This window comes from Alkalilimnicola ehrlichii (assembly GCF_003399765.1).
Lineage (GTDB): Bacteria > Pseudomonadota > Gammaproteobacteria > Nitrococcales > AK92 > AK92.
This window is the reverse complement of record NZ_NFZV01000012.1, coordinates 57672-139173: the sequence shown is the minus strand read 5'-3', so window position 1 is coordinate 139173 and position 81502 is coordinate 57672. Positions and strand designations below refer to the sequence as shown.

The following is an 81502-nucleotide window of genomic DNA, read 5'->3' as shown; positions in this document are numbered from 1 at the left end:
GAGCCAAAAGGGACTCGCCCAGGAGGGCGAAACAGGCCGTTAGGCATCACCACAGGCAATAGCGACTAAGCGCAGACCCCAGACGCCCCGCAGGGGCGGAACCCCGCCTTCCAAATCAATCGCGCGAAGCGCACAACCATTAACCACCCAACCTAACCATCTATTCCTTCCTGGTGCACCACCAACCTAACCGCACAAACGCAGTGCAGTAATAACCCTCTTGTATACCGAAGTCGACCGCCCTGATAAGCCGCAGCACGCTTTATTCCTCGCTGTTGCATCGAGGCGCCTGTTCTGGCATGGAGAATGCATTGTTGTATACAGAATGATGTACAGGTGTGGAGATGATATGAGCAACGGGCATGATAAGGCTAACCAAGATTCTCTACCTTTAGGAAGTCGGGTAGGACAGCAATGGCTGGTCGATTCGGATGCCGCGGATCTCAGCCGTGTACCACGGCCGGTCCGGCGGCTGAAGCTTGCCGCGGAGCCAAAGTCTTTGTACTTGGATGCGAATAAATGCGCGCTCCTAATCGTCGATATGCAAAACGATTTCTGCACTCCCGGCGGATGGCTGGACCATATCGGTGTCGACGTTACGCCCGCGCAGCGTCCCATTCAACCGCTACAGAAATTACTGCCCGTGCTCCGGCGTGCGGCGGTGCCGGTTCTTTGGGTTAACTGGGGTAATCGTCCCGACCGGTTGAACCTAAGCCCTGCTTTGCAGCACGTCTACAAGCCGGATGCGAGTGCAGTCGGTTTGGGTGAGCCGCTGCCGAACAAGGCTTCCCGAGTCCTGGAGGAGGGTAGTTGGGGGGCCGCCATCGTCGACGAGCTGCTACCTGCCGCCTCCGATATTCATATTCGTAAGTACCGCATGAGTGGCTTCTGGGACACGGAGCTGGATTCGGTGCTTCGAAACCTTGGCGTGAGCAGCTGTCTAGTGGCCGGCGTTAATGCAGACCAATGCGTGCTGCATACCTTGGCCGACGCTAATTTTCTCGGCTACGACACCGTCCTGCTGGAAGACTGCACCGCGACAACCTCGCCCGCTTATTGCTGGGACGCGACGATTTATAACGCCCGCCAGATTTTCGGTTTCACCGCTTTATCCACCGATCTGATTCAAGCCATAGAGCAGTTGGAGGAATGATGCAGCCGTTCTTTAAACGTCCGGATCAATTCGAGGCATTTCGCATTAAAGCCGGCGAAAGCAATCGGCTGGTGATCGTGTTCGATTCCATACGCGAAAAGCTGGATTTTATTTGCTGCGTGGAGATTTTTGACGTCGATGGAAAACGCCGCCTAACAGCCATAAGGCAGCCGACGAGTTGTTCTTTGTGCTCGAAGGCGAGGGAAGGGCCCGCTGCGACGATAGCTGGGTGGAGCTACGTAAAGGGGATGCCATGGTCGTTCCGGCCGGGGCCGAACACGTCGTCGAAAACACAGGGCCTGGCCGGCTCTACACTCTCACCGTCATGGTGCCGGACGAGCAGTTTGCCGAACTTATCCGCAACGGGGTGCCGGATGAGCTGGATGCCGAGGACCTTCGCGTATTGCAGGGAGTTGCCGCGGCATGAGCTCTGAACAGTGTCAGCTCCGTGTGCTAAGTATGCAGACCCGCGATGGGGTGCGGCTGGATGCGGATGTGTATTACCCGGTCGGCGCAGGGCCGTTTCCGGTGTTACTCATGCGTCAGCCCTATGGGCGTCGCATCGCCTCGACGGTCACGTATGCGCATCCAAGCTGGTATGCGCGCCAGGGCTATATCGTGGTGATACAGGATGTCCGCGGCCGGGGTAGCTCCGAAGGCGAATTCGAGCCGTTCGTATACGAGGGCGACGACGGTTACGACACCTTAGAGTGGGTTTCTCGGCTGCCTGGCAGTTCCGGCCGGGTGGGCATGTACGGCTTTTCCTATCAGGGCGTCGCTCAGTTGTTTGCGGCCGCCAGCCGGCATCCTGCACTGGCGGCTATCTGCCCCGGTATGGCCGGCTTCGATTTGTACCGGGATTGGGCCTATGAAGGCGGCGCGTTCCGTCTCTACAACAGCCTCAGTTGGGCCGCTCAGCTTGGAGCGGAAACCGCGCGCCGCAACGGTGATCATGGTTTGTTTGCCGAGCGCTATCGCGTCGGCCATACTCCGAGCAGCGCCGAGCTCATCGACCCCGCCGGCTCCGTACGGGAGCTGTTGGCCGATACGTTTTATGCAGATTGGCTAAGTGCTAGCGCGGACAGCGACTATTGGCGCGCACGTTCGCCCGGCGCTCAACTCGATGACATCGATTTACCGGCACTGCATGTGGGAGGGTGGTTCGATAGCTTCCTCACCGGCACCCTGGCCGGCTACCGGCACTTCGCTAAAGGACAGTCGCCACAGCGTTTGTTGATTGGGCCTTGGACGCATTTGCCCTGGACGCCCGCCGTCGGCAGCGTCTGGTTAGGCGAGGCGGCACAGTCGCCGGTCGATGCCTTACAGCTGCGTTGGTTCGACTATTTCTTGAAGGACATCGATAACGGTGTGCTCGACGAGCCAATGGTCGCTTTGTATGACCTAGGGGCACGGGCGTGGCGTGACCTGACCGAATATCCCATGCCGGCGCCAAGCCGCTGGCACCTTGTCAGCAACGGGCGCGCAAACCTTGATCTGACGGCCGGCCGGTTGTGCGAGGCAGCACAGGCCGGTGGGGTCGACGTCATTGTCAATGACCCGTGGCGGCCGGTACCCGTCCGCGGCGGCCATCTGGCACCTGCCGCCGGTATTGAAGATCGTACCGACGTCGATGCTCGTCCCGACGTGTTGACGTACACCAGTGCACCCTTGGAATCCACCTTGCAGCTCGCCGGCCCGGTGGCGGCTGTTTTAGCCTGCGAGTCCGATCAAGACAGCTTCGACCTGTTCGCGGTGCTGAGCATCGTTGGCCGCGATGGGCGTGCGAGAAACCTCACCCAAGGGTACCTCCGAACCGAAGGGGCGGGGCAGCACCGGGTGGAGCTTCGCACGACTTGCGCACGCCTATATCCGGGGCAGAGTCTTCGTTTGAGTGTCTCCGGTTCTTGTTATCCCGCGTTCGCGCTTAACGACGGCAGCGGCCGAGAGCCGCTAGCGGTGCGAGCCGCGGACTATCGCATTAGCACCCTTCGGCTCGATTCAAACGCCTCATGGCTGGAACTTCCCCTGATCGAAGCAGGGGACTGAATGTGCCGTGGCCAACGTATAGGAGAGATGACCGTGCAAGACGCTAGCGCAAAGTCTGTGAGTAAGCCGCCGCTTCGTCCCGTTGCGTCCAACGTAGAGCCAGAGCTGGACTGGCGGCCGGGGCGACCGGTAGTAGAAGTCAACGCTGTCGACAAGGTCTATGGCAACGGCACTGTGGCTTTGAAAGGCGCCGATCTAACGGTTAAAGGCGGCGAGTTCGTCAGCCTGCTGGGCCCTTCGGGCTGCGGTAAAAGTACCTTGCTGCGCATCATGGCCGGCTTGGGCGGTATCAGTCGCGGCTCGGTACGGTGGTGGGAGCAGGACTACGGCGTGGTCGGCCAAAAGGGGCGTAAGCTCGCGTTTGTGTTCCAAAATGCCACCTTGATGCCGTGGGCGCGCGTCCGCAAAACGTGCGTCTACCACTGGACCTGGAGCGGGCAAAGACAGGGAGCGAGGCTGAAGCGGCCGTCGATCAAGCCCTGGCTATGGTGGGCTTGAATAAATTTGCCGATGCCTTTCCGCGCGAGCTCTCCGGCGGCATGCAGATGCGCGCTTCGATCGCGCGCGCCCTGGTGACGGAGCCGAACCTACTACTCATGGACGAGCCGTTTGGGGCGCTCGACGAGATGACCCGTAATAAGCTTAACGACGATGTGCTCCGCCTCTGGCAAGCGCGTAACTGGACCGTCGTTTTCGTTACTCACAGCGTCTACGAGGCTGTCTACCTCTCCAACCGTGTCGTGGTCATGGCCGCAAGGCCGGGCCGGATCGTCGAAGAAGTCAGCATCGACGCCCCGTATCCGCGAGGGCCTGAGTTCCGCGTTTCCACCGAGTTCGCCGATTACTGCCGGCGGGTTTCTCAAGCCCTGGAGCGTGCCAGCCAGATGGGCGAGGAGGTGCAGTCATGAGCCGCTATCTGATTCATAACGAACGCTTCGTGCAGATTGCCGCACCCTTGGCGGTGGGCCTGTTATTCCTGTTCCTATGGGAGGCGGTTGTGTGGGTTAACGACATGCCGCATTACATCCTGCCGGGGCCGACGGATGTGGTGAAAGCGCTGGTCAACGATTTTCCGGTGCTGTTCCGGGGTTTGCTGATGACGCTCAAGGTCACCTTGCTGGCCTTCCTCATTGCCGTCGTTCTGGGCGTGGCGACCTCGTTACTGTTCGTGCAGAGCAAATGGATCGAGGTCAGCCTGTTTCCCTATGCCGTCTTGATGCAGGTGACGCCCGTGGTGGCCATTGCGCCGCTGATTATCATTTGGGTGGACGATACCACTTGGGCATTAACGATCTGCGCCGTGATCATCGCGATCTTTCCCATTATTTCCAACACTACCCTGGGCTTGCGCAGTGTCGATCCGAATCTGCTCAGCATGTTTCAGATGTACCGTACCAGCCGTTGGCAACAACTGATTCGGCTGCGTATCCCCAGTGCCATGCCGTACTTCTTCGGCGGCTTACGGATCAGTAGCGGTTTGGCCCTGATCGGCGCGGTGGTAGCCGAGTTTGTCGCCGGCACCGGCGGTACCCGAGCGGGGCTGGCCTATCTCATCCTGCAGTCCGGCTACAACCTGCAAATTCCGCGCATGTTCGCTGCCTTGTTACTGATTACGCTGACCGGTATCGCCTTGTTCGCGCTGATGGTTTGGCTATCGGATCGGGTATTGCGCAATTGGCACGAGAGCGCCTTGAAGGTCGAACACTAAGGGATTATGCAAGCTTTCCCTGGGAGAAAAACGATGGTCGAAAAGCAACAGCTCGCGGCGCTTATCAGCGAATTGAGCGATTTAAGTTTAATTACCGATCCTGGACGTCTGGAACGGTTCTCGCGCGACTTCGCCTGGTTTAGCCCGATTCTTACCGAACAACTGGCCGATAAGCGGGCGGATCTTGTCGTGCGGCCGAACGACGAAACAGAGATCAAACGCGTCATCGCCGCCTGTCATCGTCACCGCGTTCCTTTGACCTTGCGCGGTAGCGGCACAGGTAATTACGGCCAGTGTACGCCGCTTGAAGGCGGAGTGGTCATGGATATGAGCGCACTGAACCAAGTGCGTTGGATCGAAGGCGGCGTGGCCCGGGTACAGGCCGGGACGCGCTTGGTCAATATCGACAAAGAGGCGCGCCCCAAGGGCTGGGAAATGCGCTTACTACCTTCGACTTACCGTTTGGCTACTGCCGGAGGGTTTTACTGCGGCGGTTTCGGCGGTGTCGGATCGATTACCTACGGTTCGATCGGCGATCCGGGTAACGTCCTCGGTGTGCGGGCGTTGAGTCTGGAGGCGGAACCGCGCGAGCTAGAGCTGCGCGGCCGCGAAGCGCTCGATCTGTATCATGCCTATGGCGTCAACGGCATTATCACCGAGATCGAGTTCGCTTTGGCGCCGGCTTATGACTGGCAAGAGGCCTTACTGACTTTCCCGGACTTCATGGAGGCTGTGAGATTTTGCCAGACGCTGGGGCGTGCCAGTGGCGTGATCAAGAAACTGTTGACGGTGTTGGCCGATCCGCTGCCGCAAATGTGCGGCTTGGAAGAGCAGGTTCCAGCCGGTCGTACAGCGGTGCTCTGTATCGTTGCCAAACCTTCGTTCGATGCTACACGCGAACTGTGCGAGCAGTACGGCGGCGCGATCGCCCTAACGCAGGAGCACGCGGATGTTTATGGGACGGCGCACAGTCTCATCGAACATGCCTGGAACCACACCACTTTACATATTTTTAAGCGGGATAAGGGAATTACTTACCTACAGAGCGGTTTCCGGCCGTGGGAGAACGTGGAAAAGTCGAGCAAATGTATCGTCACTTCGGCGATGAGGTGATGATGCACCTGGAGTTCTTGCGCGCCGACGGGGCCTTGACTTGCAGCGGCTTACAGGTAGTTCGCTACACCGATGAGCAGCGTTTGAACGCCATCATTCAATTCCATCGCGACCATGGTGTGCATATCGCCAACCCGCACGTCTACACGTTAGAAGAGGGCGGCAAGCTGGAAGTCGATCCTCGCCAGCTCGCTATGAAGCGGCGGCTCGACCCGGCAGGCCTACTCAACCCCGGTAAAATGCGCAGCTGGGAAGAGGAGGCGGTCGCATGAGTCGGTTGCACGGACCTGTTCCTCCCCAGCGCTTCTTACCCTACTTAACCGCACCGGAGATCGAGGCGCTCGCGGATAAGGAAAACACGTTGATTGTGCTGCCGGTCGGGGCGATCGAGCAACACGGTCCGCATTTGCCGATCTGTACCGATACCTCCATCGCGACGGAAGTGACGGCTCGTGCCCTGGGCCAACTCGACCCTGCCATACCGGCCTATGCCTTGCCGCCGGTATGGTGCGGCAAATCCAACGAGCATGCGCGATTTAGCGGCACCGTGATCTTGAGGGCGGAAACCCTTATGGCCGTGTTGCGAGATATTGCCGCCAGCGTTTATCGGATGGGGTTTCGCAAGTTGGTGCTGGTGAACGGCCACGGCGGGCAGCCGCAAGTGGTGGAAATCGTCGCCCGCGATCTGCGGGAAGCATATCCGGACTTTTGCCTGTTCCCTGTTTTTAGTTGGGCCGTGCCCAACTGTGCGAGCGAGTTTTTGTGCGAACGGGAGCGGGCAGAAGGTATTCACGCCGGGCGAGCCGAGACGAGCCTGATGATGGCACTAACGCCCGAGCAGGTACATCCGGAGCGGGCGGTGGCGGAATATCCGCCGTCGAGTGGCGGTTTATTAACGCCGGAGGGGCGTTTTCGCTTCGCTTGGTTAACGCACGACCTCAGCGCAAGCGGGGTGGTCGGCGACCCAAGCGGCGCAAGCCAAGCCGAAGGGCAAAAAATGCTCGACTCTTTAGTGTCGGGTTGGGTTGCTGCATTCGAGGAAATTTATCGGTTCCGCATGCCAAGACAGGCTGAGTGACAATGAGCGCGACAAGCACTATCGGTAGCCCGGCGTACTCGTTACGTACGGGCTATTTTTATTGGCGTGTACCGCGCTGATTTGGGGTATTAACTTTCCGATTCTTAAGCTGGGGCTCGAGTACAGTCCGCCGGCGCTTTATACCACCTTGAGAATGGCCCTGGGAATGCTGACGATGTTCGCCATCGCCGGGGCGCTGGGAAGGCTGCGGCTACCCGACCGGCGTGATCTGCCCGTTGTTGTTTCCGTCGGTTTGCTCCAGAACATGGGCTTTATCACTTTGGTGACGGTAGGGCTGCAATTTCTTCCGGCCGGGCGGGCTGCGATCTTAGCCTACACCTCGCCGATTTGGGTGGTGCCGGCGGCCGTTCTGATGCTGGGCGAGAAACTCAGCCTTGGCCGTGCTTTTGGAGTCGGCTTAGGTTTGTGCGGGCTTGCGGCCATGTTTAACCCGCTTTCTTTGGTTTGGAATGAGCCCGACACCTTGATTGGCGCCGGCTTGATTTTATTGGCGACTTTGGTTTGGACGCTCGGCTTGGTTCATGTACGACGTCACCATTGGCAGGGCGACGTGCTTTCCTTGATGCCATGGCAATTGCTCTGTTCGGTAGCGGTTATGCTGCCGATTGCATTAGCACTGGAAAGTCCGTCTGTTATTCGCTGGGAGAGCGGGTTTTTCTGGAATTTGCTACTAAGCGGTACGGCTGCTTCCGGATTGGCAGTGGCCGCTCAGGTCGCCGCCATGCGGGCACTGCCTGCAGTGAGCTTATCGTTGAGTTCGGCGGCTGTGCCGGCGGTAGGCGTGATGGCCTCGGTTTGGGTGCTGGCGGAGCGGCCGACGGTGGCGGATATCATTGGTTTTCTGTTGATTGCGGGAGGCATACTCACCGTGGCTTTAGCGGATCGAAGGGCAGTTGCATCGGCATCACCGGTACTGGATGAGCAGCAATGATAGGTGCCATGCCGGCAGCGGGGCTGCGGATACAGGCCCCGCTACCGGCAAGCCTTTTACGCCAACCGAAACGCCTTGATTTCGGTTTGCAGCTCGCCTGCCAAGCGCGCCAAACGCTCGCTGGATGCCACGGTTTTAGTAGCGCCAACTTCGTTTTGCTCGGCCACACGGCTGATATCGACGATGTTGCGGTTCATTTCTTCCGCCACCGCGTGTTGTTGCTCGGTAGCACTGGCGATATGCGTATTCATATCGCGAATGGTTGTTACCGCCTCGTGAATCGCTTTTAAGGCCATGTCGACGTCCTGCGCTTTCTCGACGGCTTCTTTGCCCCGCACTTCGCTATGTTCTATGGCTTGAACGATGTTACGCGTGCCGCTTTGTATGCGTTCGATCATATCCTGAATTTCTTCTGTGGAACGCTGTGTTTGCGAGGCTAGCGAGCGAACTTCGTCGGCCACGACGGCAAAGCCCCTGCCATGGGCCCCGGCGCGTGCCGCTTCGATAGCGGCGTTGAGTGCGAGTAGATTGGTTTGTTCCGCCACCGTGCGTATGACATCGAGAACGCCGCCGATAGCCTCGCTGTCCTTCTCCAAGGAATGGACGGCGCGCCCGGCATCGGCAATCTCGGCGGCCAGTTGCTGGATCGCCTCGGCGCTTGCTGCCACGACCGTTTGCCCGTTGCGGGCGGTGGTGTCGGCTTCCAGTGCCGCTTGTGCCGCAGCCGCCGTATTGTCGGCCACTTCGCTGACGGTCGCGCTCATTTCATTCATGGCAGTGGCGACTTCGGCGCTGCCGGCACGTTGCTGGCGGACACCTTGACCGCTTTGCTCAGCGATTGTCGCCAGTTGCTCGGCTGCGGTGGCGACATCGGCTATAGCGGTTGAGACATTATGCAGCATACGTCCTAGCTGATGCTGTAGGCTTTGCGCGGCTCCCGCTACCTTGCCAAGCTCATCGGTGGTGCCTTGCCGTACCGGCTCGCTAAAATCGCCTGCGGCCAGCCGCTCCAGGTCGTTAACGAGAATCCGGGTAGGCCGTAGAATGCCGCGCTGAATCAGCGCGTAAAACACGATAAAAGCGAACGCAATCGCTCCTGCGAGCCCGGCGAGACTAACGAGGATGGCGGTCTCTGCCGCTTGGCGAGTGTTGCCGGCCGTGGCCTGGGTGCGTGTGCTGAGATCGTTCACGGCTACCTGTAACAGCGCAAAGGCTTCATTTGCTAGCCCTGCGACTTGTTCGTCGATCATGCCCCCGGTCATTCGCCCGTGAGCCAGTGTGTCGAGCATGCTGATGTAAGCCTCGCTCATCCACCGGTGGCTGTTGCTAAAGCGTTCGACGCGGTCCTGTATTTCAGGGTCGTCGATACGTGCTTGCAGCGCTTCGAGCTGCTCGCGAATCTCGCTATCGATGGCAAGAAACTCTTCTCGGTAATGAGCGGAATTCCTTGTGTCGTCGAGCCGGAGTAGGAGGTTTTTCCAGCTTAAAACTTGCTCCGCGAAGCGGTTCTCCAGTTTCAGCAAGGTCGTTTCGTTAGCAACGTCTTCAGTGAGTAAGGTTTGATAGGCGACGATACCCTGCCAGCCTTGCCAAAGACCGAAGAGACTGGCCGCCAAGACCAGTGCCGTGCCCAGGCCGGAAATGGCGAAGAGTTTATTACGGATGCTGTTGCGAATAACGGTGATCATGATGCGTTGTTTCCTCAAACCGCGGCGTGCTGCCGTCGCTACGGGGATCGGCAGCACCTTCGATAACTCCGTTCGGGTGGCGGACCACCGCCCCGGCGTGGCCCATGGTGTCGCTAAATGCCTCCGGCAGGACTTCGATCTCGTGGCCGGCGGCGCGCAGTCGGTCAACCAGCACGGGGTCGAAGCGCGATTCCAGTTTCAAACTCGTGCTTGCCTCGCCCCAGGTGCGGCCAAGCAGCCACCGAGGTGCGGTGACCGCTGTCTGCAAAGCTTGGTTGAAGAGTCCATAACGGCTGAATACGGCGGCTTGCGTTTGCGGTTGGCCTTCTCCACCCATGGTGCCGTACACCATAGAACGGCCATCGTCGAAACGAGCCAGTGCCGGGTTGAGGGTGTGGAAGGGTTTGCGGCCGGGGCGCAGCGCGTGCAATGCGGAGGGGTCTAACGCGAAGCTAATGCCGCGGTTCTGCCAGAGGACGCCGGTGCTTGGCAAAACGATGCCGGCGCCGAATTCCCAATAAATGCTTTGGATAAAACTGGCGCAGTTGCCGTCGCGGTCGATGCAGCCCATCCATACCGTATCGCCCGGTAAGGCCGGCTGCGGCCAGGGGAGGGCGCGCGAGGATCGATGGCATTGGCACGAACGCTGAGCGCCTCGGGGGTTAAAAATGCGTTCGGGTCCACCACCATGTACGCCGGATCGGTGCAATAGCGATCTCGTACTAAGAACGCTTGCTTGGTCGATTCCACGAGACCGTGTAGATGCTCGAAACTCTCGGCTTGTTTACAGCCCAGACGATCGAAAATCCCGAGAATCATCAGCGAGGCTAAGCCTTGCGTCGGCGGCGGTTGGTTGAATACCGTGCTGTTGCGAAGCCGTACCGACAGCGGCGTCACCACGCTTGCGCGAAAAGCGGCTAGATCTTCGCGCCGTAGCGGACTGCCGAGCCGTTCCAGGTCTTCGGCCATGGCGGTTGCGATCTCGCCCCGATAGAAGTCTTCCAGGCCGGCCTGCGCGAGCTGTTTGAGCGTGTCCGCAAGGCGGCTTTGTTTAAGTACGGCGCCTTCCTCCGGCGCTTTGCCGTCGACCAAGAAGGTTTCGGCAAAGCCAGGTACGCCTGAAAGTTCCGGTAGTTTTGCCGCCGTTAGCCGGTGTTGACTGGGCGTGACCGGCACGCCATCGCGGGCGTGGCGTTCAGCATCCTCTAATAATCGGTGCAACGGTAAACGGCCGCCCCAGCGGCGCCCGATTTCTAAAGCGGTCTGCCAGCCGCCAATGGTCCCTGCGGTCGTTAACGCGGCCAACGCTCCGCGAGCGGGAATACGGTGGTGACCGTGGCCACGGTAAAACTCGGGGCTGGCAGCCGCCGCGGCCGGACCACAGGCTTCGATGGCTTGCGGTGTGCTGCCCGGCGAGCTTAGCAACCAGAAACCGTCGCCGCCGATAGCGTTCATATGCGGGTAGACAACGGCGATCGCGGCCGCCGCGGCCAGCATGGCTTCGGCCGCATTGCCGCCTTCGCGTAGCACATCGCGACCGGCTTGAGCCGCTAAGTGATGAGGCGCGACGAACATGCCGCCCAGAGCGCGCTTGGTGATCAGCATGAGTATTCCTTCTTACTTTTTGGAGTCAAAACAAGCCGTAAAACATGCGTAATGCGGTCAAAAACAGAAATAGGGCGAACACTTGGCGGAGTCGGTCGGCGTTGATGGCGTGAGCTAAGCGTGCGCCATAGGGCGCCATCGCAAGCGTCATGGGTACGATCAAGGCAAAGCCGAGCAGGTTGACATAGCCTAGGCTGCCCGGCGGCAAGCCGGTAGCTTGCAGGCCATGCAATAAAAAGGCGATCGCGCCGGGAATGCTGATAAGCAGGCCGATGGCAGAGGCAGTGCCGACTGCGCGGTGGATCGGATAGTTAAAGGCATTGAGTATGGGCACGGTCAAGGTTCCGCCGCCGATGCCCATGAGCGTTGAAAAGCCGCCGATCACGGTGCCGATAGCGGCTTTGAAAGGGCCGCCGGGTAACCCCTCGCGGAAGCGTTTGCTCGGCTTGAACGCCATATTGAGCGCGACCAGCAAGGCAATGACGGCGAAGATCGCCGTGAGCGTGGTGCCCCGCAGGTAACCGCTGAGCAGACTGCCGATGAGTACGCCGAACAATAAAGCCGGGCCAAGGCTATATAACAATTCTTTGTCGAGGCCGCCGCGCTTGGCGTGCGAGCGGGCCGCCATGATGGATGTGGGAACGATCGTGGCGAGCGAGGTCCCGACCGCGACATGCATTTTTACGCTTTCGTCGATTCCGAGCAGGGTAAACAAGTGGTAAAGCACGGGGACGATGACAATGCCGCCGCCTACACCGAGCAGACCGGCCAGCACGCCGGCTACAGCGCCGGTGACGAGTAAGGCTGCCATCAAGCCGAGCAACCAGCTCAGGCTATATTGGTCGAGAATTTCCAAAGCTCACCGTCCTCTATAGCGTTCAGCTAAACCATATCCATTGCACCACGAGCAACTAGCATGCCACTTGTTGTATACAATAATAAAAGAATCTTACGTTTCTTCTTCTATCCCTTGATGTGCCTGTCGAAAAAGGGGGTGGGGCGGCTTGGGAGGTGGCTTGTAAGACTCTGCGGCCGTTTTTAGTAGTCGGTTGTTGGTTCTGTTGTGCACTGTCAATGTATACATTTTTCCGCGTTTGCACTGCGAAGGTGCATGTGGTCGGTCCTTTGCTGCGGGTTACCGTCCCGGCGTAAGTGTATGCGCTACTAAGTTTTTCGGTTCCTCTTCGAGCGACCCGGGCGACTGCCCATAAGGTTGGCGCGGTGCTTGCAGCATCCGTGAAAAACCTATTGGTTAGGAATGCTCATGCGCTTAGAAAACGGCTTTCTCGATCTCGACCCTCTACATCTACCGGCGACGGGAAGCGGTCCGCTCTCCGGGCTTCGCTTCGCGGTAAAAGACGTTATTGACGTTGCCGGAACGGTGACGGGCTTAGGGCACCCGCTATGGCGTTCCACTCATGCGCCGGCCGCGAGCAATGCCGATTGTGTCGTCCGGTTGTTGGCAGCCGGCGCAGAGCTTATTGGAAAAACCCATACTGACGAATTGACCTACAGCCTCAGCGGGCAGAATGCCCACTACGGTATGCCGCCGAATCCGGCGGTACCGAATGCCGTGCCCGGGGGTTCGTCCAGCGGCTCCGCGTCGGTGACGGCTGCGGGTTTGGTGGATTTCGCCATCGGCACCGATACCGGCGGTTCGGTGCGTGTCCCGGCCAGCTTCTGCGGCATCTACGGCCTTCGACCAACTCACGGGGCGGTCGATAACCGCGGAGTAGCGCAGCTTGCCCATAGTTTTGACACTGTCGGTTGGTTTGCGCGCGATGCGCGGATTCTGCGCGCTGTGGGACACGTGCTACTGCCGCCAAGCCATGGTCTCCGATTGCAACGGGTTCGCATGATTCGGGAGGCCTCGATTGTCGTCGCGCCGGAGCTGAGTGTGCAAGCGGAGCAATGGCTCGCCACCCCCGGCTTTCCCTTAATTTGCGAAAAACAGCAGCCTCCGTGGGGCTTTTGAAGTCGTTCTTTGACGCCTTCCGGCCGCTACAAGCGTTCGAGGCGTGGGCTTATTTCGGCGACTGGATACAGACCTACCAAGCTAAATTGGCCCCGGCGTGCGGGAGCGATTTGCCGCCGCGGCCGAGGTGCTGCCAACGCAAGCCGAGGCGGCGCGCAAGGCTTGTGCCAAGTTGCGCTCTCAGGTCCGCGCCGTGGTAGGGAGCGATACCGTGCTTTGCCTACCGACAACGCCCGCTGCCGCTCCGGCTATCGACGCGACGGAGGAAGAGGTGGAAGCGATTCGATTCCGGATGTTGTGTATGACCGCGATTGCCGGCGTTAGCGGGTTACCGCAAGTGAGCTTGCCGTTGCTGCGCACGAGCGCCGGTAATCCGGTTGGGTTGTCCTTTATCGGCCCGCCGAACAGCGATCGCGAACTATTAGCGCTCGCCGAGCAGATCGCCGCCATTGCGGCTAACCAGGAAGCGTTATGACTGTGACAATGCAAGATATCAATTTGCCCGCCGTCGTTGCCGAGGTCGCCGCAGCATTTGCGCAGTATGAGGAGGCTTTGGTCAGCAACGATGTGGACGTGCTCGATGCTTTGTTCTGGCGCGACGAGCGGACGGTGCGCTATGGGGTGGGGGAGAACCTTTATGGTTTTGCGGCCATTGCCGCTTTTCGTGCGGGGCGCCCGGCTAGCGGTTTGGCGCGTAGCTTAAGGAATACCGTGATCACCACGTTCGGTACCGATTACGCCACGGTATGGACTGAGTTTAGCCGACCTGGCGTTACCCGCGTCGGACGGCAAAGCCAGTGCTGGGCAAGGATGCAAGAGGGCTGGCGCATCGTCGCCGCTCATGTTTCGTTGATGGAGCAACAGTGAGGGTATCGCCATGAGTACAGGTTTGCGCCCGCTGGCGGAAGAAGTTCGGGAAGTACTATCGGACGAGGTGTTAACCGGACAGTTACCGCCCGGTTCACGGCTGGACGAAACGGTGCTAACCGAACGCTTCGGGGTTTCCCGCACCCCGGTGCGGGAGGCGTTGCGGCAGATGGCGTCGGCCGGCCTAGTCGAACACCGCCATCGCCGTGGCGTGTTCGTGGTCCAGGTTCCGCAACAGCGCTTAGCGGAGATGTTCGAGTACGCGGCGGAAATGGAGGCTGCCTGCACTTTCCTCGCGGCCATGAGAATGATGCCCGACGAGCGCGAGGCATTATTATCGGTTCATTTGGCCAGTTACGAGTGCGTTCGCGACGGCGACATCAACGGTTATGACTGCGCTAATCGGAACCTGCACGAGACGATTTTTCGCGGTTGCCATAACCGTTACTTGTTTGAAGCCGCCTTATCGGCGCGCTCCAAAGTGACGGCCTATCGACGGGTACAATTTCATGTGAACGAGCGCCCGAGCGATTCTTTTTCGAGCATGATCAGATTGTTAAAGCTATCTTGAAAGGTGCCGGCGACGAGGCTGCACGCTTGATCCGGCAGCACGTACGCGCCTCGTACCGAACCTCGCAGCGCTACTTGGACGATATAGCGACCGGTGTTTACGCTAAGTGAACATCGCTCGCTTTACCAGACGTTTTCATGTAGCGCGGCGGCTTCGTCCTCAAGTAGCGGGCCGATAACCTCTACCGTTCGTTGGCCGGCAGAGAATACCGCCCGGCATGGAAGATCCAGTGTCGGGTTTTCCGGGTGGTTGCCGGTGATCGTCTTTAGGCGGCGTTCGGAAAGGCCGAATACGACCCGCCCTAGCCCGGCCCAATAGGCCGCGCCGGCACACATTGCGCAGGGTTCTGCCGAGGTGTACAACGTGCAGTCGGCTAAGTAATCCGGCCGATACAGGCGAGAGGCTGTCGTCATCAGAACGCGTTCTGCATGGCCTGTCATGTCGCGATCCGGCAGGTAAGCGTTCTCTTGCTCTAATAGCACTTCCCCTGCGGGGCCTACCAATATTGCGCCAAAAGGATGAGCGCCTCGCCGCCGCGCCCGTGCAGCGACGGCGAAGGCGAGTCGTAAATAGTGTTCGTGATTCATCAACGGCTTTCCTTCGGCAGGCTCCAAGGAAAGAGCCAGCGCTGCACCAGAGCAATAACTTGGAAAAGAAGCAGGCTTAGCGTAACCAAGACGATAAGCGCTGCGAAGGCCTGCGGGATTCTTAGGAAGGAGGTGGAAAAGGCGATAAAGAAACCTAACCCTTTCTCGGCGGCGACGAACTCCGCTACCACGGCCCCGATAATGGCGAGCGTGATTGAAATACGTAGCGCCGAGAAGATATAGGGCACCGCAAACGGCAACTGGATATTGCGAATTTCTCGAGCCTTACTAGCGCCCAGCGAACGGGATAGCTCTTTGAGCTCCTCCGGCGTCGACATCAGGCCTGTCACCGTAGACACCACGATAGGAAAGAAGGTGATCAGGAAAGTGATGAAGATCCGCGGCATCTCACCGGCACCCATTAATACGACGATGATGGGCGCGACGCCGACAATAGGGGTGGATTGAATGACCACCAGCATCGGATACAACGTACGCGACATCAGGCGGGAGTTGGCGAGCAAAACCGCTAACGGTATCGCGATGATAATGGCCAATGCATAGCCGCCTAAGCTGACGCGTAGGGTGGCCCAGGTGTGAGTGAGCCAGATTCCCGGATCGAGGGCAAAAGCCGAAGTAACGATGGCGCTAGGGCTGGGTAGTAGATAATTCGGCAGCGCAAACACGCGACAGATAAGTTCCCATACCCCGATGACGGCAAGAGCCGCTAACACAGGCGCTAGGCGGTCGAGCCAAGCCAACACCAACAGCTTGCGCTTGGTTAACTCAGGCTGCAACGGGGCGGCTGAAGACCTGGCTGCGGATGTGGTTTGCGAGTTCATTGAAGCGTTTCTCCGAAAGCGTGTCCAATGTACGGGGGCGCGGTAGGCCGACATCAATGATCTCCCGGACGGCGCCGGGGCGGGCCGACATCACCAAAATGCGGTCGGCCAGTAGCAGGGCTTCAGGAATCGAGTGGGTGATGAATAGCACCGTCTTCGGCTTCTCGGTCCAGATGCGGAGCAGCTCGAAACTCATTTCGTCGCGTGTCAGTGCATCGAGTGCCGAAAACGGTTCGTCCATTAACAGAATGTCCGGATCGTGCAACAGCGCGCGCGCGATGCCCACGCGCTGTTGCATGCCGCCGGAAAGTTCGTCCGGACGTTTGGCGGCAAACTCTTCCAGCCGGGTTAACGCGAGTAGCTCCCTCGCGCGCTCGGTTTCCTGCGCGGTTACTCGGCCGTACTTATGCCGCATCGGGAATGTTACGTTGTCCAGTATGTTGAGCCAGGGCAGGAGGGTGGGGCGCTGAAACACGATCCCAATCTCCTCCCGCGGCTCGGTAACCGGTAAACCGTAGATCTGCACGCTGCCGCGGGTCGGTCGCACGAGTCCGGCGATGATCCGCAGCAGGGTGGATTTTCCGCAACCGGAAGGCCCGATAACGGCCACGAACTCATGCCGGGCGATGGAGAAATTGACGTTAGCCAGCGCCTGCACCGCCGTGCCGTCCGAGGACATAAACACTTGCTCGACGTCTTGAAAGCGGATAGTGGCGTCCGGTGTGAGCATCATGGCCTCCTAGGCGTCTTAGTCGGCAATAAAGCGGGTGTCGATGGCACTCGTAGGGTCGAGAGCGTCCAGCGCTAGCTCCTGCGAGCGGGCAACCCATTCCCAGGTCTTTGCCAGTAGCTCTGGTTCAAACGTACCGATTCCGTTGGCATCGCTAATGTCGTTAACGATAAGGGGAATCGATGCTTCGAACTCGGCGGCCGCGAGCTCTACATCCATCTCCGGTACATGCGCTTTGAGCGCTTCGGCGGCCAAGCGCGGGTTTTCGACCGCCAGCGCCAGGGCGCGGCTATAAGCGCGGGTGGCTCGCTCGACCAAGTCCGGGTTGCGCTGGATCAAACGGTCGGATGCAAGTACCGACAGGCCATAACCGTCCAGGCCGTAGTCGGACCACAGAATGACTTCCACGTCCTTGCCGGCTTCCTGCATGACCTCGGCGAAGCTGGGGATTTTGGTGATCCAATTAATGGTGCCGTCGACTCGGCCGGCGGCCAGCATCGGCCCCAAGGCGCCCGGGTCCATCCTCACCAGGTTGACCGAATCGGGATCGATATCGTTGCTGCGCAACAGAATCGGCCAGATGACGTTGGAGGCCGAGAACGTAGCGGTACCCAACGTCTTGCCTTCGACATCGGCCAGGGACCGAATCGGTGAACCCTCGGGAAGAATGAGAAGGTCCGGCTGCATGCTGTAGATGGACATGACGGCGCTCACGTTAATGGTTTGCTCCGCCTTGGCCTGTAGTAGAGCCGGCAGTCCGCCGGTACCCATGTCCGCGGCACCGGCGGCAAGCCGGGTGACGACTTCGGACGAGCCGCGGCCATTGATAATTTCTACCTCGATACCTTCTTCGGCAAAGAACCCCTGCTCGACGCCGAGGTAAATGGCGGCCTTGTCGCCGCTCGGCAGCCAGTCGTTCATCCAACGGATTTTGTCGGCGGCGAAGGCAGCCGTCGTGGAGGCGGCGAGCAGCCCCAGGGCGAATAGGCTGTGTTTAAAGAGTCGCAAGGCCATCGTAGTTGCTCCTTAGCTCATTAGAGGTACCTCGAAAGAGGTAGATTGGATAAGGCTGGTCTAGCAGGATGTGTGCCATGAACGATTCCGCTCAGGCCGTTTCGTCGACAAAAGCACTGAGGCAGGCCGCGAGTTCCTCCGGCATCGCCAGTTGCGGAGCGTGGCCGCAGGGAAGCGAGGCGACTGTGGCGCCGGGAACCAACGCTTGCATACGCCGCTGCGCGGTTAAGACCACCGACCGGTCGGCTAGAGCCTCGATGTACAAACGCGGCAACCGTCCGAACCGCTCAGCCGTCCAGTAAGGCTTGGCAGCGCGGGCTTTTTCCGGTTGCGGAACAAGCCGCGTAGCGGCGGCAATCGCCAATTTGGCCGGCACGTCGTGAAAGAAGATGTCGCAGGCGGCACGCACCGGAACGGTGCTGATACGGCGGTCGGCTGCCCACTCAAGGTGCGGCCCGATTCCTGCGGCCGCCGGCTCCTCTTTTTGCAGTTCCCGAGTGATGTCGGCGAAGCCGGCGTGACTCGGCAACATCATGCCGGCGACAAAAGCAACGCCGTTGACACGCGCGGGAATGGTCTCGGCGACTTGAGTGGCAGTAACGCCGCCGCCGGAGTGGCCGACGAGGACTATTGGGCCGGGTAAAGTCTCGATGACGTTTACAACGTGGCGTACATAATGCTCCAGCGTCACGTCCGCGGCCGGTATGCCGTCGGCGCCGTTGCCGGGCAAATTGACGGCCTGTGTTTGCACGCCCTGGGCTTGAAGGTGGGGCAGTAGCCGATCCCACACCCAACTACCCGCCCAGGCGCCATGTATCAGAACAGCGGTTGTCGCCATGCGATGTATCCTCAGGCGTAGGTAAGGCGGTACCGATCGCGCATATGCTGCTCCACCGTCGTCGGCGGATAGTGGGCGGATTCGCCTGGGGCGAGGCAGTTAGGGATGCATTCGACCAAGTGATCGGGAGCGCCGCTATAGAAGAACGGCACGGAATAGCGCTCCCGGCCCGACGTGTTGATGACGCGATGTAAGGTTGAGCGGTAGCGGTTATTCGTCCAGCGGGCGATCATATCGCCTAGGTTGACGACGTAGGTGCCAGGAATCGGGGTTGCCTGAAGCCATTGCTCGTGGCGCTGATCCCAAACCTGCAAGCCGCCGTTTTCGTCTTGTAGCAGTAGTGTGATACCGCCGAAATCGGTATGTGCACCGCAGCCTTTCTCGTCGGTTGCGGCTTGTGCCGGCTGCGGTGGGTAATGCAGCAGCCGCAAGATCGCCAATGGATCGTGGCAGAAGTCGGCGAAGTAATCTTCCGGCAGCTCCAGCGACAGGGCAAGGCCCTGCATGATCAGGGCGCTCAGCTCAAGCATCGCCGCGTAATAGTCTTCCATTGCGGTACGGAAGCCGGGGACGTCTGGCCACTGGTTCGGCCCGTGGTTGAACTTGCCGGCGAGCACACGCGGATCGTCTTCCGCCAGCTCTTTGCCGATATAGAAACCTTCCTTTAGATCCGGTGCGGCGCTGGGTTCTAAGGTTTGGCCGCGTAGGGGCTCATAGCCGCGGTTAGCGCGCGAACGCGCTTTGTCGACGGCAAGTTTTATGGCAAGCGGTTGTTCGAAGAAGCTTTGGGCGGTGTCGAACACGGCTTTTTGCAGCGTGTCGGGAATACCGTGATTGGCGATATAGAAAAAGCCTTTATCGAGGCAGGCGGCGCGCATAGCCTCACCGACGGTCCGCCGTGCCCAAGGATCGGGAGCCCGCAGACGGGAAATATCGATGACGGGCAAGGCGGCCTGATCAGCGTATTGCGCGTGTGGTGTCGTGGTCATGCGGACTCCGGTTAATGACGGTATCCGCTCAGTTTGCCCCGTGTTTTGCGGACGCAAAAGCAGAGAATATCGAGCGCCCCGATGCCAAAAGGCATCGGTGGTGGGAGTGAAATTAGTTGATTTATCGCGTTTTGGTGGGAATGTGCTTGTGAGGTTTATACCTAGTCGCTATCGCCTGTAGCGATGCATAGGGGGCCTCCTGACGGGCCCCGCTTTCTAAATCAATCGCGCGAAGCGCACGCAACTACCCATTGTTCATTTCACGCTCGCCAATTTGCTCAGCCAGCAGGCGGGCAAACGCGTCGACCGCAACGGGTAGGGCGCGCTCGGCGCGAACGTACACGCCCAGATCGCTATAGATAGGCGCGTTAGCGATGAGCGGGATGTGGACCAGCGTGCCGGCAGCGAGTTCGCGCTCGATGCCTATGCGTGTCTGAAAGGCGACGCCCATACCGCGTAATGCTAATTCCTTACTCAGTTCCACCGAACTGCTCTCGATAGCGCCACGACTACCGCCGACGGCATCGAGCGTGCGTTTTAATAAGTGGTAGATCGAGAGCTCCGGTTTCGCCAGAATTAAAGTGTGCTCGGCGCAGGTGGCGAAGCGAACTTCCGCAAGCCCGGCTAACGGGTGGTCCGGTGCGACCACGGCACCAAGGCGAAAGCGGCCTACCGCAAGCTGTCGCAATTCGTCGGTACGCGGCAAGGCGAACGCTAGGCCAAGGTCGGCGGTGCCGCTTGCTATCGCGTTGGGGATGGCTTGCGAGCCCATGGTCGCCACACCCAACGTGACCTTGGGGTACTGCTCGCGCATGGCTTGAATAACCCGAGGTAGCAGGTCATGGGTAACGCCTTCGACCGTGGCGACTTCGACATGTCCGGTGCGCAGCCCTTTCAGCGCATCCAACTCGGAGCGCACGCGTTCGGTATCTTGCAGCACGACAATGGCATGGCGGGCGAAAATCTCTCCGGCGGCGGTGAGCTTGAGGCCGCGCGGCAAGCGCTCGAACAAGGGGGCGCCGATTTCCTCCTCCAGTTTGAGTATCTGTCGGTTGACGGCCGAGGAGGCGACGTTCAGGCGGCGAGCGGCTTCTCGAATCGAGCCGGCTCGCCGTACGCTGTCGAAGTAGACGATGGCCGGCGCGTGAATGCGTAGTTTTCGGGTCATTTTCGAGTCTATGATGAAAGTGTTCCTTATAGGGAATAGGGAGTTAGATCGATTAACGTCAACGCTTTTACCCCGCCGCTGGTGTTGTTCGGGGATATGGCTGTTGGTTTGCCGCCATCGATTGCACCCGTTTTTGATCGGGTTGCCGTGACTGCAATCGATGAGCCTTTAGCGGCCGACTGGGTCTGTGCCGTTGTGGCCGACGACAGCGCCGCCATTGAGCGGGCTAGACGTTGGTTGGTGCGACAGCGCGAACAGAACACCTTGTGCTTGCTTGTGGCATCGACCGCCGCTTGTGCTCGGTTGTCGGCGCAGGTGGATGCTTACTGCGACGATGTTGCTGTTGGTCCCGACTTCTTCGCCGCTTTAGAAGGCACCGCTTATTTGCTTGCCGAGTCTGGAACGGTTTGCGTTGAGCCGGAAGATATTCGCTATGCCTTGGCCGATGGCGGGCGGACGGTTGCGGCCAGTGTCGAGTGCCCCGATTGCGAGGATGTCGATGCCTGCATCGGCGCGCTCTTCGCAAGCTTAGCGCGTCGTGGCTGCCGGCCGCAGCAGGCGCGGCGTGCCGTTGTGAGTATTCTCGGCACAGATGTCGGCTCGGCCGACTTCGGGTGCATCCAGTCCGCGTTGCTGGACTGGATGCACCCGGATGGCACGCCGGTCGTGGGCGTGCGTGCCGGTTGTGCCAGATCCCGCCTATGGCATATCCGCGCCTTAGTGCCTCTCTTGCCTCAAGATTGAGGGTGAAAGGGTTTTCCTAAGGCCATGGGGCGGTTGAGTAAAATCGTGTTGGGGTTACGGCAGATCAACACCAACAGATAATGGTTGCTAAGTAAGGCAACATGGAAAGGAACTCGGCCGGCACTTTAATTCCTAGGGCCTGACTGTGAAATTGTAAGATGGTCACGCCGCCGAATAGATAAGCGCCTAATAATACTCGCATCGGTTTCCAGGTGGCGAACACGACCAGCGCCAGCGCAATCCAGCCGCGTCCGGCTGTCATCCCTTCAACCCACATCGGCGTTATGGCTAAGGCGAGGTAAGCGCCGCCGAGGCCGCTCATCGCTCCACCGAATAACACCGCTAAATAGCGAACACCGAGCACCGAACGGCCGATGGCGTGAGCGGCCGCCGGTGCCTCGCCGACGGCGCGGAGCATTAGGCCGGGACGCGTGCGCGTCAGAAACCAATAAACAGCGGCTAGCAGCACGAACGACCCGTAGATCAGCAGATCAAAGGTGGCCAGTAACGGCCCAAGTAGCGGAATGTCGCTGACCAGCGGTATCGCTAAAGGCTTGAGTCCATCTAAGGAAACGCCGATGTAAGCACGGCCAATAAATGCGCTTAAGCCTAAGCCGAACAGGGTAAGCGCCAAGCCTGTGGCGACTTGGTTGGTTTGCAGGCTGATAGTGAGTACGGCGAAAATCAGGGCCATCGCCATACCGCCGGTAATGCCGGCTATAAAACCCAGCATCAAGTTGCCGGTGGTCACCGCGCCGGCAAAGCCGACGATGGCGCCGACCAGCATCATGCCTTCTAGTCCGAGGTTGAGGACGCCGGCACGTTCTGTGACTAATTCTCCGAGCGCGGCATACACTAGCGGCGTCGCGGCGGCAGCGGTACTTGCCAGGATTGCGATCATTAATTCCGTGCTCATACGGCCTCCGACGGTGAGGTTGTAGAGGAAGTCGCGGGCGCTTCGGCGGCAGGGGGTTGGACTTTTTTCAAGCGGAAATGGATGAAAAGATCGGCGGCCAGGAGATAGAACAGCAACAAGCCTTGGAATAGCCCCGTGATCGCGCTGGGTAGGCCGAGCTCTAGTTGAGCCGCTTCCCCGCCTAGGTACAGCAAGGACATCAGCAGGCTAGCCAGCAGCACCCCTAGCGGGTGCAGACGGCCCACGAAGGCGACGATAATGGCTGCGAAGCCATAGCCGGAGGAGACTGCCGGTTGCAGTTGTCCCAATGGCCCGGCGACTTCCGCCACACCGGCAAGCCCCGCGCTGCCGCCGCTGATTAATAGCGCGAGCCAGACGTTACGCTTATCGCTGAAGCCTGCGTAGGCCGCAGCAGCCGGCGCTTCGCCGCTCACCTGCATGCGGAACCCTGCCGTCATTTTTTGGCAGAAGAACCAGGCTAGAACCACCAATAACAGGGCCAGGATGAAGGCGGCGTTGGTACGAAGGCCGTCGAATAGCAGCGGCAGCATCGCGGCCTCATGGAACATGGCCGACTGCGGAAAGTTGAATCCGAACGGGTCGCGCCAAGGGCCGTTGACCAAGTAACGGAGAAGCAAATAGGAAACATAGACCAGCATCAGACTGACTAAGATCTCGCTGGTATTAAAGCGCGTTCTGAGGAAGGCGGGCACCGCCGCCCAGGCCATACCGCCTGCCACGCCGGCAAGCAATACCAAGGGAAGCAGCCAGAACGCGTTAACGCCCTGGAAGTAGAGGGCGACCCCGCCGCCGGCGATGGCGCCGATGGTAAGCTGGCCGTCGGCGCCGATGTTCCAGACGCGGGCGCGAAACCCGATGGCGAGCCCGATTCCGCACAGAATGAGCGGCGTGGCTTTGAGTAGCCACTCGCCGATTCCGTAGAGGCTGGTTAACGGATCGATAAAGAAGATATAGAACGCGTATAAGGGCGGTTGCCCCATGATGCTGAAAATCACATAGCCCGATACCAGCATCAGAACGGCCGCCATCAGCGGCGAAGCGAACATCATCTGCCGTGAGGGCTCGGGTCTCGGCTCCAGTCTAAGCATGGAAAATCTCCACGGGGTCTTCCGTCGCGGGTATCGCGGTTTGGTCGCCAAACGCGCCGCTCATCCAAAGGCCAATTTGCTCGATACTGGTCTCGCGGGTCGGCACGGTCGGCGAGAGGCGGCCGTCCGCCAGCACAGCGATGCGATCGCTGAGAGTGAGCAACTCTTCCAAGTCTTCGGAGACGACGAGGACGGCGACCCCTTCGTCGCGCAGGTCGAGCAGGGCCTGCCGGATCAAGGCGGCGGCACCGATATCGACACCCCAGGTGGGTTGCGCGACGAGCATGACGGTGGGGGAGAGTAGGGTTTCCCGGCCGACAATGAACTTTTGTAAGTTGCCGCCGGAAAGACTGCTGGCGATCGCCTGCTCGCCGCCGCATTTCACCTTGAACCGGTCAATGATGCGGCGGGCGAACCGGCGCAGCGCGGGATAGCGGATTAAGCCCTTTTCGGTCAGGCCCTGTTCGCTGCCGGTGAGCAGCGTATTCAGACTGAGCGAGAGCGAAGGCACGGCACCGCGCCCGAGACGTTCCTCCGGCACGTACCGAAGGCCCAGGCGGCGCCGCTGCGCGGCATTCAGCTTGCCGGCGGCTGTGCCGCATAAAAAGACGCTATCGGCCGCTGTCGTCCGCTCGCCGGAAAGCGCGGACAATAGTTCTTGTTGTCCGTTGCCGGATATCCCGGCGATACCGACGATTTCGCCGCTACGCACTGCGAGCTCGATATCCTCTAAGGCCGTGCCGAACGGGTCGCTACTCGGTAGTTGTAGCTGCTTGACCGACAGCCTCGTCTCGCCCGCAGTTCTGGGCTCCCAGTGGAAGCGGGGTAATTCCCGTCCGATCATGAGCTTAGCGAGTGATTCCCGAGTCTCTCGACGCGGGTCCACGGTGCCGGCGAGCCGACCGTTACGGAGCACGGTAGCGGTGTGGCACAACTGGCGAATCTCATCGAGCTTGTGACTGATGTAGACGATACTGCAACCTTCCGCCGCCAAGCGGCGGAGGGTTTCGAACAGCTTTTGTACGGCTTGCGGCGTCAGTACCGAGGTGGGTTCGTCCATGATGAGCAGGCGCGGCTTTTGTAGCAGGCAGCGTACGATTTCCACCCGCTGTCGTTCGCCGACCGACATCGTGTGCACCGGACGATGTGGCTCGACAGGCAAGCCATACTCTACCGATACCTCGGTTATCTGCCGCGCGAGTTCCGCAGTCGGGGGCGGTTGATCGAGGGCGAGGCTGATGTTCTCGGCGACGGTGAGCGTTTCGAACAGCGAGAAGTGCTGAAACACCATGCCAATACCGAGCGCGCGGGCCTGCGCCGGTGAATCGATGGTTACCTGGCGATTGTCCCAAAGCATTTCCCCGGTGTCTGCTGCGACCACGCCGTAGATGATTTTCATCAGCGTACTTTTGCCGGCGCCATTCTCGCCCAGCACGGCATGAATTTCGCCGGGATAAACCCGAAGGTCGATGCCGTCGTTGGCAACGACGGCCGGATAACGCTTGCCGACATTGATCAGCTCTAAGCGAGGCGGTAACTTTTGCATCAGCCTTGGCTCCCCTGCGCGAAAGAGAAGGGTGGCGCGTCGTGCGCGATCAACCATTCCCGTTGTTGGAGTAGTTGGGCCGTGACTGCCGCGGCGATCATCGCCGGCTCCTTGCCGCGGATCCCGGGTATCCCGATCGGGCAGGTAATCCGATCGAAGTCACGCCGGCCATGTCCTAGTCGCGCTAGCCGCTGCGCGAAGCGGGTTGCTTTTGCGCGGGAGCCGATTAGGCCGGCAAAGTCCAACCGCGGTCGTTGGAGCAGGGCATGGCAGATTCGAAAATCCTGCTCGTGATCGTGGGTGAGAACTAAAAACCAAGCGTCGTCAGGCGCCGAGCGCACGAGGCTTGCTGGGTTCTCGCACCATAGCGGGCGTACATTGGGCGGCAGGCGCGCGGGAAGATAGTCCTGCCGGCTATCGACCCAGGTGACGCGAAATGGCAGGAAGCGCAACTGGTAGAGTAACGCCTTGCCAACATGACCTGCGCCGAACAACCAGAGGGGGGTGCGCGCATCGTCCAGCAGTTGCACCAACACCTTTTCCCCTTCGGCCGACTGCGCGACGGTCAAGCTGTCGAAAGCGGTTGTATTAACGTGTGCGACAAGTGCGGCGCCGGCCTCGCCGGTTGCTGCCAAAAGGCGAGAATCCGTGTCTACTAGCGCGCGGCTGCCCCGGCCCGAGAGTAGATACGCCGGTTTTTGAACGCTTAGCCGCTCCGCCGCTGTCCTCACCCACGCGCAGTCCTCGGGACCAAAGCTGTCCCACCACAGGTTGACGATACCTCCACAGCATTGGCCGAGGGCGGAGCTAAGGACAAATCGTTCTTGTTGGCTAGCCCCGTGGTCGATGCGGAGCAGACGCTGCGCGAGGTCGATAGCCGTATACTCTAAGTGCCCGCCGCCAATGGTGCCGAAGGTGCCGTGCCGGTGAATGAGCATCGTCGCACCGACCTCGCGCGGGGCCGATCCCCGGGTGGCGGAGACGACGATGCGAACCACCTGTTCGCCTTCTCGGAGCAGTTGCTCCAACGTTTCCAGCCAATGCGTCATACGGCAACCTCCGCGGCTTCCCCCGGTTCGGCGCTCGTCTCGCAGGCCATAAGTGCACGCAGAACGGCTTCGGGCGTTGCTGGCGCCTGGAGCGCTGTAGCGGCAGCCGGGCCCGCTGCGGCGCCGACGGCATCGCGCAAGGCGTAAAATACCGAGTAAGCCAGCATGAAGGGAGGCTCGCCGACGGCTTTAGAGCGGAAAATGGTGTTTTCCCGGTTCGGAGAGTCCTGCAACAGGCGAATACGGGCATCGCTCGGCCAGTCGCCGATTGCCGGTATTTTGTAGGTGGACGGCGCATGCGTCTTGAGTTCGCCCTTGCTATCCCACCACAGCTCCTCGCAGGTGAGCCACCCAGCGCCTTGCAGAAAGCCGCCTTCGATCTGGCCAATGTCCAGCGCCGGATTAATCGATTGGCCGACGTCGTGTAATACGTCGACCCGCAACATGCGATGCTCGCCAGTGAGCGTATCGATAGCGACCTCGGTGACTGCGGCGCCGTAGGCGAAATAGAGGAAGGGGCGCCCGGTCAGCGTTGTTTGGTCGTAGTGAATTTTTGGCGTGCGGTAGTAGCCGGTTGAGGATAAGGATATGCGCGCGTGATAGGCCTGTTGAACCAGCTCGGTAAAACTAATGGTTTGCCGGCCAATCGTTACGTTGCCGTCGTGGAAGCATACCGCGTCGGCCGGCACGTTATAGTAGTCGCTAGCAAAGGCTATGAGCCGCTCCCTGATAGCGACTGCGGCCGCTTGCGCGGCCTTGCCGTTAAGGTCGCTGCCGGAGGAGGCAGCGGTAGCGGAAGTGTTCGGGACCTTGCTGGTATCCGTGGCAGAAACGCGCACCTTAGCCAAGGGTAAACCAAACTCGCTAGCGACCACCTGAGCCACTTTCGTGAACAGGCCTTGCCCCATCTCCGTGCCGCCATGATTCAGCAGTATCGTGCCGTCGGTGTAAACGTGAATCAGCGCACCGGCCTGATTGAACTGAGTGGCGGTGAAAGAAATCCCGAATTTTAGCGGTGTTAAGGCAATGCCTCGTTTAACCACCGGGCTTTGCGCATTGAACTTGGCAATGGCTTGGCGCCGCGCCAGGTAATCGCTACTACTAACCAGTTGATCGGTAATGAGGTTGAGAATGTTGTCTTCGATAGGCATGCCGTACGGCGTGACGTTGCGTTCATCGATGCCGTAATAGTTCAGCCGCCGCACCGTTAACGGGTCTTTCCCCAGGTGACGAGCGATATCGTCGATAACCGCTTCGATAGCCATCATGCCTTGGGGGCCGCCGAAGCCGCGAAAAGCGGTGTTGGATACTGTGTGCGTTTTGCAGCGATGGGAAACGATGTTGACGTGTTCCAGGTAATAGGCGTTGTCTGCGTGAAACATGGCGCGGTCGTTAACCGGCGCGGAGAGATCGGCGGAATAACCGCAGCGAGAGGCGAGCATGAGGTCGAGCGCTTGGATGCGACCGTTGGCATCGAAACCGACGTCGTATTCGGCCAGAAAATCGTGCCGTTTGCCGGTCATTATCATGTCGGTATCCCGGTCGATACGCAGCTTGGCGGGCCGGCCGGTGGCCGTCGCGACGATGGCCGCCGCGCAGGCAAATAGGGCCGGCTGGCTTTCTTTACCACCGAAACCGCCGCCCATGCGGCGGCATTGGATAACCACGTCGTGTGCTTGTTTGCCCAGGGCGCGACCGACCATGTGCTGGATCTCGCTTGGGTGCTGTGTCGAGCTGTGCACGAGGACACCGCCGTGGTCCTGCGGGATGGCGACGGCAACTTGGCCCTCGAGGTAGAAGTGGTCTTGTCCGCCCATCTCGATGCTGCCTTGTAGGCGTCGTTCGGCTTGAGCCAGGGCCTGTTCGGGGTTGCCTCGGCGTAGGGTTTTGCTTGGCAGTACATAACTCTCGGCGACTAAAGCGGAACGAATATCCAGAATGGCCGGTAAGGGGGAATAGTCGATACCGGCCCGTTGGGCGGCTCGGCGTGCCGCCTCGTAGGAAGTTGCCGCCACCGCGAAGATAGGTTGACCGATATACTGGACTAAATCGTCGGCAAAGATCGGGTCGTCGTGTGCGGGCGAGTAGTTGTTATCGCCAGGCACGTCGGCGGCGGTGAATACGCGGACAACGCCAGGGGCAGAGACCACGGCGCTGAGATCGAGCGCAGCGATATGGCCGTGGGCAATCCGGCTGGTCCCGAAGGCGATGTGTAAGGTGTTTGCGGGCAATGGAATATCGTCGGTGTAGTGCGCTTTACCGGTTACGTGGAGGTGAGCGCTGTCGTGCCGGATCGGTTTGCCGGTAGTGGTAAAGCGTTCGGTGGCGGGCATGAGCGGCTCCTTTTTACCTGTGAGACGTTTAGGCTGTTAGCGTTTGAAGCCGTAGCGGAAGGTCCGGGCTCGCGCTCTCCAGGTAAAAGCGTTGCAGCAAGTTGCCGGCGACCAATCGACGGTATTCGCGACCGGCGCGCATGTCGCTAATAGGTTGAAAATCTCCCTCCAGAGCGTTGATAGCCGTATTGATGGTGGCTTGCGTCCAGGGGTTACCGACCAGGGCGGCTTCTGTTGCTCGAGCCCGTTTGGGGATGGCCGCCATTCCGCCGTAGGCGATCCGTGCAGAGACGACTTTGCCGTTGCTGATAACCACCGCATAGGCACCGCATACCGCCGAGATGTCCTGATCGTTACGTTTCGATACCTTGTAGGTCGCGACTCTGCGGCCGGGGCGGGGGAGAGGGATGTGAACGGCCTCGATGAATTCGCCGTGGGCTAGCGCGTTTTGCTGGTAACCGAGATAAAAGTCGTCCAGCGCTAGCTCTCGACAGTATTCGCCGCGGCGGAGCCTTACACTCGCGCCTAAGGCGAGCAGGATCGGCATGGAGTCTCCAATGGGAGATCCATTTGCGATGTTTCCGCATAGGGTGCCGGCGTTCCGGATCGGCGATGATGCAAAGCGCTGACGTAGCTCGTTAAGCTCCGGGTAATATTCCAGTAAAGTAGAAAAAGCCTTAGCGAGCGGCACCGCCGCTCCTATTCTCAGTCGATCGCCGTCGGCGCCTATGCTCTTCAGCTCGGCGACATTGCCGATGTAGATGATTTTCGGTAGTTCTCTAAGCTGCTTGGTGACCCATAAACCGATATCGGTTCCGCCCGCTAATAAGACAGCGTCGGGATTAGCCGCATAGGTTGTGGCGAGCGCATCCAGTGAGGTCGGGGCACAAAACCCGGCGCTTGGCTCCGCCCCTTCGCGGCCGAATCGATCGCAGGCGCTGAATACGGGCCGGGTTGTGCGGCTCCGCGCGGTGCCAACGCGGCGGATCGGGGTACGCTGCCAGCCCACGGCCGGCATCGATAATGGGGCGATAACCGGTACAACGGCATAGGTTTCCGCTGAGATGTTCGGTGATTGCTGCGGCAGTAATCTGCTCGTGCTTGAGATAGACATCGAGCAGCGACATGACAAAACCAGGCGTGCAGAAACCGCATTGCGATCCATGCTTGTCGACCATGGCCTGTTGAACGGGGTGTAAGGCTTCGCCTTCCGCAAGGCTTTCAACGGTTACGACTTCCTTGCCGTCCAGTGTCGGGAGAAATCGAATGCAGGCATTGACCGCCTGGTAATCGATACGGTCACCGTCCAACTCGCCGACAACAACGGTGCAAGCGCCGCAATCGCCTTCTGCGCAACCTTCCTTGGTCCCCGTGCGGCCGAGGGATTGGCGTAGATACTGTAAAAGTGTTGTTGTCGGCTCAATGTTCCTTACCGTAACGATTTCCTCATCGAGCACAAAGCGAACCGTATGATTTGGGGTGGCCATTTCAGTCGCTCCTCTTTATAAGGCTGCCGGGGGAGAGCCCTTAGAGATTGTCCTAGGGAGGTGTGTGTATACATTAATGGTGCGCGATCAACCTACATGTTGTGCTTGTTTTGCCCCTTATTTGGGCGTTTTTTGATGATAACGCACCATTCTGTCGCGTATTTCGGAAGGCTATGTTGTATACAAAAATCTCCCGCTCTGTGAGTACATTTCCAAGCAGCTTCTATGCCAATCTTGTTATGTCAAGATGGTCGAGGTCGGGCCCACTTCGTCTTGTCGAGGCGCGTCGATGGCGGATATGTGTTATCTTGTAACATTGGAGGGTTAGGGTAAGAGACTATCGCTCGCCAGGGGGCGAGAGGTTTTTCGTTTCCTGCTTCAGTCGGTTTTACGCGGCTTCTAGCATTAGGTTTACTTGAGGTGGGCAGTGCTAAGAAACTGAAAAAGTTAGAAATATATTTGCTTGTAAAGTTAGACTTGAACGCAACGGTAAGTTGAGGAAAGATGATTGCACTTCTGCTTTTTCTTAAGGGTTTTCCGTTCTGCGCGTAATACTTGGTTTTTAGGGGGGTGAGCTATGGAATGGTTGATTGTTCTTTGACTTGCTAGGTTTTGATAGGTGGAGAGGTAACGGCTCAATTGGGGCCTTGAGAGGTCTAGGCGACAGGGCAGGATGCCGTGATGTATTGCCAAGTTTCTAATTTCTTTTACTCTAATGTTGACACCCTTGAGAAGTGCACGAGTTTAGATGAAATCGCCGATGTTTGTCATGCGGTTTTTGCTAATATTGGTTGTCCTGTATTTAAGTATGCATGGATGCCGCCGAGGTACTTAGGCATTAACAAGAAACTTCTTTTTTTCTCCCGGCCTAACGTCAGTTTAGATTCTCCTAACGCGAATTGGATGCGGGAGAATGATCCGAAGATAAAATATTGCGCCCATCATGTTCGTCCGGCCGTTTGGGACTCGGCATTTGTAGATCGCTTCCTTTGCGAGCAGCCGGGAGTGGTGGACGAGGTGCTCGTATTCTGGGAGCACGCTTTCGGTATGGGGATGACGAATTTGATTACCGTCCCGATTCGCGGGACTTCGGGCAGTATAGGAATGTTGTCTTTGGTGAGCGTCGAGCAACATGCCGTCTCTTTCCCTTTTATCGAGGCTTGGGCACATTACCTACAGAATCGTGTCGAGCATCTATTCGCCCAGGCTCAGGTATCCGAGCCTTTGAGCCCTCGGGAGATTGAGGTCTTGCGTTGGGTTATGCTCGGCAAGACAGCCGCTGAAACAGGTATGATTATGTCGATTTCGGAGAATACGGTTCTTTTTCATCTCAAGAACTTAAAACATAAACTTAATGTGGCAAACAAATATCACATGGTGGCGAAGGCGCTTGCTTTAGGCATATTGACGCCCTAGCAGGGTGCTGCAAATATTTTTTCAGCATCCTGCTAGGGCGGCACAGGATGTGCCGTGCATCGAACGAGCACGTCAGTACTTGATTGATGGAGCGCCCTGCGGGGTAGCGGGCCGAAACAAGTCCAGGATGGGCTTTTCCGCATCCTGTTAGTAGGCGGTGCGGTTTGGGAGCCTCTCGTTTTAGGGGTTCCGTGGTCGGTTAACAGGGGAGAGGGAGCGTGAGTGCTACTCAGTGTTCAACCTGGCGAACGCTGCGCGACGAAGTTGAGCTGTTGGCGCAGGAAGAGGCTATTCTTGCGAGCTACTTGCAGGCGACGGTGATTAATCATTCTAGCTTAGAGGCGTCGCTATCCTATCTCCTGGCCAATAAGTTGTCGTCGCCGGATCTTCCGGCGATGAGTTTGCGGGAGATTGTCGCCAAGGCCTTGTTCTCGGCACCGGAGATTCAGTTGGCAGTCCGGTCGGACTTGGCGGCGGCGGTCGATCGCGATCCGGCCGTGCAAGGTTTTGCGGCGCCGTTCTTGAATCATAAAGGGTTTCATGCTCTACAAGCTCATCGGGTGGCTCATTGGTACTGGCGTAAGGGTAGGCTTGCGTTAGCGCTCTACCTGCAAAGCAGCATATCCGAGGCATTCTCGGTAGATATCCATCCGGCGGCGGTTATAGGGCGCGGCGTTTTTATGGACCATGCAACGGCTGTAGTCATTGGCGAGACGGCTGTGGTTGGGGATGACGTTTCTATACTTCAGGGTGTCACTCTGGGCGGAACGGGGAAAGACACAGGAGATCGGCACCCGAAGGTAGGGCGTGGAGTGTTGCTGTCTGCGGGCGCGAAAGTGTTAGGTAACATCCGGCTGGGGGCTTGCTCCAAAATAGGCGCCGGTAGCGTTGTTTTGGCCGATGTGCCCCCGTATACCACGGTAGCCGGCGTCCCGGCCAGGGTGGTAGGGCAGATCGTTGACGACTCCCCCGCGTTGCGCATGAATCAGCAATTAGAGCCGTCGGGTTAGGGAAACGCTGAATGTCTCTTGCCCCTTATGGACCGACTGGCGCGCAGCCGCAAGGCGATGTTCGCAGCCCTTTGTAAAAACTAAAGGCAGCGCGGCCCCGGTCGCAGCTGTCGACCATTCTCAACGTTCTTCTGCGATCCAACCAAACACGTCGTTCTCAACACAGTCGCTGCTAGCGGTTGAGCCGTGCAAGGATGGGGTTGAATTTCATTGCTTGAAGCCCACCTATTAACAGCGTAGTCTCTCCGCTTCTTCGGCCAAAAGCCAATAGCGGTTTTTGTGTCGAACGCCTGCCGTTCGGACGTTCCGGCTTAATTCGCTTTGTTCTCCGATCTCCCTGTATTTGCCAGGGATCGCATCGGGATTTACCCCTGCCTCCGGTTGTAGCCCCCCAAAATGTCGACCTACCAGTTTTGATAGTTGTGGCGCTTGTAGGCTCCCCACTAGTCTCAGTCATTGTTAGATGTCGAACTAGGCTTCGACAACTTCGTTAATGAGTTAGTCACGCCGCATCCGGCGGTTAACAAAGTAACAAGGATGGTGACTCGTGGTGTCTGGAAGAAAACCGTCGGGTTTCTCGAATACGCTCGCCCAACTGGTTGTTGAACATCCTTGGCGGGCCTTGCTAGTGCCGCTGCTTATAGTGTTATTTGCAGTACCGGGTCTGAGAGGTTTGGCCCCAGATTCGACCTACCGCGCCTACTTTCATGAGGATGACCCGTTGCGTCTCCAGGTGGAGTCCTTGGAAAGGCGGTTCGCTAACGACGATTCTGTCGTCTTAATGGTCCATAATCCCGATGGCGTTTTTAACCCCCGTACCGCAAAGCTTTTAGTCGATTTAACGGAAGAAATGTGGCGTGTGCCCGATGTCGTTCGGGTAGAGTCGCTGAGCAATTATCGCTGGGTAGAAGCAGTTGGGGACGATATCGCGGTGGATCCCCTGATTGCGGATGACGGGCCATTCACGGAAGAATTTCTCGGTCCGCGTGGCGAGGCCGCGTTACAGCACGAAATCGTTCCGGAGTACCTGCTCAGTACGGATGCAAAGACCGCGTTGGTTATTGGTTTCGTTCGGCCGGGGGACGAATTGTCGAGCCCGGCTCCCGGCCCTGTGATAGAAGCGGTGCGGGAGATGATCGACCGTCATCGCGATCCCGATCATATTTTCCACATCACGGGGCGAGTCGCGGTAGAGCACGCGTTAATGGAAAGCGCGCAACGCGATATGCAGGCATTTGTGCCTGTTTTGCTTTTCATTATGGCGTTGATACTCATTGCGGTTTTTCGCCGTATCAAAGCGGCGGCGGTCCCGCTGGTGCTCGTTATACTGGCGGTTGTTTCGGCGCTGGGTATTGCCGGTTGGTTGGGCGTGCGAATATCGAACATCACCGCCCTGTTGCCGCAGTTTATGATCGGTATCGGTATTGCGACATCGGTCCACATCCTGAATGCTTACTTTGCCGCACGTCGAAACAATTATTCCAAGCCGGTAGCGGTGCAGCACGCCTTAGCGATTAACGCGGTGCCGACTGTACTTACGGCAGTAACGACGGCGGTCGGCTTCTTTAGCTTCATGACCTCCAACATTATAGCGATCGGCGAGCTTGGTCTTGTGGTCGGCTTGGGGACTATAGCGACGTGGTTCTTGATTTATTTCTTCCTCGGCCCACTACTGGTTCTGCTACCGGAGAGATCCAAAAAGTATCAGGGCGGTAAAGCTCCGCTCGATACTCTGAGTATCGGTCCGCGGTTGCATGCCTACGTCGGTTTTCTCTCCAGTCAGAAAAAGCTGATAGCGGCAGGCTTTGTCGGATTGATCGTTCTGGCCTTAACCGTTGCGATGAATAATCAAGTCAATGCCAATCCGTTTAGGTATTTCGCCGAAGGCCATTGGGTTCGCGATTCGAATAATTTTGCCGAAGAGCATGTGAATGGTGCTCAGGGTATGGAAGTGGTCATCAATACTGGGGTACCGGGCGGAGCGCTGGAGCCGGAATTTTTACGCCAGGTTGAGGCCTATCAAAGCTGGATCGATACCCAAGACGGTGTCGTAAAGACCATTTCAATCGTCGACATCTTAAAGCAAACGAATCGCTCGCTGCACGGAGATGAGCAGAGCTTTTACCGGCTTGCCGACGATCGAGAAGCGCTGTCTCAACTGCTATTCCTCTACACGCTTAATTTGCCGCAAGGGTTGGATGTATCGGATCGCATCACGGCCGAGGAGGATGCCGTCCGCATTAGCGTGAAGTGGACGCTTTATGACTCCGCACTCGCGACCCGGTCGGCACAGCAAATTCTCGAATACGGCGAGGGGATGGGGCTTAACGTCGAAACCACCGGCAAGATGCTGCTGTTCCAGAAGCTTAACGGCTATGTCGTTAACTCGTTCTTTACGTCGATTGGCTTGGCCACGCTGCTTATCAGCTTGTTGATGATCTTGGCACTGCGATCGGTTCGCCTGGGCCTGATTTCCTTGATCCCGAACATTGTCCCCTTGGTGATCGGTGCGGCAGCGTTGGTTGTCGTCGGCAAGTCGTTCGATATTGGCACGGTGGTGGTGATGACGGTGTGCCTCAGCATCGCGGTCGACGACACCATTCACTTCATCAGCGCTTTCCGGCGCGGCATCGTGGACGGTTTGGCCGCGGAGGAAGCCGTCAAGCGGGCGGTTAAGGAAGTCGGACCGGCTATAGCCGTGACAACCTTGGTGCTGGTCTGCGCTTTCGGTGTGTTCACGTTTGCCGATTTCGTACCGAATCAAACCTTCGGATTCCTGGCGATTGTCGTCTTGACGGTGGCTTTGTTAGTCGATTTGACCCTGTTGCCGGTGCTGTTGCTGCTGCTTTATGGCACTCATCCAGCGCGTGCGGTGAGCCAAGCGACTGTTCGGGAACCGGTTGCCGCGGAGGTGCGTTAAGAAGCTTTGACAATTTAAGGATGTCTGAACCTGCTGAATGAGTTGGCCAGAGGGTTCCGGCCAAAGCGCCAAGGCAAGGCCGGAACGAACTAGAGCGAATCGGGTGCAGAGAGGTGAGGGATGACCACGGAAAACTTGTCCATGACGGGCGCAGCGAGCTTAGTTGACTGCGTAAGGCACTGGGCACACAAACAGCCGAATGACTTGTCGTATTGTTTTCTAGATAAGGGGAGGGAGGTCGACTCGTTAACTTTTCGCGAATTAGACCAGCAAGCCTGTGCTTTAGCCTTTCACTTGAACAAACAGGGGGCTTTGGGGGAAAGAGCGCTGCTTTTGTTTCCGCAGGGACTGGATTATCTCCGCGCCTTTTTCGGTTGTTTGTATGGAAAAGTTGTACCCGTCACTACGTCGCCGCCGACTGGCGACCGCCGTGTCGAACGTTTCACGGCCTTGGCGGACGATGCAGAAGCTCGTTTTGTTGTTACGAGCCGCGCAGCCCTGACCGCTTTGGGGTTGAGTGCGCCTTTACCTGGCCTTGAGCGTTTGCAGTGGATCTTTTTAGACGATATCGATCTGAACGCACGTCCGGCCTGGCAGGCGCCCGCGATCGATCGCGAAGATCTCGCGTTTCTTCAATACACCTCCGGTTCTACCGCGAGTCCAAAGGGCGTCATGCTAAGCCATGGCAACCTGGTCGCCAACGAAGCGATGATGCAGGGAACGTTTGGCAATAGCCGGCATTCGGTCTTTGTTTCGTGGTTGCCGCTGTATCACGACATGGGGCTGATCGCCATGGTGTTGTCGGCCTTGTACAACGGCGCCCCCTGTTACCTGATGTCGCCGGAGGATTTTGTCCGGCGGCCGTTGCTTTGGCTATCCGCTATCAGCCAGTACGGCGGGACGGTGACGGCAGCACCGGATTTTGCCTATCGCTTATGTATCGATCGTATCCCCAAGAAAAATATGGCTGAGATCGACCTTGGCTCTATGCAAACCATGCTAAGCGGCGCAGAGCCCATCAGGGTGAGTACGCTAGAACGCTTCGTAGAGCATTTTCAGCCGTTTGGGTTGAATCCGGACGCCATGTTCGCCGGTTATGGCTTGGCGGAATCGTCTGTATATGTCAGCGGCGAATATATCCGAGAAGGTTGTACGCGAAGCTTCGGACGGGCCGCCTTGGAGGCCAACGAGGTGATAGAGTCGGACCGCGATGGGCTACGTTTGGTGTCTTGCGGTCAGGTTGGGGTGGATAGCGATATCCGCATTGTCGACCCGAACACCCGAGCGGAGTTGCCGCCGGCGCGCGTCGGCGAAATATGGGTCCGTAACCCTGGGATTGGGCAGGGCTATTGGCGGCGGCCGGAACAGACGGAAGCGACTTTTGGCGGTTTGTTAAACGGCGGATCTCCCACCGAGCCGTTTTTACGTACTGGCGACCTTGGCTTTATTACCGATGGAAAACTATTCGTTTGCGGTCGTATAAAGGATCTTGTGATCGTTCGCGGGCGCAACATATACCCTGCCGATGTGTCCACGGCCATCGAAGATGCCGTTGATGCGGTAAAGTCGAGGCCAATCGCCGTCTTCGGTGTCGATGTCGATACGCATGAAGAGTTGGTCGTTGCCATTGCGCTGAAGCATGTCGACGATCAAGCGGCACAGCCGCTTATCGCGTCGGTGCGGGGGGCGGTGCGAGAAGCATTGGGTGTCGAACTCGGCGCCGTGCTGCTCGTCAGCAACCAAGCCGTTGCGAGAACGACGAGCGGAAAGATACAGCACCTCCGTGTTAAGGAGGATTTTCTCTCTCACCGATTAGCGCTCCGGGCGCAATGGATGACGCCAACGGTCGAGGCCGTTTGGAGTATGGGGTCGCCTGCATCGGAGCGTATCCAACCGGCATCGAAGTACGCGAATCCCACGCCCGCGACTTCCATTCCCGACCGTGACGTAGTCGTCGAGTTTCTGATCGCCGAAGTGGCAAGGCTTGCCGACTCCCGGGCCGAGGATATATCGCCCGAGGATGGAATGATCCAAAAAGGCTTGGACTCGTTGCGTTTGATGACCTTGATGGAGTCGATAGAAAACCGCTTTAGCGTTGATCTGCGGTTGGCGGAGCTCGCGGATGCTGCAACCGTCGGTGCGTTGGCCGAAGCGATTATTAGCAAGCTGAATCAAGGCAAACGGATTGCGCTCGGGGAGCCCGCCTCCCGCGATAACGCGCTAGAGGAGGTCGTGGTATGAGCGTATCGACAACAACAAACCTTGCTCAACGCTTGTTGAGGGAATTGCAGGACATGGGGGTTAGCCTCTCCGTAGAGCAGGGACGAAACATTCGTCTACGCGCCCCAATCGGTGCGTTGGATGAAGGCTTGGTGAGCGCGGTTAGACAGCAGAAAGCGGATCTCATCGCGTTGTTAGGTCAGGCCGGGTCGCCAGCGCTGGCGGTTAATCCGGAAGAGCGGTTGGAGCCGTTTCCGTTAACGGATATTCAACGCGCTTATTGGCTTGGCCGGCAGAAAGCGTTCGATCTTGGCGAGACCGCTATCCACTTTTACAGCGAGGTGGATACGCAAGGCTTAGATATCGAACGTTTGGAGCGAGCCTGGAATAAGGTTATTCAGCGTCACGATATGCTGCGTGCCGTCGTCAATACAGCGGGCGAGCAGCAGGTGCTTGCCGTCGTCGACCCTTACCCGATCGAAGTGCACGATTTACGTTGTCTTGCGGCGGACGAGCGGCGCGAGATTCTAGCTGCCAAGCGCGAGCAGCTATCGCACTCGGCACGGACGACCGATGATTGGCCGGGGTTTCTCATCGAAGTTGCGCGGCTGGACGATTGTACCTCGCGCTTATACATCAGTGTTGATTTGTTGCATGTCGATGGCGCGAGTTTACTCATCGTCTTCGAAGATTGGGCGCGTTTTTATGACGACGAAACGTTATCTGCCGCGCCACTTGAGTTGACGTATCGCGATTATGTTCTTGACGAGGCGCGCCAGCAGAATTCTGCCCGTTATCAGGAGGATTTAGCCTACTGGCACGAAGAAGTTCGCCGATTACCGCCGGCGCCGGCATTGCCGACGCTGCCGGAGGCCGACGGTGGGCGCTTTGCCAGGCGCAGCTTTGAGCTTAGCGAGGCGGATTATCAACGGCTGCGGAGTCGTGCAGCATCGCTTGGCGTGACGCCGACGATTTTGATCATGATCGCCTTTGCGGAGGTGATCAGGCACTGGAGCAAGGACTTATCGTTTACCCTCAATGTCACCTTGTTTAACCGTCTCCCCGTTCATCCGGACGTTAACAAGTTGGTCGGCGATTTTACGTCGATGATCTTGTTAGGCATCGATCATAAGGAAGGGGAGACGTTAGCCGAAAAAGCGGTTCGACTGCAGGCAAAACTATGGGGGCACCTGGACCATCGTACGGTTAGCGGCGTCACGGTACTTGGCGAGCTGAATAACTATCTAAAATCCGGTTCGGCAACGGTTATGCCGGTGGTGTTCACAAGCTTACTGGATCTGAAAGGTCAAGGCTTCTCGCTCGATTGGCTGGATAAATTCGGCGAGGTTGCCTACACGCTCACCCAAACGCCCCAGGTATATCTCGACCATCAAGTTAGAGAAACGGCTCGCGGTAGCCTAGAAGCCAGTTGGGATTACATCCCGGCGATGTTTCCGGACGGCATGATCGAGGCCATGTTCTCTGCCTATGAAAAGTTGCTCGGTCAGTTGATCGGTAGCGAAGCGCTATGGCAATCGACGGCCTTATGCTATACCCCGGAAGAGCAACTTGCGCAGTTCGCTATGGTGAATCAAACCGAGCGAGTTTTTGCCAACGGCAGCGAAACGCTTTATAGCCTGTTTTTGAAACAGGCCGCACAGCGAGAAGCCGAGCCGGCATTAATACACTCGGAGCGCAGCATCAGCTACGGCGAGCTGAAACACGCGACTGCCGTCTTGGGGGAGCAGTTACGAGGGTTCAACGCCGGCCCGAACGACATCGTTGCCATCCTATTGCCGAAAACCTGGGAGCAGGTTGTGGCCGTACTGGGTGTCCATGCATCCGGTGCGGCTTACCTGCCGATCGATCCGGAGCAGCCGCCGGCGAGAGTTCGTTACTTTCTAGAGAACAGCGAAGCCGTGGCTTTAATCGCTCAGCCCGAGTTATTGAGCGATCTGGAGTTACCGGAGGGTTTGCCAACGCTTACTCTGGATGACGAGTGGTTCGACACGGCGCAGACAAAGGCAGCGACATCGTATCCGTCGGCGTTACCGGAAAACCTATCGCATGTTATCTATACGTCCGGGTCGACGGGGGCGCCGAAGGGCGTCATGGTCGAGCACCGGAACGTCGTTAACCGACTGTTGGATATTAACGAGCGTTATCGGATAGGGCCGAACGATAAGATTCTTGCTTTAACGGCCTTGCATCATGACCTTTCCGTTTATGACATCTTCGGCATGCTGGCAGCCGGCGGGCAAATTGTTATTCCCGATGCCCCACAGAGGAAAGACCCTGCCCATTGGTTAGATCTTCTAGGTAAGCACCAGATTACGCTCTGGAATTCGGTTCCCGCATTCCTGGATATGTTACTGGACTTTCAGGACGAGCACGCGGGCGCGAAAGCAGCCGCAACACTGCCTTCGTCTTTGAGATGGGTCATTTTGGCGGGAGATTGGATTCCCGTGACCCTACCCGAGCGGCTGCGTCGATACCGGCCGGATATACAACTCGTGGCATCCGGTGGGCCTACCGAAACGACCATTTGGGACATTTTCTATCACGTAGATGTGGTTGACCCGTCTTGGAAAAGCATCCCGTACGGCAAGCCGTTAACGAACAGCCGCTATTACATTCTGAATAAGCTTCTTAAGCCTGTGCCTGTGTGGGTGCCCGGAGAGATGTATATCGCCGGAGCCGGTGTGACACGAGGCTACCTGAACGACCCGGAAAAAACGGCCGATAAATACATTATGCATCCGGACACGGGGGAGCGGCTCTATCGTAGCGGCGATTTGGGCCGTTGGTTGCCGGACGGCACCATCGAGTTCCTCGGACGAGACGATTTTCAAATCAAAATACGCGGGCAGCGTATCGAGTTACCGGAAATCGAGCATACGGCGAGAACGCATCCGGAAGTCAAACACGCCATTGCCGATGTCTTCGAGCGGGGTGGGCAACAGAGCCTGGTGCTGTTCGCTGTTCCGCACAGCGAGGGTGCAGACATATCGCACGAGAAGCTCGCCGCCGAGGAAAACGATTTTGCCGAAGGCGGAGTGGAGATAACCGACCCGGCCGAGCGGCTTTTATTCAAAATGCAACGGCTTGGCATCCGCCAATTCGATAGCGGATCGAACGACGAGGTGCAACTGTCGCCGGCGGCTGCCCTGGCCGGTTGGAAAAGCCAGCGAGTCTTTCAGCAACAGCCGGTCTCCTTGACCCAGTTCAGTCGCTTCCTGGGACTTCTGGCCTGTAGACAAATAGGCGAGTCGCCGAAGTACGACTACGGTTCGGCCGGAGGCTTGTATCCGGTCCAATGCTATCTCCATGTGAAACGGAACAGAGTCGAAGGTGTCGAGGAAGGGTTCTATTACTACGATCCCGTACGCCACGCCTTAGTTGCTCTGGAAGCGGGTCCGCTCGACGAGGATATTCACTACTCGCATAACCGAGAGGCAGCCGCCTCGGCGGGGTTCTCAGTATTTCTCGTTGGCGACCTGGAGGCGATTGTTCCTCTGTACGGCGCTTTCGGGCGCGATATGTGCCTACTCGAGGCGGGTGCGATGGCCCAGTTGCTGCGTTCGCGCGCCGGCGAGTTTGGTATAGGAGTCTGCCAGCTAGGAGATCTCTCTACCGATCCGATAATAAAAGCCTGCCGTCTCGGCGAGCGGCACGCTTTTCTAGCGAGCTTAATTGGCGGTGGCATAGAGCCTCGCGAGGAGGCAGCCGTCGCCAGCACACCGACGAAAAATACTGAAGACTTTCGCTCACGACTTAAAGCCTATCTCCAAGAACAGTTGCCTTCGTACATGATACCGGCCCGGATCGTGTCGTTACCGGAGTTGCCGTTAACCGCTAACGGCAAGGTGGACCGAGCGCTACTGAGGCAACGGGCGGAGACAGTGGAAGCGACTCCGGCCGCTCAGGCAGTGCCGCCCGCCAACGAAATAGAAAGCGTCATTGCGGCTGAGTTGCAGACGCTATTAGGCGTTAGCGAGGTGCAGGTTACCGATAATTTCTTCGATATCGGCGCCACCTCGGCATTGCTGGTGAAGTTGTATCACCGCATTTGTCAGCGGCTGGAGCAATCGTTTGCATTAATCAACGTATTTCAACATCCGTCGGTCCGTTCTTTGGCGGACTTTATTGGTACTCAGGGGGATGGCGATAAGCCGTCTCGCTCGGCTAGTAAGGCGAGGGCGCAAAAACGGCTCCAACGACTGAAATCCTCGTCGAGTAAAGCATAGGTGAAACAGCATGGAAGCAATTGAGGGAATTGCCATTATTGGTATGGCTGGTCGATTTCCGGGGGCGCGCGGTATCGCGCAGTTCTGGGAGAATCTTACCCAAGGCGTAGAGTCGGTAACCGAGTTAAGTGAGGAGGCTTTGCAGCAAGCAGGAGTCGGGCAGAGCTTGTACGGCGAGGATAATTACGTTCGTGCGGCCACCTTGCTGGACGACATCGATCTGTTCGATGCGGCGTTCTTCAATATTCCGGCCCGCGAAGCCTTAGTTGTCGATCCGCAGCATCGGGTATTTCTAGAATGTTGCTGGGAAGCGCTAGAGACGGCGGGTTACGTGCCCGACGCTTATGAAGGTGCGATCGGTGTCTACGCGGGCGCGAGCCTTAATACCTATTTGATCCATAACCTGGCTTGTCAGCCGGCGTTATTGTCCACGCCCGAAGGATTCCAGGCGCTCGTCGGTAACGAGAAAGATTATCTGGCCACCCGGGTGGCTTACAAACTGAACCTGCGCGGCCCCGCCGTCAGTGTCCAAACGGCCTGCTCGACTTCCCTAGCGGCCGTCCACCTCGCGGCGCAAAGTCTTTATCTCGGCGAGTGCGATATGGCGCTGGCAGGCGGGGTGTCGGTAAAAGTCCCGCAAACAGTGGGCTACCTGCACCAAGACGGGATGCCGTTCTCTAAAGACGGCCATTGCCGGACTTTCGACGAGAAGGCTTCCGGGACGGTGTTTGGCAGCGGCGCCGGGGTGGTACTTCTAAAACGCTTACAAGACGCGATTGACGATGGGGACAATATACTCGCCGTAATCCGGGCTTCGTCGATGAATAACGACGGCTCCGCGAAAGTCGGATTCACCGCACCCAGCAGTGAGGGGCAGGCCGACGTAATCGCTCAAACGCTTGCCCTGGCCGATGTGCCGGCCGAAAGCATTGGGTACATAGAGGCCCACGGCACCGGTACGCCGCTTGGCGACCCCATAGAAGTGGCGGCATTGACGGATGTTTACTCGGCGGAGACTTCGCGAACCGGTTATTGCGCTATCGGTTCGGTCAAAACCAACGTTGGGCACCTCGAAACCGCTTCCGGTATTACTGGCTTAATCAAAGTGGTACAGATGCTCAGGCACGGGACCTGGGTGCCTAGCTTAGGCTTCGATAAGCCGAACCCCGAGATCGACTTTGCGAAGACCCCTTTCTTTGTTAACACGAAAACGCAGCCATGGCCGATGCAGGGAGACACGCCCCGGCGTGCTGCCGTTAGCTCTTTCGGCATGGGCGGGACGAACGTGCATGCCATTCTCGAGCAGGCGCCGGAGAGCGAGGCGCCGGCGCTGCCGAAGCGCGATTTTTACATAATGACCTTATCGGCCAGGACGCGCGAAAGCCTGGATTCGATGACTGCTAACTTGCGGAGTTGGATGGCGGACAACATGGACGCCGACCCGCACCGGATTGCCGCTACCCTCCAGCTTGGGCGAAAGGGCTTCGAATACCGGCGGGCGTTTGTCTGTCGAGACCTGATCGATGCCGTAGAGGTTTTGGATGGCAACGATCCGGGGCGGCTGCTTACTACCCACACTAAAGGACCTCGGAAACCGGCCTTTTTATTTGCCGGAGGGGGAGCGCAATACCCCGGCATGGCAGCGGATTTGTATCAGCGTGACGCAGCTTTTGCGGCCGACGTCGATGAATGCGCAATGCAGTTCCAGCCATTGATAGAAGAAGATATTCGGCGCTTCATGCTAGCGAAAAGCGACGATTTAGCGCTTGCTGCCAGGATGTGCGATCCGGACGTCATGTTTCCGGCGCTGTTTACGGTTCAGTACGCCATGGCCCGTTACTTCTTGGCGCGCGGCATCGAGCCGGCCGCGATGGTCGGACATAGTAACGGCGAGTATGTCGTTGCCTGCCTTTCCGGTGTCATGAGTTTAGCAACGGCCATTCGGATGGTTGCGCTACGTTCTACGCTCATGATGAAGATGGCTCCCGGCGCGATGGTTGCTGTGCCGTTACCGGAGGAAGAAGTGCTGCCTTTGTTAGTCGGTAGCCCTTTATCGATAGCCGCTGTCAACGGTCCGAAAACCACGGTCCTTTCGGGCGAGAAAGCGGAGGTGGATGCCTTTGTCGAGCGCCTGGCTCGCGAGAAGAAAGTTGAAGCGAAGAGCGTTCATGTGAATGCGGGCCTGCATTCCTACTTGACGGATTCCATCCGGATCGAGTTCGAACAAGGCATTGCCGGGCTCGAACTTCAGGCGCCGGAAATCCCCTACGTTTCTTGTGTTACCGGCGAGTGGGCAACGAGCGACGAGGTAAAAGACCCGGCCTACTGGGGGCGTCATCTCCGCCAAACCGTCCTTTACAAAGATGCTGTTAATACGCTGATGGAGAAAGACGATTATGTCCTGCTGGACATGGGGCCGGGCCAGGTGGTCGGCGCCTTGGCACGGCAGATTGCGGACGGCCAGCGGTGGGACGTTATCAGCGCTTCGCGCCAGATAGACGACGTGGTGAATGACGAAGAGTATGCCCTTAGCGCGGTCGCGCGCTTGTGGATGGTGGGGGCGGAGCTGGATTGGCTGAGCTTTTACAACGGTAAGAAGCCACGGCCGATGGTCTTGCCAACCTATGCATTTCAGCGCAAACGCTACTGGATCGCCCCCCGAGTATCGATGCCGCCAATGCAGCGCAAGCGCCGAACTGGGCCGAGCTGCTTGCGGCGGAAGATAGCGAAGACGCGCAGGAAGAGCGCTCTACCGGGCGTCCGGCGCTGATGGTCGACTATGTAGCGCCGGAGAACGAGCGGGAAGAGCAAATCGGGAAAATCTGGCGGCGCTTCCTCGGCTTCGATCAAGTGGGGGTGCATGACAATTTTATCGAACTTGGCGGGACATCGCTGTTAGCGACAGAAGTGTGTACCGAGCTGAGAAAGGCGTTCCGCGTCGATTTGCCGCTTAAGTCATTTCTTACCGCCGGCACGATACGTGTTTTGGCGGAGGAAATTCAACGGCTTGAGACGGAACGCGATCTGGCTGCCGAACAAGAGCTGCTTGCAGCGATTGAAAATATGCAAACGGAAGAAGTGCTTGAGCTGCTTAAAGATTAACCGGGCTCGTGGCTTTATTCGATAAAGATAAATGAGGAATGGCTATGGATAGCATCAACGAACGACTGAACAAACTTACTAGCGAGCAGCGCGCGCTTTTTGAAAAGCTATTGGCCAGTAAAAAACTGCGACCTTCGAAGAACCTTCGGCACCGCCGCAGATCGTACCTGACCCCGACGCTCGTCATGAGCTGTTTCCCCTCACGGACATACAGCAAGCACAGTGGTTCGGTCGTAGCGGCTTATTCGATATTACGGTGGCCGGCCACGGTTACGTCGAGCTTGAATGCGACGGTATGGATCTCGACAGGATTCAGACCGCTTTGCGGCGCATCATTGCTGATAACGACCAGTTGCGCATGGTCGTACGGCCGAATTTGCAGCAGCAAGTGCTGGCCGAGGTACCCGATTACCAGATCAAGATCTATGACTTACGCGAGATGTCCGAGGACGAAGCGGATGCTCAGTTGGCGTCGGTTCGGGACCGCATGTCGCACGAAATTCTGCCCGCCGATCAATGGCCGATTTTGAGGTTTGCGCATCCATTCGAAGCAATGACCGTTTACGAATCCACTTCAGCTTCGATCTGTTAGTTGGCGACGCGTGGTGTTTCAGAATGCTCATCGATGAATGGGCCCGCGTTTACGACGATCTCGAAGGAGGCCGTAAACCGCCCGAGGAGTTGCGTTATCGTGACTACGCCCTGGCACTCGAATCGTTGGAGGGGACGCCGTTATACGAGCGCGATCTAGCCTATTGGCGCAAGCAGCTAGAAACCTTGCCTCCCGCCCCGCAGTTACCGATGGTTCAGTCGCTTAGCGGTTTGACTGAGGTCCGTTCTCAGCACTGGAGCATTCGACTGAATAAGACCGAGTGGGCAAACCTGAAGCGAAAACTCGCCCGCGAGCGCCTAACGGCATCTGGTTTTTTGCGGCGGCCTTATCCGAAGTTATTACGTTGTGGAATAAGGAACCAAGCCACGCGTTGAACGTGACGGTATTCAACCGCCTTCCCATGCATCCCGATGTCGAACGCCTTTTGGTAGGCGAGTTCAACTCCTTCCAGCTATTAGCGGTGGAGAATGGCGTAGAAGCGTCTTTTGCCGACCGTGCCAGGAAGTTGCAGGAGCTACTGTGGAGTCATTTGGAGCACCGCTGGGTCAGCGGCGTTCGTTTGATGCGAGAGCTGGCGCAGGCTAGAGGCACGAATGCCGGGGAATCTTTAGTACCGGTCGTATTTACCAGCACGCTGGCGCACCACGAGAACGAAGAAAACATCCCAACTCGCACGCTAGGCAAGTGGGTGTACGAAGTGTCGCAGACGCCGCAGGTGTGGATGGAGCATCACCTGTGGGAAGAGCAGGGCGAGTTGTTGCTGCATATCGACGTCGTCGAAGGCTTGTTCCCTGAGGGGATGATGGAAGATTTCATCGCCGCTTACGAAAAGCTGGTTCGGCGTTTGGAATCCGACGACTCCGGATGGCAAGAGCTTAATGGCCATTACCTGTTGCCCGAGTACCAGCGGCAAGCTTGGGATGCCTACAATCAGACGGATGACGACGGCTTACCGACAGGTTACCTCGACACCGCATTTCAGGCCCAAGCACAGAGGCGGCCCGATGCAACGGCTGTTGTCTCTGCGACGGGTAATCTAACTTATGGCGAAGTCGATGCGCTTTCCAATCGTGTGGGTCACTGGCTGCGGGAGTGCGGCGTAAGGCCTAACGAGTTGGTCGCTATCGTTGTTCCCAAGGGTTGGGAGCAAGTTGTTGCCGCCTTGGGTGTGGTCAAGGCGGGCGCGGCCTATGTGCCGATAGACGCCGACTCCCCGCAGGAGCGACTGGAGAATATTCTTCGAGACGGAGAAGTGGCTGTCGCGATTACGGTCGCCGATACCCTCGACAAGTATAGCTGGCCGACATCCGTCAAGGTGCTGCCGCTTGCTCGCGAGGCATTGGCAGACCAGTCGGCGGCACCGTTGGCACCGCAGCATGCGCCGGAGGATTTGGCCTACGTCATCTACACCTCCGGTTCGACCGGCAAGCCGAAAGGCGTCATGATCGACCACCGAGGCGCGGTAAATACGATCGGCGATATGAACCAGCGTATCGGGCTCAACGAGAACGACAAGGTCTTCGCCGTTTCCGCTTTAAGCTTCGATCTATCCGTCTACGACATCTTCGGCACACTAAGTGCCGGCGGCACTATCGTGATGCCGGATCAGCAAACGCCGGACCCGAAGCGGTGGTTAGCCTTAACGACGGAACACGAAGTAACGGTGTGGAACTCCGTGCCGGCGTTGCTCGAAATGTTCGTTATGTATATCGAAGAGAGGGCCGAGGCGATGCCCTCTAGCCTGCGGTATTGCCTGTTGAGCGGCGATTGGATTCCGCTTTCCCTTCCGGGGCGGTTGGAGATTGCCAATCCCGATATCAAGGTGTTGAGTTTGGGCGGTGCCACCGAAGCGTCGATCTGGTCCATCTATTACCCGGTCGACCTTATCGATCCGGATTGGCGGTCCGTCCCCTACGGTATGCCGCTAAAGAATCAACGTTTCTATGTCCTGAACAAGTTCTTGCAACCGTGCCCATTCTGGGTCCAAGGCGATTTGTACATCGGCGGGGTCGGGTTGGCGAAAGGCTATTGGAAGGACGAGGAAAAAACGCAGGCCAGTTTCATTACCCATCCGGTTACCGGCGAGCGTTTGTACCGAACCGGCGATCTGGGCCGTCTGTTACCTGACGGCTACATTGAGTTCATGGGGCGCGATGACGGTCAAGTCAAAGTACGAGGTTACCGGATCGAGCTTGGCGAAATCGAAAGCGCGCTGGGCAAAGTAGACGGCGTTCACGCATGTGCCGTCGTCGTCGTCGGGAACACGTCCGAGGATCAACAGCTTGCAGCGTTTGTTGTGCCGGAGGCCGAGCATGAGCTGAGCAGCGAGCAACTAAGCGAGCGGCTGCAACAAATGCTCCCTCACTACATGATTCCAGCAACCTTTTCGGTCATGGAAAGCCTGCCGCTGACGCCGAACGGCAAGATAGACCGGAAACGGTTGTTAGAGCTAGGGGGGGAAGAAGCGGGCGGCGAGGTCATGTATGTCGCGCCACGAAATCCCACCGAAGAGCGCATAGCGGCACTTTGGCAGGAATTGCTTAATGTCGAAAAGGTAGGCGTTTACGACAACTTCTTCCAAGTAGGCGGAAACTCACTGATCGCAAGCAGATTGCTCTACCGGATTCACGATGTGTTCGAGGTGGAACTGCCTCTTTCTCAGTTATTTGAAGCGACGACGGTTGCGGCGATTGCGGAGATGGTCGAGGAGCAGATCCTCCGAGAAGTCGACGCGCTGTCGGAACACGAAGCAGAAGCCCTGGTGGACTGAGAATAACGGAGGCAATCATGAGCGCATCGCTTAAGCAAAGGGATTTTAATAATCTGTCTGCCGCAAAGCGGGCTTTGCTGGAGAAAAGACTGCGAGGAGCCGATAAGCCGGCCGGAGATTCGTCGGAGGCGCGTTTCCCCCGCATTACGCCGGACCCGGAAAATCGCTTTTCGCCATTTGGATTGACGCCCTTCCAGTTAGAGCTCTGGCGAGCCCGTAACACGACCGGTATTTCGCCCTGGTTCTACTTGGAGACAAAAAGACGGGATTTGGATCTTGCCCGCTTTGAAAACGCATGGCGGCAGCTTGTCAATCGCCACGATATGTTGCGGTCGGTGATGTTGCCGGACGGACGCCAGAAAGTCATCGACTTAATACCGGACTGCGAGTTGATCAAGGAAGACTTACGTTCTTGTTCTGTAGAAGAGCAGGAGGCTAGGATTCGCGAGATACGCTCCGATATGTTGCGCCAGCCCAAGGAGGAGCCGATTCACCCGGTGGAAATCCGCGCTTGCCGGATAGGTGACAACGAGTGGCGGCTTCATTTCGGGTTCAGCACCCAGATCTTCGACCTAGCCAGCGTGGAGCTGATGGCAGCCGATTGCCGGGCTGTATACGAAGGCGACGCCACACACGGCTCGCCGCTCCCCGTTACGTTTAGAGATGTCGTGCTGATCGAGGACGACTTCAGTGAAACCATGGAGTTTCAACGGGCAAGCGATTACTGGTCGGAGCGTTTTCGGCAGTTGCCCGAACCGGCGCAGTTTCCGCCGGAAGCAAGAGGCGAAGCGGATGCGGCCGTTTTCGAGCACCGTCATCTATTAATCGACGTGCCGCAATGGCAGGCAATTAAAAACAAAGCGAAAGCGAATGGGTTAACTGACTCCATGGTCGTTTTTGCGGCGTTTAACGAAGTGCTTTCCGCGGCGATCCAGCAACGTCACTATGCCTTGGAAACGCGTGTGTTTCGCCGTCTGCCACTGCATGACCATGTTTATGAGCTGGCAGGTCAATATGTTGCCGGCGTCGTTTCCGAAGTCGATCTGCGGCAACCGATGAGCTTGTTAGAGCGCGGCAAAGCCTTTGAGCAAGCGACATGGCGGGACTTGGATAACGCATTTGTCGACGCGGCACGGCGTTGGCGATTCGAACGCGGTGTCCTGCCGGCAGAGCCGTCGGTTGTCTATACCAGTACGATTGCGCGCTTCGAAAACTTTGTGCAACTGGGCGACGAACCCCCGATGAAATGGTTTGGCGAACCCGAGTTCGTGCGCTATCAGTCGCCAAACTTAGGGCTGGAGTTTTTCGTTATGGAAAGCCGGGGCACGCTTGAGTGTCACTGGTTTGCTAATACCCAGTTCGTTTCCGCTACCGTGGTAAGCCGCATGGCCGAGCAGTACCAACGGTTCATTAAAGCGTTAGCGGAGACCGATACCGCTTGGCACGAAGTGATGCAGCATGCCTCGCTGCCGGAGGTGGGTGCCTGCGAGCTTGGAGGTGCATCATGAGTAGCGAGGCCTGCGAGCGCGTTTTGCTGACGGGAGCGACCGGCTTTCTAGGGGCTCATCTTCTAGCTGAGCTGCTTAAGGACGACTCGGTGAGGGTTCAATGCCTGGTTCGTGCTGCCGACTCGGCCGCAGGGGTGGAGCGGCTACGCAAGACGTTGGAGCACTACCGACTTTGGGACGAGGCGTGGCGGTCGCGACTTTATCCGCTATTAGGCGATCTGGAAAAGCCGATGCTCGGCTTGGATTCTGCGCAGTTCAGCAAGCTTGCCGGAGAGCTGGATTTAATCCTTCATACCGGGGCGAATGTCAATTACGTACTGCCGTATAGCCTAATGCAGAAGGCGAATGTGCAAGGGACGCAAGAGATCGTCCGGCTAGCGGCAAAACGGCGCGCTCGTGTTGTGTATGTATCTACCTTGCGGCTGTTCGACTCCCGTTTGGACGGTCGCCCGGTACGAGAGAGCGACGCGATTGACGACGCTTCGACACGATATAGCGCCTATTCCTATAGCAAATGGATGGGGGAGAAGGTGGTACGGCGCGCAGGAGAGCGCGGCATCCCCTACCTCATTGTACGCCCGGGTTTGGTCTGGGGTGGGGCTGTCGGTGGCGGGGTGAACGAAGGCGATGCCGTATCGCGGCTCATTAAAGGTTGCCTAGCATTAGAGTGTGCCCCGGATTCCCCGTTACAGGTGAATCTGACACCGACCGATTACGTCATCCAGTCCATACTTTGGTTGGCCCGGCGTTCCGAAGCCAGCGGCGAAGTCTTCCATCTGGTTAACGATCAACCGACAGGCTGTGCCCGATTATTTGAGCGTTTGCGGGCACAGGGTTATCCGTTGCAGCTGGTACCTTATGGTGTCTGGATGGAGCGCTTACGGGAGGCCGCGCAGTCGGAGGCGGCGGGCGATCTCGTGCCATTGCTCCAGTACTTCAACGACGACTTGCCTGAGCAAAGCCTGAAACGAGTGTTCGATAGCCGTTTTACCCGCGAGTACCTAAGTAGTAGGGCCGGTATAACGTGTCCGGCAATCGACTCGGAGCTAATCGATCGGGCGCTGGCCGGGATGCGCGAGACAGGCTTTATTGCCGCCCCGAACAAGCATGCCGAACTGACGGGGTAGTAACTCATGGAGACAGACATGGATAGTGCAGTGCGTGCAGTAAAGGATGTGTCGCGTGAGGGGCGCAAGGTAGCTCCTCTTAGCCAACTAACCGACGATGAGCTGGAGTTCCAAAATAAAATCGTTGCCTTATTCGAACGGAGCTTGGGCGACCATGTTCAAAGCTGCGATCAAAACGCTCAACTCGATAGCGACGTAATCGACTGCTTATTCGAATGCGGACTAATGGGAATAGAAGTGCCCAGGGCGTGGCCGGCCAAGGCGAGTCGTTCTTCAAGAGCATACTCGCCATCGAATCGATGAGTCGTTTCGACCCCAGTATGGCCGTGTTCGTACACGTCCATAATTTATTGGTAAACAACGTGATCGCAAAGTTCGGTAGTAGCGAGCAGAAGGAAGCGCTGCTGCCCGCGCTAGCTTCGCAAATTGTAGGCGCCTTTGCGGTGACGGAGCCGGAGGCCGGTAGCGACTTGGGAGCGATCGGCACGGTTGCGGAAGAACGAGGAGACGGTTACGTCATTAACGGTAGGAAGCGCTGGATAACCAATGCCAGAGAAGCAGGGCTCTTTTTGGTCCTCGCGCGCTTGCCGAGCAGGGCCGCGCGCCATGCGGCCTCGATCTTCCTGGTCGATGCCCGCGCGCCAGGGGTGAGCGTTTCCGAGCCGATTGCAAAGATGGGAGTCCGAGCGAGTTCAACCTGCGAAGTCAACTTTGACAACGTGACGGTTTCGTCCGCCAGCATGCTCGGTGCGCCGGGAGCCGGCCTTGATATTTCGAACTACGCGCTTGCGATGGGCAGAATCGGGATTGCTGCCCAAATGACGGGCTTGGCGCAAGGCGCTTTAGAACGCGCCGTGGCTTATGCCGGCGAGCGGAAACAGTTCGGCGACAGTATCGCCCGGTTTCAGGGCGTTAGTTTTCCCCTTGCTCGGGCTATGACGGAGGTTCGTGCCTCGCGTCTTATGGTCTACGACATTGCACGAAAAGTCGAAGCCGGCACACCGTTTTTCCGCCTGGTCACAGAAGCGAGCGGTGCCAAACTATTTGCGTCGCATGTGGCAGAGACGGCCGCCTCTATTGCCGTGGAGACGTTGGGAGGAAACGGCTACGCGTGCGACTACGGCGTCGAGAAGTTCTACCGGGACGCGAAAGTCGGAAAGATCTACGAAGGCACCTCGAATATTCTTCTTCGCACAATCGCCAGCGAGTTTATGCCAAAGTCGGTCGTCTAGCGCTGCCGTCCTTTACGGCGCAGCCGAGTATTGTTCGTGAGGCGCATACGTGACAACGCAAAGGAGGCGTTATGTCAACGAAAACTCATGATGTTTGTCCGGTTGAGCATGCCGGCACATTCGATAGGTGGTACCGCTATTACCTACAGAACCCCGACTTCATCCTAAAAGGTTTAGTGAGGCCGGGAATGACAGCGCTGGATATCGGTGCGGGGCCCGGTTACTTCACGATTCCAATGGCGAAGATGGTGGGCGAAAAAGGCAAAGTTATTGCTGCCGACGTGCAGCAAGGTATGCTCGATCTGGCAGCCAAAAAAGCTGCGGAGAACGGCGTCAAAGATAGGGTTGAGCTGCATTTGACCGAGCCTGGCCAGATAAAGGTCAAAGAGCCGGTTGATTTTGTGTTGGCGTTCTACATGGTGCATGAGGTTCCCGATGCCGATAGCTTTATGAACGAGGTGTTCGGCATTTTGAAGCCTGGTGGAAAATTGCTTGCCGCGGAGCCCGCATTCTTTTGGCTGTTACAAGGCATGTTCAAGAACCTGGTAGATGCAGCCCTCCGCGCAGGTTTTGTCGCGCTTGAACAAAAGCGATTTTTCTTAGCTCGATCGGTCCTGCTCGCAAAGCCCGAAGATGCTGCGTAACGTATTCTTGCCGTGAGTTAGACGGCAAAGGTTGACAGGATGTCATTCAATAATAACCCATGGCTTGTTAGAGAGAATCCCACCAAGCAGGCCGCTAGCCGGCTTTTCTGCTTTGCATATGCCGGCGGAAATAGCCGTGTCTTTGCCGACTGGCAGGCGCACTTAGGGCCAAAGGTAGAGGTAATAGCGGTTGAGCTGCCGGGGCGGGGGCGGCGTTTCGCTGAAACGCCAATCGGCGACTTGAAAACACTGGTTGGCTTGTTGGTGGAGGCGGTGCTGCCCCTTTTGGATAGGCCGTTTTATTTTTTGGGCATAGCAATGGCGCATTGATTGCCTATGAACTGTCGAGGGCCTTGTCTCGGCATTATTTTCTCTCGCCGAGAAAACTCTTTGTGTCGGCTAAGCGTGCACCGCATTTGCCTTGCCGGGATAAGCCGCTTCATCAGCTCCCCGAGGCAGAGTTTATTGCTGCCCTTCGAGACTATAACGGCACGCCGCACGATGTTCTTGCGAACGAGGAGCTGATGGGGATTTTCCTCCCCGTGCTAAGAGCCGATTTCTGTCTAAGCGAGTCTTATCGATTTGATGCACAAGAGCGCCTGCTGACTGACTTGGTATTGTTCGGCGGAAGGCGCGACAGCTTAGTGCCGGAGCCGGATCTGCTAGCCTGGAAAGAGCTTTTCGAAGGTGCCTGCGAGTACCGTCAGTTTGACGGCGATCACTTCTTTATACACAGCCAAAGAGACGAGTTACTCGCCGGTATTGCCGACTACCTATCAATGTCTTTGGAAAGAGGAACGGTATGAAAAGGATTGCGAGAATCGTACTGAGCGGAGCGTTTTTTCTTGCTGGTTTGACGTTGGGTTCAGCGGTTGCCGAAGAGGACGCCGCGGCAAGAGGGCTTGAGATCGCCCAAGAACGTAAGGCGCGCGATACCGGTTGGGATGCGACCGAAGCAGCAGTGGAAATGACCTTATATAGTCGCGGCGGTAGCGAAACGGTGCGGCAATTACGTATCCGTTCGTTAGAGGTGCCCGATAGCGGCAGCAAATCGTTGATTATATTCGACTTGCCAAGCGATGTTAGAGGGACGGTTGTTTTAACTCACTCTCATATAGAGCGCCCGGACGATCAATGGATATTTCTACCTTCCATTCGTCGGGTAAAACGTGTCTCGTCGAGCAATCAGTCTGGCGCCTTTATGGGAAGTGAGTTTGCCTTTGAAGATTTAAGTTCGTTCGAAGTCGAGAAATACGATTACGAATACCTAGGCGAGGACGAGCTGGATGGGATGGCGATGTATAAGGTTGCCTCGACACCGCTATATAGCCATTCCGGATATACGCGTTTAATTACTTGGATAGACCAGGAGCACTACCGTCCTTGGAAGACGGAGTTTTACGACAGGCGAGGCGAGTTGCTGAAAACGCTTACCGCATCCGGATTCTCGCTCTATGAAGACCGGTTCTGGCGTGCAAGCGTGTCTTACATGGAAAACCATCAAACGGGACGAAGCACAAAGCTGGAATTTAAAGAGTATGACTTTAACGTATCATACAGAGAAGCCGATTTTCGCCATAACGTCTTGAACCGGGTCAACTGATTAAACTTAGCACTCTCGAAGTGAAGGTGTGCACTGGGTTTCACGGGTGTTTGAGGCTTCTCAACGCCTACTGTTAGGTGCTTGCGCTATGCGGTTTGCGATAGGGGTTTTAGTTGGGCTATGGCTGCTGCCCACCAGCGTTATGGCGTTGGACTTTAGAGGGGAAATTGGCGTTGAGCACCGGCAGTTCTTCAGGACGCCGATTTATGACGACGCTAGGGATGAGCAGCCATCGATAGCCCTGCAAGGGCAGTGGTTCTTGCCGTGGGGAGAGCGTAGCAACTTTGATCTAACCGTTTTTGGTCGGCTTGATGCGGTCGACAGCGAACGCAGGCGGGTGGATCTACGCGAGGCCAAGTGGGTTTACATGGGCGATAGCTGGGACTTCACGGCCGGTTATGCCTTGGTTTACTGGGGCGTCGTCGAATCTCAGCGACTGGTCGACGTCATTAATCAACGTGACCCGCTGGAGGACATTACGGGTAACGTACGCCTCGGTCAACCGATGTTGCATGGGCGATATTTCGCGGGCGCTGTAACTTACGAGGCTTTTGTCATGCCCTGGTTCCGCGAGCGGCCGTTTGCCAGTAGCCCTGCGCGCCTGCGGCTTCCGCTGGAAGTCGATACCGGGCAAGCCGAGTATGAGTCTAGCCAGGAGAGGCGTCATATCGACCTTGCTCTACGGAGCACGTTTACCCTGGGGACTTGGGACGCAGGCCTACACGTGTTTCGTGGGACCAACCGCGAACCGGAGCTAAGGTTGTCGGAAGGGCAAGATTTTCTCTTTCCTTTCTACGAGCAGATGACCCAGTTCGGCGTCGATATACAACGAACGGTCGGCAGTACGTTGTGGAAGTTTGAAGGGATATATCGATCGCCGCGGGAAGACAGTTATTTTGCTTACGCCGCGGGCCTGGAGCACGCTTTTTATCAGGTTTTCGAGAGCAATATCGATGTTTCGATACTGCTTGAGCATAACTGGGACGAGCGTGGCGACGATGCGACCACACCTTATCAGAACGATTTATTTACCGGGGTTCGCATCGTTATGGGGGATGTTGCGGGGACAGAGGCGTTGATTGGCGTATATAACGATCTCGACTATGGGGGACGGTTTGGCCGCCTTCAGGCGAGTAGGCGCTTCGGCAATAACCTGCGGGGTATTGCCGAAGCGTATTGGTTCTCGCCCCGTAAGGAAGAGGATGCCATTTACCCCTATCGACGAGAAGACCACATTATTGTGGGGCTCGATTACTTTTTTGAAGTGCAGCATGACCATTATAAACGGGCAACAGGTTGATTTGCCTCTCGGTTTTTCCTTCAGCAGTTGCTTTTTCAACCGAATAGACAGGATTTGCAGCGTTTTCAAAATGCCGGCTTGCCGCTGCCTGAGCGGTTGCAGGCTGCTGTCTTGAAAAGACAGGTGGAATTCTTAGCCGGCCGCTATTGCGCAACAGAGGCGCTTAAGGCCTTAGGTTATGAAGGCGAGCCGGTCGTAGGGTCGCAGGCCGATCGTAGTCCGGCTTGGCCTTCGGGCTGGTTGGGGTCGATTAGTCATAGTTCGGATTGCGCGGTAGCGCTTGTCGCGCACCGGCAGCAAGCCTTGGGCATCGGTGTCGATGTAGAAAGTGTATTACCGCCGGCGGATGTCGAGACGATCTCCGACATGATCCTACACGGGAGCGAGCGGGATCTGCTGGCCAGCCAAGGATATTCTCCCGAGCAGTTACTTACAGTCGTTTTCTCTATCAAAGAAAGCCTTTATAAGGCATTGAATCAATTAGGCATTAAAGAGCTGGATTTCAAAAGCGCTTGTGTGCAAAGGGTTTCGCCGGATGGGGGGTTCGCCGCGATTTTGGCTAACGGCGTCGCGCTGCCGTTGCAAGTTCCTAGGCTGTTAACAGGCCGTTTTATACTAAACGGGGCACGGGTAGTCAGCCTGCTCTGGATACCTAAGGTAACGACCGTCGTCGAGCGGCAGCCCGCTAGATCTAGTAGGTGTGTTCTCACCTAAGCGCAGGTTATCGTGACGGCAACCAGGGGCGCTGCGCTTCAGCTATAGAAAGAATTCCGTTTCTTGTCGGTGGCGGGAAGGTTTTGTTCCGAGGTTTGTCGTTTTGGCGTTTCTGGTTTACGCGATGGTTAGCCCTGTCGCAGGACAAGCCGGATGCGACGATTTTTATTGGTAGGGAATTTTAGGTATGGATACTCGGATGCACAAATGGCGGATAGGCGCGACATGCGAGGCTAGCGTTGCTGCCTCCCGGTTCTCGACAACGGGATACGGCAGGTTTTATCGATGGCTGCTTCTATGCGTAATACTGCTCAGCTTTACTGGCTGTTCGGTTTCGAATCGTGCCAATTGGCAACAGCCTGAGCGCGTTGTCGAAAGTTTGAGCGTGACCGAAGGCGCTGTGATCGCCGACATCGGCTCTGGCGATGGGTATTTTACTTTTCGCTTTGCGGACGCAACGGGGCCGGCAGGGAAAGTGTATGCCGTGGATATTAGTGCGACGGTACTCGCTAAAGTTGCGGAGCGGGCGGAAAGCGAGTCGTATTCTCAGGTGGCGACTGTGCAGGCGGGACCGAGCGATCCCATGTTGCCACGTCCCGTCGATATCGTCTTTGTATGCAATACCTATCACCACCTCACCGATAGAACGGACTATTTCCGTAACGTCAAGAATTACCTCAGTCCAGGCGGGCGGGTTGCGATTATAGATTTCGACGACCTTCCTTGGTGGGGGAATTTGATGATGCGCAGCCATCAGACGGCGGCAGCCACCATTCGCGAGGAAATGGAACAGGCCGGCTATTACCTGGTCGAGGAGCACGATTTCCTTCCTTACCAGAATTTTCTCATTTTTGCCGTGGCGGATAGCGACCGGTTAGCGAACAAGTAGCGCTGGAATCGCGTGCTATGAAAACGGGCGATAACGCCATTCGGAGCGATGGCGAGGTAATGGTCGAGCCGCCTCGCGTGATCGGCCCCGTGGCAGGCTTCTGTGTAGTGGCGGGCTCTATGCTGGGGGTGGGTATTTTTCTGTTCCCTAGTATGGTTGCCCAGGAGGTCGGCAGCGTTGCGGCGTTCTTCTTCCTATGGGTGTTAGGCGGTTTGTTCGCACTCGCCGGAGCGAGTGCTTGCGCCGAACTCAGCACCCTGTTCCCACGTGCCGGCGGCGATTATGTCTTTCAACGCGAGGCTTTTGGGCAGTCGGTTGCGTTTGCCTCGGGCTGGCTGCTGTTCATTGCCATATTCGGCGGCTCGATTGCCGGTATGGCAGTCGCCGTCGTCCAGTATCAGGTACAAGCATTAGTCGGTTACGACTTAAGCGTTAAACCCATTCTGGGGTTACCCATTACCGCCATTCAGTGGTTGGCAATTGTCTTAATTATTGTTTTAACTTTGCTTAACGTTGCCGGAACCCGCTTGGCAGCGCGAACTCAGGTGCTGTTAACGCTCTTGCCGATCATAGGTTTAGTGATGCTTGCTCTTTACGGCTTCGCCACGGGCGCTAAGACTCAACCGGCATTGCTCGCCGAGCCCTCGATGGTTGCCGAGTTAAGTTTCGCGGGATTTGTTACCGGTTTTCTCCTGGTCAATTTTGCCTACTCAGGCTGGATTAACATTATCTATGTGGCTGGAGAAGTGAGGGAGCCGCATCGCAATATCCCCCGCTCGATGTTTGGCGCCACGTTTTTCGTGACAGGCCTTTACTGCTTGCTATGCGCAGCATTCATTGCCGTGCTGGGGTTTAGCGGTCTTGCGGCGTTAGGTTGGACCGACGCCGGGACGGGGATGGCCCAGGCCCTGCAAAGTTCATGGCTTACGACGGCTGTTCTCATCCTGATTGCGGTGGCCATTATCACCTCCTTGAACGCAACCGTGTTGGGAGGCGCGCGCGTTGCTTACGCTATGGCGGTCGATGGCTGCTTTTGGCGTGGTGCCGCCCGCCTTAGCGGATCGGGCAGGGTGCCTAAGGCTGCGCTTTGGTTGCAAGCCGCCTTTGCGATTGCGCTGGTATTAACCGGCAGTTTTCGGGCCATTGTCGAGATGACCAGTATCGCCATGTTTATGACCGGGACCTTGAGCGTGTTAGCCATGTTCGCTTTACGGCGTCGCTTGCCGGGTGTATACCGTCCTTATCGTGCGAGTTTCTATCCTTGGTTGCCGGGGTTGTACGTCGTGCTCTCTTGCGTCGCCATCGTTGCTACCGCTTGGCGTGGTTTTAGACTCGGCGGCGAGGCAGCTTATTACCCCATTTTGGGTGTGCTGATCTTACTCGTGACTTATCTCGCTCACCGCTGGCATGTGCGCCGGAGACTGCTACCGGAAACCTCGTATTGACGGGTTGCTCGGCAGAAGCGGGAGCGGTGAGCAGAGCATAGCAAATCGGCGCAACCCGATGACCGCCCATTAGCAAACGCGATGGGCTATTACGTGTAGGGCTCCTCAGCTCGAATTCTTTTCTCGGCCTTGCTATCGTTTCGACGCGTTGAGGCGATCGAACAGTAAGTAGCGTAGTGACGACACTTCCCGTTGAATCTTTACGTCAGTCTTTTGGCTCCGCTCTGGCGGCAGGCCATGTGGTGGTGACAGCGGCGACTGGAACCGGGAAATCGACCCGGTTGCCCGTTTGGGCTGCGGAGCATGGTCCTGTGCTTGTAGTTGAGCCGCGGCGCTTAGCCGCCGTCAGCTTGGCCGCTTACGTAGCGGATACGTTGGCGGAGGATGGTTGCGGTGACCGGGTCGGCTACGCAGTTCGCTTCGATCATTGTGTCGGCCCTGCCAGCGAGATCGTTTTTGTGACGCCAGGGATTGCATTGAACTGGTTGGCCGACGGGCGATTAGATCGCTTCGCTAGCATTATTATCGATGAGTTCCATGAGCGCCGTTGGGATACCGATCTGTTGCTCGCGTTGCTACTCGAGCAAGGGCGTTATCGTTTAGTACTGACCTCTGCCACGCTTGACGGCGTGGGCTTAGCCGACTATTTGCGTGCTACTCATCTATCGGTACAGGCCCAGGCTTATCCCGTTGAGGTGCGTTACGCCGAGCAGCATGCCTTAACGATGCCGACCGGTAAGGATTTGGTCGAGCGCGTGGTCAGCACGGTGTTGGCAGTCGCCGGCGAGACGGAAGGCCACCTGTTGGTTTTTTGCCGGGGCGGGGGGAAATTCGAGCTGTTCAACAACGGCTTCGGAGCCTTGTGGGGGAAGCCGTTGCTTTGCATGGTTCCGCACCCATTGAAGAGCAGCAACGCGCCTTGCAGGCCGATGGCAAACAGCGGGTTGTTTTGGCGACGAATATTGCCGAAACCTCTTTGACGGTGCCTGGCGTCACGGCGGTCATCGATAGTGGGTTGGAACGGCGTACTCAACGGCGCAACGGGCGAACGGTGTTGACGCTAGCGCCCATCGCGACAGTAAGCGCAGAACAACGTAGAGGGCGGGCGGACGCACAGCGCCGGGGCTTTGCGTCCGGTTGTGGGGGCACGCCGCGCCGCTTGCACAAAGTGCGCCGCCGGAAGTACAACGCGAAGACCTTACCGATTTCACGCTGGCAGCGGCAGTTGCCGGTTATCGTCCGGAAGCGTTGTCGTTTCCTGAACCCTTGCCTGAGCAAAGCCTGTACGCGGCACAGTCCTTATTGTGCGCGTTCGGCGCGTTGGATGAGGCGGGAGAGATTACCGAACGGGGGCGAGGGTTGTTTGCGCTTCCGGTCGATACGGCACTTGCGCACTTAATCTCGGCGATGCCAACGCCGGAAAGTAAAGGTTTTATGGCCGACCTCGTGGCCGCTTTATCCGTTCGCCAGAGCTTGGCTACTCCTCCCAAAGATCCCGCATTAAGGGCTCGGCTCTGCGACAGCCTGGGTAGGCGCTGCGATGCGACCTTGTTGGTCGCTGCTATACGCGGCCTCGATCTGGTCGATATCGACGTTCATAAACGTGTGCGTGACGAGGCGCGGCATGTGGCGTCGCAGTTGCGCGATCTGCTGGGTTTGCCGGTGATGCCTCAAGGATTGAATGGCGAGGCGGAGACGGCGTTCGCTCATGCCGCCGAGGCGGCGCCGAACATGGTGTTCGTCCGGCGCGAGAAACGGCGGCAGGCATTTGCCAATGGCAGTGGCGAATTGAAGCTCGGCGAGCGTTCCCTGCTCACGATGGCGGACGAAGCCGCACTGGTATTCGACACTTATAGCGTGCCTGGACGCGGTACGCGGGAGACAATGACCCTGGGCACATGCTTGGCGCCGCTTCCCATCGGTTTACTCCCTAGCTTAGGGCTCGGCGAGCGGGTTGAGGCGGAGAGCCGGCTCGATGAGGACGGGCTGCGGGTCCGGCAGGTGTTGCGTTTTTCCGGACGAGAATTGGGGGAGACATGGATCGAACCTGTCGGCGAGCAAGCGCGAGCGGCGCTAGCAAAGCATATTCTTGTCGGGGAGTTGCTACCGCCGGCAGGTTCCCGCTTGCAGGACGATCTGGAGGCGTGGGAGCTTTACTGCCGCCTCGGAGAAGGCGAGGGAGAGGTGCCGGAGCCTTTGCTATGGTTACAAGAGCGTTTACGGGCGCTAGGTGTGGATCGAGCGGCCGACATGGAGCTGATCGAGCCTGAGGATCTTCGCTTCGAGGGTATCCCTGACTGGGAACGAGCGCGCTTCGATGAGCATTATCCCCGCCGAATCTCCTTAAGCGATCTAGAGCTTAAAGTGTCGTATCAGCTACGGCGGCGCCGTGTCACGCTGGAATACCTCGGCGGCCGTCGCAAGGATGGCCCTCGCCGTTGGGAGCTACCCGCTTGGAGCGGGTGGCAAGTCGAGTATAAAAAGGCCAGCAAGAGCATAGTCTTATAGCAAGCTATGCGCTTGCTCCTGCCTTAGCCCTCCTGAATCCGGAAGGGCTTATTTTCCTACCCAAATAGTTTAGAAGCTGCCCTGGCTGCCGAGTTTAAGGCAGCGCGGTGTGCGTCTGCTCCGGGCGCAGCTACGCACTTTATTTTAAGTCATACGTGGGCTTGGCGACCTTGTGCGAGTTCACGACGGTAGTTGTCGTTCCGCGCGCGTCAGTCACGCCTGGGGCGATAAAGCCCGTGATTGTGAACAAGGTCTCGTTTTGGTTCAAGTCGCGTCAAGCGTTGGCCGATGTTTTGAGAATGAACCGACGCGCGAGAGGTCGGTTGTCAGGCCGCGAGCGAATACGTAGGAGTCGGATGGGGTTGGTTGACCAAGATGCCCTTAGGGCCTGTATGAAAACGCCGTATCTTCCCCTCGTCATTGGCAGCGCAGGTTTGTTGCTGGCGGCGCCTTGGGTTGTCGGAGTTCCCGTGGTGGTGGGAATGCTTGCTATTGCGTGGGCGCAAAGAAGATTTAGGCGCGTCGTTGAATCGAGCGAGCGCGAGCAGCGCGAAGCGCTCCATGCAGAGTTGAGCGAGCATTGGGCCGAGCAGGTTTACCGGCCGAGTCTTGCAGGTCTGGCAAGCGATCTTTTTCCGGTGTGGCAGCGGCAAGTAGAGAATGCCCGCTATCAGACGGAAGAGGCTGTTGGCGGTCTGATGGGGGAGTTCACCGAAATGGTCGCCAACCTGGGCGAGGCGACCGAGGTGTTCTCTGGTGTGGTGACCGACGAAAGCGGGTTTGGCCGTTTGTTCCAGCGTAGCGAGCAGCGCTTAAACGAGGTTGTGCGGCGCCTTGAAGCCGCTTTAGAAGAGCAGCGGGTCCAGCTTGAGCGAATCGAGCATCTCGGTAGTTACATCAAAGAGTTGAATGCGATGGCCGACGAGGTGGCAGGTGTCGCCGAGCAAACCAACTTGCTAGCGCTTAACGCTTCCATTGAGGCTGCGCGCGCCGGCGAGCAAGGGAGAGGCTTCGCTGTCGTTGCCTCCGAAGTTCGGGCGTTGTCGCAACGCTCCGGCGAGTCCGGTCGCTCGATCGCCGAGAAAGTCGAGGAGATTTCCGAGGCGATCCGCAAAGCGTGCGACTCGGCGCGGGATACCGGCGAGCAGCAAGAATCGGTTAAGTACTCCGAACAGGCGATTACCGCTGTCTTAGAAGAATTCCGTAACGTGGCGGAAAATCTGACCGACGCCGGACGCCGCCTTAACGATACCAACGGCCATATTCAGAACCGCATCAGTGCGGCGCTGGTAAAACTACAGTTTCAGGATCGTACCAGCCAAATTCTTTGTCACGTGAGAGACAGCATCGGCCGCACCGCCGTACATCTCGACGAGTTGGTGGACTCGGTGGACGTAGCCCGCCCGGTGGAGGTCGCCCGCCTCCTGCAAGAGCTCGAGAAGGATTATGCAATGGCGGACGAGCGCACCGCTCACGCCGGCGATGTGCGCAAGGAATCCGACGAGGGCGATATCACTTTCTTCTAATTTAGGTCTCTACCCAAGGGGGGATGCATGGCCAAAACGGTAATGGTAGTTGACGACTCGGTTTCGATCCGACAGGTAGTCTCCGTTGCTCTGAAAGGTGCCGGCTATAACGTCGTCGATGCTTGCGACGGTCAGGACGCCTTGAACAAACTCGGCGGGCAGCGGGTTCATTTGATTATTTCCGACGTCAATATGCCCGTGATGGACGGCATCGAGTTTCTGAAAGCCGTGAAACAGAAGCCAGAGTATAAGTTTACGCCCGTCATTATGCTGACCACGGAGTCCGCCGAAGCAAAGAAGGCCGAGGGCCAAGCCGCCGGTGCCAAAGCTTGGGTTGTTAAACCGTTCCGGCCCGATCAAATGCTGGCGGCAGTCGATAAGCTAATTAGCTGACGAAGAGGCGCTAAGCCATGGGTTTTGAGCTCGTACCGTCGGAAGCTGGCAAGTTCCGCTTTATTGGCGAACTTTGCGTATTTCATGCCGAACAGTTAAAGCCTCGGTTGTTGTCGATGTTAAAGGAGGGAGACGCCCTAGAGCTTGATTTGGCTGGGGTCCAAGAGGTGGATACCGCGGGCCTCCAACTTCTTCTGATGCTCAAGCGCGAGGCGGCCGAGCGGGACGTATCGCTAACACTCGTTAATCACAGCGAGGAGCTGCTTAACGTTATTGGGCTGCTTAACCTATCGCAGGCGTTCGGCGATCCGCTCGTGCTCCCGGCCGAGCCGGTTTCGGAGGTTCCTCATGGATCAAGATGATTTGCTTGATACCTTCCTCGCGGAAAGCGTGGACATGTTGGAGCAGATGGAGCGGCTTTTACTCGAACTGGAAGAAGATGCCGGCGATCCGGAGCAGCTCAGCGCGTTGTTCCGCTGCGTTCATACCATTAAGGGTTCTGCCGGTTTGTTCGGTTTCGACCATGTAGTGGAGTTCGCCCATGCCGTCGAAAATGTCTTGGATCGCCTGCGCGACGGTTTGATCGAGTTCGATACGACCTTATCCGGCTTATTGTTTCAGTGCCGGGATCATATCGCGACATTGATTGATCTCGATGCTGCCGATATCGGCGCAGACATATGCAAGATCGGCAACGGTATTATCCTCCAACTGGCGCCTTATCAAGGCGAGGACGATGAGGAAAACGCCGGCTCGGCTAATGCCGGTGACGAACAAGCAGCGCCTGCGGCGGGTAAGGAAACTGATAGCTGGCACATATCCGTGCGCTTTAGCCCGGATGTGCTCCGTCATGGCATGGAGCCGCTTAGTTTTATTCGCTACCTCGGCAAGCTCGGCGAACTCGCCTATGTCTGCACGATCACGGAGCACTTGCCGCCCGCCCGCGAGTTTGACCCGGAAGCCTGCTATCTGGGGTTTGAAATCGACCTCCAGGCGGCCACGAGCAAAGCGGCGATCGAAGAAGTCTTTGAGTTCGTCCGCGAGGATTGCGAGCTTCGCATCTTAGCGCCCGATGCTCGGTTGGCTGAGTACATCGATCTTATCCAGAATCTGCCAGAAGAAGACTACAAACTCGGTGAAATGCTGATTGCCAGCGGCGCGCTAACACGGGCCGAACTGGAGGAGGGGCTTAACGCTCAAGCGCTGCTCGCCGGGGATGATGCTGTGCCTAAGGCGCGTATCGGCGAGGTCTTGGTCGAATCCGGCGCCGTTTCGCCTGACGTGGTGAATGCGGCGCTGAGCAAACAAAAGCAGACGCGCGATGCCCGGGCTCAGGCAAATCAGTATGTACGAGTTCAGGCCGATAAGCTGGACAACCTGATTAATCTGGTTGGCGAGTTGGTGATAGCCAGTGCGGCGGCCAACCTGACCGCGCAGCGAAACGGCGATACACAAACTCGGGAAGCTATTGCAGCGGTTTCCAACCTGGTTGAGGAGATTCGCGACGGCTCGCTCGAGCTGCGTATGGTGCCGATCGGCGAAACCTTCCAACGCTTTAAGCGTGTCGTTCGCGATGCATCGCAGGAGCTGGGCAAAGATATTCGGCTGGAAATCAGTGGCGCAGATGCGGAATTGGATAAAACCATGGTCGAGCGGATCGCCGACCCCTTAACGCACATGGTTCGTAACGCCGTCGATCATGGTATTGAGGCGGCGGAGGTGCGAACGGCAGCCGGCAAGCCGGTCGAGGGAACGGTGCATCTCGATGCTTACCACGAGGCGGGAAGTATCGTTATCGAAGTTAAGGACGACGGCGGTGGCCTCAACCGCGACAAGATCTTGGCCAAGGCGCTGGAACGGGGAGTCATCCAAAGTGCCGAGGGGCTGACCGCTCAAGAAACCTATCAGTTGATTTTCGAACCGGGCTTTTCCACCGCCGAACAGGTGACGAACTTATCGGGCCGCGGTGTCGGAATGGATGTCGTTCGCCGTAACATCGAAGCCCTGCGCGGTAGCGTTGAAGTCGAGTCGGAATTTGGTCAGGGCACGGTTATGCGCATTCGTTTGCCGCTTACGTTGGCAATCATCGACGGGTTCCTGACCGGCATCGGCGAGTCCCGCTACGTTGTGCCGCTGGAGAGCGTTGTCGAGTGCGTGGAACTAACACCGGCGCAACGGGCTGAAAGCCGGCAGCGTAGTTTCGTTAATCTGCGGGGAGAAGTCTTGCCGTTTATTCGGCTACGCGACTATTTCGGCTTGGCCGGCGAAGCGGGCCGGCGGGAGAACATCGTCGTCGTCAGGCATGGGCCGCATAAAGCGGGACTCATCGTGGACAGTCTATTAGGCGAATACCAAACCGTTATAAAACCGTTGGGTAAGCTGTTCTCGAACCTGGGAGCCATTAGTGGTTCAACCATCCTGGGTAGCGGGGAGGTTGCCTTGATTCTGGATGTGCCGGCGCTAACCCAACGGGCGGCGGAGCAGGAGGCACGAACGGCCAAAGCATAATGCATTGGAATAATTGATTAATTTTGCTCTTGCTTCCTAAAGGGGGAGGTCATGCTAAAGAACTTGCGGATCGGCGTTAAGCTGGGTATCGGCTTCGGTGCGCTTACCACATTACTGGCAGTGATAGTGCTGGTTGCCTTTATCGCGCTGAATAACTTTAACGAAGACGTCGAGATGATCGTCGACAGGATCTACCCCAACACGCAGATCACCAACGAGATGCTGCATGAAGCCAATGAGGTTTCGCGACTATCACGTGCCATACCTATGATGCCCACCGGTGCCGACCGGGAAGGTATGGGGCGTCGAATCGGGGAGTCGCAAAACAGGACTGCGCTCCATTTGGAGGAGCTTCAGCAACGTTTGTACACCGATCGGGGACGCCGGATCTATGACCGGATTACTCGTGGTCGCGATGATTTCGATGCGCAGATTGCGCGTTATTTACGCCTGGTTGCCGCGAACGATCAAGAGCGCTTTGTCGCCGCACTCACCAACGAGGTGCGTGACGCCCAAATTGCCTATTTCGCAGCCTTGGAGGATCTTCTCGCTTACCAAGAAGAGCTTATGGATGCCGGGGCGGCGGAGGTACGGAGAGAGTACCGCCAGTCCGTTACGGTCATGAGTAGCTTAGCGGTATTGGCGATCATCATCGCCAGCAGTCTGTCGTATGCCGTGACGCGGAGTATCACTGTTCCCGTTAACAACGCCCGCGATGTGGCCGAGCAGTTAGCCGGTGGGGACTTGATGGTCGAGATCGAATCGGACCGCAAGGACGAAATCGGAGCTATGCTGCTGTCGATGCGGCAGATGACCGAGAAGTTGAAGCAAGTCATCGGCGAGGTGCGCAGTGCCTCCGACAGTTTGGCCAGTGCCTCAGAAGAGGTGAGCGCGACCAGCCAATCGCTGTCGCAGGCTTCCAGCGAGCAGGCGGCGAGTGTCGAAGAAACCTCCTCGTCGATGGAGGAAATGACCAGCTCGATCAATCAAAACACGGAAAACGCCAAGGTTACCGATAGTACCGCGACCAAGGCGGCACAGGATGCAGCCGAAGGCGGCCAGGCGGTCGAGCAGACGGTTGCCGCTATGAAGAATATCGCCGAGAAGATTTCGATCATCGACGATATTGCCTATCAAACCAACCTCTTAGCGTTAAATGCCGCCATTGAGGCCGCGCGTGCCGGCGAGCACGGCAAAGGCTTTGCGGTGGTCGCTGCCGAAGTCCGCAAACTTGCCGAGCGTAGCCAGGTCGCCGCGCAAGAAATCGGAGAAGTGGCCGGCTCCAGCGTCGATTTGGCGGTGAAGGCGGGTGAGCTGCTGAGTTCTATTGTGCCGTCGATCCAAAAAGCGGCTGACCTCGTTCAGGAAATTGCCGCCAGTTCGGAAGAGCAATCCGCCGGCGTCGAGCAGATCAACACCTCGATGGAGCAGCTTAACCAGCTAACCCAACAGAATGCCTCTTCGTCCGAAGAGCTGTCGGCGACGGCAGAGGAAATGAGCGCCCAGGCTGAGCAATTACAGGAGCTGATGCGCTTCTTCAAGCTGGACGACCAAGTGGCGGCTTTGCGTCAAGAAAGCGGGGTTTCCAACGGCAAAGGGACGCGTAGCGCTCAGGGTGGCAATTATTCGACTGTTAACAGCCGTAGCGTAAGCCGTCGCCAGCCCATGCTGGACGAAGAGCCTGACGAGGCCGAGTTCGAACGCTTCTAGGAGGTGGGCCATGGGGGAGCTAACGAAAGCTGTAGGATCAGCCGATTCCGATATCGAGCAGTATTTGACGTTCGTTCTCGGCGACGAGATGTTCGGTGCAGGTATTCGGCAAGTGCGAGAAATCATCGAATACCACAATGTAACCACGGTGCCGATGATGCCCTCTTTCGTCAGAGGGGTCATTAATCTCCGCGGCAGCGTCGTGCCGGTCATCGACCTTAGCGCCCGTTTCGGGCGGGGGCGACGGAAGTCGCCCGCCGAACCTGTATCGTTGTCTTTGAAGTCGAGTATGAAGGCAGCTTGCAGGAACTGGGTGTGATGGTCGACGCCGTCTCGGAGGTACTGGAAATTCCGGCGACGGAGATCGAGCCGCCACCGGCCTTCGGTGCGAAGATCCGCGCCGACTTTATCAGCGGGATGGGGAAGGTCGACGGTAGATTCGTCATCTTGTTGAGTGTTGCCAAGGTCCTCGCCGTCGATGAAATGGCCCTGTTGGCGGATCTTGCAGAAGGAGGCGCCATGCGTGACTGAGCTAGCTCAACCGCGTGCCGACCTGTCGGTAGTGATGTCCATAAGCGATAGCGAATTCCGCTTGTTTCAACGCTTCATGTTCGAGACTGCCGGGGTGGGACTTGCACCCTCGAAGCGGGCTTTAGTGGCGGGCCGTTTGAGCAAACGCGCCCGCCAGCTCGGGTACCGGAGCTTTCGCGACTATTACCAGCAGATCAAGGAAGACAAGGAAGAGCGACAACGGGTTGTAGACGCGCTCACGACCAACGAGACGTATTTCTTTCGTGAGCCGGCTCATTTCGATTTCTTACGTCAACGGGCGGTGGGGGGAGTGCGCGGTAGCCGAGCTTTCAGGGCGTGGAGTGCAGCCTCTTCCAGCGGCGAGGAAGTCTACAGTATTGCCATGACGCTTGCCGACACACTGGGCGATCGCGCTTGGGAAGTGCTAGGCACCGATATCAATAGCGAAGTCCTGCGTAAGGCGAGAATCGGCCACTACCCAATGAACCGCATCGACGGTGTGCCGGCGGAGTATTTGCGGCGTTTTTGCCTGAAGGGGAAAGGGCGTCAGCAGGGCACATTTCTGGTTAAGCGCGAGTTGCGCGAGCGGGTGACGTTTCGGCAGCTGAACTTGAATCAGGCGTTGCCGCGCCTAGGCCGTTTCGATGTGATCTTCCTGCGGAACGTAATGATTTACTTTCCGCAGGAAATCAAGTGTGCGGTGATGGCGCGGGTACGTTCTTTACTGGCTCCAGGGGGTACTTGTTCATCGGTCACTCGGAGAGCTTGAACGGAAGCATGCTAGGAGATCTGGTCGGGGTGACGCCCTCGATATATCGCAGGCCGCTATGAGCGTGCGCCTAGGCACTGGCATCGATCTCTTCGTCCATCCCGGTGAATACGAATTCGCCGACGAAAACTTTTGTCTCCGTACGACGCTCGGTTCCTGTGTTGCCATTACTTTTTGGCATAAGGAGCGACGGCTCGGCGGCATGTGCCACTTTATGCTGCCGGAAAGGGCTCGCCTCGATGGTAGCGACTTGAATCCACGTTATGCAGGCGATGCACTCGAGCTAATGGTTCGGGCGGCGAAGCAGCGCCGAACCGCCCCCAGGATTATGTGATAAAGGTCTTTGGCGGCGGCAACATGTTCCTGGGACGTAACCGCGGTAGTATGGGGGTTGCCCAGCGCAACATAGAAGCTGCACGTTGTTTGTTGGGAGGCAGAGGGCTGACCGCTAGCGTTTGGCATGTTGGTGGCCAAGGTTATCGGAATGTGATTTTCGACATCGCTAGAGGCGAAGTCTGGGTAAGACACGTCGGGTTACGGCGTGCATCGGGGTGGGCGTGAGCAAGAGAATTAAAGCTTTTATCGTGGACGACTCTGCCGTCGTACGACGAGTCCTCACCGACGTGCTGGCTGCCGATCCCGCTATCGACGTTATCGGCGCCGCCGCGGATCCGTTATTCGCTCAACAAAAGATGGCCGATAATTGGCCGGATGTCATTGTGCTGGATATCGAGATGCCTAGGATGGACGGGCTAAGTTTTCTCCGGCAGTTAATGGCCGAGCGACCGACGCCGGTCGTGATTTGCTCCACGCTAACGGAGCGCGGCGCGAAGGTAACGGTCGATGCGCTCGCATTAGGAGCGATTAGCATCGTGACCAAGCCGAAACTGGGTTTGAAGGAGTTCTTGCAAGGGGCTGCCAAGGAATTCGCCGAGGCCGTTAAAGCGGCCTCGCAAGCGCGTCTCAAGGCTCAAATTTCGAAGCCTTCGGCAGCGGCGGCAGTGCGTAGCGCTGCGGACAAGCCGCGTACGAAGTTGCAAGGGACGACCGATCAGGTTGTGGCAATCGGTACCTCAACCGGCGGCACACGGGCGCTGGAAGTCATCTTGACAGCCTTGCCTATCGACTGTCCGGGCATTGTGATTGTACAGCACATGCCAGAGCGATTTACCGCCGCGTTTGCCGAGCGCCTGGATCGTTTATGCGACTGCACGGTACGGGAAGCACGTGACGGCGATCGTGTGCAGCCGGGAAGGGTGCTGATTGCCCCAGGTGGGCGACACGTGCAGCTTAAGCGCAGCGGGGCCCGTTATCATGTGAAAGTCTTCGACGGGCCTAAGGTTAATCGGCATAAGCCTTCCGTCGACGTTTTGTTTCGTTCTACTGCGGAAAGCGCCGGTCGCAATGCCTTAGGCATCATCATGACAGGGATGGGAAACGACGGCGCTCGCGGGTTGCAGGCTATGCGTCAGGCAGGTGCGGCAACTATCGCGCAGGACGAAGAAACGTCCGTCGTTTTCGGTATGCCCAAAGCGGCGATTGAACTCCATGCGGTGGAGCAGGTACTGCCTCTGGGGCGTATCGCCGATGCTATTTTGGCCCGGTAGAAGGTGCCGAGAAAATGTCGGTTCTTCTACCGGGCCGCTAGCTTAACGGCAGCGCAAGCTGCTTTAGGCGTAGGTTATAGGCCGCAGTTGTTCTGGTCCAACACCTTATCGGCACGGTAGCTGGAACGGACCAACGGTCCGGAGACGACTTCCATAAACCCGCGATCCAACCCCCACTGGCGGTATTGCTCGAATTCGTCCGGCGTGACGTAACGTTCTACCGGCAGGTGATTCGGGGTCGGCCTGAGGTATTGGCCGAAGGTGACGATATCCACCCCGATTTCCCGCAAGTCTTCCAACGTTTCGATGATTTCTGCATCGGTTTCGCCCAAACCGAGCATCAGGCTCGTCTTGGTTAACACACGGGGGCGGTAACGTTTGGCGTGGGCGAGAACCTCTAGCGTCTGTTCGTAGGTGGCTCGCGGATCGCGTACGGGATGAGTGAGCCGACGTACGGTTTCGACGTTCTGGGCGAATACTTCGATACCGGAGTCGACGACCGTTTCGACATCCTTCAGGACACCTTTAAAGTCGGGCGTAAGCGCTTCTACGGCCGTCTCGGGGTTAATCGCCTTTACCGCGCGCACGCATTCGGCATAATGGCCAGCACCGCCGTCCGGCAAATCGTCTCGATTTACCGACGTGAGTACGATGTAGCGGAGCCCCATCAGCCTGACGGATTCGGCCGTGTTGGCAGGTTCTTCAGGGTCGATCCAGCCGCGAGGGTTGCCCGTGTCCACCGAGCAGAACCGACAGGCGCGGGTGCAGACCGAGCCCATTAGCATGATTGTCGCGGTTCCGTTGTTCCAGCATTCTCCGATATTCGGGCATTTGGCTTCCTCGCACACGGTGCTCAAACGGTGCTGTTGAACGTTACGTTTGACGTCCTGATACGCTTCGCCGCTCGGGATAGGGGCCTTTAACCAACGCGGCTTCCCGCCTCGTGCTACCGGCTTGGTATCGGCGCTGCGCTTAATACCGTCTTTAATAGCGGTGAATCCGTGGGCGGTCGCGAACTTGGCACCGCTCGTGACTACGGGAATGTCTTTTAGTTTGCTCACGTGATTACCTCATGCGCGACGGGTGGCAGCGGCTGCAACCGCGTAATGTTCGGGAAACAGCGCTTTGAATGCCGGCGGCGGCGGTAAAATTCGTTTCTCTCGATAATCGAAAAATACCATCCCGGTTTTACCGCGCGCGAGTTCTTTGCCATTATCGCGATTCTCCATCAGATAGACCAAATCGCAACCGTATTTGTTGAAATCGCGGCCTTCCAGATGCACGCGCACGCGGTCACCGAAAAACACTTCGGCTTTGTAGACGATGACCGAATCGGTGATGACAACGCCGGAGTTATCGGGATTATGCGACTCTTGTATGCCGGCGGTCATTAGAAAACGGGCCCGTGCTTCGCCCATGAAGCCGAGTACCGCATCGTTGCCCATATGGCGGGCGTAATTTACATCGGCGACGCGGACCTGCAAGTCGGTGTAATACCGAAAGCGGGTGGGCAGTTCCAGTTGCACTCGCGCCATCTATACTTTCTCCGTAAGGGTATCAGCGTGTTCCTCGAGCGCCTGCTCAAGCACCCCCATCGACACTGCGCCCGCGAAAGGGCGCCCGGCTACCACCAGCGTCGGCACGGCTCGTAGGTCTACTTTTTGCGCGGCTTGAACATGGCGGAGCAGGCCGTTGACGTATCGAGCGTCCTGCCAGGCCTCGGGTAAGAGGCTGGACAGCGCAAGTTCTGAGGCGAGCGCTTCCAGCTCGCTCGGCTCGCCAATATCCCGCCCCTCCACCAGATAAGCGCGAAACAGAGCGCTGTGAAGGTCCGAAAAGCGGTTTGGCAACTGCTCCAGGCAGGCTTGCGCCAAAAGTAGCGCTCGTCGCGTATTTGGACTAAAAGCCGGCGGCGAAAACGACATGCCGTCCTCTTCCATCAGCCGTTGCAGCTCATCGCTTATTGTTGTCCGAGCCGCCGACTTAATACCGAAGTCGTCGTCGGCGCGCTCCGATGTAGGAATATGGGGGCGAGTCTCGATAAAACGCCAGTCGATCCGCAGGCGGTGACGCTCGCGCAGGCGCAGCAGCCGTTCGCTAGCGATATAGCAGAAAGGGCAGCTGTAATCGAGAAATAGGCTGACGGGTACCGCGATGGCGTCCATGTTTGCTGTCATTACATCCTCAAGATAACCGATTCAATCCGTTGATGGCAGCTACGCGATAAGCCTCGGCCATGGTCGGATAATTAAACGTTGTATTGATGAAGTACATCAAATTGTTGGCATTACCCGGCTGACTCATGATGGCCTGACCGATATGGACGATCTCCGAGGCCTGATCGCCGAAGCAATGAATGCCGAGCAGTTCCAGCGTCTCAGTGTGGAACAGAAGTTTCAACATGCCGGTGGTTTGACCGGTGATCTGACCGCGTGCGAGATCCTTAAAGAAGGCGTGACCGATCTCGTAGGGAACTTTCGCCGCTGTCAGCTCCCGCTCGGTCCGGCCGACCGAACTGATTTCGGGAATCGTATAGATTCCAGCAGGAATATCCTGCGCTAAACGATAATCGCAAGTACCGTTTAGGATGTGGGTCGCAACAAAGCGGCCCTGATCGTAGGCAGCGCTGGCGAGGCTTGGGTAGCCGACGACGTCGCCCACCGCGTAAATATTTGCCTGCTCGGTTTGGAAGTTTTCGTTGACGGCCACTTGTCCGCGCCCGTTAGGCGGAACCCCCAGCTCCTCCAGCCCCATGTTCTGCGTGTTGCCGGTGCGGCCATTAGCCCAGAGCAGGATGTCGCGCCGAACGCGTTTGCCGGATTCCAGATGGACGGTTACGCCTTCGGGGTCGGCTTCAACGCGTGAATAGGCCTCGTCGTGACGGATTAACACGCCCAGCTCCCGTAAGTGGTAACTCAGGGCATCGGAGACTTCGTCGTCGAGGAACGTCAACAAGCGTTCGCGGGTGTTAATTAAATCGACCTTCACACCCAGGCCGCGGAAAATCGAGGCGTATTCGCTACCAATGACCCCAGCACCGTAGATGACCATCGATCTCGGCGTGTGATTGAGGGAGAGAATGGTGTCGCTGTCGAAGATGCGGGGGTGGGTGAAATCAACGTCGGCGGGGCGGTAGGGGCGGGAACCTGTGGCGAGAATGAAGTGGTCGGCTTCGATTCGTCTCGCCTTGCCCTTGGGGCCCTCGATCTCCAGTGTGTGAGCATCGAGAAACTTGGCGCGACCTTGCAGTACGGGGACCTCGTTACGCTGATAATAGCCGCTACGCAGCGTGACCTGATCCTGAATGACCGTTTCCGTCCAACGCATCACCTGAGGAAAGGACATGTGCTTGGGTGCGCTGACTTCACGGAATAACGGGTTGGTGTTGTATTCCATCAACCGCTTTACGGCATGTCGGAGCGCTTTCGATGGAATCGTTCCCGAGTGCGTACAGCCGCCGCCGACTTCACGTTGCTTTTCAATGATCGCGACGTGCTGTCCTTCCTTGGTGAGCTTCATAGCGGCGCCTTCGCCGCCAGGGCCGGTTCCGATTACGACGGTATCGAATTTCTGTTTCGTCATCTGCTCACATCCGTCTCATGTTGCGTCGTCATGCACGCTTAAAGAAAACTCCGGCATGACTTACCCGTCTGTGGGTCCTCATGCGCACCTTAGTTGGTGTCGCAGCCCTTGTCTGCCTATAGCTAGGTCGCTTGGCAAGGGGGGAGAGCATGCTTCAGTGCTTTCTTAAGGCGTGAAATTCAAATTTCGCCCGTCATTATACCGGGTGAGGGCGGAGACATCGAATATAGTGTGCAGGCGAGGGGAGTTGAGAGTAGGTTTTTACTAACTAGTCAGAAAAAGGCTATTGAATCGTCACAACTACCCGGCGGCTGCTCGGGTGTTCGCCATTCATGATCTCGTCGTCGGGGGTTAAGGCGGCAATATAAGCGCGTAGCCGAAGTTGGTTGCGGGGGATGCCAAGTTGCGTTAGATAATCTCTAACCGCTTCGGCGCGCTGCCGTGCAAGCTCCCGGTTGAACTGGTCGCTTCCGCTGGTTGCGCTATAGGCAGTGGCGACAATTTCGCCCCAGGTTCCGCCGTTGCGCAATTCCTCGGCAAGCCGGCGCAATTCGGCGCGGGCTTCCCTGCTTAAGTGAGCCTCGGCTGTTTCGAATACGAACTCGTGGCGTTGGTTCGGATTTTCGTTCGTCTCTGAAGGGGAGTTCGCTTCAAGGTTCGGCAGTGGAGTTTCTTCGTAACCCATTACCTGTAAAGGGTCGGTAGCTTGCGGCTCGTTATCGCCGTTGGCTGTTGTCGTCTCGTTACCGTGCAAGGCGGCAACACATTCCCGGTGTTCGTTAAGCGCCTTACGAAAGCCCGTGTTGGAGATGGCGACTTCCGCTGTGCCGTCATGCCACCAAGCCTCGAACCGCAGGCTAACGATACGTCCTCGCTCTAATTCGCTCACGATACGTTGCGCACCGTGGCGGCTGAAATGGAAGGCTTCGCGATTTGCTTCGATCCGAGTGGTTTGCAGTTCTCGTTCGTCGGCTGTTTGCCAATGAGCCGGATTACGGCTGATGACATTAGCTACGCCGCCGGTGGTAGGCGGTATGTCGGCCAGAAGACTGACGCTAAAGTCGCCGTCGAGATTGCGCGTTATCCGAGCATTGCCAAAACCTGGGATTTCATGCCGTAGATGGCACGCCGAGTCTGCTGCGACGATTTGCCATTGCGAACGGTCGAATTGGGCTAAGTAGAGACGAGTCTCTGCCAAAGCCGAAAACGGCAACGCGATGCAAGCGAGAGCGATGAGTTGGGTGATTCTATGCATGCCGATCAGGAGTCCTTACTTTCCCCTGACATCGGCGGGATGGCGGAATTCTTTAGCCGCAAAGCAAGCCGGGGCCTTTCTTGGCCCCGGCTCTCGGTGGTAAACAGCGGATCGCCCTAGGCGGCTTTCGATCTATTCGCTAGGTCGCGAATCACATAGTGCAGGATGCCGCCGTTGCGGTAGTAATCCCATTCTTTCGGCGTATCGATGCGGACGGTCGTTTCGAAGGTAGTCTCGGTGCCGTCCGGGGCTGGCAGTCACAGCGACTGAGCTCGGGCTTCCTTCCAAACTGCCGACTGTGAAGGTTTCCTTGCCGGTTAACCCCAGGCCTTCCGCGCTGTCACCGCCGTTAAACTGGAGCGGCAAAACGCCCATTCCAACCAGATTCGAACGGTGAATCCGCTCGTAGCTTTCGGCGATGACCACTTGAATGCCAAGCAGCATTGTACCTTTCGCCGCCCAATCGCGAGAGGAGCCGGTGCCATATTCCTTGCCGGCCAGAACGACGAGCGGTGTGCCTTCCTCCTTGTACCGCATGGCCGCATCGTAGATGAACATCTCTTCGTCGTCCGGTTGATAGCGGGTATAACCGCCTTCGGTTCCTGGCGCCATCTTGTTGCGAAGACGAACATTGGCAAAGGTGCCCCGCATCATAACGTCGTGGTTGCCGCGACGAGAGCCGTAAGAGTTGAAGTCTTTCGGCTCGACACCGTTTTCCATTAGGTACTTACCGGCCGGGGTGTCCGCCTTGATGGCGCCTGCCGGAGAGATGTGGTCGGTTGTGATGGAGTCGCCGACATAAACGAGACAGCGAGCATCGCGGATTTCCGGAATGCCTCGCTCTTCCATAGACATGTTGTCGAAGTAGGGCGGGTTGGCGATATAAGTCGACTTCTCCCAGCTGTACAGCTCGCTCTCCGGTGCGTTCAAGCTGCGCCAATTATCGTCGCCTTTGAAGACATCGCTATAGCTGGCTTGGAACATCGCACGCGTGATATTGCTGCCCATCGCATCGGCAATCTCGCGTTGGCTCGGCCAGATGTCTTTCAGGTAAACATCGTTGCCGTCCTTATCCTTGCCCAGCGGATCTTTGCTCAAGTTGACGTTCATATTGCCGGCCAGGGCGTAGGCGACGACTAACGGTGGCGATGCTAACCAGTTGGTGCGAACGTCGCCGTGAATGCGACCTTCGAAGTTGCGATTGCCCGACAATACCGAGCCGACGACTAAGTTGCCTTTCTGCACCGCGGCGCCGATCTCATCCGGCAAGGGGCCCGCGTTACCGATACAGGTGGTACAGCCGAATCCGGTCACATGGAACTTCAACGCTTCCAAGTGTTCGAGCAGGCCTGCTTGTTTTAAGTAGGTCGGTACGACCTGAGAGCCGGGCGCGAATGAAGTCTTTACCCAAGGTTTGACTTGCATCCCGCGTTCGTTGGCTTTCTTCGCTACCAAAGCGGCCGCTAATAGGACCGCCGGGTTGGAAGTGTTGGTGCAGGACGTGATGGCCGCGATAACGACCGAACCATCCTTGAGCTTGAAATCGGCGCCGTTATAGGTGACATCGACTCCGGCTGTGGCGCGCGATTTTGTTTCGCTGCCATATCGGCGTCATAGCTCTTCACGTAGTCGTTGAACGCGGTCGGCACTTTGTCGAGGTCGACCCGATCCTGAGGGCGGCGAGGGCCGGCCAGAGACGGCACGACCGAGCCCAGATCTAACGCTAATACGTCAGAGTATTCGGCCTCTTTCTGGCCTTTCTCGCGCCACATGCCGAGTTCTTTGGCATAGGCTTCGACCAGTGCGAGTTGCTCTTCGTCGCGACCGGAGAGTTCCATATAGCGCAGCGTTTCGCCATCGATAGGGAAGATGCCGCAGGTTGCGCCGTACTCTGGCGCCATATTGGCGATGGTTGCGCGGTCGGCGAGAGGCAGATGCTCCAACCCGTCGCCAAAAATTCTACGAACTTGCCGACTACGCCGTGCTTGCGCAGCATTTCGGTCACAGTAAGCACGAGATCGGTGGCGGTGGCGCCTTCCGGTAGTTTGCCGGTTAGCTTAAACCCGACTACCTGCGGTATCAGCATGGAGATCGGTTGGCCAAGCATTGCCGCTTCCGCTTCGATGCCGCCAACCCCCAGCCGAGGACGCCGAGCCCGTTAACCATGGTGGTATGAGAATCGGTGCCGACTACCGTATCCGGGTAGGCGCGGCGAACGCCATTCTCTTCTCGCGAGAACACAACGCTGGCCAGGTATTCGATATTAACCTGATGCACGATGCCGGTGCCGGGAGGGACGACGCGGAAATTGGAGAACGCTTTTTGTCCCCAGCGCAGGAACACGTAACGTTCCTGGTTGCGCTCGTATTCGATATCGGTATTGAGCTTCAAAGCTTGCGACGTGCCGAAATGGTCGACCATTACCGAATGATCGATGACGAGGTCGGCGGGCGAGAGAGGGTTAATGGCTTCCGGCTTGCCGCCGAGCTTTTTCATTGCATCGCGCATTGCGGCCAGATCGACGACGGCCGGTACGCCGGTAAAGTCCTGCATGACGACGCGCGCTGGCGTAAAGGCAATCTCAGTGCTCGGCGCCGCTTTGGCGTCCCATTGTGCCAGTGCTTCAATGTGGTCTTTGGTGACGTTTACGCCATCTTCGGTGCGGAGCAGGTTTTCAAGCAGGACCTTGAGCGAGTAGGGGAGGCGGTCAATTGCATATTTTTTTTCAGGCCATCGAAGCGGAAGATTTCGTACTGCTTACCCTTGACCTCGAGGGTAGAGCGGGCATTGAAACTGTCAGTCATCGTACCTCCCAATCCTTCATGGGGCCCGCGTATGAAGCCTTTGCCATAATGGTTTCAGGCGGTCATTCCCGATGACCAGGCCTTGCGGGCCGGTGGAGACTCCGGCTCAATACTACAACAGATAGCGGTTTGTTTCTTGTTTGCATAGCCTTGCCGGCCTTTTGCGACGGTTCCCCTTACGGTTCGTTAAACGAAGCTGCGCTCTTTTAGCAGACGGTCGGCAGCTGCCAGGATTTGGCGCCGGTTGAAAAGCAGTTTCCAGCGACTGCCTCCGGCTTCGCGCCACAGGCTGATCGAGCGAATGGCCGCTAATAAAAGCGTGCGGATCATCTCTGCGTTGGCGGGCTGCTCTAGGTATTCCCGATTACCTTGAACCATGATGCGAGGGGTTAGGGTACTTACGGTATCTGCATAAAGCCCCGCTAGATTGCTGATAACGTTAGGGTGATTCTCGCCGAAATAATCGACTTGTCGCCTTGCCGCCTCCAGCCCCTCGCCAAGTCGACGCATTAAATCGCCGCGTTTACGTAAGCGTCGCTCAAGATAAATGGCGGCCACCAAGTACCGCGTAAGCACCGGATTGTTCGGTCGGGTCAGCTGCTCTTGAAGCTGCTTTAGCCCGTTGTGTAATTGCTCGGGTGGCCCGTATAAATTGCGTAGATCTCCGTCGTAGACCTTCAGCAAGCCCGCAAGACACGGCTCTACGTCGCTCTTGTTGGCATGGCCGCGCTGCGCGACTTGGGTGACGCAAAAATACTTTGCAGTGCAGCAGCTAGGGTCAGTGCTTGATTCTCGTATATCTTCTGCATGATTAATTGTCCAAAGGATGGCCGCGCACGATGATGCCGCCTCCGAGGCATTCCTCTCCGGAGTAAAACACGACAGACTGCCCAGGCGTTACGGCGCGTTGAGGCTTGTCGAAACGGAGCCGGGCAATGCCGTTCTCCAGCTGTAGCTCGCACTCCTGGTCCGACTGCCGGTAGCGGGTTTTGGCGCTGCAGCGCAAAGGAGCGGAGGGCGGCGCATCGGCCGTCCAGGTAAGTTGTTCGGCATCTAACCCCGCCGACAAAAGAAGCGGATGATCGTGGCCCTGAGCGACGATCAAAGCATTGCGTTGCATGTCTTTGCCGACCACGTACCAAGGCCTGCCTTCGGCGCCGGCGCGGCCGCCGATGCCAAGACCTTGGCGCTGACCGATAGTGTAGAAGCTCAGCCCTTGATGGGTGCCGATGGCCTCGCCTTCGGGGGTGACGATATCGCCCGGCTCGCGCGGCAAGTAGCGGCTCAGGAACTCCCTAAAGTCGCGCTCGCCGATAAAGCATATCCCCGTGCTGTCCTTCTTTGCGAAATTATCGAAACCGGCTTCTTCCGCAAGCTGCCGCACGTAAGGCTTCTCCAGCTCGCCCAAGGGAAAAAGCGCGTGCTTAAGCTGCTCTTGCCCCAGCGTATAGAGAAAGTAGCTTTGATCTTTATTGTCGTCTTTCCCTTTAAGCAATCGGTAAAGGCTGTCTTCCCGTTTCCGGACATAGTGGCCGGTGGCTACGTAGTCGGCACCGAGTCGCAAGGCATAATCAAGGAAAGCTCGAAACTTAATCTGCTGATTGCAAAGAATGTCCGGGTTCGGCGTGCGGCCGGCCCGAAATTCCTCCAAACAGTAGTCGAATACCTGTTGTTTGTATTCTTTAGCGAAGTTCGCTTGATGTAACGGAATGCCTAGGGTATCGCAGACCTGCTTGGCATCCGCTAGATCTTCTTCCGCGCTGCAGTAAGTTTCGGTGTCGTCGTCCTCCCAATTCTTCATGAATAGGCCTTGCACGTCGAAGCCCTGCTCCTGCAGCAATAGGGCGGCAACGGCGGAGTCCACGCCTCCGGATATACCGACGATCACGCGTTGGGGTTGTGGCATAGCTCTATAAAGATAGTTGCATGAGCGTGCAAGATTAACACGTTAGCGCTTGGTAACAGAGATGCATTGCTGCGATGATGCAAACCTTGCTGTGACGGCCCATGGTACCGCTGCGCGCGCCATAAATCAGTATATGGTTTTGGAATGGCAGGATTATCCGAGATCTGTCAATAGCGCCAATGGATAGCGGCAGCCGCGCAGGTAATCCTCTAGGCAGCGAATGACTAGCGGGCTGCGTAGCTGTGCATGACGGGATCTGAGGTCGTGTTCCGATAGCCAGGCCACCGCATCGATGTCGGGGTCCAGCGAGCGCGTTGTCTGTTGATGGCCTAAGCGTCCATAAAAGGCTACTCGAATGAACGTCGGGCCGTTGTTGGGTGCCGCCCAGCGATAAATGCCGGTAATGTACTCTGGCTCAAACTCCCAGGCGGTTTCTTCGAGGGTTTCTCGGCGGACCGCTTCGATGAAGGACTCCCCGGCTTCAAGGTGACCGGCGGGTTGGTTTATCACGCGCTTGCCCAGAATTGTTTCTTCGACACAAAGGAATCGCCCGGCGCGTTCGGCGATGGCGGCGACAGTCACGTGTGGGTACCAGGTCACTTGCAAGTCCTTGCGCTCTTGAGAAATGGCTGTCAACTTATTGTTCTTGCGGAGTTTTCTATGAGTCGCTCTGCCTGGCCTTCGCCTAGCAGCGCGAATGGACTCCTCCCCGCAACCACATTACATCCGCTACAAACCGGATTGGTCAACCGAGATTGCTTTAAAGCCTGCTTCGCTAACAGCACCGACCTGCCGACGAATCAAGCGGATGTGACGTTTTGCACTTGCACAATAAGCGGGATGATTGGTAGAATCCAGCCGCCGTCAGACGACAGAATTGGGGCTCAATAGAGCTCAGGTTCGGTAGGCGGCTCGTGCAGGTAAGAACACTTGTCCTGCCGAACTACGCTCCTAACCAGGAACGGAACCGCGCCTCGGTCGCGGGATATGCTTAGCGCTTCCTGAGGTGTTGCTGGCGACGTTGTCACCCGACGAATGCCGCGCACTACTACCGAGTTTCTTTATGGCTATCGGAACAGTGCCTGGATCTAAGGATCCTTTGGGTGCAAACGAGCTGCGCGTCGAAACTCGGGCACTCGGGAGTGCAACTCCAGGCGCCTTATGCGTAGTTGTTGAATCCAAGACTAGAGAAGGTTTTAGCATGTCACAATACTCCAAGGACATCGAGGCAGCACAGGCGCTGCGCAAAGCGCAGAACGGTACTTGGGATGCAATCAACCCTGAGTATGTCGCGCGCATGCGCGCCCAGAACCGGTTCAAGACCGGTTTGGATATCGCCCGATACACCGCTAAGATCATGCGTCAGGACATGGCCGAGTACGACGCGGACTCCTCGCGCTACACGCAGTCCCTGGGCTGCTGGCATGGCTTTGTCGGTCAGCAGAAGATGATCGCTGTGAAGCGTCATCATGGCACGACCAGCAAGCGCTACCTGTACCTCTCTGGCTGGATGGTTGCTGCGCTGCGTTCCAAGT

Annotated in this window: 67 protein-coding genes and 8 pseudogenes (1 of these 75 running past the window's edge); 49 read left to right on the top strand and 26 right to left on the bottom strand. The window is 57.5% G+C overall.

Going from position 1 to position 81502, the window contains the following annotated elements:
* Window positions 1–349: 349 nt before the first annotated feature.
* The 11 genes and pseudogenes from CAI21_RS12835 (at window position 350) to CAI21_RS24915 (ending at window position 8050) form a co-directional block, all read left to right on the top strand.
* Complete coding sequence (locus CAI21_RS12835; RefSeq protein ID WP_116302653.1) at window positions 350–1153, top strand: cysteine hydrolase family protein; 804 nt, start codon at window positions 350–352, stop codon at window positions 1151–1153.
* Window positions 1154–1304: 151 nt separating this feature from the next.
* A pseudogene (locus CAI21_RS23925) lies at window positions 1305–1580 on the top strand (cupin domain-containing protein); the annotation flags it as partial.
* Window positions 1577–3199, top strand: coding sequence for a CocE/NonD family hydrolase (locus CAI21_RS12825; protein WP_116302652.1), 1623 nt, complete (start codon window positions 1577–1579; stop codon window positions 3197–3199). The pseudogene CAI21_RS23925 and the gene CAI21_RS12825, both read left to right, overlap by 4 nt.
* A gap of 33 nt (window positions 3200–3232) precedes the next feature.
* Window positions 3233–3697, top strand: coding sequence for an ATP-binding cassette domain-containing protein (locus CAI21_RS23920; protein ID WP_220348174.1), 465 nt, complete (start codon window positions 3233–3235; stop codon window positions 3695–3697).
* Complete coding sequence (locus CAI21_RS23915) at window positions 3694–4107, top strand: ABC transporter ATP-binding protein (protein WP_404840872.1); 414 nt, start codon at window positions 3694–3696, stop codon at window positions 4105–4107. Before CAI21_RS23920 ends, CAI21_RS23915 begins: the two co-directional genes overlap by 4 nt.
* On the top strand, window positions 4104–4907 hold the full coding sequence (locus CAI21_RS12815; RefSeq protein ID WP_116302651.1) for an ABC transporter permease: 804 nt from the start codon (window positions 4104–4106) through the stop codon (window positions 4905–4907). The genes CAI21_RS23915 and CAI21_RS12815 overlap by 4 nt, the downstream gene beginning before the upstream one ends.
* A 33-nt stretch (window positions 4908–4940) precedes the next feature.
* Window positions 4941–6020 carry an FAD-binding oxidoreductase gene (locus tag CAI21_RS12810; protein ID WP_220348168.1) on the top strand — a complete coding sequence of 360 codons (1080 nt, stop codon included), beginning with the start codon at window positions 4941–4943 and terminating at the stop codon, window positions 6018–6020.
* Complete coding sequence (locus CAI21_RS23910; protein WP_220348165.1) at window positions 5993–6292, top strand: hypothetical protein; 300 nt, start codon at window positions 5993–5995, stop codon at window positions 6290–6292. Before CAI21_RS12810 ends, CAI21_RS23910 begins: the two co-directional genes overlap by 28 nt.
* Window positions 6289–7098 carry a creatininase family protein gene (locus tag CAI21_RS12805; RefSeq protein WP_116302650.1) on the top strand — a complete coding sequence of 270 codons (810 nt, stop codon included), beginning with the start codon at window positions 6289–6291 and terminating at the stop codon, window positions 7096–7098. The genes CAI21_RS23910 and CAI21_RS12805 overlap by 4 nt, the downstream gene beginning before the upstream one ends.
* Before the next feature lie 58 nt (window positions 7099–7156).
* Window positions 7157–7531, top strand: a pseudogene (locus CAI21_RS24920) (DMT family transporter); the annotation flags it as partial.
* A gap of 9 nt (window positions 7532–7540) precedes the next feature.
* Window positions 7541–8050: a DMT family transporter gene (locus tag CAI21_RS24915; RefSeq protein ID WP_258867987.1), complete on the top strand. Its 510-nt coding sequence runs from the start codon at window positions 7541–7543 to the stop codon at window positions 8048–8050.
* 56 nt (window positions 8051–8106) lie between these two features.
* On the opposite strand, the gene CAI21_RS12795 is transcribed toward CAI21_RS24915, so the two are convergent.
* The 3 genes and pseudogenes from CAI21_RS12795 to CAI21_RS12785 all read right to left on the bottom strand — a co-directional run bounded on the left by CAI21_RS12795 (window position 8107) and on the right by CAI21_RS12785 (window position 12199).
* Window positions 8107–9738 (bottom strand): methyl-accepting chemotaxis protein, encoded by a 1632-nt coding sequence (locus CAI21_RS12795; RefSeq protein WP_116302648.1) that lies wholly within the window; start codon window positions 9736–9738, stop codon window positions 8107–8109.
* Window positions 9707–11235: pseudogene (locus CAI21_RS25990) on the bottom strand (gamma-glutamyltransferase family protein). Before CAI21_RS25990 ends, CAI21_RS12795 begins: the two are co-directional and overlap by 32 nt.
* Window positions 11236–11368: 133 nt before the next feature.
* The gene (locus tag CAI21_RS12785) at window positions 11369–12199 is read right to left on the bottom strand and encodes a sulfite exporter TauE/SafE family protein (RefSeq protein ID WP_116302647.1); all 831 of its coding nucleotides are present in this window, start codon (window positions 12197–12199) and stop codon (window positions 11369–11371) included.
* 408 nt (window positions 12200–12607) lie between these two features.
* On the opposite strand from CAI21_RS12785, the gene CAI21_RS12780 reads away from it, so the two are divergent.
* The 4 genes from CAI21_RS12780 (at window position 12608) to CAI21_RS12765 (ending at window position 14756) form a co-directional block, all read left to right on the top strand.
* A complete protein-coding gene (locus CAI21_RS12780; protein ID WP_181919635.1) occupies window positions 12608–13318 on the top strand; it encodes an amidase family protein in 711 nt (236 codons plus the stop codon).
* Window positions 13319–13415: 97 nt separating this feature from the next.
* A complete protein-coding gene (locus tag CAI21_RS12775) occupies window positions 13416–13793 on the top strand; it encodes an amidase family protein (protein ID WP_181919411.1) in 378 nt (125 codons plus the stop codon).
* Window positions 13790–14185: an oxalurate catabolism protein HpxZ gene (hpxZ, locus tag CAI21_RS12770; RefSeq protein ID WP_116302644.1), complete on the top strand. Its 396-nt coding sequence runs from the start codon at window positions 13790–13792 to the stop codon at window positions 14183–14185. The genes CAI21_RS12775 and hpxZ overlap by 4 nt, the downstream gene beginning before the upstream one ends.
* Window positions 14186–14195: 10 nt before the next feature.
* The gene (locus CAI21_RS12765; protein WP_220348160.1) at window positions 14196–14756 is read left to right on the top strand and encodes a GntR family transcriptional regulator; all 561 of its coding nucleotides are present in this window, start codon (window positions 14196–14198) and stop codon (window positions 14754–14756) included.
* A 122-nt stretch (window positions 14757–14878) separates the two neighbouring features.
* Here the strand turns inward: CAI21_RS12765 and CAI21_RS12760 are convergent, their stop codons facing one another.
* The 7 genes from CAI21_RS12760 to CAI21_RS12730 all read right to left on the bottom strand — a co-directional run bounded on the left by CAI21_RS12760 (window position 14879) and on the right by CAI21_RS12730 (window position 20924).
* On the bottom strand, window positions 14879–15343 hold the full coding sequence (locus CAI21_RS12760) for a nucleoside deaminase (protein ID WP_116302643.1): 465 nt from the start codon (window positions 15341–15343) through the stop codon (window positions 14879–14881).
* The gene (locus CAI21_RS12755; protein WP_116302642.1) at window positions 15343–16185 is read right to left on the bottom strand and encodes an ABC transporter permease; all 843 of its coding nucleotides are present in this window, start codon (window positions 16183–16185) and stop codon (window positions 15343–15345) included. Before CAI21_RS12755 ends, CAI21_RS12760 begins: the two co-directional genes overlap by 1 nt.
* A complete protein-coding gene (locus tag CAI21_RS12750; RefSeq protein WP_116302641.1) occupies window positions 16130–16918 on the bottom strand; it encodes an ABC transporter ATP-binding protein in 789 nt (262 codons plus the stop codon). The genes CAI21_RS12755 and CAI21_RS12750 overlap by 56 nt, the downstream gene beginning before the upstream one ends.
* A 15-nt stretch (window positions 16919–16933) precedes the next feature.
* Window positions 16934–17929, bottom strand: coding sequence for an ABC transporter substrate-binding protein (locus CAI21_RS12745; protein WP_116302640.1), 996 nt, complete (start codon window positions 17927–17929; stop codon window positions 16934–16936).
* A gap of 91 nt (window positions 17930–18020) precedes the next feature.
* Complete coding sequence (locus tag CAI21_RS12740; protein WP_116302639.1) at window positions 18021–18767, bottom strand: alpha/beta fold hydrolase; 747 nt, start codon at window positions 18765–18767, stop codon at window positions 18021–18023.
* An 11-nt stretch (window positions 18768–18778) separates the two neighbouring features.
* Window positions 18779–19756, bottom strand: a complete 978-nt coding sequence (locus tag CAI21_RS12735) for an isopenicillin N synthase family dioxygenase (RefSeq protein ID WP_116302638.1) — start codon at window positions 19754–19756, stop codon at window positions 18779–18781.
* Window positions 19757–20000: 244 nt separating this feature from the next.
* Complete coding sequence (locus CAI21_RS12730; RefSeq protein WP_116302637.1) at window positions 20001–20924, bottom strand: LysR family transcriptional regulator; 924 nt, start codon at window positions 20922–20924, stop codon at window positions 20001–20003.
* 147 nt (window positions 20925–21071) lie between these two features.
* On the opposite strand from CAI21_RS12730, the gene CAI21_RS12725 reads away from it, so the two are divergent.
* Window positions 21072–21668: a hypothetical protein gene (locus CAI21_RS12725; RefSeq protein WP_147305108.1), complete on the top strand. Its 597-nt coding sequence runs from the start codon at window positions 21072–21074 to the stop codon at window positions 21666–21668.
* A 64-nt stretch (window positions 21669–21732) separates the two neighbouring features.
* Here CAI21_RS12725 and CAI21_RS12720 read toward each other — a convergent pair whose 3' ends face one another.
* Genes CAI21_RS12720 through CAI21_RS23900 form a run of 7 tightly spaced genes read right to left on the bottom strand, consistent with a single transcriptional unit; the run spans window position 21733 to window position 30108 of the window.
* The gene (locus CAI21_RS12720) at window positions 21733–22584 is read right to left on the bottom strand and encodes an ABC transporter permease (RefSeq protein ID WP_258867976.1); all 852 of its coding nucleotides are present in this window, start codon (window positions 22582–22584) and stop codon (window positions 21733–21735) included.
* Window positions 22581–23693, bottom strand: a complete 1113-nt coding sequence (locus CAI21_RS12715) for an ABC transporter permease (RefSeq protein WP_116302635.1) — start codon at window positions 23691–23693, stop codon at window positions 22581–22583. The genes CAI21_RS12720 and CAI21_RS12715 overlap by 4 nt, the downstream gene beginning before the upstream one ends.
* Window positions 23686–25239, bottom strand: a complete 1554-nt coding sequence (locus tag CAI21_RS12710; protein WP_116302634.1) for an ABC transporter ATP-binding protein — start codon at window positions 25237–25239, stop codon at window positions 23686–23688. Before CAI21_RS12710 ends, CAI21_RS12715 begins: the two co-directional genes overlap by 8 nt.
* Complete coding sequence (gene xdhC, locus CAI21_RS12705) at window positions 25239–26288, bottom strand: xanthine dehydrogenase accessory protein XdhC (RefSeq protein ID WP_116302633.1); 1050 nt, start codon at window positions 26286–26288, stop codon at window positions 25239–25241. Before xdhC ends, CAI21_RS12710 begins: the two co-directional genes overlap by 1 nt.
* The gene (gene xdhB / locus CAI21_RS12700) at window positions 26285–28621 is read right to left on the bottom strand and encodes a xanthine dehydrogenase molybdopterin binding subunit (protein WP_116302632.1); all 2337 of its coding nucleotides are present in this window, start codon (window positions 28619–28621) and stop codon (window positions 26285–26287) included. The genes xdhC and xdhB overlap by 4 nt, the downstream gene beginning before the upstream one ends.
* Before the next feature lie 28 nt (window positions 28622–28649).
* Window positions 28650–29495 (bottom strand): FAD binding domain-containing protein, encoded by an 846-nt coding sequence (locus CAI21_RS24900; RefSeq protein WP_258868949.1) that lies wholly within the window; start codon window positions 29493–29495, stop codon window positions 28650–28652.
* Entirely contained in the window at window positions 29464–30108 is a 645-nt protein-coding gene (locus tag CAI21_RS23900; protein WP_220348157.1) for a 2Fe-2S iron-sulfur cluster-binding protein, read from the bottom strand. The genes CAI21_RS24900 and CAI21_RS23900 overlap by 32 nt, the downstream gene beginning before the upstream one ends.
* 681 nt (window positions 30109–30789) lie before the next feature.
* On the opposite strand from CAI21_RS23900, the gene CAI21_RS12690 reads away from it, so the two are divergent.
* The 32 genes and pseudogenes from CAI21_RS12690 (at window position 30790) to CAI21_RS12535 (ending at window position 70420) form a co-directional block, all read left to right on the top strand.
* Complete coding sequence (locus CAI21_RS12690) at window positions 30790–31524, top strand: helix-turn-helix transcriptional regulator (protein WP_116302631.1); 735 nt, start codon at window positions 30790–30792, stop codon at window positions 31522–31524.
* Between the two features lie 218 nt (window positions 31525–31742).
* Complete coding sequence (cysE, locus tag CAI21_RS12685) at window positions 31743–32534, top strand: serine O-acetyltransferase (RefSeq protein ID WP_116302630.1); 792 nt, start codon at window positions 31743–31745, stop codon at window positions 32532–32534.
* A gap of 550 nt (window positions 32535–33084) precedes the next feature.
* Complete coding sequence (locus tag CAI21_RS12680) at window positions 33085–35454, top strand: efflux RND transporter permease subunit (RefSeq protein WP_147305107.1); 2370 nt, start codon at window positions 33085–33087, stop codon at window positions 35452–35454.
* A gap of 120 nt (window positions 35455–35574) precedes the next feature.
* Window positions 35575–37695, top strand: coding sequence for an AMP-binding protein (locus CAI21_RS12675; protein ID WP_116302628.1), 2121 nt, complete (start codon window positions 35575–35577; stop codon window positions 37693–37695).
* Window positions 37692–41921, top strand: coding sequence for a non-ribosomal peptide synthetase (locus CAI21_RS12670; protein WP_116302627.1), 4230 nt, complete (start codon window positions 37692–37694; stop codon window positions 41919–41921). The genes CAI21_RS12675 and CAI21_RS12670 overlap by 4 nt, the downstream gene beginning before the upstream one ends.
* Before the next feature lie 10 nt (window positions 41922–41931).
* On the top strand, window positions 41932–44691 hold the full coding sequence (locus CAI21_RS12665) for a type I polyketide synthase (RefSeq protein ID WP_116302626.1): 2760 nt from the start codon (window positions 41932–41934) through the stop codon (window positions 44689–44691).
* On the top strand, window positions 44691–45023 hold the full coding sequence (locus CAI21_RS12660; protein ID WP_116302625.1) for a phosphopantetheine-binding protein: 333 nt from the start codon (window positions 44691–44693) through the stop codon (window positions 45021–45023). The genes CAI21_RS12665 and CAI21_RS12660 overlap by 1 nt, the downstream gene beginning before the upstream one ends.
* A 256-nt stretch (window positions 45024–45279) precedes the next feature.
* The gene (locus CAI21_RS12655; RefSeq protein ID WP_181919410.1) at window positions 45280–45615 is read left to right on the top strand and encodes a condensation domain-containing protein; all 336 of its coding nucleotides are present in this window, start codon (window positions 45280–45282) and stop codon (window positions 45613–45615) included.
* The gene (locus CAI21_RS12650; protein WP_116302623.1) at window positions 45540–46010 is read left to right on the top strand and encodes a condensation domain-containing protein; all 471 of its coding nucleotides are present in this window, start codon (window positions 45540–45542) and stop codon (window positions 46008–46010) included. Before CAI21_RS12655 ends, CAI21_RS12650 begins: the two co-directional genes overlap by 76 nt.
* A gap of 2 nt (window positions 46011–46012) precedes the next feature.
* Complete coding sequence (locus CAI21_RS12645) at window positions 46013–48406, top strand: non-ribosomal peptide synthetase (RefSeq protein ID WP_147305106.1); 2394 nt, start codon at window positions 46013–46015, stop codon at window positions 48404–48406.
* Window positions 48407–48423: 17 nt separating this feature from the next.
* On the top strand, window positions 48424–49914 hold the full coding sequence (locus tag CAI21_RS12640) for a condensation domain-containing protein (protein ID WP_116302621.1): 1491 nt from the start codon (window positions 48424–48426) through the stop codon (window positions 49912–49914).
* Window positions 49911–51041: an SDR family oxidoreductase gene (locus CAI21_RS12635; RefSeq protein ID WP_116302620.1), complete on the top strand. Its 1131-nt coding sequence runs from the start codon at window positions 49911–49913 to the stop codon at window positions 51039–51041. The genes CAI21_RS12640 and CAI21_RS12635 overlap by 4 nt, the downstream gene beginning before the upstream one ends.
* Before the next feature lie 215 nt (window positions 51042–51256).
* Entirely contained in the window at window positions 51257–52273 is a 1017-nt protein-coding gene (locus CAI21_RS12630) for an acyl-CoA dehydrogenase family protein (protein WP_116302619.1), read from the top strand.
* A 71-nt stretch (window positions 52274–52344) separates the two neighbouring features.
* Window positions 52345–52917, top strand: coding sequence for a class I SAM-dependent methyltransferase (locus tag CAI21_RS12625; protein ID WP_116302618.1), 573 nt, complete (start codon window positions 52345–52347; stop codon window positions 52915–52917).
* Between the two features lie 39 nt (window positions 52918–52956).
* A pseudogene (locus tag CAI21_RS25985) lies at window positions 52957–53723 on the top strand (thioesterase II family protein).
* Window positions 53720–54520: an outer membrane lipoprotein-sorting protein gene (locus CAI21_RS12610; protein ID WP_116302615.1), complete on the top strand. Its 801-nt coding sequence runs from the start codon at window positions 53720–53722 to the stop codon at window positions 54518–54520. Before CAI21_RS25985 ends, CAI21_RS12610 begins: the two are co-directional and overlap by 4 nt.
* 88 nt (window positions 54521–54608) lie before the next feature.
* Complete coding sequence (locus CAI21_RS12605; RefSeq protein ID WP_116302614.1) at window positions 54609–55820, top strand: hypothetical protein; 1212 nt, start codon at window positions 54609–54611, stop codon at window positions 55818–55820.
* Between the two features lie 54 nt (window positions 55821–55874).
* Window positions 55875–56534: a 4'-phosphopantetheinyl transferase family protein gene (locus CAI21_RS12600; RefSeq protein WP_181919407.1), complete on the top strand. Its 660-nt coding sequence runs from the start codon at window positions 55875–55877 to the stop codon at window positions 56532–56534.
* Between the two features lie 187 nt (window positions 56535–56721).
* Window positions 56722–57423, top strand: coding sequence for a class I SAM-dependent methyltransferase (locus CAI21_RS12595; protein WP_116302612.1), 702 nt, complete (start codon window positions 56722–56724; stop codon window positions 57421–57423).
* 17 nt (window positions 57424–57440) lie between these two features.
* Window positions 57441–58868, top strand: a complete 1428-nt coding sequence (locus CAI21_RS12590) for an APC family permease (RefSeq protein ID WP_116302611.1) — start codon at window positions 57441–57443, stop codon at window positions 58866–58868.
* Window positions 58869–59044: 176 nt separating this feature from the next.
* Window positions 59045–59848, top strand: a complete 804-nt coding sequence (locus tag CAI21_RS25635; protein WP_309544638.1) for a DEAD/DEAH box helicase — start codon at window positions 59045–59047, stop codon at window positions 59846–59848.
* A pseudogene (locus tag CAI21_RS25630) lies at window positions 59788–59916 on the top strand (helicase-related protein); the annotation flags it as partial. The gene CAI21_RS25635 and the pseudogene CAI21_RS25630, both read left to right, overlap by 61 nt.
* An 89-nt stretch (window positions 59917–60005) precedes the next feature.
* Window positions 60006–61376 (top strand): DEAD/DEAH box helicase, encoded by a 1371-nt coding sequence (locus CAI21_RS25625; protein WP_309544639.1) that lies wholly within the window; start codon window positions 60006–60008, stop codon window positions 61374–61376.
* A gap of 362 nt (window positions 61377–61738) precedes the next feature.
* Window positions 61739–62902 (top strand): methyl-accepting chemotaxis protein, encoded by a 1164-nt coding sequence (locus tag CAI21_RS12580; RefSeq protein ID WP_181919405.1) that lies wholly within the window; start codon window positions 61739–61741, stop codon window positions 62900–62902.
* A 27-nt stretch (window positions 62903–62929) separates the two neighbouring features.
* Window positions 62930–63295 carry a response regulator gene (locus tag CAI21_RS12575; protein WP_116302610.1) on the top strand — a complete coding sequence of 122 codons (366 nt, stop codon included), beginning with the start codon at window positions 62930–62932 and terminating at the stop codon, window positions 63293–63295.
* A 17-nt stretch (window positions 63296–63312) separates the two neighbouring features.
* Window positions 63313–63657 (top strand): STAS domain-containing protein, encoded by a 345-nt coding sequence (locus CAI21_RS12570; protein ID WP_116302609.1) that lies wholly within the window; start codon window positions 63313–63315, stop codon window positions 63655–63657.
* Window positions 63644–65803 (top strand): chemotaxis protein CheA, encoded by a 2160-nt coding sequence (locus CAI21_RS12565; protein WP_116302608.1) that lies wholly within the window; start codon window positions 63644–63646, stop codon window positions 65801–65803. The genes CAI21_RS12570 and CAI21_RS12565 overlap by 14 nt, the downstream gene beginning before the upstream one ends.
* Before the next feature lie 51 nt (window positions 65804–65854).
* A complete protein-coding gene (locus tag CAI21_RS12560) occupies window positions 65855–67513 on the top strand; it encodes a methyl-accepting chemotaxis protein (protein ID WP_116302607.1) in 1659 nt (552 codons plus the stop codon).
* 10 nt (window positions 67514–67523) lie between these two features.
* Window positions 67524–68044: pseudogene (locus tag CAI21_RS25980) on the top strand (chemotaxis protein CheW).
* Window positions 68037–68813, top strand: coding sequence for a CheR family methyltransferase (locus tag CAI21_RS12550; RefSeq protein WP_258867977.1), 777 nt, complete (start codon window positions 68037–68039; stop codon window positions 68811–68813). The pseudogene CAI21_RS25980 and the gene CAI21_RS12550 overlap by 8 nt, the downstream one beginning before the upstream one ends.
* A 327-nt stretch (window positions 68814–69140) precedes the next feature.
* Window positions 69141–69374, top strand: a pseudogene (locus CAI21_RS25975) (hypothetical protein); the annotation flags it as partial.
* Window positions 69371–70420: a protein-glutamate methylesterase/protein-glutamine glutaminase gene (locus CAI21_RS12535; RefSeq protein ID WP_116302658.1), complete on the top strand. Its 1050-nt coding sequence runs from the start codon at window positions 69371–69373 to the stop codon at window positions 70418–70420. The pseudogene CAI21_RS25975 and the gene CAI21_RS12535, both read left to right, overlap by 4 nt.
* A 74-nt stretch (window positions 70421–70494) precedes the next feature.
* Here CAI21_RS12535 and lipA read toward each other — a convergent pair whose 3' ends face one another.
* From lipA to CAI21_RS12490, 9 genes and pseudogenes are all read right to left on the bottom strand, one after another.
* Window positions 70495–71481: a lipoyl synthase gene (lipA, locus tag CAI21_RS12530; protein WP_116302604.1), complete on the bottom strand. Its 987-nt coding sequence runs from the start codon at window positions 71479–71481 to the stop codon at window positions 70495–70497.
* 9 nt (window positions 71482–71490) lie between these two features.
* The gene (locus CAI21_RS12525) at window positions 71491–71955 is read right to left on the bottom strand and encodes an acyl-CoA thioesterase (RefSeq protein WP_116302603.1); all 465 of its coding nucleotides are present in this window, start codon (window positions 71953–71955) and stop codon (window positions 71491–71493) included.
* Complete coding sequence (locus CAI21_RS12520; RefSeq protein ID WP_116302602.1) at window positions 71956–72597, bottom strand: DsbA family oxidoreductase; 642 nt, start codon at window positions 72595–72597, stop codon at window positions 71956–71958.
* A 7-nt stretch (window positions 72598–72604) separates the two neighbouring features.
* On the bottom strand, window positions 72605–74002 hold the full coding sequence (sthA, locus tag CAI21_RS12515; RefSeq protein WP_116302601.1) for a Si-specific NAD(P)(+) transhydrogenase: 1398 nt from the start codon (window positions 74000–74002) through the stop codon (window positions 72605–72607).
* 283 nt (window positions 74003–74285) lie between these two features.
* The gene (locus tag CAI21_RS12510) at window positions 74286–75257 is read right to left on the bottom strand and encodes an OmpA family protein (protein ID WP_116302600.1); all 972 of its coding nucleotides are present in this window, start codon (window positions 75255–75257) and stop codon (window positions 74286–74288) included.
* A gap of 116 nt (window positions 75258–75373) precedes the next feature.
* A pseudogene (gene acnA / locus CAI21_RS12505) lies at window positions 75374–78061 on the bottom strand (aconitate hydratase AcnA).
* A 186-nt stretch (window positions 78062–78247) separates the two neighbouring features.
* The gene (gene hflD / locus CAI21_RS12500) at window positions 78248–78859 is read right to left on the bottom strand and encodes a high frequency lysogenization protein HflD (RefSeq protein WP_258867989.1); all 612 of its coding nucleotides are present in this window, start codon (window positions 78857–78859) and stop codon (window positions 78248–78250) included.
* Between the two features lie 13 nt (window positions 78860–78872).
* Complete coding sequence (gene mnmA / locus CAI21_RS12495) at window positions 78873–79967, bottom strand: tRNA 2-thiouridine(34) synthase MnmA (RefSeq protein ID WP_116302598.1); 1095 nt, start codon at window positions 79965–79967, stop codon at window positions 78873–78875.
* A gap of 153 nt (window positions 79968–80120) precedes the next feature.
* On the bottom strand, window positions 80121–80567 hold the full coding sequence (locus tag CAI21_RS12490; protein WP_116302657.1) for an NUDIX hydrolase: 447 nt from the start codon (window positions 80565–80567) through the stop codon (window positions 80121–80123).
* A 601-nt stretch (window positions 80568–81168) separates the two neighbouring features.
* Between CAI21_RS12490 and CAI21_RS12485 the strand changes: the two genes are divergently transcribed.
* A protein-coding gene (locus tag CAI21_RS12485) for an isocitrate lyase (RefSeq protein ID WP_116302597.1) crosses the window boundary here: on the top strand, window positions 81169–81502 show its start. It continues 1262 nt past the right edge of the window; 334 of the gene's 1596 nt are visible here — the first part of the coding sequence; the start codon lies at window positions 81169–81171; its stop codon lies off the right edge, out of view.

What these genes read in the sequence shown, in the direction of transcription:
- CAI21_RS12835 (WP_116302653.1), top strand. Translation starts at nt 350, where the DNA reads ATGAGCAACGGGCATGATAAGGCTAACCAAGATTCTCTACCTTTAGGA.
- CAI21_RS12825 (WP_116302652.1), top strand. Translation starts at nt 1,577, where the DNA reads ATGAGCTCTGAACAGTGTCAGCTCCGTGTGCTAAGTATGCAGACCCGC.
- CAI21_RS12815 (WP_116302651.1), top strand. Translation starts at nt 4,104, where the DNA reads ATGAGCCGCTATCTGATTCATAACGAACGCTTCGTGCAGATTGCCGCA.
- CAI21_RS12810 (WP_220348168.1), top strand. Translation starts at nt 4,941, where the DNA reads ATGGTCGAAAAGCAACAGCTCGCGGCGCTTATCAGCGAATTGAGCGAT.
- CAI21_RS23910 (WP_220348165.1), top strand. Translation starts at nt 5,993, where the DNA reads ATGTATCGTCACTTCGGCGATGAGGTGATGATGCACCTGGAGTTCTTG.
- CAI21_RS12805 (WP_116302650.1), top strand. Translation starts at nt 6,289, where the DNA reads ATGAGTCGGTTGCACGGACCTGTTCCTCCCCAGCGCTTCTTACCCTAC.
- CAI21_RS24915 (WP_258867987.1), top strand. Translation starts at nt 7,541, where the DNA reads ATGTTTAACCCGCTTTCTTTGGTTTGGAATGAGCCCGACACCTTGATT.
- CAI21_RS12795 (WP_116302648.1), bottom strand. Translation starts at nt 9,738, where the DNA reads ATGATCACCGTTATTCGCAACAGCATCCGTAATAAACTCTTCGCCATT.
- CAI21_RS12780 (WP_181919635.1), top strand. Translation starts at nt 12,608, where the DNA reads ATGCGCTTAGAAAACGGCTTTCTCGATCTCGACCCTCTACATCTACCG.
- hpxZ (WP_116302644.1), top strand. Translation starts at nt 13,790, where the DNA reads ATGACTGTGACAATGCAAGATATCAATTTGCCCGCCGTCGTTGCCGAG.
- CAI21_RS12765 (WP_220348160.1), top strand. Translation starts at nt 14,196, where the DNA reads ATGAGTACAGGTTTGCGCCCGCTGGCGGAAGAAGTTCGGGAAGTACTA.
- CAI21_RS12760 (WP_116302643.1), bottom strand. Translation starts at nt 15,343, where the DNA reads ATGAATCACGAACACTATTTACGACTCGCCTTCGCCGTCGCTGCACGG.
- CAI21_RS12755 (WP_116302642.1), bottom strand. Translation starts at nt 16,185, where the DNA reads ATGAACTCGCAAACCACATCCGCAGCCAGGTCTTCAGCCGCCCCGTTG.
- CAI21_RS12750 (WP_116302641.1), bottom strand. Translation starts at nt 16,918, where the DNA reads ATGATGCTCACACCGGACGCCACTATCCGCTTTCAAGACGTCGAGCAA.
- CAI21_RS12745 (WP_116302640.1), bottom strand. Translation starts at nt 17,929, where the DNA reads ATGGCCTTGCGACTCTTTAAACACAGCCTATTCGCCCTGGGGCTGCTC.
- CAI21_RS12740 (WP_116302639.1), bottom strand. Translation starts at nt 18,767, where the DNA reads ATGGCGACAACCGCTGTTCTGATACATGGCGCCTGGGCGGGTAGTTGG.
- CAI21_RS12735 (WP_116302638.1), bottom strand. Translation starts at nt 19,756, where the DNA reads ATGACCACGACACCACACGCGCAATACGCTGATCAGGCCGCCTTGCCC.
- CAI21_RS12730 (WP_116302637.1), bottom strand. Translation starts at nt 20,924, where the DNA reads ATGACCCGAAAACTACGCATTCACGCGCCGGCCATCGTCTACTTCGAC.
- CAI21_RS12720 (WP_258867976.1), bottom strand. Translation starts at nt 22,584, where the DNA reads ATGAGCACGGAATTAATGATCGCAATCCTGGCAAGTACCGCTGCCGCC.
- CAI21_RS12715 (WP_116302635.1), bottom strand. Translation starts at nt 23,693, where the DNA reads ATGCTTAGACTGGAGCCGAGACCCGAGCCCTCACGGCAGATGATGTTC.
- CAI21_RS12710 (WP_116302634.1), bottom strand. Translation starts at nt 25,239, where the DNA reads ATGCAAAAGTTACCGCCTCGCTTAGAGCTGATCAATGTCGGCAAGCGT.
- xdhC (WP_116302633.1), bottom strand. Translation starts at nt 26,288, where the DNA reads ATGACGCATTGGCTGGAAACGTTGGAGCAACTGCTCCGAGAAGGCGAA.
- xdhB (WP_116302632.1), bottom strand. Translation starts at nt 28,621, where the DNA reads ATGCCCGCCACCGAACGCTTTACCACTACCGGCAAACCGATCCGGCAC.
- CAI21_RS23900 (WP_220348157.1), bottom strand. Translation starts at nt 30,108, where the DNA reads ATGGCCACCCCAAATCATACGGTTCGCTTTGTGCTCGATGAGGAAATC.
- CAI21_RS12690 (WP_116302631.1), top strand. Translation starts at nt 30,790, where the DNA reads ATGTATTGCCAAGTTTCTAATTTCTTTTACTCTAATGTTGACACCCTT.
- CAI21_RS12675 (WP_116302628.1), top strand. Translation starts at nt 35,575, where the DNA reads ATGACCACGGAAAACTTGTCCATGACGGGCGCAGCGAGCTTAGTTGAC.
- CAI21_RS12670 (WP_116302627.1), top strand. Translation starts at nt 37,692, where the DNA reads ATGAGCGTATCGACAACAACAAACCTTGCTCAACGCTTGTTGAGGGAA.
- CAI21_RS12665 (WP_116302626.1), top strand. Translation starts at nt 41,932, where the DNA reads ATGGAAGCAATTGAGGGAATTGCCATTATTGGTATGGCTGGTCGATTT.
- CAI21_RS12660 (WP_116302625.1), top strand. Translation starts at nt 44,691, where the DNA reads ATGGTCGACTATGTAGCGCCGGAGAACGAGCGGGAAGAGCAAATCGGG.
- CAI21_RS12650 (WP_116302623.1), top strand. Translation starts at nt 45,540, where the DNA reads ATGGCCGATTTTGAGGTTTGCGCATCCATTCGAAGCAATGACCGTTTA.
- CAI21_RS12640 (WP_116302621.1), top strand. Translation starts at nt 48,424, where the DNA reads ATGAGCGCATCGCTTAAGCAAAGGGATTTTAATAATCTGTCTGCCGCA.
- CAI21_RS12635 (WP_116302620.1), top strand. Translation starts at nt 49,911, where the DNA reads ATGAGTAGCGAGGCCTGCGAGCGCGTTTTGCTGACGGGAGCGACCGGC.
- CAI21_RS12630 (WP_116302619.1), top strand. Translation starts at nt 51,257, where the DNA reads ATGCGGACTAATGGGAATAGAAGTGCCCAGGGCGTGGCCGGCCAAGGC.
- CAI21_RS12625 (WP_116302618.1), top strand. Translation starts at nt 52,345, where the DNA reads ATGTCAACGAAAACTCATGATGTTTGTCCGGTTGAGCATGCCGGCACA.
- CAI21_RS12610 (WP_116302615.1), top strand. Translation starts at nt 53,720, where the DNA reads ATGAAAAGGATTGCGAGAATCGTACTGAGCGGAGCGTTTTTTCTTGCT.
- CAI21_RS12605 (WP_116302614.1), top strand. Translation starts at nt 54,609, where the DNA reads ATGCGGTTTGCGATAGGGGTTTTAGTTGGGCTATGGCTGCTGCCCACC.
- CAI21_RS12595 (WP_116302612.1), top strand. Translation starts at nt 56,722, where the DNA reads ATGGATACTCGGATGCACAAATGGCGGATAGGCGCGACATGCGAGGCT.
- CAI21_RS12590 (WP_116302611.1), top strand. Translation starts at nt 57,441, where the DNA reads ATGAAAACGGGCGATAACGCCATTCGGAGCGATGGCGAGGTAATGGTC.
- CAI21_RS12575 (WP_116302610.1), top strand. Translation starts at nt 62,930, where the DNA reads ATGGCCAAAACGGTAATGGTAGTTGACGACTCGGTTTCGATCCGACAG.
- CAI21_RS12570 (WP_116302609.1), top strand. Translation starts at nt 63,313, where the DNA reads ATGGGTTTTGAGCTCGTACCGTCGGAAGCTGGCAAGTTCCGCTTTATT.
- CAI21_RS12565 (WP_116302608.1), top strand. Translation starts at nt 63,644, where the DNA reads ATGGATCAAGATGATTTGCTTGATACCTTCCTCGCGGAAAGCGTGGAC.
- CAI21_RS12560 (WP_116302607.1), top strand. Translation starts at nt 65,855, where the DNA reads ATGCTAAAGAACTTGCGGATCGGCGTTAAGCTGGGTATCGGCTTCGGT.
- CAI21_RS12525 (WP_116302603.1), bottom strand. Translation starts at nt 71,955, where the DNA reads ATGGCGCGAGTGCAACTGGAACTGCCCACCCGCTTTCGGTATTACACC.
- CAI21_RS12520 (WP_116302602.1), bottom strand. Translation starts at nt 72,597, where the DNA reads ATGACAGCAAACATGGACGCCATCGCGGTACCCGTCAGCCTATTTCTC.
- sthA (WP_116302601.1), bottom strand. Translation starts at nt 74,002, where the DNA reads ATGACGAAACAGAAATTCGATACCGTCGTAATCGGAACCGGCCCTGGC.
- CAI21_RS12510 (WP_116302600.1), bottom strand. Translation starts at nt 75,257, where the DNA reads ATGCATAGAATCACCCAACTCATCGCTCTCGCTTGCATCGCGTTGCCG.
- mnmA (WP_116302598.1), bottom strand. Translation starts at nt 79,967, where the DNA reads ATGCCACAACCCCAACGCGTGATCGTCGGTATATCCGGAGGCGTGGAC.